Annotated in this window: 99 protein-coding genes, 1 other RNA gene and 1 pseudogene (1 of these 101 running past the window's edge); 36 read left to right on the top strand and 65 right to left on the bottom strand. The window is 66.1% G+C overall.

Annotated elements, in window-relative coordinates:
• From EAH84_RS10765 to EAH84_RS10700, 14 genes and pseudogenes are all read right to left on the bottom strand, one after another.
• A partial coding sequence (locus tag EAH84_RS10765) for a DUF1476 domain-containing protein (RefSeq protein WP_140871778.1) occupies window positions 1–221 on the bottom strand: 221 nt, incomplete at its 3' end.
• 183 nt (window positions 222–404) lie between these two features.
• Window positions 405–704 (bottom strand): annotated as a pseudogene (locus EAH84_RS10760) (zinc-binding dehydrogenase); the annotation flags it as partial.
• Complete coding sequence (locus tag EAH84_RS10755) at window positions 704–1,702, bottom strand: NADPH:quinone oxidoreductase family protein (protein WP_194150388.1); 999 nt, start codon at window positions 1,700–1,702, stop codon at window positions 704–706. The pseudogene EAH84_RS10760 and the gene EAH84_RS10755, both read right to left, overlap by 1 nt.
• Window positions 1,665–2,294 (bottom strand): 3-isopropylmalate dehydratase small subunit, encoded by a 630-nt coding sequence (gene leuD / locus EAH84_RS10750; RefSeq protein WP_140871776.1) that lies wholly within the window; start codon window positions 2,292–2,294, stop codon window positions 1,665–1,667. The genes EAH84_RS10755 and leuD overlap by 38 nt, the downstream gene beginning before the upstream one ends.
• Window positions 2,294–3,139: an N-acyl homoserine lactonase family protein gene (locus EAH84_RS10745; protein WP_140871774.1), complete on the bottom strand. Its 846-nt coding sequence runs from the start codon at window positions 3,137–3,139 to the stop codon at window positions 2,294–2,296. The genes leuD and EAH84_RS10745 overlap by 1 nt, the downstream gene beginning before the upstream one ends.
• Window positions 3,140–3,292: 153 nt before the next feature.
• Window positions 3,293–4,726 carry a 3-isopropylmalate dehydratase large subunit gene (leuC, locus tag EAH84_RS10740; protein ID WP_140871772.1) on the bottom strand — a complete coding sequence of 478 codons (1,434 nt, stop codon included), beginning with the start codon at window positions 4,724–4,726 and terminating at the stop codon, window positions 3,293–3,295.
• A gap of 42 nt (window positions 4,727–4,768) precedes the next feature.
• Complete coding sequence (locus EAH84_RS10735) at window positions 4,769–6,133, bottom strand: Nramp family divalent metal transporter (protein ID WP_140871770.1); 1,365 nt, start codon at window positions 6,131–6,133, stop codon at window positions 4,769–4,771.
• 76 nt (window positions 6,134–6,209) lie between these two features.
• Window positions 6,210–6,653, bottom strand: a complete 444-nt coding sequence (gene mntR / locus EAH84_RS10730) for a manganese-binding transcriptional regulator MntR (RefSeq protein WP_140871768.1) — start codon at window positions 6,651–6,653, stop codon at window positions 6,210–6,212.
• A 66-nt stretch (window positions 6,654–6,719) separates the two neighbouring features.
• On the bottom strand, window positions 6,720–7,607 hold the full coding sequence (locus EAH84_RS10725; RefSeq protein WP_241656559.1) for an alpha/beta hydrolase: 888 nt from the start codon (window positions 7,605–7,607) through the stop codon (window positions 6,720–6,722).
• The gene (locus tag EAH84_RS10720; RefSeq protein ID WP_140871766.1) at window positions 7,604–8,239 is read right to left on the bottom strand and encodes a CoA transferase subunit B; all 636 of its coding nucleotides are present in this window, start codon (window positions 8,237–8,239) and stop codon (window positions 7,604–7,606) included. Before EAH84_RS10720 ends, EAH84_RS10725 begins: the two co-directional genes overlap by 4 nt.
• The gene (locus tag EAH84_RS10715; protein ID WP_241656558.1) at window positions 8,240–9,286 is read right to left on the bottom strand and encodes a 5'-nucleotidase, lipoprotein e(P4) family; all 1,047 of its coding nucleotides are present in this window, start codon (window positions 9,284–9,286) and stop codon (window positions 8,240–8,242) included.
• Window positions 9,283–10,005, bottom strand: a complete 723-nt coding sequence (locus EAH84_RS10710) for a CoA transferase subunit A (RefSeq protein WP_140871764.1) — start codon at window positions 10,003–10,005, stop codon at window positions 9,283–9,285. Before EAH84_RS10710 ends, EAH84_RS10715 begins: the two co-directional genes overlap by 4 nt.
• Window positions 10,006–10,160: 155 nt before the next feature.
• Window positions 10,161–10,814 (bottom strand): HAD-IA family hydrolase, encoded by a 654-nt coding sequence (locus EAH84_RS10705; RefSeq protein ID WP_140871812.1) that lies wholly within the window; start codon window positions 10,812–10,814, stop codon window positions 10,161–10,163.
• Window positions 10,814–11,734, bottom strand: a complete 921-nt coding sequence (locus tag EAH84_RS10700) for an SMP-30/gluconolactonase/LRE family protein (RefSeq protein ID WP_140871762.1) — start codon at window positions 11,732–11,734, stop codon at window positions 10,814–10,816. The genes EAH84_RS10705 and EAH84_RS10700 overlap by 1 nt, the downstream gene beginning before the upstream one ends.
• A 123-nt stretch (window positions 11,735–11,857) precedes the next feature.
• Here EAH84_RS10700 and EAH84_RS10695 point away from each other — a divergent pair, with 123 nt between their 5' ends.
• The gene (locus tag EAH84_RS10695; RefSeq protein WP_140871760.1) at window positions 11,858–13,504 is read left to right on the top strand and encodes a thiamine pyrophosphate-binding protein; all 1,647 of its coding nucleotides are present in this window, start codon (window positions 11,858–11,860) and stop codon (window positions 13,502–13,504) included.
• 55 nt (window positions 13,505–13,559) lie between these two features.
• On the opposite strand, the gene EAH84_RS10690 is transcribed toward EAH84_RS10695, so the two are convergent.
• The 3 genes from EAH84_RS10690 to thiS all read right to left on the bottom strand — a co-directional run bounded on the left by EAH84_RS10690 (window position 13,560) and on the right by thiS (window position 15,592).
• The gene (locus tag EAH84_RS10690; RefSeq protein WP_140871758.1) at window positions 13,560–13,730 is read right to left on the bottom strand and encodes a CsbD family protein; all 171 of its coding nucleotides are present in this window, start codon (window positions 13,728–13,730) and stop codon (window positions 13,560–13,562) included.
• Between the two features lie 90 nt (window positions 13,731–13,820).
• Window positions 13,821–14,585: an alpha/beta hydrolase gene (locus EAH84_RS10685; RefSeq protein WP_170209858.1), complete on the bottom strand. Its 765-nt coding sequence runs from the start codon at window positions 14,583–14,585 to the stop codon at window positions 13,821–13,823.
• Complete coding sequence (gene thiS / locus EAH84_RS10680; protein WP_140871756.1) at window positions 14,585–15,592, bottom strand: sulfur carrier protein ThiS; 1,008 nt, start codon at window positions 15,590–15,592, stop codon at window positions 14,585–14,587. The genes EAH84_RS10685 and thiS overlap by 1 nt, the downstream gene beginning before the upstream one ends.
• Before the next feature lie 174 nt (window positions 15,593–15,766).
• On the opposite strand from thiS, the gene aroQ reads away from it, so the two are divergent.
• From aroQ to arsC, 4 genes are read left to right on the top strand one after another with little or no spacing between them, the layout of a single operon-like run.
• Complete coding sequence (aroQ, locus tag EAH84_RS10675) at window positions 15,767–16,201, top strand: type II 3-dehydroquinate dehydratase (protein WP_140871754.1); 435 nt, start codon at window positions 15,767–15,769, stop codon at window positions 16,199–16,201.
• A gap of 13 nt (window positions 16,202–16,214) precedes the next feature.
• Complete coding sequence (accB, locus tag EAH84_RS10670) at window positions 16,215–16,724, top strand: acetyl-CoA carboxylase biotin carboxyl carrier protein (RefSeq protein ID WP_140871752.1); 510 nt, start codon at window positions 16,215–16,217, stop codon at window positions 16,722–16,724.
• 1 nt (window position 16,725) lies between these two features.
• Entirely contained in the window at window positions 16,726–18,078 is a 1,353-nt protein-coding gene (gene accC / locus EAH84_RS10665; RefSeq protein WP_140871750.1) for an acetyl-CoA carboxylase biotin carboxylase subunit, read from the top strand.
• Window positions 18,075–18,410 (top strand): arsenate reductase (glutaredoxin), encoded by a 336-nt coding sequence (gene arsC, locus EAH84_RS10660; protein ID WP_140871748.1) that lies wholly within the window; start codon window positions 18,075–18,077, stop codon window positions 18,408–18,410. Before accC ends, arsC begins: the two co-directional genes overlap by 4 nt.
• 30 nt (window positions 18,411–18,440) lie before the next feature.
• Here the strand turns inward: arsC and parE are convergent, their stop codons facing one another.
• Entirely contained in the window at window positions 18,441–20,420 is a 1,980-nt protein-coding gene (gene parE, locus EAH84_RS10655; RefSeq protein ID WP_140871746.1) for a DNA topoisomerase IV subunit B, read from the bottom strand.
• 138 nt (window positions 20,421–20,558) lie between these two features.
• Between parE and EAH84_RS10650 the strand changes: the two genes are divergently transcribed.
• Entirely contained in the window at window positions 20,559–22,268 is a 1,710-nt protein-coding gene (locus EAH84_RS10650; RefSeq protein WP_206663960.1) for a phospholipase D-like domain-containing protein, read from the top strand.
• 16 nt (window positions 22,269–22,284) lie between these two features.
• Here EAH84_RS10650 and EAH84_RS10645 read toward each other — a convergent pair whose 3' ends face one another.
• The gene (locus EAH84_RS10645) at window positions 22,285–22,998 is read right to left on the bottom strand and encodes a GcrA family cell cycle regulator (RefSeq protein WP_140871744.1); all 714 of its coding nucleotides are present in this window, start codon (window positions 22,996–22,998) and stop codon (window positions 22,285–22,287) included.
• Window positions 22,999–23,062: 64 nt separating this feature from the next.
• Between EAH84_RS10645 and EAH84_RS10640 the strand changes: the two genes are divergently transcribed.
• Window positions 23,063–23,911 carry an ABC transporter permease gene (locus EAH84_RS10640; protein WP_140871742.1) on the top strand — a complete coding sequence of 283 codons (849 nt, stop codon included), beginning with the start codon at window positions 23,063–23,065 and terminating at the stop codon, window positions 23,909–23,911.
• On the opposite strand, the gene EAH84_RS10635 is transcribed toward EAH84_RS10640, so the two are convergent.
• The 12 genes from EAH84_RS10635 to EAH84_RS10580 form a co-directional block, all read right to left on the bottom strand.
• Window positions 23,883–24,428: a GNAT family N-acetyltransferase gene (locus tag EAH84_RS10635; RefSeq protein WP_140871740.1), complete on the bottom strand. Its 546-nt coding sequence runs from the start codon at window positions 24,426–24,428 to the stop codon at window positions 23,883–23,885. The genes EAH84_RS10640 and EAH84_RS10635 overlap by 29 nt on opposite strands.
• Before the next feature lie 5 nt (window positions 24,429–24,433).
• Entirely contained in the window at window positions 24,434–25,237 is an 804-nt protein-coding gene (locus EAH84_RS10630) for a LysR family transcriptional regulator (RefSeq protein WP_140871738.1), read from the bottom strand.
• Between the two features lie 10 nt (window positions 25,238–25,247).
• Window positions 25,248–25,646, bottom strand: coding sequence for a Co2+/Mg2+ efflux protein ApaG (gene apaG, locus EAH84_RS10625; protein ID WP_140871736.1), 399 nt, complete (start codon window positions 25,644–25,646; stop codon window positions 25,248–25,250).
• On the bottom strand, window positions 25,643–26,848 hold the full coding sequence (locus tag EAH84_RS10620) for a trans-sulfuration enzyme family protein (protein ID WP_140871734.1): 1,206 nt from the start codon (window positions 26,846–26,848) through the stop codon (window positions 25,643–25,645). Before EAH84_RS10620 ends, apaG begins: the two co-directional genes overlap by 4 nt.
• Before the next feature lie 64 nt (window positions 26,849–26,912).
• Window positions 26,913–29,972, bottom strand: a complete 3,060-nt coding sequence (locus EAH84_RS10615) for a PAS domain-containing hybrid sensor histidine kinase/response regulator (RefSeq protein WP_140871733.1) — start codon at window positions 29,970–29,972, stop codon at window positions 26,913–26,915.
• Window positions 29,973–30,115: 143 nt separating this feature from the next.
• Complete coding sequence (locus tag EAH84_RS10610) at window positions 30,116–30,790, bottom strand: haloacid dehalogenase type II (RefSeq protein ID WP_140871730.1); 675 nt, start codon at window positions 30,788–30,790, stop codon at window positions 30,116–30,118.
• Between the two features lie 119 nt (window positions 30,791–30,909).
• Complete coding sequence (locus EAH84_RS16105) at window positions 30,910–31,155, bottom strand: hypothetical protein (RefSeq protein WP_140871728.1); 246 nt, start codon at window positions 31,153–31,155, stop codon at window positions 30,910–30,912.
• Window positions 31,156–31,230: 75 nt separating this feature from the next.
• Entirely contained in the window at window positions 31,231–31,464 is a 234-nt protein-coding gene (locus EAH84_RS10600) for a YrhK family protein (RefSeq protein WP_140871726.1), read from the bottom strand.
• A 21-nt stretch (window positions 31,465–31,485) separates the two neighbouring features.
• A complete protein-coding gene (locus EAH84_RS10595) occupies window positions 31,486–32,169 on the bottom strand; it encodes a Fe2+-dependent dioxygenase (protein ID WP_140871724.1) in 684 nt (227 codons plus the stop codon).
• Complete coding sequence (locus EAH84_RS10590) at window positions 32,163–32,912, bottom strand: tetratricopeptide repeat protein (RefSeq protein WP_241656557.1); 750 nt, start codon at window positions 32,910–32,912, stop codon at window positions 32,163–32,165. The genes EAH84_RS10595 and EAH84_RS10590 overlap by 7 nt, the downstream gene beginning before the upstream one ends.
• The gene (locus EAH84_RS10585; RefSeq protein WP_241656556.1) at window positions 32,909–35,395 is read right to left on the bottom strand and encodes a TonB-dependent receptor; all 2,487 of its coding nucleotides are present in this window, start codon (window positions 35,393–35,395) and stop codon (window positions 32,909–32,911) included. Before EAH84_RS10585 ends, EAH84_RS10590 begins: the two co-directional genes overlap by 4 nt.
• Window positions 35,396–35,471: 76 nt before the next feature.
• On the bottom strand, window positions 35,472–35,720 hold the full coding sequence (locus tag EAH84_RS10580; RefSeq protein ID WP_140871802.1) for a ribbon-helix-helix domain-containing protein: 249 nt from the start codon (window positions 35,718–35,720) through the stop codon (window positions 35,472–35,474).
• A gap of 234 nt (window positions 35,721–35,954) precedes the next feature.
• On the opposite strand from EAH84_RS10580, the gene EAH84_RS10575 reads away from it, so the two are divergent.
• Entirely contained in the window at window positions 35,955–36,758 is an 804-nt protein-coding gene (locus EAH84_RS10575) for a hypothetical protein (RefSeq protein WP_206663959.1), read from the top strand.
• A 15-nt stretch (window positions 36,759–36,773) separates the two neighbouring features.
• Here EAH84_RS10575 and cobT read toward each other — a convergent pair whose 3' ends face one another.
• The 4 genes from cobT to cobS are packed head-to-tail and all read right to left on the bottom strand — an operon-like array spanning window position 36,774 to window position 40,265.
• Complete coding sequence (gene cobT / locus EAH84_RS10570) at window positions 36,774–38,600, bottom strand: cobaltochelatase subunit CobT (RefSeq protein WP_140871722.1); 1,827 nt, start codon at window positions 38,598–38,600, stop codon at window positions 36,774–36,776.
• Window positions 38,600–38,926 (bottom strand): HepT-like ribonuclease domain-containing protein, encoded by a 327-nt coding sequence (locus EAH84_RS10565; protein WP_241656555.1) that lies wholly within the window; start codon window positions 38,924–38,926, stop codon window positions 38,600–38,602. Before EAH84_RS10565 ends, cobT begins: the two co-directional genes overlap by 1 nt.
• Before the next feature lie 4 nt (window positions 38,927–38,930).
• Complete coding sequence (locus EAH84_RS10560; protein WP_140871718.1) at window positions 38,931–39,227, bottom strand: nucleotidyltransferase family protein; 297 nt, start codon at window positions 39,225–39,227, stop codon at window positions 38,931–38,933.
• 33 nt (window positions 39,228–39,260) lie between these two features.
• The gene (cobS, locus tag EAH84_RS10555) at window positions 39,261–40,265 is read right to left on the bottom strand and encodes a cobaltochelatase subunit CobS (RefSeq protein WP_140871716.1); all 1,005 of its coding nucleotides are present in this window, start codon (window positions 40,263–40,265) and stop codon (window positions 39,261–39,263) included.
• Window positions 40,266–40,409: 144 nt separating this feature from the next.
• On the opposite strand from cobS, the gene EAH84_RS10550 reads away from it, so the two are divergent.
• Window positions 40,410–40,832, top strand: a complete 423-nt coding sequence (locus EAH84_RS10550) for a VOC family protein (protein ID WP_194150387.1) — start codon at window positions 40,410–40,412, stop codon at window positions 40,830–40,832.
• Here EAH84_RS10550 and EAH84_RS10545 read toward each other — a convergent pair.
• Window positions 40,822–41,403, bottom strand: coding sequence for a winged helix-turn-helix transcriptional regulator (locus EAH84_RS10545; RefSeq protein WP_241656554.1), 582 nt, complete (start codon window positions 41,401–41,403; stop codon window positions 40,822–40,824). The two genes, EAH84_RS10550 and EAH84_RS10545, sit on opposite strands and share 11 nt — an antisense overlap.
• 183 nt (window positions 41,404–41,586) lie before the next feature.
• On the opposite strand from EAH84_RS10545, the gene EAH84_RS10540 reads away from it, so the two are divergent.
• From EAH84_RS10540 to EAH84_RS10510, 7 genes are read left to right on the top strand one after another with little or no spacing between them, the layout of a single operon-like run.
• Window positions 41,587–42,021: a VOC family protein gene (locus EAH84_RS10540; protein WP_140871710.1), complete on the top strand. Its 435-nt coding sequence runs from the start codon at window positions 41,587–41,589 to the stop codon at window positions 42,019–42,021.
• Window positions 42,022–42,057: 36 nt separating this feature from the next.
• A complete protein-coding gene (locus EAH84_RS10535; RefSeq protein WP_140871708.1) occupies window positions 42,058–42,702 on the top strand; it encodes a glutathione S-transferase family protein in 645 nt (214 codons plus the stop codon).
• Between the two features lie 28 nt (window positions 42,703–42,730).
• On the top strand, window positions 42,731–43,084 hold the full coding sequence (locus tag EAH84_RS10530; protein WP_140871706.1) for a DUF1428 domain-containing protein: 354 nt from the start codon (window positions 42,731–42,733) through the stop codon (window positions 43,082–43,084).
• Between the two features lie 19 nt (window positions 43,085–43,103).
• A complete protein-coding gene (locus tag EAH84_RS10525) occupies window positions 43,104–43,886 on the top strand; it encodes a VOC family protein (protein ID WP_140871704.1) in 783 nt (260 codons plus the stop codon).
• Between the two features lie 15 nt (window positions 43,887–43,901).
• Window positions 43,902–44,396, top strand: a complete 495-nt coding sequence (locus EAH84_RS10520) for a VOC family protein (protein WP_140871702.1) — start codon at window positions 43,902–43,904, stop codon at window positions 44,394–44,396.
• A complete protein-coding gene (locus EAH84_RS10515) occupies window positions 44,393–44,854 on the top strand; it encodes an SRPBCC family protein (RefSeq protein WP_140871700.1) in 462 nt (153 codons plus the stop codon). Before EAH84_RS10520 ends, EAH84_RS10515 begins: the two co-directional genes overlap by 4 nt.
• Window positions 44,851–45,501, top strand: coding sequence for a glutathione S-transferase family protein (locus EAH84_RS10510; protein WP_206663958.1), 651 nt, complete (start codon window positions 44,851–44,853; stop codon window positions 45,499–45,501). Before EAH84_RS10515 ends, EAH84_RS10510 begins: the two co-directional genes overlap by 4 nt.
• On the opposite strand, the gene EAH84_RS10505 is transcribed toward EAH84_RS10510, so the two are convergent.
• A complete protein-coding gene (locus EAH84_RS10505; RefSeq protein WP_194150386.1) occupies window positions 45,502–46,026 on the bottom strand; it encodes a J domain-containing protein in 525 nt (174 codons plus the stop codon). It abuts the gene before it with no gap.
• Between the two features lie 119 nt (window positions 46,027–46,145).
• On the opposite strand from EAH84_RS10505, the gene EAH84_RS10500 reads away from it, so the two are divergent.
• From EAH84_RS10500 to EAH84_RS10475, 6 genes are all read left to right on the top strand, one after another.
• Window positions 46,146–46,442 carry a BolA family protein gene (locus EAH84_RS10500; RefSeq protein WP_140871699.1) on the top strand — a complete coding sequence of 99 codons (297 nt, stop codon included), beginning with the start codon at window positions 46,146–46,148 and terminating at the stop codon, window positions 46,440–46,442.
• Window positions 46,442–47,155: a glutathione S-transferase gene (locus tag EAH84_RS10495; RefSeq protein WP_140871697.1), complete on the top strand. Its 714-nt coding sequence runs from the start codon at window positions 46,442–46,444 to the stop codon at window positions 47,153–47,155. Before EAH84_RS10500 ends, EAH84_RS10495 begins: the two co-directional genes overlap by 1 nt.
• Window positions 47,152–47,601, top strand: a complete 450-nt coding sequence (locus tag EAH84_RS10490; RefSeq protein WP_140871695.1) for an NUDIX hydrolase — start codon at window positions 47,152–47,154, stop codon at window positions 47,599–47,601. Before EAH84_RS10495 ends, EAH84_RS10490 begins: the two co-directional genes overlap by 4 nt.
• Window positions 47,591–48,490, top strand: a complete 900-nt coding sequence (locus EAH84_RS10485; RefSeq protein WP_140871693.1) for a pirin family protein — start codon at window positions 47,591–47,593, stop codon at window positions 48,488–48,490. The genes EAH84_RS10490 and EAH84_RS10485 overlap by 11 nt, the downstream gene beginning before the upstream one ends.
• Before the next feature lie 115 nt (window positions 48,491–48,605).
• Window positions 48,606–49,487 carry an alpha/beta fold hydrolase gene (locus tag EAH84_RS10480; protein ID WP_140871691.1) on the top strand — a complete coding sequence of 294 codons (882 nt, stop codon included), beginning with the start codon at window positions 48,606–48,608 and terminating at the stop codon, window positions 49,485–49,487.
• 121 nt (window positions 49,488–49,608) lie between these two features.
• Entirely contained in the window at window positions 49,609–50,100 is a 492-nt protein-coding gene (locus EAH84_RS10475) for an RcnB family protein (RefSeq protein ID WP_140871689.1), read from the top strand.
• Between the two features lie 126 nt (window positions 50,101–50,226).
• Here EAH84_RS10475 and EAH84_RS10470 read toward each other — a convergent pair whose 3' ends face one another.
• Entirely contained in the window at window positions 50,227–51,327 is a 1,101-nt protein-coding gene (locus tag EAH84_RS10470; protein ID WP_140871687.1) for a DUF2332 domain-containing protein, read from the bottom strand.
• 62 nt (window positions 51,328–51,389) lie between these two features.
• On the opposite strand from EAH84_RS10470, the gene hisG reads away from it, so the two are divergent.
• From hisG to nusB, 3 genes are all read left to right on the top strand, one after another.
• Window positions 51,390–52,046, top strand: a complete 657-nt coding sequence (gene hisG, locus EAH84_RS10465; protein WP_140871685.1) for an ATP phosphoribosyltransferase — start codon at window positions 51,390–51,392, stop codon at window positions 52,044–52,046.
• Complete coding sequence (gene hisD / locus EAH84_RS10460; protein ID WP_140871683.1) at window positions 52,043–53,338, top strand: histidinol dehydrogenase; 1,296 nt, start codon at window positions 52,043–52,045, stop codon at window positions 53,336–53,338. The genes hisG and hisD overlap by 4 nt, the downstream gene beginning before the upstream one ends.
• Window positions 53,339–53,567: 229 nt before the next feature.
• Window positions 53,568–54,023: a transcription antitermination factor NusB gene (gene nusB, locus EAH84_RS10455; RefSeq protein WP_140871681.1), complete on the top strand. Its 456-nt coding sequence runs from the start codon at window positions 53,568–53,570 to the stop codon at window positions 54,021–54,023.
• 24 nt (window positions 54,024–54,047) lie between these two features.
• On the opposite strand, the gene EAH84_RS10450 is transcribed toward nusB, so the two are convergent.
• The 9 genes from EAH84_RS10450 to paoA all read right to left on the bottom strand — a co-directional run bounded on the left by EAH84_RS10450 (window position 54,048) and on the right by paoA (window position 62,724).
• The gene (locus tag EAH84_RS10450; RefSeq protein ID WP_140871679.1) at window positions 54,048–54,761 is read right to left on the bottom strand and encodes an EAL domain-containing protein; all 714 of its coding nucleotides are present in this window, start codon (window positions 54,759–54,761) and stop codon (window positions 54,048–54,050) included.
• Window positions 54,762–54,899: 138 nt separating this feature from the next.
• Window positions 54,900–55,880, bottom strand: coding sequence for an aldo/keto reductase (locus EAH84_RS10445; protein ID WP_140871677.1), 981 nt, complete (start codon window positions 55,878–55,880; stop codon window positions 54,900–54,902).
• A gap of 89 nt (window positions 55,881–55,969) precedes the next feature.
• Window positions 55,970–56,458: a DUF427 domain-containing protein gene (locus tag EAH84_RS10440; protein WP_241656553.1), complete on the bottom strand. Its 489-nt coding sequence runs from the start codon at window positions 56,456–56,458 to the stop codon at window positions 55,970–55,972.
• Between the two features lie 25 nt (window positions 56,459–56,483).
• Window positions 56,484–56,744, bottom strand: coding sequence for a glutaredoxin domain-containing protein (locus EAH84_RS10435; protein WP_140871673.1), 261 nt, complete (start codon window positions 56,742–56,744; stop codon window positions 56,484–56,486).
• 14 nt (window positions 56,745–56,758) lie between these two features.
• The gene (locus tag EAH84_RS10430) at window positions 56,759–58,138 is read right to left on the bottom strand and encodes an ABC1 kinase family protein (protein ID WP_140871671.1); all 1,380 of its coding nucleotides are present in this window, start codon (window positions 58,136–58,138) and stop codon (window positions 56,759–56,761) included.
• Window positions 58,139–58,140: 2 nt separating this feature from the next.
• A complete protein-coding gene (locus EAH84_RS10425) occupies window positions 58,141–58,977 on the bottom strand; it encodes a tyrosine-protein phosphatase (RefSeq protein ID WP_161978377.1) in 837 nt (278 codons plus the stop codon).
• A complete protein-coding gene (gene paoC / locus EAH84_RS10420; RefSeq protein WP_140871667.1) occupies window positions 58,914–61,112 on the bottom strand; it encodes an aldehyde oxidoreductase molybdenum-binding subunit PaoC in 2,199 nt (732 codons plus the stop codon). The genes EAH84_RS10425 and paoC overlap by 64 nt, the downstream gene beginning before the upstream one ends.
• A gap of 5 nt (window positions 61,113–61,117) precedes the next feature.
• Window positions 61,118–62,062, bottom strand: coding sequence for an FAD binding domain-containing protein (locus EAH84_RS10415; RefSeq protein WP_140871665.1), 945 nt, complete (start codon window positions 62,060–62,062; stop codon window positions 61,118–61,120).
• Entirely contained in the window at window positions 62,059–62,724 is a 666-nt protein-coding gene (gene paoA / locus EAH84_RS10410; RefSeq protein ID WP_140871663.1) for an aldehyde dehydrogenase iron-sulfur subunit PaoA, read from the bottom strand. Before paoA ends, EAH84_RS10415 begins: the two co-directional genes overlap by 4 nt.
• A 142-nt stretch (window positions 62,725–62,866) precedes the next feature.
• On the opposite strand from paoA, the gene EAH84_RS10405 reads away from it, so the two are divergent.
• On the top strand, window positions 62,867–63,982 hold the full coding sequence (locus tag EAH84_RS10405) for a zinc-binding dehydrogenase (RefSeq protein ID WP_140871661.1): 1,116 nt from the start codon (window positions 62,867–62,869) through the stop codon (window positions 63,980–63,982).
• A 221-nt stretch (window positions 63,983–64,203) separates the two neighbouring features.
• Window positions 64,204–64,662, top strand: coding sequence for a DUF2721 domain-containing protein (locus EAH84_RS10400; RefSeq protein WP_140871659.1), 459 nt, complete (start codon window positions 64,204–64,206; stop codon window positions 64,660–64,662).
• Here EAH84_RS10400 and EAH84_RS10395 read toward each other — a convergent pair.
• Window positions 64,659–66,251 carry an amidase gene (locus tag EAH84_RS10395; protein ID WP_140871657.1) on the bottom strand — a complete coding sequence of 531 codons (1,593 nt, stop codon included), beginning with the start codon at window positions 66,249–66,251 and terminating at the stop codon, window positions 64,659–64,661. The genes EAH84_RS10400 and EAH84_RS10395 overlap by 4 nt on opposite strands.
• A 199-nt stretch (window positions 66,252–66,450) precedes the next feature.
• On the opposite strand from EAH84_RS10395, the gene EAH84_RS10390 reads away from it, so the two are divergent.
• Complete coding sequence (locus tag EAH84_RS10390; RefSeq protein ID WP_140871655.1) at window positions 66,451–67,623, top strand: MBL fold metallo-hydrolase; 1,173 nt, start codon at window positions 66,451–66,453, stop codon at window positions 67,621–67,623.
• Window positions 67,624–67,800: 177 nt separating this feature from the next.
• Here the strand turns inward: EAH84_RS10390 and EAH84_RS10385 are convergent, their stop codons facing one another.
• Window positions 67,801–68,358, bottom strand: coding sequence for a hypothetical protein (locus tag EAH84_RS10385; RefSeq protein ID WP_241656560.1), 558 nt, complete (start codon window positions 68,356–68,358; stop codon window positions 67,801–67,803).
• 136 nt (window positions 68,359–68,494) lie between these two features.
• On the opposite strand from EAH84_RS10385, the gene EAH84_RS10380 reads away from it, so the two are divergent.
• Together EAH84_RS10380 and EAH84_RS10375 are read left to right on the top strand one after the other, a co-directional pair.
• A complete protein-coding gene (locus EAH84_RS10380) occupies window positions 68,495–68,848 on the top strand; it encodes a DNA/RNA non-specific endonuclease (protein WP_140871653.1) in 354 nt (117 codons plus the stop codon).
• Window positions 68,845–69,300, top strand: coding sequence for a hypothetical protein (locus EAH84_RS10375; RefSeq protein ID WP_140871651.1), 456 nt, complete (start codon window positions 68,845–68,847; stop codon window positions 69,298–69,300). Before EAH84_RS10380 ends, EAH84_RS10375 begins: the two co-directional genes overlap by 4 nt.
• 51 nt (window positions 69,301–69,351) lie before the next feature.
• Here EAH84_RS10375 and EAH84_RS10370 read toward each other — a convergent pair whose 3' ends face one another.
• Entirely contained in the window at window positions 69,352–70,671 is a 1,320-nt protein-coding gene (locus EAH84_RS10370) for a chloride channel protein (protein WP_241656552.1), read from the bottom strand.
• Between the two features lie 131 nt (window positions 70,672–70,802).
• On the opposite strand from EAH84_RS10370, the gene uvrB reads away from it, so the two are divergent.
• The 3 genes from uvrB (at window position 70,803) to EAH84_RS10355 (ending at window position 73,680) form a co-directional block, all read left to right on the top strand.
• Complete coding sequence (gene uvrB / locus EAH84_RS10365; RefSeq protein ID WP_140871649.1) at window positions 70,803–73,007, top strand: excinuclease ABC subunit UvrB; 2,205 nt, start codon at window positions 70,803–70,805, stop codon at window positions 73,005–73,007.
• Window positions 73,008–73,204: 197 nt separating this feature from the next.
• Complete coding sequence (locus tag EAH84_RS10360) at window positions 73,205–73,450, top strand: type II toxin-antitoxin system HicA family toxin (RefSeq protein WP_140871647.1); 246 nt, start codon at window positions 73,205–73,207, stop codon at window positions 73,448–73,450.
• Entirely contained in the window at window positions 73,447–73,680 is a 234-nt protein-coding gene (locus tag EAH84_RS10355; protein WP_140871645.1) for a type II toxin-antitoxin system HicB family antitoxin, read from the top strand. The genes EAH84_RS10360 and EAH84_RS10355 overlap by 4 nt, the downstream gene beginning before the upstream one ends.
• A gap of 13 nt (window positions 73,681–73,693) precedes the next feature.
• Here the strand turns inward: EAH84_RS10355 and EAH84_RS10350 are convergent, their stop codons facing one another.
• Both EAH84_RS10350 and EAH84_RS10345 read right to left on the bottom strand, forming a co-directional pair.
• On the bottom strand, window positions 73,694–75,499 hold the full coding sequence (locus EAH84_RS10350; protein WP_140871643.1) for a DUF885 domain-containing protein: 1,806 nt from the start codon (window positions 75,497–75,499) through the stop codon (window positions 73,694–73,696).
• Window positions 75,500–75,566: 67 nt separating this feature from the next.
• Window positions 75,567–75,932 carry a PRC-barrel domain-containing protein gene (locus EAH84_RS10345; protein WP_140871641.1) on the bottom strand — a complete coding sequence of 122 codons (366 nt, stop codon included), beginning with the start codon at window positions 75,930–75,932 and terminating at the stop codon, window positions 75,567–75,569.
• A gap of 109 nt (window positions 75,933–76,041) precedes the next feature.
• Here EAH84_RS10345 and EAH84_RS10340 point away from each other — a divergent pair, with 109 nt between their 5' ends.
• Together EAH84_RS10340 and EAH84_RS10335 are read left to right on the top strand one after the other, a co-directional pair.
• Window positions 76,042–76,599 carry a hypothetical protein gene (locus EAH84_RS10340; RefSeq protein WP_140871639.1) on the top strand — a complete coding sequence of 186 codons (558 nt, stop codon included), beginning with the start codon at window positions 76,042–76,044 and terminating at the stop codon, window positions 76,597–76,599.
• Between the two features lie 467 nt (window positions 76,600–77,066).
• Window positions 77,067–78,446, top strand: a complete 1,380-nt coding sequence (locus tag EAH84_RS10335) for an RNB domain-containing ribonuclease (protein ID WP_140871637.1) — start codon at window positions 77,067–77,069, stop codon at window positions 78,444–78,446.
• A gap of 89 nt (window positions 78,447–78,535) precedes the next feature.
• Here the strand turns inward: EAH84_RS10335 and rnpB are convergent.
• The 13 genes from rnpB to EAH84_RS10270 all read right to left on the bottom strand — a co-directional run bounded on the left by rnpB (window position 78,536) and on the right by EAH84_RS10270 (window position 89,772).
• Window positions 78,536–78,906, bottom strand: an RNA gene (rnpB, locus tag EAH84_RS10330) — RNase P RNA component class A.
• A 217-nt stretch (window positions 78,907–79,123) separates the two neighbouring features.
• Window positions 79,124–79,318: a hypothetical protein gene (locus tag EAH84_RS16380; protein ID WP_241656551.1), complete on the bottom strand. Its 195-nt coding sequence runs from the start codon at window positions 79,316–79,318 to the stop codon at window positions 79,124–79,126.
• 399 nt (window positions 79,319–79,717) lie between these two features.
• Window positions 79,718–80,221, bottom strand: coding sequence for an SRPBCC family protein (locus EAH84_RS10320; protein WP_140871635.1), 504 nt, complete (start codon window positions 80,219–80,221; stop codon window positions 79,718–79,720).
• Complete coding sequence (locus tag EAH84_RS10315) at window positions 80,205–80,561, bottom strand: ArsR/SmtB family transcription factor (protein ID WP_140871633.1); 357 nt, start codon at window positions 80,559–80,561, stop codon at window positions 80,205–80,207. Before EAH84_RS10315 ends, EAH84_RS10320 begins: the two co-directional genes overlap by 17 nt.
• A 321-nt stretch (window positions 80,562–80,882) precedes the next feature.
• Entirely contained in the window at window positions 80,883–81,572 is a 690-nt protein-coding gene (locus EAH84_RS10310; RefSeq protein ID WP_140871631.1) for an N-acetylmuramoyl-L-alanine amidase, read from the bottom strand.
• Window positions 81,573–81,620: 48 nt separating this feature from the next.
• Window positions 81,621–82,475 carry a CheR family methyltransferase gene (locus tag EAH84_RS10305; RefSeq protein ID WP_140871629.1) on the bottom strand — a complete coding sequence of 285 codons (855 nt, stop codon included), beginning with the start codon at window positions 82,473–82,475 and terminating at the stop codon, window positions 81,621–81,623.
• Window positions 82,472–83,587 carry a chemotaxis protein CheB gene (locus EAH84_RS10300; RefSeq protein ID WP_338326037.1) on the bottom strand — a complete coding sequence of 372 codons (1,116 nt, stop codon included), beginning with the start codon at window positions 83,585–83,587 and terminating at the stop codon, window positions 82,472–82,474. The genes EAH84_RS10305 and EAH84_RS10300 overlap by 4 nt, the downstream gene beginning before the upstream one ends.
• 12 nt (window positions 83,588–83,599) lie before the next feature.
• Window positions 83,600–83,965, bottom strand: a complete 366-nt coding sequence (locus EAH84_RS10295) for a response regulator (protein ID WP_140871627.1) — start codon at window positions 83,963–83,965, stop codon at window positions 83,600–83,602.
• A 62-nt stretch (window positions 83,966–84,027) separates the two neighbouring features.
• Window positions 84,028–84,456 (bottom strand): chemotaxis protein CheW, encoded by a 429-nt coding sequence (locus EAH84_RS10290; protein ID WP_140871625.1) that lies wholly within the window; start codon window positions 84,454–84,456, stop codon window positions 84,028–84,030.
• A complete protein-coding gene (locus EAH84_RS10285; RefSeq protein ID WP_140871623.1) occupies window positions 84,453–86,756 on the bottom strand; it encodes a chemotaxis protein CheA in 2,304 nt (767 codons plus the stop codon). Before EAH84_RS10285 ends, EAH84_RS10290 begins: the two co-directional genes overlap by 4 nt.
• An 89-nt stretch (window positions 86,757–86,845) precedes the next feature.
• Window positions 86,846–87,490 carry a histidine phosphotransferase family protein gene (locus EAH84_RS10280; protein WP_140871621.1) on the bottom strand — a complete coding sequence of 215 codons (645 nt, stop codon included), beginning with the start codon at window positions 87,488–87,490 and terminating at the stop codon, window positions 86,846–86,848.
• Between the two features lie 75 nt (window positions 87,491–87,565).
• Window positions 87,566–88,975 (bottom strand): hypothetical protein, encoded by a 1,410-nt coding sequence (locus tag EAH84_RS10275; protein WP_140871619.1) that lies wholly within the window; start codon window positions 88,973–88,975, stop codon window positions 87,566–87,568.
• A 392-nt stretch (window positions 88,976–89,367) separates the two neighbouring features.
• Window positions 89,368–89,772, bottom strand: a complete 405-nt coding sequence (locus EAH84_RS10270; protein WP_241656550.1) for a M67 family metallopeptidase — start codon at window positions 89,770–89,772, stop codon at window positions 89,368–89,370.
• A gap of 17 nt (window positions 89,773–89,789) precedes the next feature.
• On the opposite strand from EAH84_RS10270, the gene EAH84_RS10265 reads away from it, so the two are divergent.
• Window positions 89,790–90,438: the 5' portion of an RluA family pseudouridine synthase gene (locus tag EAH84_RS10265; RefSeq protein WP_140871788.1), read on the top strand. 299 nt of this gene lie beyond the right edge of the window; 649 of the gene's 948 nt are visible here — the first part of the coding sequence; it begins with the start codon at window positions 89,790–89,792; its stop codon lies off the right edge, out of view.

Here is a 90,438-nt window from a genome sequence, read left to right as displayed (position 1 = left end):
CCGATTAGCTTGCGGATGACGTCGCCAKCGCCGGCTTCTTCGAAATTGGCATGGACCACCGCCTTAGAATAGGCGTCCGCCTCCTCGGGGGTCAGCTTCATCAGCGCCGCGGCCCATTCGCCGACGAGCCGGTTGCGCCGGGCGACGATCCGGAACGCCATTTCCTCATCGCGCGCATACTTCGTCTCGAAAGCACGTTCGCGGTCGTCGAAGGTCGTCATGCAGCGCTCCCGAATTGCTTGGCGTGAGAGATAGGGCGGCACGGGGGCAGGCGCAACCGATTCACCCCCGTCACCCCGGACTTGTTCCGGGGTCCATGGTGCCGCAGGCGCGTCGTATCGAATTCGAATGTCCCGGCTCGCTGCCAGATGGACCCCGGAACAAGTCCGGGGTGACGGTGCGGATCACCCCACCTCGACCACCAATTTCCCGATCGCTCCGCGCGCCGCCATCTTCGCGATCGCGTCGCCGCCCCGCGCGAACGGAAACACCTCGGTAACCCGCGGCGCGATCTTGCCATCGCGCCACAGTGTGAAGAGGTGCTCGACATGCGCCTCATTGGCCTTGGGATCGCGCGCCGCGAACGCGCCCCAGAACACCCCGCACACGTCGCAACTCTTGAGCAATGTCAGGTTGAGCGGCAGCCGGGGGATCCCCGCGGGGAAGCCGACGACCAGATACCGCCCCTCCCAACCGATCGATNTCACCCCACCTCGACCACCAATTTCCCGATCGCTCCGCGCGCCGCCATCTTCGCGATCGCGTCGCCGCCCCGCGCGAACGGAAACACCTCGGTAACCCGCGGCGCGATCTTGCCATCGCGCCACAGTGTGAAGAGGTGCTCGACATGCGCCTCATTGGCCTTGGGATCGCGCGCCGCGAACGCGCCCCAGAACACCCCGCACACGTCGCAACTCTTGAGCAATGTCAGGTTGAGCGGCAGCCGGGGGATCCCCGCGGGGAAGCCGACGACCAGATACCGCCCCTCCCAACCGATCGATCGCAGCGCGGGCTCGGCATAATCCCCGCCGACCGGATCGTAGATCACGTCATAGCCAGCCTTGCCGCCCGCCGCCTTGAACTGTTCGGCGAGCGCCTTGGACGCGTCCTTCTCGAACGGCGCGCGGCCATAGATGATCGTCTCGTCGGCACCCGCGTCGCGCGCCGCCGCCGCTTTCTCCTCGGACGACACCGCCGCGACGACCCGCGCGCCGAACGCCTTGCCCAGCTCGACCGCGGCAAGCCCGACACCCCCCGCCGCGCCGAGCACCAGCATCGTTTGCCCGTCCTTCAGGTGCCCGCGATCGAGCAGGGCGTGGATCGTCGTGCCATAGGTCAGGATCAGCGCCGCGCCCTCGGCAAAACTACGCTCTTCGGGCAATCGGTACAGCCGCGTCGGATCGACCGCGATCTTCTCGACCAGCCCGCCGTTGCCGATCGTCCCCATGATCCGGTCGCCGACCTGCCAGTCGGTCACGCCCTCCCCCACGCTGTCGACGACACCGGCGATCTCGCCCCCCGGCGCGAACGGGCGGGCTGGCTTGAACTGGTATTTATCCTCGATGATCAGCACGTCGGGATAGTTGATCGCGCACGCCTTCACCGCGACCACCACCTGCCCCGGTCCGGCCACCGGGTCGGGCAGCTCGGTCATTTCCAGTGTTTCAGGTCCGCCGATCGCCGTCGATAGCAATGCCCGCATAACCGCTTCTCCCCTCGATCCATGGTCGCGAAGCGTGCATCGCGCCTTCGAATTTCGAAATCGCGGTATCCCTTGCCAGCGTCAGCCCGATCTCGTCCAGTCCCTCCATCAGGCATTGGCGACGAAACGCGTCGAGCGCGAAGACGAAGCGGTCCTGGAACGCGGTCGTCACCGTCATCGTCTCGAGCTCGATCGTGACGATATCGGTCTTCGTCACCTCGATCAGCCGGTCGATCGCCTCTTGGGGCAGCACGACGGGGATGATCCCGTTCTTGAACGCGTTGCCGGAAAATATATCCGAAAAGCTCGGCGCGATCACCGCCGCGATCCCCATGTCGACGAGCGCCCAGGCGGCATGTTCGCGGCTCGATCCACAGCCGAAATTGTCGCCCGCGATCAAAATCGGGCTGCCCGCATAGGCAGGGTCGTCGAAGATATTGCCGGGTTGTGCGCGCACGGTCTCGAACGCGCCCTTGCCCAGCCCCTCACGCGAAATCGTCTTCAGCCAGTGCGCGGGGATGATGACGTCGGTGTCGATATTCTTCGCGCCCCACGGATAGGCGCGGCCCGACACCTGCGTCACCGGCTCCATCAGTCCGCCGCCTTAGGAAAGGCGGGAAGCAGCGCGACATCGCGCGGATCGTGCTGGATCACCATCACCGCGCGGAGCGCTGCGCCCAGCTTGCGATACCGATCCATCGACGCGAGGCTGTCGGCGCGTTCGGTGTTGAACGGCGGCACCCCGTCGCCGTCGAGATTCTCGTGGAAATGCGCGACGTCGCCCGACAGCAGCACCGGCCCGGTTTTCGCCAGCTTCACGAGCAGGCCGTGATGCCCTGGCGTATGTCCGGGCAAGTCGATCATCGTCACGCTGCCGTCGCCGAACACGTCCTTGTCGCCGCTGACCGGGGTCAGTTTGGCGCCGCCGCCAAACCATGGCGCGAGCGGCTTGGCGTCGACGTTTCCCTCTCCCTTGGCCAGCGCATCGGCGTCGCCCTTGCCGATCAGCAGCTCCGCCTGCGGGAACGCCGCGGCCTGGCCAATATGGTCGAAATGATAATGGCTGATCCCGACGCGGGTGATCTGCGCTGGCGTGACCCCGATCGTGGCGAGTTGGGCGACGATCGTCTTGGCCAGCGTCGGCGACATCGCGCTGGTCTTGTCCTGCGGCTTGCCGAGCAGCCCCGCGGGCAGCCCGGTATCCCACAGCATGTAATCGGTGCCGTGGCGGATCAGGTAACAGCTTGCGACCAGATCGCGCGATTGGCCGGGATAGGCGCGCGTGTCCGAAAAGGCGTTGAGGTCATTGACGCGTACCGCGCCGCACTCAAGCCGCCACAGCTCGACCTCAGGCGTCGCCGTGGCGGGCGGGGCTGCCTGCGCGGATAGCGCCAGCACCGCGGCGGCGGCGAACGCGAACGTCGCGACGATCCGCATCAGCGAATCTGCGCCGCAGGTGTCGCTGGCTTCGCCTCGACCTGCTGCGTCGCCAGATAGGCGGCGATTCCGCTCACGATCGTCCCCGCGATCAGCATCAGGAACACTCGTCTCATACGCTCACTCTCCTAAAATCCGTGATCACAATCCGCGTCATGATGTCATCAAGTCACGCACATCGGCAAGCCTGCCGGTCACCGCCGCCGCCGCCGCCATCGCGGGGCTGAGCAGATGCGTCCGCGCCCCCGGCCCCTGTCGCCCCACGAAATTGCGGTTGCTGGTCGACGCGCAGCGCTCCCCCGGCGGCACCTTGTCGGGGTTCATCGCCAGGCACATCGAACACCCCGGCTCGCGCCATTCGAACCCGGCCGCCACGAAGATCCGGTCGAGCCCCTCGGCCTCGGCCTGACGCTTGACCTGCCCCGATCCGGGAACGACCAGCGCGCGCACGCCCTTGGCCACCGTCCGCCCGTCGGCGACCGCGGCGGCGGCGCGCAAATCCTCGATCCGGCTGTTGGTGCAGCTGCCGATGAAGACATGCTGGACCGCGACGTCGCGCATCGCGGTGCCCGCCGTCAGCCCCATGTAATCGAGCGATTTCTGCGCCGCTGCGCGCTTGGCGGGATCGGCGAAGCTGTCGGGCGCGGGCACCACACCGGTGATCGGGACGACGTCCTCGGGGCTCGTCCCCCAGGTCAGCGACGGCGCGATCGCGGTCGCGTCGATCCGGAATACCTTGTCGTAGCGCGCGCCCGCGTCGCTCGGCAGCGTCCGCCACCACGCCACCGCGCGCTCCCATTCCGCTCCCATCGGCGCCATCGGACGGCCCTGAAGGTACGCGAAGGTCGTCTCGTCGGGCGCGATCAGCCCGGCGCGCGCGCCCGCCTCGATCGACATATTCGCGATCGTCAGCCGCCCCTCGATCGACAGGCCCCGGATGACCTTCCCGGTGAATTCGATGACATGCCCGCTGCCACCCGCCGCGCCGATCGTGCCGATGATCGCCAAAATCACGTCCTTTGCGCTCACCCCAAAGCCGAGCGTGCCGTCGACCCGGACCTCCATCGTCTTGGCTTGACCGAGCAGCAACGTCTGCGTCGCGAGCACATGCTCGACCTCGCTCGTCCCGATCCCGAACGCCAGCGCCCCCAGCGCACCGTGCGCCGAGGTATGGCTGTCACCGCAGACCAGCGTGGTTCCGGGCAGCGTGAAACCGAGTTCGGGGCCGATGACGTGGACGATCCCCTGTTCGACTGCAGTCGCGTCGATATAGTCGATCCCGAACTCCGCGGTGTTCCGGCGCAGCGCGTCCAATTGCTGCGCGCTCTCGGCGTCCGCGATCGGCAGCACCCTGCCCGCCGCATCGACCCGCGGCGTCGTCGGCAGATTATGGTCGGGCACCGCCAGCGTCAGTTCGGGCCGCCGCACCGGGCGACCCGCGATGCGCAAGCCCTCAAACGCCTGTGGGCTGGTCACTTCATGCACCAGATGCCGGTCGATATAGATCAGGCACGTTCCGTCGTCGCGGCGCTCGACGAGGTGCGCGTTCCAGATCTTTTCGTACAGCGTCAGCGGGCGCGCGCTCATGTCGCGACGGTTAACCGAAAACTGCGCCATAACCAAGATATTCTATCGGGAAGTTGCGCCCAACATCGTTGTATCGAGCAGCAGCTTCGCGTTGAGGACGATGATGATCGCCGCGATCCCCCACGCCGCGACCTTTAGCCATGTCGGGCTGACGAGATTCCCCATCTTGGTCTTGTCCGACGTGAATCGAACGAGCGGCACGATCGCGAACGGCAATTGCATCGACAGCACGACCTGACTCAGGATCAGCAATCGCGCCGTCCCGCTCTCGCCATAAAGCGCCGCGACGATCACGGTCGGCACGATCGCGATCCCGCGCGTCACCAACCGCCGCAGCCACGGCGCGAGCCTCAACCGGACGAAGCCTTCCATCACGATCTGCCCCGCCAGCGTCGCGGTGATCGTCGAATTCTGCCCCGACGCCAGCAGTGCCACCGCGAATATCGTGCTCGCCGCCGCCGCGCCCAGCGTCGGCGACAGCAGTTGGTACGCGTCCTGGATTTCCGCGACGTCGGTACGCCCGATGGTGTGGAACGCCGACGCCGCGAGGATCAGGATCGCGGCGTTGACGAACAGCGCCAGGCTCAGCGCCACCGTGCTGTCGATCGTCGCCCATTTGGCGGCATCGCGTTTGCCCGTAGGGGTCCGCTCGAACGCCCGCGTCTGCACCGTGGCGGAATGGAGGTACAGGTTGTGCGGCATCACCGTCGCGCCGAGAATTCCGATCGCGAGGTAGAGCATCGTCGGATTGGTGATCACCTCGGACCGCGGCACGAACCCCGCCAGCAACGGCCCGATCTCGGGGCGCGACGCGATCAGTTCATAGAGAAAACACAGCGCAATGATTGCGATCAGCGCCATGATGAACGCCTCGAGCCGCCTGAAGCCGTGGCGCTGCAGCATCAGGATCAGCAGTACGTCGAGTCCGGTCAGGCAGACACCCCAGACGAGCGGGATGCCGAACAGCAAGTTGAGCCCGATCGCTGTGCCGATCACCTCGGCCAGGTCGCACGCGACGATCGCGACCTCGCACAGCAGCCACAGCATGATCGCGGTCGGCCTACTGTACGCGTCGCGGCAGGCGGAGGCGAGGTCGCGCCCGGTCGCGATCCCCAGCCGCGCGCTCAGCGCCTGCAGGATGATCGCCATCACGTTCGACAGCAGGATGACCGAAAGCAAAGTATAGCCGAACGCCGATCCCCCCGCGAGATCGGTCGCCCAGTTGCCGGGGTCCATATAGCCGACCGCGACGAGGAACCCCGGCCCGGTGAACGCCGCCAGCTTACGCCACCAATTCGCCCCTTCGGGCACCGCGATCGATCGGAACGCCTCGGGCAGCGACACACTACCCCCGCCCCGCCAGCCGGGGTGGTCGGTGTCGGGCTCGTGCGCCTGGGTTCCCGTCATCGATGCCTTCATGTCCGCGAAATCATCCTCTTCCCGCAGCAGATACGCGCGGGTGGGGCAAAAGATTAGCTAAGGCTTACTTTTTTAGCGCTTGCTGTTCAAGCGTCGCGCTGAGTTGGGCCAGCGCGGCGAGCGTTCGATCGCTGACATGGTGTTCGATTCCTTCCGAATCGGCATCGACCGTCGCCTCGTCGACCCCTAATGCGCGCAGGAAGCGCGCGACGATCGCATGCTTGCGCCGCGCCTCCGCCGCCATCGCCGCTCCCGCCTCGGTCAGGAAGATCGATCGATAGGGACGCGACACCACCAGTCCCTCGCGCCGCAGCCGCGCGACGATCTTCGACACCGTCGGCTGGCTCACCGCCATATTCTCGGCGATATCGCTTAGCCGCGCCTCGCCCTGCTGGTGGATCAGGTCGCCGATCAACTCGACATAATCCTCCGCGACCTCGGTCAGATGCGCCGCGCGGGTCTGGCGAAAGGCAGCGGCGCGGCGTGCGGTGTCGGATCGGTCGGTCATCGGCCCTCGCAGCATGTGAAGCGATGTGCCGATTGTATAGCCGCTGCTATAAACCGCAACCGGACGCTATTTCAGCACGCGCTTCAGGAACGATACGCTATCCGACAGCGCCGGCGCCTTGCCGCGGAACGGGACCGACAGCGCCATTGCGACGTCCTCGTGGCTCAGCCCCTGATATTCGCGAAATTCGACCGGCGACCCCGCCTTCTTCAGCGCTTTGGTCAGGTTCACCGCATTGTACGGGCGCACCTGCGTGTCGTTGCTCGCGGTCACCAGCATCATCGGCGCCAGCCCCGCCCGCGCGTAGTGGATCGGCTGGGTTGCGGGGCCATCGACGACGCCCTTGAACGCATCGATCGATCGCTTCTTGTCGTACGGGAAGAAGTCGTACGGCCCGCACAGCCCGACCGCGGCTTTGATGATATGCGGATCGACCCCGATCGCGGTGAGCCAGTGCGGGTCCATCGGCAGCATGATCGCGGCATAGCCGCCCGCCGAATGGCCCGCGGTCGCGATCCGCGTCGGATCGCCGCCATAGCCTGCGATATTGTCGCGGGTCCATTTCACCGCCTCGGCGGCGTCTTGCAGGAAAGCCGGGAAGCGAACGCTCGGCACCTTGCGGTAATCGGGCACGACGACGACGAATCCCGCCTTGGCATAAGCGCGCGCCGCAAAGGCATAGGCCCCGCGGTCGCCATGCACCCAACCGCCGCCATAATAGAAGATCAGCACCGGGCGCGACGTCGTCGGATGGTCGCCCGCGGGTCGCCAGACGTCGAGCGTCTGCCCGGTCGTCCCGAACGGCACCGCAGTCGCGACCTCCTCGGTTCCGCGCCCACCGCCTGCTACCGCATCGACCCAGCTCAATATCCGCGGCGGTTCGACGAAATAATACATCCCCACCGCACCCGCGATCAGGATCGCCAGAACCGCGAGCGCGATCCGCCAGATCACGAATCGTACCGTGCGGTCGTCTTGGCGGCGACCTCGTCCGCGGTCACCCCGGGCGCAAGCTCGATCAGCGTGAAACGGCTATTATGGTCGGCGCGCCGGAACACGCACAGGTCGGTCACGATCATGTCGACGACGTTCTTGCCGGTCAGCGGCAGCGTGCAGTCGGGGATGAACTTGGGCTCGCCATGCTTGCTGCTATGCTCCATCACCACGATGATCTGCTTGACGCCCGCGACCAGGTCCATCGCGCCGCCCATGCCCTTGATCATCTTGCCGGGGATCATCCAGTTGGCGATGTCGCCATTCTCCGCGACCTCCATCGCACCGAGCACGGTCAAGTCGATATGCCCGCCGCGGATCATCGCGAAGCTGTCGGCGCTGCTGAAATACACCGACGAGGGCAGTTCGCTGATCGTCTGCTTGCCCGCATTGATCAGGTCGGCATCCTCCTCGCCCTCGAACGGGAACGGCCCAATCCCGAGCATCCCGTTCTCCGACTGCAACGTCACCGTCATTCCCGCAGGGATGTTGTTGGCAACCAGCGTCGGAATGCCGATGCCCAGGTTCACGTAATAGCCGTCGCGCAGCTCCTGTGCAGCGCGCGCGGCCATCTGGTTGCGGTCCCACGGCATCTACTTCTCCTTGATTTCGGGTGCCGGGGCAGTCGTGGCTGGCGACCCAGCGGCGGGCGGCGTCCATCGCTTGTCGAGCGGGAACACCTCGCCCATCGCGCCCTTCAGCGCACTGCCGTACACGGGGTTGGGCAGAATAAACCAGCCATGCCCCCACAACACGCTCGTATAGCGCCCGCCGACCGACGCACGACGCGCCTCGAACGCCTGCGCGCTCGCGTTGAACAGATCGGTGAAGTCACCCAGCTGATCGCCCGCCATCGCGATGACGCAATATTTCTTTGCGATCGCCCACCGCCGCGCGTCCTTGCCGCTGCCGGTGCTGGCCGCATCGCCCTGCAACCACAATGTATCGCCGTGGACCACCGGCGCGAAGCCCAGCCCGGCGAGCATCGCCGCGGTTTTATCGGCGTTAACGGTCGAGCGGTTCGAATTGAACACCACCGCGACATTCTCGGCCTTCGCCGCCTTGACCATGTCGAGCGCGCCCGGCACCGCCGTGACGTCGCCCCCCCCGGTCCGCTCCCACGCGTCCCAGCGCGCCTGATCGTACGGCACGCCGCTCGCCGCGTCGGCCTCGAACCCCAGGTTGAGCACCGCGGTCTCGTCGATATCGAGCACCACCGCGAGCGGCTTGTCGCCGCACGGCTCGAAGATCGGCGCGTCGAGCGTCGAGCCCGGTGACATCACCACCGAGCGCAAATCATGCCCCACCGCGCGATCCGACGCCATCGAGATGATGTAGTTGGCGAGTCCGAAAAACGCCTGATAGCTCAGCGCCGCCGCCTCGCCAGAGCCGTACAGGAACTGCATTGCGGGCGGCGCGGGTGCGGCTGGCCCGACGCCATCGACGCCGTCCGGCGGCGGCAGGGCGCCCGCATAGACCTGCCCCGCCTTCGCGCCGGTGGCGGGCAGGCCGGGGATCGCCGCGGCGGGCGGCGGGGCCTTTGCCGCATTGATCCGGTCAAGGAACCGCTGCCGGGCTGCACATCCTGTTACCGCGGGCGCGAGCGCGACGAACAGCAGCGCGGTCGCCACGGTCTTCATGGCGCCGCGCGCTCGCGCACGGTACGGAACTCGATCTTCTTGTCGTATGGAGCCCCCAGGATCATCCGGTTGACGTAAATCCCGGGCAAGTGGACCGCGTCGGCATCGAGCGATCCCACCGGCACGATCTCCTCGACCTCGGCGATACAGATCTTCCCCGCGGTCGCCATCGGCTGGTTGAAGTTGCGTGCGGTCTTGCGAAACATCAGATTCCCCGCCTCGTCCGCCTTCCAGCCCTTGATGATCGCCAGGTCGGCGCGGATGCCGCGTTCGAGGATATAGTCCTTGGGACCATTGGGGCCATCGAAGGTCTTCACCTCCTTGCCCTCGGCGACCTGCGTGCCGACCCCGGTCTTGGTATAAAAACCCGGAATCCCCGCGCCTCCCGCACGACACCGTTCGGCGAGCGTCCCCTGCGGACAGAACTCGACCTCGAGCTCGCCGCTCAGAAACTGCCGCTCGAACTCCTTGTTCTCGCCGACATAGCTGGAGATCATCTTCTTCACCTGCCGCGTCCGCAGCAGCTTGCCGAGCCCTTCGCCGTCGATCCCGGCGTTGTTGCTCGCGATCGTCAGATCCTTGGTCCCCGCCTCGCGGATCGCATCGATCAGCCGTTCGGGAATCCCGCACAGGCCAAAGCCGCCCGCGCAGATCGTCATACCGTCGAACAGCACGCCGTCGAGCGCTGCCGCCGCATCGGGATAGATTTTCTGCGCCATGCCGTCTCCGTCGATTGGGTTGCGCTCGCATAGAAGCGCAGGCCGATACCCGCAACCGAACTTCCCCGTTCGCCCTGAGCTTGTCGAAGGGCGGTGATTGCCAGGTGCTTCGACAGGCTCAGCACGAACGGCAGGAAACAACAAAGCGTGACAGGTTAGAAAGCGCCGTGCTCGATCCCCAACGCATCCGCCAGATCGCGCAGCGCCTGCTCCTCCCCCGCAACCTTGATCGCCGCCATCCCCATCGCGGCGGCAGGCTTGCAGTTGATCCCAAGGTCATCGAGATACACGCACTCGGCAGGAGCAACACCAAGCGCCTCGCACGCCATCCGATAGATCGCCGGATCGGGCTTTCGCACCCCGACCTTCGAACTCTCGACGACATGGTCGAACCGCGCCAGGATCGCCGCAACCGCCGCAGCCTTCTCCGCGGTCTGCGCCATCCCCGCGCCCGTGCCCGTCGGCACGTTGTTGGTAATGCACCCCAGCGCGTAGCCATGCGCCTTCAGCCAATCGAGCGCCGCCACCATCCGCGGCCGGATATCCCCTGCCAGCACCGCCAGCACATCCGCGCCGCGCAGCTCATGCCCCAGCGCGCGCGCCTCCGCTGCAAAGATCGCATCGAACGCCGCGCCATCGATCTCCGCCCGCTCGAACCGCGCCCAGGCATTGCCGTCGCGCTCCAGCGCATTGACCCGCCGAATGAAGTCGCGCGGCAATCCGCGCTCCGCCTCCAGCCGGTTGAACGCCTCGAACGGCGACGAGGTGATGACCCCGCCGAAATCGAAGATGACGGTGGTCAGCGTTATCAATGCGCGAGCTTCAGCCCGGGGCGCGCCCAGCGGGTCTTCACCAGCCGCCCAGTGCCCGAACAAGTGATATACGCGTCCATCATGTCCTCACCGCCCCAGCAGATGTTGGTGGTGAAGATGTCATCGGTCGCGACGAATTCGACCAGCTCTCCGGTGGGCGAAATCACGCTGATCCCGCATTCGCCGATCGTGGCGACGCAAATGTTGCCCCCCGCCTCCATCCCCAGCGAATCGAAGAATTTGTACCCCGCAGGGCGATAGAGCGGAATCCCCGGCCCGCCCGGCCCCGCGTCGGGGGCGACCTTGCCCGGCGCGGTCACGGTGAACTTCATCAGCCGGCAGGTGTAGGTTTCCGCCGCATACAGGCTCTTGCCGTCGGGCGAGAGGCCGATGCCATTGGGGTTGTTACTCGGGAAAATCACTTCCTCGATGAAGCTGCCGTCCGCTCTCGCGTAAAAGATACCGACGATGTCGTGGCAGCGCTTGGCGTAATCGACCTTGCCGTGATCGGTGAACCAGAACCCGCCATGCGCGTCGAACACGATGTCGTTCGGCCCGCGCAGCACGCAGCCGTGATCGCCCGATTTGTAGAGCACCTCGACCGCGCCGGTATCGAGGTCGATCCGCTCGATCCGCCCGCCCGAATAATCCTTCGCGATCCCATGCGGCGCGAGCATCCCGTTCGATTCGAGATACTCGAACCCGCCGTTGTTGCAGCAATACAGCTTGCCGTCCGGCCCGATCGCGAGCCCGTTGGGGCCGCCGCCCGGCGTCGCGACGGTCTCCTTCGATCCATCGGGGCGAACCCGCGTGATCTTCCCGTCGGCGATCTCGACCAGGATGATGCTGCCATCGGACATCCACACCGGCCCCTCGGGAAAGCGTAGGCCATCGGCGACGGTCTCGAAATTAGCCATCATCATCTCCTAGGTCGGATGGGCTCATCCCACCTCCGTTCGTTGCGAACGTAGTCGAGAAACACCCCCCATATGCAACCCCGTTTCTCGACTTCGCTCGAAACGAACGGCACAAGGCGCATCATGACCAATCAGCGCACTGGCGGCCGCATCCTCGTCGACAACCTCGTCGCCCAAGGCTGCGACCGCATCTTCACCGTCCCCGGCGAAAGCTTCCTCGCCGTCCTCGACGCGCTCCACGACACGCCCGCGATCGACGTGGTGACGTGCCGACAGGAGGGCGGGGTCGCGTTCATGGCGTGCGCCGACGGCACGCTGACCCACCGCCCCGGGATCGCCTTCGTCACCCGCGGCCCCGGCGCGACCAACGCCAGCATCGGGGTCCATGTCGCGATGCAGGACAGCCAGCCGATGATCCTCTTCATCGGCGACGTCGACCGCGGCACGAAGGATCGCGAAGCATTCCAGGAAATCGATTTTCCCGCGATGTTTGCGCCGATCGCCAAATGGGCCGCGAAGATCGACGACGCGCGCCGCATCCCCGAATATGTCGCCCGCGCCTACGCCACCGCGATGAACGGGCGGCCCGGACCGGTCGTGCTCGCGCTGCCCGAGGATATGCTGCTCGACGTGGTCGAGGCGGTGGATCGGCCACGGATCGAGCGGGCGGTCCAGGCGTGCGATCCGGTCGTGGCGGCCACCCTCGCGGGCGCGATCGGCGCCGCGGAACGTCCTATGCTGATCGTCGGCGGCGCGGGCTGGGACGACGGCGCCGCGCGCAACCTCGCCGCCTGGGGGGAACGCAGCGGCGTCCCCATCGCCTCCGCATTCCGGCGGCAGGATGCAATCCCCAACGAATCCCCGGTCTGGGCGGGCAATCTCGGTTACGGTCCCAATCCCAAGCTCGTCGCCCGGATCAAGGCGGCCGATCTGTTGATCGTCGTCGGTGCGCGGCTGGGGGAGGCAACCACCGACGGCTATGCGCTCGTCACCCCCGATCATCCCGGCCAGCAGCTGGTCCACGTCCATCCCGACCCCGATGAACTTGGCCGCACCTATCGCGCCGATCTCGCGATCTGCGCAGGGATGGCTGAATTCGGCGACGCCCTGCTGTCGATCGATTGCGCGCCGTTCGAATCGGGCGCCGAAGCCCACGCCGAGTACCTCGCTTGGTCCACGCCCGCCCCAAGGGCAAACATCGCGATGGACCTCGGCCCTTGCGTCGCCACGATGCGCGACACGCTCCCCGCCGACACGATCATCTGCAACGGCGCGGGCAACTACTCGGGCTGGTGGCACCGCTACTGGCGCTACGCCGGGCCGGGCTGCCAACTCGCGCCGACCGCGGGCGCGATGGGCTATGGCGTCCCCGCCGCGGTCGCTGCGAGCTTGCGCCATCCGGGGCGCAGCGTCGTCGCGCTCGCGGGCGACGGCTGTTTCCTGATGAACGGCCAGGAACTCGCCACCGCGGTCCAGCACGGCGCCGATATGCTCGTGCTCGTCATCGACAACAGCACCTACGGCACGATCCGCATGCATCAGGCGCGCGAATTCCCCGGTCGCCCGATCGCCACCCGCCTCGCCAACCCCGATTTCGCCGCACTCGCCCGCGCCTATGGCTGCTGGGCGGAGACGGTCGAACGAACCGAAGACTTCGCCCCCGCCCTCGCCCGAGCGACCGCACAGTCGGGGGTTCGTCTGCTCCACCTCAAGACCGACATCGAAGTGATCACCGCGGGAACGACGCTGAGCGCGCTCCAGCCCGGCTGACACGAAAAAACCGCCCCGGTTTTCCGAGGCGGCCCATTTCGTTCAGCGCAAGCGCTTAGATGTCGTCGCCGAGCGCGCCCTTGACCTTGCCCACGGCCTCTTGTGCCTTGCCCTTGGTCTCCTGGGCGGCACCTTCGGCCTGGGTATCGGGGTTGTCGCTCTGCTGCTTGACCTTGCCGATCGCTTCGTTGGCATTGCCTTTGATCTTGTCGGTTAGCTCGCCCATGTCAGGCTCCCTCATCTCTTGTGCGACACCGCCGTCGGCATCTGGAAGTCACGATAAGAGAACGATTGTTTGCGGTTCGGGTTCCGCGCGTCAGCCAACGGTTCGGCGCAGAAACCCCACCACCGCCCGCCAGTTTACTGCCGCCCCCGCCGGGTTCCTCGCCGCAATCAGCGTCGACGATCCATGGACCCCGCTCGCGGGGATATAGAAGGTCTTATCGCCGGTCAGCGCCGCGACGATCGGCTTGGCCGCCGGCGCCTCCGCACCCCCATTCGCGACGGCCACGAACACCGGCATGGTGAGGCTTGCGGCGGCGCGCGCCACCGCGCCCTTGTCGTCGAGATACTCGCCCGGCGAAAACGCGAGCATCGCCTTGATCCGCCGGGGATTGGCCGCCGCGACCGGAAACGCGAGCGCCGCCGAATAGCTGCTGCCCCACAGCACGATCGGCACATCCTGCATCGATGCCCAGTCGACCGCCGCCTGCATGTCCTTCTGCACCGCCGCATAGCCCGGGTCGCGCGACAGCACGGCGGCGGTGCGGTTGGGGCCGAACATCGTGCCCCCCGATCGCTGGTCGATCGCGAGCGCGCTATACCCCATCGCCGCTAGCTTCGGCGCGATCGTCGCATATTCATCCATGCTCGACCCCGCCTGGTGGAACAGCAGGATCATCGCCTTCGGCCGGGCCACGCGATAATAGCGACCATAGACCGTGATCCCGTCCGCCGCCTTCAGTGTCACCGGCTCGACGATCGTCTTGTTCGACGCGGCGGTCCGGGTCGCGTCGTCGGGAGCCTGCTGGATCCCGCACCCCGTCAGCAGGATCGCGATAGCCAGCCAGCACCCCCGCATCAGATCAACCCGGCAAGCGGGCTCGAGGGATCGGCGTACAGCCGCCGCCCCATCCGCCCCGCGCGATACGACAGCCGCCCGGCCTCGACCGCGGCCTTCATCGCGCGCGCCATCATCACCGGGTCCTTCGCCTCCGCGATCGCGGTGTTCATCAGTACGCCGTCGCAACCGAGCTCCATCGCCACCGCCGCGTCCGACGCGCTGCCGACGCCCGCATCGACCAGCACCGGCACGCTGGCACCCTCGACGATCAACCGGATCGTCACCCGATTCTGGATGCCGAGCCCCGATCCGATCGGCGCGCCCAGCGGCATGATCGCGACCGCACCGACATTCTCCAGCCGCTTCGCCGCGATCGGATCGTCGACGCAATAGACCATCGGCTTGAAGCCTTCGTTGGCCAGGATCTCTGTCGCGCGCAGCGTTTCGACCATGTCGGGGTACAGCGTCTTCGCCTCGCCGAGCACCTCGAGCTTCACCAGCTCCCAACCCCCCGCCTCGCGCGCCAGCCGCAGCGTGCGGATCGCATCCTCGGCGGTGAAACAACCCGCGGTGTTGGGCAGATAGGTCACTTTCTTGGGATCGATATAGTCCATCAACACCGGCTGGTTGCGATCGGAAATGTTCACGCGCCGCACTGCGACGGTGACGATCTCCGCCCCGCTCGCGGCGAGCGCGGCGGCGTTCTGCGCGAAATCCTTGTATTTGCCGGTGCCGACGATCAGCCGCGACCCGAACGTCTGCCCCGCGACCGTCCAGCTATCGGTATCGATGGGTTGGGCGTGGTCGCCACCCCCCACAAAAGTCACGATCTCCAGATCATCGCCATCCTCGACGCACACGTCCGCCAGCGTCGATCGCGGCACGATCTCCAGGTTCCGTTCCACCGCGACCTTGTCGGGGATCAGCCCCAGTTCGGCGGCCAGGTCGGCGATGCTCAGCCCCGCCACGACTCGCTTGTGCTCGCCGTTGACCGTGATCGACACCGTTCCGTCGCTATGGGGCATGCGCGCATCGTGAGGAAATCCTCACCCTTCCGTTCGGGCTGAGCTTGTCGAAGCCCCGACACCACGTCGGCCCGACACGTGGTGAACCGCCCTTCGACAAGCTCAGGGCGAACGGGCTAAGAGGGAGCGTCCAACTAGGCTCGCGCCTCTGCGCGTTCAACCGAAAGCCGCCTGATGACCGCAACAATCTTCGTCCTCAACGGCCCCAACCTCAACCTGCTCGGCACCCGCGAGCCCGATATCTACGGGTCCGACACGCTCGACGACATCGCGGGCCAGCTCGAAGACCGCGCCCGCACGCTCGATCTCGACATCGACATGCGCCAGTCGAATCATGAAGGACACCTGGTCGATTGGCTCCACGAAGCGCAGGCGCGCAAGGCGAAGGCGGTGCTGCTCAATGCGGGCGCGTTCACGCACACAAGTGTTGCGCTCCACGATGCGATCAAAGGGATCGTCACCCCGGTGATCGAGGTCCATCTGTCGAACCCGCATACCCGCGAATCGTTCAGGCACGTCAGCCTCGTCGGGCAGGTGGCAAAGGGCACGATCGCGGGCTTCGGCACGCTGTCGTACATCCTCGCGCTTGAAGCCGCCGCGCGGTTCTGACAGGAGGCCAGCCATGACCGAACCATCCGCCAATTCCGATCAAGCCCGGGGCGCCATGCAGGTCGATGTCGACCTGGTCCGCCAGCTCGCCGACATGCTCGATGCGACCAACCTCACCGAGATTGAGGTGGAGCACGGGGATCGCCGCATCCGCGTCGCGCGCAAGGCCGCTCCGGTCGCTGCGCCCGTCCACTATGCCCCCGCGCCCCCCGTACCGTCGGCTACGCCACCGCTCGCGACCGCGATGAGTCCTGCGACCGACACCGGCGCAAGCACCCCCGCCGCCAGCGCGAACGCGGTGAAATCGCCGATGGTCGGCACCGTCTATCTCGCCGGCGAACCCGGTGCTGCGCCTTTCTCGGTGGTCGGCAAGAGGATCGCGGCGGGCGACACGCTGCTGATCGTCGAGGCGATGAAGGTCATGAATCCGATCCTCGCGCCGTCGGCGGGCACGATCACCGCGGTGCTCGTCGAAAACGGCCAGCCGGTCGAATTCGACCAGCCTCTCGTCGTCGTCGAGTAACATGCCAGAGATCAAGAAACTCCTCATCGCCAATCGCGGCGAGATCGCGCTGCGCATCCACCGCGCGTGTCACGAAATGGGGATCAAGACCGTCGCGGTGCATTCGACCGCCGACGCCGATGCGATGCACGTCCGCCTCGCCGACGAGGCGATCTGCATCGGTCCACCCGCCGCGGCCGACAGCTACCTCAACATTCCCAACATCATCTCCGCCGCGGAAATCTCGGGCGCCGACGCGATCCACCCCGGCTATGGCTTCCTCAGCGAGAACGCTCGTTTCGCGGACATCGTCGAGCTCCACGGGATCATCTTCGTCGGGCCCAAGCCCGAACATATTCGCACGATGGGCGACAAGATCGAGGCGAAGCGCACCGCGGGCGCGCTCGGCCTGCCGCTCGTCCCCGGCTCCGACGGCGCGGTCAGCGACGTGGTTGAAGCCAAGGCGATCGCCGAGAAGGCGGGCTATCCCGTCATCATCAAGGCGGCGAGCGGCGGCGGCGGCCGCGGCATGAAGGTCGTGAATTCGCCCCAAGAGCTCGAAACCCAGATGCAGCAGGCCGGGACCGAGGCGAAGGCCGCATTCGGCGATGCGACCGTCTATCTCGAAAAATATCTCGGCAATCCACGTCACATCGAATTTCAGATCTTCGGCGACGGCAACGGCAACGCGATTCACCTCGGAGAACGAGACTGTTCGCTCCAGCGCCGGCACCAGAAGGTGCTCGAAGAGGCGCCCTCGCCGGTCATCACGCCGGAAGAGCGCGATCGGATGGGCGGCATCGTCGCCAAGGCGATGGCGGACATGGGCTATCGCGGCGCGGGGACGATCGAATTCCTGTGGGAAGACGGAGACTTCTACTTCATCGAAATGAATACCCGGCTCCAGGTCGAACATCCCGTGACCGAGATGATTACCGGGCTCGATCTGGTCCGCGAACAGATCCGCATCGCCGAGGGCCATCCGCTGACACTCCGCCAGCAGGACGTCCAGTTCCGAGGCCACGCGATCGAATGCCGGATCAATGCCGAACACCCGCGCACTTTCGCGCCCTCTCCCGGCCTCGTGACGATGTTCCACGCACCCGGCGGGATGCACGTCCGCGTCGATAGCGGGCTCTACGCGGGCTATAAGGTGCCGCCCTATTACGACAGCATGATCGCCAAGCTGATCGTCTATGGCACCACCCGCAACGGCGCGCTCCGCCGCCTGCGCCGCGCGCTCGAGGAATTCGTGATCGAGGGGCCGGTGACGACGATCCCGCTCCATCAGGCGTTGCTCGACGACCCGGAATTCCAGCAGGGCGACTACACGATCAAATGGCTCGAGCAATGGCTCGCGAAACAGGACGCATGAGGGCCACGATCTACCATAACCCGCGCTGTTCGACATCGCGCCAGACGCTCGCGCTGCTCGAAGCGGCGGGGGTGGAGGTCACGATCGTCGACTATCTCAAGACCCCGCTCGATCGCGATGATCTGAAGCGCCTCTACACCCGCGCCGGAATCACGCCACGCGATGGGTTACGCGTCCGCGAGGACGCGGCCAAGCCACTGGTCGACGCCGACGACGACGCGGTGCTCGATGCGATGGTCCGCGACCCGATCCTGATCCAGCGTCCACTCGTCGAGACCACCAAGGGCGTCCGGCTCGCGCGCCCACCCGAATCGGTCCACGACATCCTCTGACGATCCGCTCGCGGGGATGACGCACGCGCGTCAGGCGTCGATCGCCTCCTCGTCGAACCGCGCAGCATTTTCCTGGATGAACGCGAACCGGTGCGCGGGGTTGGTCCCCATCAGCCGGTCGACCAGATCCTTAACCCCTGCCCTCTCCTCATATTCCTGCGGCAGCGTGATCCGGATCATCGCGCGGGTCTTGGGGTCCATCGTCGTTTCGCGCAGCTGCCCCGGGTTCATTTCGCCCAGCCCCTTGAACCGCGCGACCTCGACCTTCTTGCCCTTGAACACACCCTGTTCGATCTTGGCGCGCGCCACCTCGTCCATCGCATAGAGTGATTTCGCCCCCGACGTGATCCGATAGAGCGGCGGCTGCGCAAGGTATAAATGCCCCCGCCGCACCAGCTCGGGCATTTCCTGGAAAAAGAACGTCATCAGCAGCGTCGCGATATGCGCCCCATCGACATCCGCGTCGGTCATGATGACGATGCGTTCGTAGCGCAGGTTATCGGGCTCGCAGTCCTTGCGCGTCCCGCAGCCCAGCGCCTGGATCAGATCCGCGATCTCCTGGTTGGCGAAGATCTTGGCGCTCGTCGCCGACGCCACGTTCAATATCTTGCCGCGGATCGGCAGGATCGCCTGGGTCTTGCGGTCACGCGCCTGCTTGGCGCTGCCACCCGCGCTGTCGCCCTCGACGATGAAGATTTCGGTCCCCTCGGGGCTGTTCGCCGAACAATCAGTCAGCTTGCCCGGCAGCCGCAATTTCCGCGCCGACGTCGCGGTCTTGCGCTTGACGTCGCGCTCCTGCTTGCGCCGCAGCCGGTCGTCCATTCGTTCCAGGACATAGCCGAGCAGCGCCTTGCCGCGATCCATGTTGTGGCTGAGGAAATGATCGAAATGGTCGCGCACCGCTTTTTCGACGAGCCCCGCGGCCTCGGGGCTGGTCAGCCGATCCTTGGTCTGGCTCTGGAATTGCGGCTCGCGGATGAACACCGACAGCATCAGCTCCGATCCGGTCATCACGTCGTCGGCGGTCAGATCCTTTGCCTTCTTCTGTCCGATCAGGTCACCGAACGCCCGCAATCCCCGCGTCAGCGCGGTGCGCAGCCCCTGTTCGTGGGTGCCGCCGTCGGGGGTCGGGATGGTGTTGCAATACCAGCTGTACGACCCGTCGCTCCACAGCGGCCACGCTACCGCCCATTCGACCTTGCCCTGATCGTCCGGGAAGTCCTGGCTGCCCGCGAAGAAATCCGCGGTCGCGCATTCGCGTGGCCCGACCTGTTCCTTCAAGTGATCGGCGAGCCCGCCGGGAAACTGGAACACCGCCTCGGCGGGGGTATCGTCGGCGACGAGTTCGGGCGCGCACTTCCAGCGTATCTCTACCCCAGCGAACAGATACGCCTTCGATCGCGCCAGCTTGTACAGCCGCGCCGGTTTGAAATGGAGTTCGGGGCCGAAAATCTCGGTATCGGGGGTGAACGCGACCGAGGTGCCGCGCCGGTTGGGTGTTCCGCCCAGCTGTTCCAACGGCCCCAGCGTGATCCCCTTGGAAAACCGCTGGCGATAGAGTTGCCGGTCGCGCGCCACCTCGATCACGGTGTCGCTCGACAGCGCGTTGACCACCGACACCCCGACGCCGTGGAGCCCGCCGCTGGTCGCATAGGCTTTGCCCGCGAACTTGCCGCCCGAATGCAGCATCGACAGAATCACCTCGAGCGCCGACTTGTCGGGAAACTTCGGGTGCGGATCGACCGGCATGCCGCGGCCATTGTCGACGATCGTCAGCCGGTTGCCCGGTTCCAGCGTCACCTCGATCCGCGTCGCATGCCCCGCGACCGCTTCGTCCATCGCGTTGTCGAGCACTTCGGCGGCCAGATGGTGCAACGCGCGCTCGTCAGTGCCGCCGACATACATGCCGGGGCGACGCCGGACCGGCTCGAGCCCCTCGAGCACCTCGATCGAGGACGCATCATAGACGACGGCGGGGGAGGGAGTGCTAGCGAACAGGTCTTCTGCCATCGCGAACGTATGGAGTACGCCCGCGGCGGGAGCAAGCCGTCCGCCAACGTCGATGCCGACCGCGGATTCGGATGCGATTGTTATAGGTAGTCGTCGGCGGAAGGATTATTGTGCCGGAGACAAGCGGGGAGACCGTTCGTGGCGCAAGACTGGCAGATCGCAGGGACGGTGGCCGACGCCCCGTTTACGCTGAAACTCCATCGTGGCGAAGGGATGGTGTTGCTGGCGATGGACTGGCGCGGCGGCCCACCCCCGCGTGACTTCGTCGGCTTCGCGATCGAGTTCCAACCGCCAGGCTATGATCGCTTCTTCCCGGTCAAGAACCGCCTGGCCTTTCCCGGCCAGGCCATGCCCTTGCAGCCGGGTAAGCCCCCCGAACAATATCCCAGCCCACAAGCCCCGTTCCAGACGTTTCGCTGGACGCATTTTCCGCGCGTCGCCAACACGCCGGGCGACTTCGTCTATCGGGTCACGCCGATGTTCATGAACAGCGAAGACGTGCTCGCCGCCGGGATCGCGCAACTAGCGACGATCGTCCTGAGCGCGGAAACGATGCCCGGGGCGCTCAACATCGCGTTCACCCGCGGCTATGTCTCCTCCCAAGCGTTCGTCGACAAATTCGGCGGGGCGGCGGGATTTGCGACGTTGATCCCGCCGAAGGCCGACGAGGGTAACGATTTCGTGCCGACCAACCCCCAAGCCGACGCTGCGTATGAATGGATGGGGTTCGAGGCACGTCGGGCGATCCTCGACGTGCTCGACGCGGCGATCGCCGATCACGCGACGGTCGAAATCGTCGCCTTCGAACTCAACCTGCCCGAGATCATCACCCGGCTCACGGCGATCGCGGCGAACTTGCGGATCATCATCGACGACAGCGGCGACAAGGGTGCGCCAGGCTCCGCCGAAAGCCGCGCCGCTGCGATGCTGGTCGCGACCGGTGCGCAGATCGTTCGCCAGTCGATGGCATCGCTTCAGCACAACAAGATGATCATCGTCGATGGTGCCACCGTGAAGCGCGTGGTGTTCGGATCGACCAACTTCTCGTGGCGCGGGTTCTTCGTCCAGGCCAACAATGCGGTGATCGTTACCGGCCCGGCGATCGTCGCACAGCAACACAACGCGTTCGAATCATACTGGACGGGGAACGCGCCGAGTTTCCGCAAGAGCGCCTCGGCCGATTGGCTCCCGCTCCACGTCGCCAGGGTCGATGCGCAAGTGTCGATGAGCCCTCATGCGATCCAGCACCGGGCGCAACGGGGAATTGCTGAGGCGATCGACGCGGCGGCGTCGAGCGTCTTCTATTCGCTCGCATTTTTGTCGCAGACCAAGGGCGATGTCCGCGACGCGATCGAGCGCGCCACCAACCGGGACGACGTGTTCGTCTATGGCATCTCCGACAGGGCGGCTGGACTGGTGCTGACGCAACCCGACGGCAACCCCGCGCCGGTCTCCGCGGCCAGTCTCAACGAAGGCATGCCCGAACCGTTCCGCAGTGAATCGTCAGGCGGCGCGGGAGTGCGAATGCACCACAAATTCGTCGTGATCGATTTCAACACATCTGCCGCACGGGTCTATACCGGCAGCTATAATTTCTCGAACCCCGCCGACACCAAAAATGGCGAAAACTTGCTCGTCATCCGCAACGAAAAGGTCGCGACCGCCTATATGGTCGAAGCACTGCGCATCTTCGACAGCTATGCGTTCAGGTTGGCGGTAGCCAAGGCGAAGCAGGCGGGATCGCCCAAGGTGCTTCAGCTCCCCCCAACCGACGCCGCCACACCCTGCTGGTTCGACAAATTCTATGCGGTGCCGATCCGGATTCGCGACCGCATATTGTTCGCCTGACCGCCCAACGGCCCGCTCAGCGGACCCGTGGGCCACCAAACGGCAACGGCGGCGGCGGACGCCGATCGCGCCGTGGCAGCTGCGCCTGATACGCATGGCCGCAATGCGCGACGCAATAGGGGAAGCCAGGGTTCACCTTGTCGCCGCAAAAGTGGAAATCGGGCTCGCCAGGATGGCCGAGCGGCCATTTGCAGATCCGGTCGTTGAGATCGAGCAGCGTCGTCTTGCCCGCGATCTCCGCCGATGGCTTGGCGGGAACCAGCCGCCGCGGCGGCGCGGGCGTGCTCGGGGGCGCCTGTTCGCCGGGCGACTGGCGCAGGAAACCGCCGGGGCCGATCGACCGCAGGATCGGGGCGGCGGGCTTGGCCACGGGCTCGGCGGCGATAGGCTCCCCGTCGTCACCGTCATCCGCATCGACTTCAGCCGCAGCGCCTACCGGTTCGGGCGCCGCCACCGGCGGTGCGGCCTCGGGCTCGGGCGCGGCGGCCTTCGGGGTCGGCTTGGCCGCAGGGGCGGGGGCCGCTACCGGCGCAGGTGCAGCGGTCGCAGCCTTCGCGTCGGGTTCGTTGGGCTTCACCGGCGACGGGCGGGCCTGCAATGCCAGCCGGTGCGCCTTGCCGATCACCGCGTTGCGGCTCACCCCGCCCAACGCTTCGGCGATCTGGCTCGCGGTCTGGCCGCCTTCCCACATCGTCTTGAGCGTCTGGATTCGCTCCTCGGTCCACGACATTCTTTATATTCCCTCGTGTCGACGCCGGGTTGCGGGCGGTTGCCGGTGCGGTTACCCGCAAGCCATGAACAGCCAGCCGCCGATCGGCGAAATCAGTCAAATCCGGTCCGAGCCCGGCGTCCCGGTGATCCGGAACGTCAATTGGGGTGGCCTGAAGACCCTCTATGTGAAGGAGGTCAAGCGGTTCTTCAAGGTGCAGCTCCAGACTGTCTGGGCACCCGCGATCACGACGCTCCTGTTTCTCGTCATCTTCACCATCTCCACCGGCGCGCGCCGCCCGGTCGCGGTCGGCGGCGAGACCGTCGCGTTCGCCGATTTCATCGCGCCGGGACTCATCATCATGGGGATGATGCAGAACGCCTATGCCAATTCGAGTTTCTCGCTGCTGGTCGGCAAAATCCAGGGCACGATCGTCGATTATCTGATGCCGCCGCTATCGGTGACCGAGTTGCTCGTCGCGATCGTCGGCGGCGCGGTGACCCGCGCGATCTGCGTCGGCGGTGCAGTGTGGCTGGCGATGGCGCTATGGCCGGGGGTTCACGTCACCCCGCACGCCCCGCTCGCGATCCTATGGTTCGGGCTACTTGGTGCGGTCTTCCTCGCACTGGTCGGCATCCTGACTTCGATCTGGGCGGAGAAGTTCGACCACGCCGCCGCGATCCAGAATTTCGTCGTCGCGCCGCTGACCCTGCTCTCGGGCACCTTCTATTCGGTCGACCACCTCGCGCCCGCGTTCCGCGCATTCAGCCACGCCAACCCGTTCTTCTATATCATTTCGGGGTTTCGATACGGCTTCCTCGGGATCGCCGATTCGCCGGTCACGATTGGCGCAATCGCGGTCCTCGTCGTCGATCTCGTGCTGGCCACGCTGTGCTACCAGCTGCTCAAGCGCGGGTGGAAGCTGAAGAACTAGCCCACTCATCCTTCAACAGTCCGAGGATCAGCGCATCGCGGACCCCGATATGGGTTTCCCATTCGGCCCGCAGCACCCCCTCGCGGCGGAACCCCAATCGTTCGAGCAGCGCGATCGACGCCGCATTGTCGGGATCGGTATCGGCAAAGACGCGCCGCGTCCCTTCATCGAACAAGAGGTCTATCAATCCCGCCACCGCCTCGCGCGCATAGCCCCGCCCCCACACGCTACGGACGAGCAGATACCCGATCTCGCTCACCCCCGGCCGGCGCTGAGTCGTGAACAGCGTCCCGATCGCGCGATCGTCGCCCTTCACCGTGATCGCCCAGCCGCGTGAGTCGGGGCCATCAAGCCGGGGGATCAAATAATCGATCGTCTCGGCGAGCGTGGTCTTGGGCGCGCTCGACCAATAGGTCATCAGCGCTTCGTCGCTATACCCTGCGTGCAGCGCATCGGCATCCGCGATCCGCATCGCCCGCATCACGAGCCGCTCAGTCGAGAAGGGCTCGCTCTGCATCCGGCCTAACCTGCCAGTGCCTCGACCAGCGCCTTCACCTTCGCCTGCCGCCATTGTGGCGTCGGCGCGACCAGCCAATACCCCAATCGCGATGGCTGCGCGTCGCCCAATACGATCACGCGTCCCGCCGCGATGTCGTTCGCCGCGAGCAGTTGGGACACCGTCGCGCGCCCCATTCCCGCCGCCGCCGCGTCGATCGCAAGCCCCGCATCGCCGACCCTGACGAGCGCCACGCCATCGCCGCCCGGGCTACCCGGCCACGCAATCTCCGCGCTCGATGCGGTGGCGCCATCGGCCACCGGGGCCGCGACCGTAACCATCCCCTCCGATTCGAGCGCCTCGCCCTCATGCTCGCCGGGACCCTCGCCCCAGCGGATCGCGAGATCGAGATTCGCCTCGGTGAAATCGACCACATCGTCCGCCGCGATCAGCACGAAGCGCAGGTCGCGGTCCGCCGCGGAGACCTCGGCGAGCCGCGTCATCAGCCATTTTTCAGTGAGGTCGCGCGGTGCCGCGATCGTCAGCGATTTGGAGGTCTGCCCCGCCTGCATCGCGCGCACCGCTTCCTCGAACTGGAGGAACCCCGCCCGCAGCGCGGGCAGCGCGCCCTCGGCCTCGGGGGTCAGTTCCAGCCCCTTCGTGGTCCGCCGGAACAAGACGACGCCCAGCGTGTCTTCGAGCGCGCGAATCTGCTGCCCGACCGCCGCCGGGGTCACCGCCAGTTCGTCGGCCGCCCGCGTGAACGACAGGTGCCGCGCCGCCGCGTCGAACACCCGCATCCCGTTCAGCGGCAGGTGCGTTCGCTTCACGACATCGTCCTCACTGCGCGACCGCGGGCGCGAGCAGTTCGAATCGCGGGATCGTGACCTCGAAACTCGATCCGTCCGCGCCGACCATCTGATAGCTACCCTGCATCGCCCCCGTCGGGGTCGCAAGCGGGCAACCCGACACATAATCATAGCTCGCGCCCGGCTCGATCAGCGGTTGTTCGCCGACGACGCCCTCGCCCTCCACCGAATGCCGCGCGCCGCGCCCGTCGGTAATGGTCCAGCGCCGGTTGAGCAGTTGCACCGCGCGTGCGCCATCATTCTCGATCCGGATGTGATACGCCCAGAACCATCGCCCCCGCCGTGGTTCGGATTGTTCGGCAAGATAGCTGACCGAGACGCGCACCGTCACGCCCTCGGTTGTCTCGGCATAGGGGAAGAATTGCTTCACAGGCCCACCGTCACCAGCGCACGGTCGAGATCGTCGATCACGTCGCGCGGATCTTCCAAGCCGACGTTCAGCCGCAGCATCCCCTCGGTCACCCCCATCTCGGCGCGCTTCTCCGCGGTGACGCTGGCGTGGGTGGTCGAGGCGGGGTGCGTCATTAGCGAGCGCGAATCGCCGATGTTGTTCGAAATGTCGATCAGTTCGAGCGCGTCGAGCAGGCCGTGCGCCTGCGCGCGATCCACGACTTCGAACGCGAAGATCGGCCCGCACGCGTCCATCTGGCTCATCGCGAGATTGTGCTGCGGGTGGCTCGGGAGCCCCGGATGGAGCATCTTCGACACACGTCCCTCCAGGAACTCGCCGACCGCCACGCTATGCTCGGACTGGCGGTTGATCCTGAGGTCGAGCGTCTCCAGCCCCTTCAGCACCACCCAGGCGTTGAACGGTGACAGGTTCGGCCCCGTGTTGCGCGTGAACGGCAACAGCGTGTTGGTGATGAAATCCTCGGTCCCACACACCGCGCCCGCGAGCACGCGGCCCTGCCCGTCCATCATCTTGGTCGCCGAATAGGCGGTGATGTCCGCGCCGAACTCCATCGGTCGCTGCAACGCAGGCGTCGCGAACGCGTTGTCGACCACGGTCAGGATGCCCCGCGCGCGCGCGATATCGCACACCGCCTTCAAGTCGACGATATCCATCGTCGGATTCGCAGGAGTTTCGAAGAAGAACAGCTTGGTGTTGTCCCGCGCCGCATCGACGAACTGTTGCGGATCGCGCGCATCGATGATCGTCGTCTGGATGCCGAACTTGGGCAGCAGCGTATCGGTCAACCACCGGCACGACCCGAACGCCGCCCGCCCCGCGACGACGTGATCACCCGTCTCGAGCTGGCAGAGCAGCGCCGCGGTCATTGCCGCCATGCCCGTCGCCATCGTCCGGCACGCTTCGGCGCCCTCCATCAGCGCGATCCGCTGTTCGAGCATCTCGACCGTCGGGTTCTGGAGACGCGAATAGGTCATCCCGGCCTGCTCGCCCGCGAACCGCGCGGCGGCATCCCCCGCCTTGTCGTAGCTATAGCCCGAGGTAAGGAACAACGCCTCTGACGTCTCGCCCCATTCGGAGCGCGCGGTCCCCCCCCGGATCGCGCGCGTCGCGGGACGCCATGTGTCGGTGATCGAACGATCCTGGCCGGTCTTGCGCTTCATGCAGCCGCTTTGCCCGCGCAGCAGCCGGGTTTCAAGCGACGGGACGCCGAACCGGGCGACTGACCTAGTCGGCCGACCCGGCTCCACCAGCGTCGCGCGCGGCGACGCCGGTCGGTACAATGTCGAGCACCTCGCGCACCCGCGCGGCCAGTTCGTCGACCGTGAACGGCTTGCCGATCAGGTTCACGCCCGCGTCGAGCACGCCGTTATGGACCACCGCGTTGCGGGTATAGCCGGTCGTGAACAAGATCTTCAGGTCGGGGCGGCGCACCCGCACCTCCTCGGCCAGCTTTGCCCCGTTCATCTCGGGCATCACGACATCGGTGAACAGCAGGTCGATCTCGGGATGCGCGTCGAGCAGCCGCAGCGCGGCACCCGCGCCATCGGCTTCCAGCACGCGATACCCCAGCTCGGTCAACGCATCGACGCTGAACGCGCGCACCGACGGTTCGTCCTCGACCACCAGCACCACCTCGCGCCCGTCGCCGAGCGGCACATCCTGCGAAAACACATCAGGCGCCGCTTCCTCGGTGTCGCCGATCAGCCGCGGCAGATAGATTTTGATCGTCGTGCCGTGGTCGATCTCCGAATAGATCTTCACATGACCGCCCGATTGTTTGACGAAGCCATAGACCTGCGACAGCCCAAGCCCGGTGCCCTTCCCGACCTCCTTGGTCGTGAAGAACGGGTCGAACGCCTTGGCGATGACGTCGTCGGGCATTCCCGCGCCGGTGTCGGTCACCGCGATCAGCGCATATTGGCCCGGGGTCAGACCGGGGTGGTGCGCGACATAGCGCGCATCGAGGTGCGCGTTCTGCGTCTCGATCGTCAGCCGGCCGCCCTCAGGCATCGCGTCGCGCGCGTTCACCGCGAGATTCAGGATCACGTTTTCGAGCTGATTGGGGTCGGCATGGACCGGCCACGCGCCCGCCGCGAGCACCGTTTCGAGCAACACGTCGCTACCCAACGATCGGCGCAACAGGTCAGACATCCCGCTCACCAGTTGGTTGACCCGGATCGCTTCGGGCTTGAGCGGCTGCTGGCGCGAAAATGCGAGCAGTCGCTGGGTCAGCAGCGCGGCACGGCGCGCGCCATCGGCGGCGGCGTCGATATAACGGCGCTGGCGCGCATCGCCGTCCCCGATCCGTCGCCCGAGCAAATCGAGCGATCCGATCACCACCGCGAGCATATTGTTGAAATCATGCGCGATGCCGCCGGTCAATTGGCCGACCGCCTCCATCTTCTGCGATTGCCGCAGCGCTTCCTGCGCCTGCTCGAGTTCGGCGGTCCGCTCCCTCACCCGCTCCTCGAGCGTGTCGTTCAGCCGCTGGGTCGACTGGAACAGCCGCGCATTGTCGACCCCGATCGCGGCCTGCCCCGCGATCCCCGCGATCAGCTGTTCATGGCGTTCCGCGAAGACGGCGGGGTCCTCATGGCCATAGAACAGCCCGCCGATCACCTCGCCCGAGCGCGAGATCACCGGCACCGCGAGATAGCTGCGCACCGGCAAATGCCCCTTGGGCATCCCGAAATGCGGCGCGGTCTTGCCGTAACGTGCGTCGGTCATGATGTCGTCGGATCGTATGATGCCGTTACCCTGGAAAGTCGGCTGGAATATCGCGGTGGCGCGGGGCATGCCGAATCCATCGAACGCCGCACGCTCCGCCCCCGACAGCGCGTACAGCATGTAGCTCTCACCTTCGCTATCGAGCACATTGTAGAAGAACGCGCCGAACTGCGCGCCAGTCAGCTCCAACCCCGCGTCGGTCACGCGCTTGATCAGGCGATCCAGGTCGAGCTCGCCCGCCAGCGCCGCCCCCGTCCGGTTGAGCGTTTCCAGCACCCGTGCCTGCTGCGCCAAGTCTGCCTGCGCCTGTTCGCGCTCGCTGGTGTCGACGAACGTACAGATCGCGCCGACGACCTCGCCGTGGCGCATCACCGGCTCGGCACGATAATCGACCGGAAACGACGACCCATCCAGCCGGAAGAACCGCTCGCCGGATACGAACGCGGGCGTACCGGCCGAGGCCGCCAAATAGATCGGGCAGTCGCTGGCCGCGTAGGTCGATCCGTCCGGATGAGAATGGTGGACGATGTCGTGCAATTTGCGACCGATAGCTTCGTCCTTACTCGCAAATCCCAGCATGCTGATGAACGCGTCATTACACAGCGTGGTGACCCCATCACGGTCAACCGCGTAGAACCCCTCGGCGGTCGAATCGAGCAGCAGTCGGGTGTACGCCTCGCTATCGCGCACCGCGCGCTCGGCCCGCAATCGCTCGGTCACATCGTAACCGCTGACGAAGATTCCGGTGATCGCGCCGTCGTCGTGGCCGACCATCGGCGCACACAGGAAATCGATGAACCGCGGCTCGTCTTCGTGAGCGAACCACACCGGCGCGGCGTGCTCAACCTGGCGTTCGCCGTTGGCGTAGACGCGATCGACCAGCTCGAAAAGGCCCTGGTCCGCCAGTTCGGGCAACACATCGCGGATCGGTCGGCCGATATAATCGCGTGATCCCGTAATCGCGACATAAGCGTCGTTGACGTAAGCGAAACGATGCTCCGGCCCCGTCATCACTGCGATGAACGCGGGCATTTCCTGCATCAGGTCACGCAGCCGCCGCGAATCCGCCGCACGCCGCTTCTCCGCGATCACCTGCCCGGTCGTCTCGGTACAGACGCAATACATCCCCGCAATCGCGCCATCGTGGCCGACCACCGGCGAATAGGAAAAGGTGAACCAGGTCGGCTCGTCATACCCTTTGCGGTGCATGACCAGCGGCAGGTTCTCGCGATAGCTCGCTTCGCCTGCCAGTGCGGCATCGATCAATGGCGAGATGTCGGACCAGATTTCGTGCCAGATGTCCGCGAACCGCCCACCCAGCGCATCGGGATGCTTCGCGCCCAGGATGTCCGCATAGGCATCGTTGTACAGGAACGACAGTTCGTCGCCCCATGCCACGAACATCGGAAACCGCGACGACAGCATCAGCGCGACGATCGTGCGCAGCGATGGCGGCCAGCCGCCAAGATCGCCGAGCGGATGCGAGGACCAGTCGCGCGACCGCATCAGCGCGCCAATCTCGCCGCCACCGGCCAGGAAAGGAGCCACCGTCGTCATGGTCGTATCGTTGCCCAACCGGCTCGTCCTTCCCTTGACGGTGTCCGGACGCCCTCACGGCGCGCCACCGACCGCGGGTGCCTAACGCGGCAATCCCGTAGAATCTACCTCGATTCTGCGATCGGGAGCGTCGGCTAAGATCATCAAACCCGTAACTTTTCGGCAAGCTCTGCCAGCGTCGCCACCGACACATCGGCGTGGCCGTCATCGATCGCGAGTTCGGCGTTGCCCGATCGACACACGAAGCCGGTCTGGCATCCCGCTGCGCGCGCGCCGACGATGTCCCAGGCGTGACAGGCGACCAGCATCGTCGCGCCGATCTCGACCCCTAGTGCATCGGCGACATGCTCATAGGTCGCCCGCGCGGGCTTGAACGCACGCACCGCCTCGACGCTGAACTGCGCCTCGAACAGATGGTCGATTCCTGCGTGTTCGAGCTGCCGCCGCTGGGTCGCCGCGCCGCTGTTGGTCAGCGTGACGATCCTGAACCCCGCGGATTTGAGCCGTTCGAGCCCCTCGACGACATCGCCGTGCGCGGGCAGCGCCCCGATCGTCGTCGCCAGCCGATCCGCAGCGTCACCGGGCAGCTCGCACCCCCGAATCTGCGCTACCATCCCGAGCACCGCCGCCCCGATTGCGCCGAAGTCGACATAGCGTCCCGCCAGCGTCAGCGACTGCGAATACAGCACCAGCTGCGCGAACCACTGCCGCATCGTCGCGGCATCGCCGAACCATTCGTCGAACAGCGGCTCCAGCGGCGCGATGTCGAGCAGCGTCTCGTTGACGTCGAAGATGATGACCGCTGGCCGTGAGCGCATGGTTGTTCTCCCTGACCTCGCCCGTTGCGGGTCGCCGCACGCCAACGCGACGCGGCGGAAAATCGACGCATCGGGCTGCCGCTAAACGCTGCCCCGCCCCATCGGCGCTGCTTACCGTCCTAACCGGAGGGATGTTCCGCGCCATCGCCACTCGCGGTGTCGGAATCGAAATCTTCGCCACTCTCGCCGCCGCCCGCGCCGACGCCGCTCCCGTGAACTTCACCAGTCTTGGGGTCGAACCATGCGCGTTGGCCATTATCGGGCGGGATGTCGCGACCGCGATCCGAATCGAACGCGTTCTTGGGGTGCTGCCGTTCCGGATCGGTGTCGGGGTGCCCATCGGCAAAGGGTTCGGTGATCGGCATGGGAGTTTCCTCGGGTCTGCGCTTGCACATGGCTCAACGGACGGCCCGCATCGAAGTTGCCTCGTCGCCGCACGGTCAGCGCTGCCGTTCGCTGCGGTCATGCCGCGCCTTGTCGAGGTCGGTGACCGCCTTGCCGATCGCCCCCAACAACATGCCGAGCGATCCGACGATGAAGATCACCACCGCCACATGATGCCACGCCGAAAACCGCTCGAGGAACAGGATCGATCCGATCACGAACAGCGTGTTGCCGATCAAACCCAGGCCGAGATGGATATAAGGATAGTCCTTCACGAACGTCTTGATCATCGGCTTCGGCTCCAGCGTGGGTTACGCTTCAGCCCAGCGCCGTAGCAGGTTGTGATAGACCCCGGTCAAGCGCACCGATTCGGGATGTTCCTGTCCCATTGCCGCCGCGGCGGCCTGCACCCCCTGGTCGAGCTCGAACAGCAACGCGCGCGCGCCGTCGTCACGGACCATCGACTGGATCCAAAAGAACGACGCGGCCCGCACCCCCCGCGTCACCGGGGTCACGCGATGCACGCTCGACGCGGGGTAGAGCACCATATGCCCCGCGGGCAGCTTCACCCGCTGCTCGCCGAACGCGCCTTCGATCACGAGTTCGCCGCCGTCATAGCCGTCGGGATCGTCGAGGAAGAGCGTCGCCGACAGATCGCTCCGGATCCGGAAATCGCTCCCCCGGCGGATCCGGATGGCGGTGTCGACATGTGCGCCGAATTCCTGCCCGCCCGCATAGCGGTTGAACAGCGGCGGATAGACCTTGCGCGGCAGCGCGGCGGCGACGAACCGCGGCGTCGCCGCCAGCGCATCGAGCACCATCGCACCCGCCGCCTGCCCCGCCGCGCTATCCTCAGGCAGTTGCGCGTTGCGCTTGGCGAGCGCCGACTGCGTGCCCGACGTCGCGTTGCCGTCGACCCAGTCGGCGGGGTCGATCAGCGCACGCAGCCGCGCGACGCCGTCGGCATCGAGCACATCGGGGATCGCGATCAACATGCCAGGCTCGCCTGGCCTTGGCGCAACGCGGCGAGCCCCTGGGTACGGAACGCCGGAATTGTGCTGGCGGCGAGATAGACACACGCCTGCGCAATGAACCGCGCATGTCCCAACGCCCCCGCGCGAGTCAGCCACGGCAACGCTGCGGTGACCTCACCTGCGTCGCCCAGCATCCGCGCGTGATTGAAACACCCCCGGAAATCGCCCCCCGCCGCCGCGCGCGCATAGTAGCGCCGCGCCTTGGTAAGAGCGCGCGGCCCCGCCCAGCCATCCTCGGCAAAGCTCCCGACGAAGTTCGCTGCCTTCGCCTGCGCCAACCCGGATCCCTCCGCCACCGCGCGTTCGAGCCACGTCAGCGCCGCCGCCTTGTCCTCGGCAACACCCTCGCCTAGCGCCAGCAGCGTCGCATAATTATACATCGCCCAATCGAGGCCGCGCCCCGCCGCGACGCGGAAACACGCCGCCGCGCGCGTCTTGTCGACGCTCACACCCCAGCCGAGATCGTAGCACCGCCCGACCATGTTGAGCGCCATGACATGATCCTGCGCCGCGGCCTTCAGGAACCAGCCGAACCCCGCGCGCGCCTCGCCCCGGTCGAGCAACACCTGTCCCCACAACGCCTGCGCGTGGGCGACCCCCGCTTCCGCCGCTTCGAGGATGAACGCGTCGCGATCGACCTCCAGCCGCGCCGCGATCTGATCGTCCGACAGCGCCGCGACATGATCGGGCAGGAGCGCGCTCAAAACGACACCCCGATCGTCCCGAACACCGTCCGCCCCGCGGCGATACTCGCATAGTGGTTGGTGTAGGTCTGGGTAAAATAGGTCTCGTCGGTCAGGTTTTGCGCGTTGACGCTCAGGCTGACACGATCGGTCAGCGCATAGCTCGCGCGCGCGTCGAACCGCCAATAGCCGGGGATTTCGCGATACAGCGTCTTGGTCGCGGGGATCACGGTCACCACGCCTGCCGCAGTCTGCACCGCGCGGCGGTCTTCGGCATAGCCGCCATATTGCCGCGACAGATAATAGGCACCGCCCCCGATCTGGAGCCGCTTGGTCAGCGCAAGGTTGGTCGACAGGCTGATCGCGTTGCGCGCGGTCTGCGGCACGCGCTTGCCCGTGTTTACCGACCGCACCGTCACCGCCTGCGCCGCTTGACCGCCCACCGCCGCCGCGGTCAGCGCGGTAAAACCGCCATCGACGATCACCGCGTCGAGGAACGTATAGCCTCCGAACACTGTCCACCCCGGCAGGATCGTGCCGTTGACACTAAGTTCGACGCCCCTGATCCGCGTTACGCCGATGAACGATACAGTGTTGTCCGCATCGGTGACCCGCGCATTGCGGATGTCGGTCTGGAATCCCGCCAGCCCCAGCGCCAGCCGCTCGCCGAACAGGTTCGCCTTCGCGCCGATCTCGTACGACCGCGTCTTCTGCACCTTCAACGACTCAACCGTCAGCGTCGCGGGATCGTTGCGTCCTGGAATCGTCGCATTGTCCTCGCGCCCTTCGCCCAACAGGCTGTTGGGCGGGGTCGCCGCGGTCGCATAGCTCGCATAGACGCTCGTCGCTGCGGTCGGCTTGAAAACCACGCCTGCCTGCCAATTGAACAAATTGTCGGTACGCGCGATCCGCGTCCGCGGTGTATCCCCGGTCGCGACCCCCGGCTGCGTCACCGACGTGAACCGGTCGTAGCGCACGCCGAGGTTCACGATCAGCCGCGGCGTCAGCGTGATCGAATCGAAGCCATAGACCGACTGGGTCCGCGCATCGTTCAGGATGTCGGTATAGGAGGGCGCGCGCACGATCGGCGTCGCCACGCCCGACGTATCGCTGGCATAGTTCACCCAGGGATCGGACGGATCGGGCGCGAAAAGGCTGGTGCAATAATAGCGCGCTACCGACGCGGTCGTGCAGCGCGGGCTCAACGCGAAACCGCTCGCGCTCACCAGCGTGCCCCGCCGCGCTTTCTCCCACGACAGTTCGGCGCCGATCGCGATGCTGTGCTCGATCCCCCCGGTCGTGACCTTGCCGAACAGATCGGTCTGGTCGACGATGCTCTCGCTGTTGCTGTCGCGGGTGTTGCCGCGCCGCCAGACATAACCCCCGCTCGTCAGCCGCCAGCCGCTGTTGGTCGCGGTGGTGCCATAGACATTGCCCTGGCTGTCGTCGGGCAGCGTGAAGATATAGCGCTGGTCGTTGTGCGTGAACCGCGCGGTATTGCGCAGCGTCACCCCCCCGAAGTCATGCTCGACGCGCAGCTGCGCCTGATCGGTCGTCGCGTCGCGGAAATCGCGTGTAATCAGGCCGTAGAAATTCGCCCGGTCGACATAGCCGGTCTGCCCGCCCGCGGTCGTCACCGTGCCGATCGCGGGGCGGGTGTGGATCGCGCCCGTCCCCGGCGCATTGGCGATGGTGTAGAGATAGGGAATCCCGCTGTCGGGCAGCTCGTGGCTTTCGAGATGATAATAGCTCGCGGTCAGCCGGGTCGGCGTCCCCAGCCCGATCGTCACCGACGGCGCGACACCCCAGCGGCGGGCATAGACCGCGTCGCGTCCCGCCACGTCCTGGTCGTGCCACACCCCCGCGACGCGGAACGCCGCGGTGTCGGACAGCGCCACATTCAGGTCGGCGGTGACGCGCTTGTAATCGGCGTTGCCATAGCTCGCCTGCACCGATCCAACATCGTCGAGCTGGGGCTGTTTGGTCACGATATTGATCGTGCCGCCGGCGCTCCCGCGCCCGCCCAGCGTCGAATCCGATCCGTGCACGACCTGGATCGAATCGATCGTGAACACCTCGCGGGTCTGCGATGCCAGATCGCGGACCCCGTCGACATAGATGCTGCCCTGGCTGTCGAAACCGCGGATGAAGGGGCGGTCGCCGATCGGATTGCCCCCCTCCGCCGCGCCGAAGGTGATCCCCGGCACGGTGCGCAGCGCGTCTTGCAGCGTCGTCGACCCGGTTTGCTCGATCACCGCGCGCGGCAGCACGATCACCGATCGCGGGGTGTTGACCAGCGGCGCGACCGCCTTGGCGTCGTCCCCACGGTGCTCGCGGTCGCCGACGACGACGATATCGCCGCGCCGCTGCGCCTCGTCGGCACCGCCTTCATCGGAGGCGAGCGGCGGGGTGGTGCCCCTAGGCTCGTCCGCGCCCCAGGCGGGCGCGGTGGCGAAGGCGCCGATACAGGACAGGGCCAGGAACGGGACGTCAGATGTGGACAAACGAACTCCCCTTTCGATGGGAGCTCGCTATTGCGAGTTAATCGCATAGTCAATGCTAATGAGAACAATTCTCACATTATCGAACGAACAACCACGTCCGAATCGCGCTCGCCAGATTGGGTGGATCGGCTACGGTGATCCGCACCGCATCGATCTGTGCGACGAGGGCGCTGAGCGGCAGCCCATGCGCGACCGCCGCCGCGTCGAGCGCGGACCAGAATACAGGTTCAAGGCTGATGGACGTCTGATGCCCCGCAATCGTGATCGATCGCTTGACGGGGCCGACGAAGGGAGTTGGCGTGAGGATCGGCGATACGGGCGGCATGGGCTTGGCGTATCGACGGGCGACCCCAATGTCGAACATCGCTTGCATCGCAGTTCCCGCGTTCCCGCGCGTGCCGCCGCGCAACTATACGATTTCCCAATGTTGTCGTGCAGGCGGAACGATCGGAACCCGGCGGCGCTTGGGACATCACGCATGTCGCAACCGACGCCGCGCTGGGCGATCCCTCGTCATCGTTGACGGCGTGGCCGCTATCCACCCATGAAAGGTGACGGGATGACCGACCGACCGATGACCGACCAACGGGCGCAGATGCTCAACAAGGTCCCCTACGTCACCGTCTTCTTCTGGATCATCAAGATTCTCGCGACCACGGTGGGGGAAACCGGTGCGGATTTCCTCAACGTGCGGCTGGGATTGGGGCTGAACGGCACCTCGGTCGTCATGACCGTGCTGCTTGTGGCCGTCCTGGCGATCCAGATGCGCAGCGATCGCTACGTGCCGTGGAAATACTGGCTCGTCGTGGTGTTCCTGAGCGTCGTCGGCACGTTGTTGACCGATACCTTGACCGACGAACTTGGGTTGAGCCTCTATATCTCGACCGCCGCGTTCACAATTGCGCTGATCGCGACCTTCTTCGTCTGGTATCGCCGCGAGCATACACTCTCGATCCACGAGATCGACTCCCCCACACGCGAGGCATTCTACTGGGCGGCGATCCTCTTCACCTTCGCGCTGGGGACTGCGGGCGGCGACTTGGTCTCCGAAACGTCGGGGCTCGGCTATCTCACCGCCGCGCTGATCTTCGGCGGGTCGATCGCGGCGATCACGGTCGGCTATTACGCGGGGCTGCTCGGCCCCGTCCTCGCGTTCTGGCTCGCGTATATTCTGACGCGTCCGCTGGGGGCCTCGATCGGCGATCTGCTGACCCAGGCCAAGACCGACGGCGGCCTCGGGCTGGGGACAATGCCGGTCAGCGGGGTGTTTCTGGTCGTTATCGTCGGGCTGGTGACCTACCTCAGCATCACCAAGGTCGACGCACCCGCGGACGCCCCGGATTCGCCCAGCGCGTCGGCGTAACCCGCCCCGGCGGCGCTATTCGCTGTCGAACAGTGCCGCGAGCTGTTCGATAATCGTGCCGCCGAGCTGATCGGCATCCATGATCGTCACCGCGCGCTGGTAATAGCGTGTCACGTCATGCCCGATCCCGATCGCAACCAGCTCGACCGGGCTCTTGCCCTCGATCCACCCGATCACCTGGCGTAGGTGCCGTTCCAGATAGCTCCCCGAATTGACGCTGAGCGTCGAATCGTCAACCGGCGCGCCGTCGCTGATCACCATCAGGATGCGCCGCTCCTCGGGCCGCGCGATCAGCCGCGCGTGCGCCCACAGCAGCGCCTCGCCGTCGATATTCTCCTTCAGCAACCCCTCGCGCATCATCAACCCCAGGTTGTTGCGCGCGCGCCGCCACGGCTCGTCGGCTTTCTTGTAGACGATATGGCGGATGTCGTTGAGCCGCCCCGGCTGCGGCGGACGTCCCGCGCCGAGCCACGCCTCGCGACTCTGCCCGCCCTTCCACGCCCGCGTCGTGAAGCCCAGGATCTCGGTCTTGACCCCACACCGCTCGAGCGTCCGCGCGAGGATATCCGCGCTGATCGCCGCGATGCTGATCGGGCGCCCGCGCATCGACCCCGAATTGTCGATCAGCAGCGTCACCACGGTGTCGCGAAAATCGGTCTCGCGCTCGATCTTGTAGCTTAGCGACTGGGTCGGATTCACCACCACCCGCGCGAGCCGCGCGGCGTCGAGCAGCCCCTCGTCCTGATCGAAATCCCACGATCGCGACTGCTGCGCCATCAACCGCCGCTGGAGCCGGTTGGCGAGCTTCGACACCACCGCCTGCAGGTGCACCAACTGTTGGTCGAGATACCCGCGCAGCCGCGTCAACTCCTCGGCATCGCACAATTCGGTCGCCGCGATCACCTCGTCGAATTGCGTCGTCCACGGCTTGTAATCGAACTGCGCGTTGATGTCGCCGAACGGCCGATTGGGGCGCACCGGCTGCATCCCCTCCTCGCCCTCGTCGCCCGGCTCGCCGTCGGCGTCGTCGAACGAATCCTCGCCCATCTCCTCGCCGTCGCCGTCCTCGCTGTCGGATTCGCTCTGTTCGCCGCGCGCCTCGACCTCGCCTTCGCCCTGGCCGCCGTCCTCGTCATCGCTGTCCTCGCCCTCGTCCTGCTGCTGCTCGTCGGTCCCTTCCTCATCGGCCCCGCCCTCGTCGCTGTCCTCGGGGACCTGGTCGCCCTCGACGAGTTCGAGCTGTTCGAGCATTTTCATTGTCAGCGACTGGAACGCGCGCTGGTCGTCGAGCGCGAGGTTCAACGCGTCGAGGTCGGTCTTCTCCTCGATCCAGTCGCGCACCAGCGCCAGCCCCTTGTCGGCGGCGGCGGGCGGTGCCTGCCCGGTCAGTCGTTCGCGGACCAGCAGCGCCAGCGCGGTCGACAGTGGCACCTCGTCGCGGGTGCGCGCGCGCGTGATCGGATCGGCGCGCAGCCGGACGTCGAGCGCGTGCGCCAGATTGTCGGTGATCCCCGCATAGCCGCGCGACCCCAACGCTTCGACTCGCGCTCCCTCGACCGCGTCGAACACCGCGCGCGCCACCGCATCCCCCGGCGCCGCCTTGGCGTGAAGCGCCGGATTGTGATGCTTCAGCCGCAGCGCGAAGCCGTCGGCGAACCCGCGCACCTCGGCGACCTGATCGGCGGGCAACGCGCGCGCTGGCATTGGCACCTTGATGTGCTTGCCCGATTGGGTCGGCGCATCCGCGGTATAGGCGAGCTCGACCTCGGGTTCGTCCGCCAACGCCCGCGCCGTGCCGCCGAGCACGGCCTTGAAGCGATCGAGCGGGGTTTCGTTGGCCATTAGCTGGCCAGCGCTGCCGCACAGGCCGCACGAAGCCGTGGTAGCTCGTCGACCACGACGTTGTAGATCAGGCCCTCGTCGATCTCTTCATAGGCGTGGCGCAACATATTCCCCAATCCGCGGGCACGCTCGACCGGAAACGCTGGGTCGACGACCGACATCTGCTCGTTGCCGATCTTCACGACGGCCTCGATGATCCGTTCAAGACAGCGTTCTGTTGCATCCTTGCGCAACCGGTCGGCGGCGTAGTCCTCGAAGGTCGACGTGCCGATGTACCTGGCGATCGCATCGATATTGTCGATGACATCGGTAAGCCGGTCTGCCACGCGCCTAGAAGACATGGACGCGATCCCGATCGATTTCAGCCTGCAATCCCGGTTTGCGCGCGGGTTCGCTGACGAGATCCACCTTGATGCCGAGAATATCCGCTGCCGCCATTTGAATGCCGACGAAGTCGAACGCGTTGAGCCGATGACCCTCCACCAGTGTGGCGGCGAGATCCACATCCGAATCCGCCCTCTGGTCACCCCGGGCGGTCGATCCGAACAGCGAAAGCCGCGCAACGCCCATGTCGCGCAAATCCGCTTCATGCGCGCGCAACCGGGCCAGTGCTTCCATTTTGTCCATCGACTTAGCTCCAGTTCCTCGATGGGAAGGGCTTCAAGCCTTCCCCACCACGCTCTCGGGCAGATCCTTCCCGAACACACGCTGGTAATATTCCGCCACCAGCGGCCGCTCCGCCTCGTCGCATTTGTTCAGGAACGACAGCCGGAACGCGAAGCCGACATCGCCGAAGATCAGCGCGTTCTGCGCCCAGGTGATCACCGTGCGCGGACTCATCACCGTCGAGATGTCGCCGTTGATAAACCCGCGCCGCGTCAGGTCGGCGACGCGGACCATGTCGTCGACGGTCTTCTTGCCATCGGGCTTGTCATATTCGCCCGACTTGGCGAGCACGATCTGCGCCTCGACCGCGGCAGGCAAATAGTTCAGCGTGACGACGATGTTCCACCGGTCCATCTGGCCCTGGTTGATCTGCTGCGTGCCGTGATACAGCCCGCTGGTATCGCCCAGCCCTACCGTATTGGCGGTCGCGAACAGCCGGAACCACGGGTTCGGGCGGATCACGCGATTCTGGTCGAGCAAGGTCAGCTTGCCCTCGGTCTCGAGCACGCGCTGGATCACGAACATGACGTCGGGACGCCCTGCGTCATATTCGTCGAACACCAGCGCGGTCGGGGTCTGCAGCGCCCACGGAAGCAATCCCTCGCGGAATTCGGTGACCTGCTGACCGTCCTTGAGTACGATCGCGTCGCGCCCGACCAGGTCGATCCGGCTGATATGCGCGTCCAGGTTGATCCGGATGCACGGCCAGTTGAGCCGTGCGGCGACCTGCTCGATATGCGTCGACTTGCCGGTGCCGTGATAGCCTTGCACCATGACGCGGCGGTTATGCGCGAACCCCGCGAGCACCGCATGCGTCGTGTCGGCGTCGAACACATAGGCGGGATCGAGATCGGGGACGCGTTCGTCCGCCTCGCTGAACGCGGGGCATTCCATGTCGAGGTCGAGCCCGAACACGTCGCGCACGCTCACCATCTTGTCGGGGGCGTCCATGATCGTGGTTTCGCGGCTGTCGGGTTGGGTGTTGGGAATATTGGTCATCGCGGGAATGCGCCTTTCGTGGCGTGTCCCCTAACGCGTGCCGACCGCACAAGTCGAGATGTCTTCGCGCCATTACGCAATATCGGGTAAAGTCTCGCCGCGCCGACTCGCGCGCGATGCGCGAAGAGGCCGAGGAGAATCGCGATGCCCGAAGCACCTCGGGGCCCGGCGACCGGGCTGACCCCGCATCTGACGATCCGCGACAATCGCGCCGTCGAGGCGATCGATTTCTACACCGCCGCATTCGGCGCCGAGGAACAGCGCCGGATGCTCGCCGACGACGGCAAGCGCCTGATGCACGCGCACCTTCTTCTCAATGGCGCCTCGCTGATGCTCAACGACGAATTCCCCGAATATCAAGGCCCCGGCGATACCGGCTCGGTGTCGCCATCGGGCTTAGTCCTCCATCTCCAGGTCGATGATGCCGACGCGTGGTTCGATCGCGCGGTGAAGGCGGGGGCGAGCGCGCGGATGCCACTCGAGAACATGTTCTGGGGCGACCGCTATGGCCAGATCGACGATCCGTTCGGCTACACCTGGTCGATCGGCGCTCCGGTCAGCCAGTAGCCGCAGCGTCGGCTTTTTCGGGCAGCGCGAACAGATCGACGAACGCCTGCGCGATGGCCGGGTCGCCGGAGAGAGCGAGCGTTCCCTCGCGATCGAATCCTTCCTTGCCGTAGATCGTCCGCCGCATTGCCATCGTGTCGCCGGTAAAGGCGACGTCGGCGCGATCCTCCGCACCGCGGACCACCGTTACGCCATCGCGCCCGGTGCGCACCACGAAGTGGTCGGCGGGCATTGCGAACGCGACGGTCATCTCGGCATCGGTCACGCGCGCCGGATCGACCAGCGTCTGCAGCGACATCATCGCCGAAGCGCCTGACATGAACGCCATCGGGTCGTGCCGCGGCGACCGCGCCGCCCAGCGCCCAAGGTCGCGCATCAACGGCGCCGCCTCATGGCCCCACCGCGTGAGGTCATAAACCTGGACGTTTGCGGGCGACGGCAGCCGCCGCCGCACGAGAATCCCCGCCGTCTCGAGGCTCTCAAGCCGCTGGGTCAGCACGTTGGCGCTGATCCCGGGCAAATTCGTCTTGATCTCACCGAACCGTCGCGGCCCGAAGACCAGCTCGCGCATCACCAGCAGGGACCAGCGCTCCCCAACGAACTCGAGCGCGAGTGCGGTGCCGCACGCATCGTCATACCACCGTTTCGTCGTGGACTCTGCTCCTCTTGTTACTTTTCCTGACTTCATGGTTGCTTTTAATAACCAGCGGGGGCAGAAAATGCAAATGCCGACTCGCAAGGGAGTGATATTCAGATGTCCAAGATGATCTTCGTGAACCTGCCCGTCGCGGATGTCGCCCGGTCGACCGCCTTCTATCAAGCGATCGGGATGATGAAGAACGACAGCTTCTCCAACGAACAAGGTTCGGCGATGACCTGGTCGGACACCATCAGCTTCATGCTGCTGAACCACGCCTTCTATTCGACCTTCACGCCCAAGCGGATCATCGATGCGACCACGACGAGCGGCATGCTGCTCGCGCTGGGACTGGACAGCCGCGCCGACGTCGATGCGATCACCGAAGCGGCGATCGCCGCCGGGGGCACCGAGTTGCACGGCCCCGAAGACGAAGGCTTCATGTATTCGCGCGCGTTCGCCGATCCCGATGGCCACGGCTTCGGGCCGTTCTGGATGGACCCCGTCGCCGCCGCCAACGGCCCCGAGCACATGGCGGACGCAACCGCCTGACCGAACTCCGCGATCAGCGAGCAGCGAGGAACCGCGATGAATCCCACGATTACTACTTTTGCCTGGGTGCCCGAATTCGCCCGCGGCTTCGTCCGCGATCTGCGTCCGCGCTGGGCGTTCGAGGAAGTCCGCCAGCCGTATGAGGTGACGCTGATCACCGACGCCAAAACCCCGGCGCACCGCTGTTATCAGCCGTTCGGCCAGGTCCCGACCTATCGCGACGACGACGTCGAAATCTTCGAATCGGGCGCGATCGTCCTCCACATCGCCGAGCGTGCGGGCCGGTTGATCCCAGCCGATCCCGCAGGCCGCGCGCGGATGATGCAATGGCTCATCTCTGCGCTCAATTCGGTCGAGCCATACGTCATGGCGCTCGCCATCAACGACGTGTTCGAGGCGGATCGCGACTGGTCCGGGGCGCGCCATGCCAAGGTTGTCGAAGACCTCCACCGTCGTCTCGCCGATCTCGAGACCGCATTCGGCGACCGCGACTGGATCGACGGCGACGACTTCACCGCCGCGGACCTGATGATGATCTCCGTCCTCGGCGGCCTGCGCGGTTCGGGTCAGCTCGACGGCTTTCCCAAGCTCGCCGCTTATGTCGCCCGCGGCGAAGCGCGCCCCGCCCACCGCAAGGCGATGGCCGATCACATCGCCACCTTCGACAACGTGGCGGCCTGAGCGCATTCCCACAAACAGGAGCAAACCCATGATCTATGTCGATGGCTTGGTTCTCCCCGTCCTCGCGAGCAGTTCGCAAGAAGCCTATCTCGCCTTTGCCGAAAAGGCCGCGCCGATCTTCAAGGATTACGGCGCGACGCGCGTGGTCGAATGCTGGGCGGACGACGTTCCAGACGGCAAGGTTACCGACTTCCGCCGCGCGGTCCTGGCAACCGAGGACGAGACGGTGGTCTTCAGCTGGATCGAATGGCCCGACAAGGCGACCCGCGACGCGGGGATGAAGAAGGTGATGGAAGATTTGCGGATGCAACCCGGCGATCCGATGCCGCTCGACGGCAAGCGCATGATCTTCGGCGGCTTCCAGGCGATCCTTGATCAGTAATCCAGGCAGGAGACACGACATGGCCAATCCCCACGGCACCCCGATCTGGTACGAACTCATGACCGCCGACCCCGATGCGTCGAAGGCGTTCTACGATCTCGTCATCGGCTGGAGCGTGGAAGCCCAGCCTGCGGGCGACATGGATTATCGGATGATCGCAACCGTCGGCGGCGATCAGGTCGGCGGGGTGATGCGACTGACTGACGACATGGCTGCGAACGGTGCAAAGTCGACCTGGCTGTTCTACATCGGGGTCGACGACGTCGACGCCTCCGCCACAAAAATCCAGGCGGCGGGCGGCGCGTTGATCGTACCCCCTACAGACATCCCCGATGTCGGCCGCTTTGCCTTCGCGACCGATCCGCAGGGCATCCCCTTCTACATCATGCGCGGATCGAGCCCCGACGCCAGCGGCGCCTATGATCGCAATGGGATGGGCAAGTGCAACTGGAACGAGCTGATCACCCCCGATCAGCGCGCGGCCAACGCCTTCTACGCCGAGGTGTTCGGGTGGACCTACCCCGACAAAATGGAAATGCCCGGCGACATGGGCGATTATATCTTCATCGACATCGCGGGGCAGCAGATCGGCGCGACGATGCAGTATCCCGGCGAAGGCCCCGACCCCGGCTGGCGATTCTATTTCCGCACCCCGGATATCGACGCCAGCGCGCAGAAAGTCGCCGACGTGGGCGGCACCGTGATGATGGGCCCCCACGACGTTCCTGGTGGCGGGCGGATCATCGTCGCGACTGATCCGCATGGCGTGGTGTTTGGCGCGGTCGGCGCCGGCGCCGCGTAAAGCACGGAGACCATGATGGACACCAAGATCGCACCCTGCCTGTGGTTCGACGGCAACGCCCGCGAGGCCGCCGAATTCTACGCCGCCACCTTCCCCTACAGCCACGTCGACGCGCGCCACGCCGCGCCGGCCGACTACCCCTCGGGCCGGGCGGGCAACGAGCTGACCGTCGAGTTCGCGGTCCTCGGCATGCGCTTCCTCGGGCTCAACGGCGGGCCGCACTTCACGTTCGACGAGGCGATCTCGTTCCAGGTGTACACCGACGATCAGGAAGAGACCGATCGTTATTGGAACGCGATCGTCGACAATGGCGGCAAAGCGAGCGATTGTGGTTGGTGCAAGGATCGCTTCGGCCTGTCGTGGCAGATCACCCCGCGCGCGCTGATGCGGATGATGACCGACACCAGCAATCCCGCCGCGGCCAAACGCGCGATGGAGGCGATGATGACGATAAAGAAGATCGATATCGCCACGCTCGAGACCGCCTGGACCGCAGGCGCCGAGGCATGAACGGCGAGACCTTCGAACTCTCGATCGAACGCTTGATCGACGCCCCCGTCGCCGCGGTGTGGAGGGCTTATACAGACCATCTCGCAGAATGGTTCTGCCCTGCACCATGGCGCGCCGAGGTGGTCGCGATGGACCTGCGCGTCGGCGGTCGCTCGGCCATCACGATGTACGGCCCCCACGACGAGGTGCAGCCCAACGAGGGTGTCTATCTCGAGGTCCTCCCCGAACGCCGCATCGTCTTCACCGACGCGTTCCGCGACGGCTGGTATCCGCAAGGGCCGTTCATCGTCGGATTCATGGATTTCGCGCCGGAGGGCGACCAGACCCGCTACCGCGGCGGCGCACGCCACTGGACGCGGGAAGCGATGGAGCAACATCAGGCGATGGGGTTCGAGACGGGCTGGACCAAGGTCGCCGAACAGCTCGAAACCGTCGCGAAGCGGATCGCGGAATCATGATCGAGCTCTTCGCCCACCCTTTCTCCTCCTATTGCTGGAAGGCGGAAATCGCCTTCTACGAAAACGCCATTCCCTATACGCTGCGGTCGCTCGATCAGGACGCGGCAATGATGGCTGAACTCGCGTCGATCTGGCCGCTCAAGCGCTTCCCGGTGTTGCGCGAGGGCGATCGGGTGATCCCCGAAGCGACGAGCATCATCGAGTATCTTGGCATCCATCACCCCGGCCCGGTCGCGCTGATTCCCGCCGACCCCGATGCCGCGATCGAGGTGCGGCTGTGGGATCGGTTCTTCGACAATTACGTGATGACGCCGATGACCAGCATCGTCGCCAACGCGATGCGCACACCCGGCGACCGCGACCCGATCGGCGACGACAAGGCACGCGCGTTGCTCGACACCGCCTATGCGATTCTCGACGACCGGATGGTGAGCCGCGAGTGGGCCTCGGGCGATTTCAGCCTGGCCGATTGCGCCGCCGCGCCTGCCTTGTTCTACGCCGACTGGACCCACCCGGTCGGCGACCGCTTCCCCCACGTCACCGCGTATCGCCAACGCCTCCTTGCGCGCCCCAGCGTCGCGCGCGCGGTCGACGAGGCGCGCCCGTATCGCGCTTATTTCCCGCTTGGCGCGCCCGACCGCGACTGATCACATGAACGCAGGCGCCTGGCGCAGTTGTTGATACGCCGCGATCACCTTTTGCAGGATCGCCTCATGGCTGCGATCCCCGCCGTTGCGGTCGGGATGATAGCGCCGCACCAAATCCGAATAGCGCTTGCGCAACCCCGTCCGGTCCGCATCCGCCGCGAGACCCAGCACGCGCAGGCTCTCGCGGTCCTGCCCCGACAGCGGCTTGCCGTCGCTGCGCTCGGGCGCGACCTCCCGCCTGAACCGCGCCGCGATCGCGTCGAGCGGGTCGCTGAAGTCGCTCCACCGCGGCGCCCGATCGCCCCCCGCGGTCGCGAACGCGCGCGTTTCGCGCTCCCACCCTGCCAGCGGGCGCTGGGCGTGGTGGATTTCATCCGCGGTCATCCCGTTGAAATAATTGTAGCGCGCATTGAACGCCCGGACATGGTCGAGGCAGTACCAGCGAAAGTTGGGTGGTCCCCCGTCACTCGCGCCTTCGAGCGGCGGCGCGCGGAATTCGCCCGGCTCCACGCAGCCCGGCTCCATGCACGCCCGCCCCGCGCCCTCGACGCGCCCGTGAAAGCGCGGGCTTGGTCGTGCCTTCCGCTCGCCGTCCGCCAAATTCCACACCCCGCATTTCCGCGAAAACGCGCTATATAGGATCGATGAACCAGCCTGCCACCGCACCCTCCACCGCCGTCACCGACCAAATTTTGTCCCGTCTCAACGCGATGCTCGCGCCCACCGCGCTCGTCGTCGTCAACGAAAGCGACCAGCACGCCGGGCATATGGGCGACGACGGCACCGGCGAATCGCATTTCCGCGTCGAGATCGAGAGCTCGGCATTCGTTGGGCTCACCCGGGTCGCGCGCCAGCGGCTGGTGAACAACGCGCTCGCCGAATTGTTGAAGACCCGGATCCACGCGCTGGCCATCAAGACCCGCGCGTCCGGGGAAAGCTGATCGCCTACAAACTCTGGTATTGGCCGACAATCCAGGGCCGCGGCGAATTCATCCGCCTGCCGCTCGAAGCCGCCGAAATCCCCTATGCCGATTGCGCGCGCGAACAGGGGGCCGACGCGCTGGTCGAAGAGATGAAGCGCCGCGACGAAACCGGCCAAGGCCCATTCGCGCCGCCGTTTCTGGGCATCGACGGCACCGGCATTGCGCAGGTCGCCAACATCCTGATGTTCCTCGGCGAGCGCCACCAGCTCGCGCCGTCGGGGATGGCGGACCGATACTGGCTCCACCAGCTCCAGCTGACGATCGCGGACATCGTCGCAGAGGTCCACAACGTCCACCACCCGCTCGCGATGATGGACTATTACGAGGATCAGAGGCCGGAGGCGGCGCGCGCCGCCCAGCAGTTCCGAGACGAGCGGACGCCAAAATTCCTCCGTCATTTCGAACAGGCGGCCAACGCCAACGTCGGCGATTGCCTGATCGGCAATCGCTGGACCTATGCCGATTGCTCGCTGTTCCAGCTCGTCGAGGGGCTGCGTTACATGTTCCCGCGGCGGATGAAGACGCTCGAACCCGATTACCCCGCGCTGATCCACCTCCACGATTGCGTCGCCGAACTCCCCGCCCTCGCCGCCTATCTCAAGAGCGACCGCCGCCTCCCGTTCAACGAACAGGGCATCTTCCGCCACTATCCCGAGCTCGACGGCGAATGAGGACGCCCCGCCCCGCCGCGCGCATCCTGCTCGTCGACGGCGCGGGGCGAGTCCTGCTGTTTCGCTTCACCCCCGGCGATGGCCGCGCGCCGTTCTGGTGCACCCCCGGCGGCGCGCTCGACCCCGGCGAAACCTATCCCCAGGCGGCGCGCCGCGAACTCCGCGAAGAGGTCGGAATCGATCACGATTGCGGCCCCGAAATTGCGCGGCGCACCGTCGACTTTCTCACCATCGAACGCGTCGAGGTCACCGCCGACGAACGCTGGTTCCGCGTCGATATCGACGCATGCGATGTCGATCCGTCGGGCCACACCCCGCTCGAACGCCGCGTCATGCAGACGTGGCGCTGGTTCACCCGCGCCGATCTCGCCACCGATTCCGACCCGATCTACCCTGCCGATATCCTCGAATTGCTTGCCGCCACGGAGCCTGCCGATGCTCGATGATTTCATCCTCCAGACGATCTTGCCCTCCACCCATGATCTGGGCGGGTTCAAGGTCCACCGCACCTTGCCTAACAAGCAACGCACGATGGTCGGCCCGTTCCTGTTCTTCGACCAGATGGGTCCCGCGCACCTGCCCCAGGGCCAGGGCATCGATGTCCGCCCCCACCCGCACATCAACCTGTCGACCGTCACCTATCTGTTCGACGGCGCGATCGACCACCGCGATTCGCTCGGCACCCAGGCGCGGATCGAACCCGGCGCGGTCAACCTGATGACCGCAGGGCGCGGCATCGTCCATTCCGAACGCTCGCCGGGCGACGAGCGCGCCGACGGCCCGATGCTCTCCGGCATCCAGACCTGGCTCGCGCTGCCCGAAGCCGCCGAAGAGATGAACCCCGCGTTCGAACATGTCACCAAGGCCGAACTGCCGTTGATCGAGACCGCCGATTCTTGCGCGCGCGTCATCATGGGCAGCCTGTGGGGGCAGCGCGCACCGACCACCACCTATGCCGGGACGGTCTACGCCGACCTGCTGCTCGATCCCGGTGCCAGCGTACCGATCGACGACTGCGCCGAGGAACGCGCGATCTATCTCGCGATCGGCGAAGCGACCCTGGAGGGAATCCCGCTCGAACCCCAGACGCTCTACGTGCTGCGCCCCGGCATCGCCGCGACGCTGCGCTCGGCCAGGGGCGGCCGCGCGATGCTGTGCGGCGGCGACGCCTTCACCACCCCGCGCCACGTCTGGTGGAATTTCGTCAGTTCGCGCCGCGACCGCATCGAACAAGCCAAGCGCGACTGGCGCGCGGGGAATTTCCCGACCGTACCCGGCGACGATCAGGACTATATCCCGATCCCCGACGTGCCCCTGACGGTGAGTTATCCGTGAATCCATCCCCCTCCCGCTTGCGGGAGGGGTTAGGGGAGGGCATGTCCGCTAGCTCACCCGCGCGGATTGGTCAGGCCCTCACTCGACCCCTCCCGCAAGCAGGAGGGGAGACGATATGACCGACGACCTACAACGCATTCCCGTCTCCACCGGCGTCACCCTCGACGTCCAGGTCGCGGGCGACCCCGCCAACCCGCCGCTGATCCTCCTCCACGGCTTTCCCGAATCGCACCGCACCTGGCGCGACGTCATCCCCGATCTCGCGCGCGATCACTTCGTCCTCGCCCCCGACCAACGCGGCTATGCGCGCTCGTCGAAGCCCGCGGGCGTCGAGGAATACACCCCCGACAAGATCGTCGCCGACCTGATCGCGCTCGCCGATCATTTCGGCCTCGCGACCTTCACCCTCGTCGGCCACGACTGGGGTGGCGCGGTATCGTGGATGGCGGCGCTGCGGCATCCCGATCGCATCGCCCGGCTCGTGATCGTCAACGCCCCGCATCCGTTCATCATGCAAAAGACGCTGTTCGACGACCCCGATCAGCGCGCCGCGAGCCAATATATCACTGCGTTCCGCAACCCCGATCTCGAAGCGCATATCGCCAAGATCGGGCTCAGCTCCTTCTTTGACGGCAGCTTCCTCCAGCACACAGATTTCGACAAGATCGCCGACGAAAAGCCGGTCTATCTCGATCAATGGGGCCAGCCCGGCGCGATGACCGCGATGCTCAACTGGTATCGCGCCAGCGCGATCGTCGTGCCCGCGATCGGCGAAACCCCCGAACGCCCCGCCTATCTCGACGGCCCCTTCCCGCCGGTGACCCAGCCGACGCTGGTCATCTGGGGCATGAACGACGCCGCGCTGCGCCCCAGCCAGATCGAAGGTCTCGGCGACTACGTCCCCGACCTCACGTTGACCAAGGTCGACGCCGGGCATTTCGTGCCGTGGGAGAACCCGCAGGCGGTGATCGCCGCGATCCGCGCCTGGGAGGGCTGAGCCCGGCACGATGCTCAGCCTTGCTGGTTGCTGACCGGCGCATTCGCACCGCGTTCAGCGACGCTGGCCTAGTCCTTGGTTATGCCGCATCCCCCGCGGTATCGAAGACAGGAGCATAGTCATGCGAAAACTGATGATTGCGTCGCTCGCCGCCACCCTGCTTACCCCGACGCTGGCGATTACCGCCGTCAGCGCGCAGAGCCGCGGCGAGGTCCGCCGCGATACGCGCGAAATCCGCCAGGACCGCCGCGACGTCCAACGTGCGCGCGCCTATGGCGACCGCGGCGATGTCCGCGATGCGCGTCGGGAACTGCGCGAGGATCGCCAGGAGCGCCGCGAGGATTGGCGCGACTATCGCCGGTCGCACGCCAACGTCTATCGGCGCGGCGGGTACAACGGCCCGCGCGACTATCGCTATCGTCCGGTGAGCGTCGGCTACCGGTTCGCGCCGAGCTATTACGCGCGCAACTACTGGATCAACGACTATGCGACTTATCGCCTGCCGCGCCCTGCCTACGGCTATCAGCGTTGGGTTCGCTACGGCAACGACGTCGTCCTGATCGACGTCCGCAACGGGCGAACCGTCCAGGTCTACAACCGCTTCTTCTATTGAGGAGGCACCACTTCGCCGGCGGAGGCCGGGGTCCAGTTGGTGTGGTCAGCGTAACGGAGCACGTCGCGCGGTTATCACTGTCACCCAACTGGGCCGCGGCTTTCGCCGAGGTGGTGGGGCGGAACTTCACCCCGGCGACAGCTTCGCCGAATCGGGCAGTTCGATCCCGTCGGACGCATCGAGCGCGCCCGGCTTGATCCAGCGCCCATGTGCATGCGACGATCCGACGACGCGCCACGCCTCGCCGTCGGGCCAGTGCCGCACCCGGATCACCTGATAGCCCAGCGCCCGGTCGGACTCCATCATCACCCAAGCGAGCGGCCTCTCGGGCGTGGCCCGCGCGCCCGCCGCCGCCATCGCCGCGCGAATCCGATCGGCGACCGGCTCGGGCAGATATTGCCACACCACCGAATGCATCAGCACCCGCGTCACCCCGTGCGCCTGCGGTTCGGCGAGTCGCGCCTCCACCCAGTCCGCCGCATCCGCCTCGACCAGATTGACCCCGCGCTTCCGCATCATGGCGATCGCGGCGCGCACCCGCGTCAGCCGTTCGGGCTCTTCGGCCCACACATATGCCGCCAGCCGCGCCTCGACCGCGGGATCGGTCGCATCCATCGGCGCTACGTCGCAGCCCTTGACCGACACGATCTCGATGGCCGGTACATCGGGCGCCGCGCCGCGCCAGTCGGGCACGATCGTCACCGCCGCATCGCGCGGCCCGATCACCGTACCCCCCAGATCGATCCGATAGCGATCGATCAGCAGGTTTAGCCCCGCGCTCGACCCGATCTCGAGGAGTTCGAGTTTCGGCCCGAACCGCCTCGCGACCTCGATCAGCCCGGTCATCAAAGCAGCCGATCGCCCCGGCTCGTTGGTCTGCGGCGGCCCGTCGAGCCACGGCAGCACCGCCTCGTCATGGCGCACAAGCGCGTCATTCAGGATCGTCGTCACCTGCGCTGCGTCGGTGATCTCACCGCGAAACACCGCCGCCAGCGCCGCATCCTTTCCCGCGAGCACCAGCGCGTGCAACCCGCCGATCAGCCGGAGCGGCAACGCATCGAGGGTCGGCTCGCCCGGCCAATCAAGCACCCGCCGCCCCACCGCGCTGTCGCGGGTCAGCCCCTCGGCGAGCGCGGTCGCGACCCGCGCATAGACCGGCGAGGCGTTGCTCTCGCAGTAAAACGCCTGAATCCGAAACGCGCCTCGATTATTCTCCTCGCCCGCCATCATCAGCCTCCTATTGCGCGACGTTGTTGCACCCGCGAACACCCCCTCGTAAAGCCCGCCTCGTGGCCACCCCTCTGATCATCGCGGTCCCTAAGGGACGAATCCTCGCCGAGGCGTTACCGCTGCTCGCGCGCGCCGGGATTCGCCCCGAACCCGCCTTCGCCGACGAGGACAGCCGCGCGCTCCGCTTCGCTACTGACGTCGTGCATATCGAGCTGATCCGGGTCCGCGCGTTTGACGTCGCGACCTTCGTCGCGCACGGTGCCGCGCAGCTCGGCATCGTCGGGTCCGACGTCATCGCCGAATTCGCCTATTCGGAGCTCTACGCCCCGGTCGACCTCGGCATCGGCCACTGCCGCCTCTCGGTCGCCGAGCCCGCCGCGATGGCCGCGACCGACGATCCGCGCGGCTGGAGCCACGTCCGCGTCGCGACCAAATATCCGCATGTCACCGCCGCGCATTTCGCCGCACGCGGGGTCCAGGCCGAATGCGTCAAGCTGAACGGCGCGATGGAGCTCGCCCCCACGCTGGGCCTCGCGCCGCGGATCGTCGATCTGGTCAGCTCGGGCCGCACGCTCAAGGAAAACGGCCTCGTCGAGGTCGAACGGATCATGGATGTCACCAGCCGGCTGATCGTCAACCGCGCCGCGATGAAGACCCGCGCCGAGGTCGTGCCGCTGGTCGAGGCATTCCGCCGCGCGGTCGCCGAATCGCGATGATCATCCTCGACACCACCGCCGCCGATTTCGCCGACCGCTTTACCGCGCTCGTGGAGGGCCGTCGCGAATCCGCGACCGACGTGACCAAAGGCGTCACCGCGATCATCGCCCGCGTCCGCGCCGAAGGCGAAGCCGCGCTTGCCGACCTCACCCGCACCCTCGACCGCCACGACCTCGCCACCACCGGCTGGCGGATCGACCCCGCCGAGTGCGCCGCCGCCTACGCAGCGCTCGACCCCGATCTGCGGACCGCGCTCGATCTCGCCGCGACCCGCATCCGCGCCTATCACGAGCGCCAGAAACCCACTGACACCGACTATACCGACGCCGCAGGCGTCCGCCTCGGTGCCCGCTGGCGCGCGGTCGATGCCGCCGGAATCTACGTCCCCGGCGGGCGCGCCGCCTATCCCTCGTCGCTGCTGATGAACGCGATCCCCGCGCGGGTCGCGGGCGTCGAACGCCTCGTGATGGTCACCCCCACCCCCGATGGCCAGATCAACCCGCTGGTCCTCGCCGCGGCGCACCTGGCCGGGATCGACGAGATCTGGCGCGTCGGCGGCGCGCAGGCGATCGCCGCACTCGCCTATGGCGCGGGACGGATCGCGGCGGTTGACGTCGTCACCGGCCCCGGCAACGCCTGGGTCGCGGAGGCCAAGCGCCAGGTCTACGGCGTCGTCGGGATCGACATGGTCGCAGGCCCTTCCGAAATCGTCGTCGTCGCGGACGCGCTGAACGACCCCGACTGGACCGCCGCCGACCTGCTTAGCCAGGCCGAACACGACACCACGACGCAATCGATCCTGTTCACCGACGACGCCGATTACGCGAACAAGGTCGCCGCCGCGGTCGAAACCCAGCTCAAGACTCTAGCCACCGCCGTCACCGCGCGCATCGCGTGGGACACCAATGGCGCGATCATCGTCGTCGAATCCCTTGCCGACGCCGCCCCCTTGATCGACCGGCTCGCCCCCGAACATCTCCAACTCGCGATCGATGAGCCGCAAGCCTTCTTCGACCGCATCCGCCACGCTGGCAGCGTCTTCATGGGCCGCCACACCCCCGAAGCGATCGGCGATTACGTCGCGGGGCCTAACCACGTCCTCCCCACGGGCCGCCGCGCGCGCTTCGCGAGCGGCCTCTCGGTGCTCGATTTCATGAAGCGCACCAGCTTCCTCCAGCTCGACGAAGACGCGTTGCGCGAACTCGGCCCTGCCACCGTAAAACTCGCCGACGCCGAAGGCCTCCCCGCCCACGCCAAATCCGTCGCGCTGCGGCTGCGCCTCAACCGCTGACGTTATTCGCGCAGAGGCGCAGAGGACGCAGAGAAGACCCGCGACAACGCCGCTCCAAAAACCCACCCGAGCCGCGAAGATCGGGATGAATAATCCGCTATGCGGCAAGCGCGACAGCCTCTGCGTCCTCTGCGCCTCTGCGCGAACCAAACTCCTTCGCGTCTTAGCGTCATCGCGCGAATCCATCACAAGGGCTGACACGAACGCTCCCCGCGATTAAGGCCCATGAATGTCCCGCACCGCCACCCGCTCAAAGGCGCGCGCCGCCGCCCGCCTTGCCGCCGTCCAGGCGCTCTATCAGCACGACATGGAAGCAACCCCCGTCCCCGCACTCATCAACGAGTTCCACAACCACCGGCTCGGCGCGACGATCGAGGACGCCGAATATGCCGAAGCCGACACCGACTTCTTCGACGACATCGTCAAGGGCGCAACCGGGCGGCGCGGCGAGATCGACCTCGCGATCGAGGGCAAGCTCGCTAGCGGCTGGACCCTCGCGCGGCTCGACAAGCCGATGAAGGCGATTTTGCGTGCCGGGACGTATGAACTGATGGCGCGCGCGGACGTACCGGTCGGCGCGGTGATCACCGAATATGTCGATGTCGCCGATGCCTTTTACGACAAGCGCGAAAAGGGCTTCGTCAACGGCCTGCTCGATGCGATCGCCAAGGACGTCCGCGCCTGACGTTGCAACGGCGGTGTCACCGGATCAGGCGACGACGGTGATCCGCTCGCCGGGCAGCGTGAACGTCGGCAGCGTCCTGAACCCGGGCCGTGCCAACAGATAGCCCTGAATACAGCGCACGCCGGTCGCCAGCACCGCGTCATATTCGGCGACGGTCTCGATCCCCTCGGCGATCACCGCGATCCCCAGCGATTCGGCCATCCGGACGACCCCCTGAACGATCAGCCGCCGCGGCAGGCTGGTGTCGATCCCACGGATCAGCTCCATATCGAGCTTGATAAAATCGGTCTGGAATTTGGCGAGCAACCCCAGCCCCGCATGCCCCGCCCCGAAATCGTCGATCGCGGTTGCGAACCCCATCTGCCGATAGGATTCGACGATCGTCTTCACGTGATCGGTGTCGGCCATCTCCTCGTTCTCGGTGAATTCGAAAATCAGCCGATCGGTCGGAAACCCGGTCGCACGCGCGGTCTTCAACGTCAGCTGGATGCACGCGACCGGCGAATAGACCGCGTTGGGCAGGAAATTGATCGACAGCCGCGCGCCGGTCTCGACGATCCCCGCCGCGACCGCGCCCTCGATCGCGGCGACCCGGCATTGCTGGTCGAACGCATAGCGATTGTCGGGGGTGACGCTGGCGAGCACCTCGGCGGCCCCCTCGCCGTGCGGCCCACGCACCAGCGCTTCGAACGCGAATGGGCGCGCGGTCACGACATCGACGATCGGCTGGAACGCCATCGCGATGTCAAACCGCTGGTTCGCCGCCGTGCATCCCTGACACCCTGCCCGCATAGTTTCTCGCGCCAATCCTGGCCAAATCGCTAGCGTGCGGAAGCTAACAGCTCGTGAAAGCGGCAAAAAAATGGCTGATCCAGATCAGCTGAACCCAACCACCGCGTGCGGCACATAAGGCTCTTCAAGCCGCGCCACCTCGGCCTCGGTCAGTCCCAGTTCCAGCGCGGCGATCGCATCGTCGAGGTGCGCTGGCTTCGATGCGCCGACGATCGGCGCCGACACCTCGGGCTTGGCCAGCACCCAGGCAAGTGCCACCTGCGCGCGCGGTACCCCGCGCTCTTTGGCGATCGCGGCGACCGCCTGGACCACCTTGCGATCCGCATCGGCGCTATGCTGGTACAGCGTCTTGCCGAATTTGTCGGTCTGCGATCGTTCGGTCTGGTCGTCCCAGTCGCGCGTCAGCCGCCCCCGCGCCAGCGGGCTCCACGGGATCACGCCGATCCCTTCCGCCTCGCACAGCGGCAGCATCTCGCGCTCTTCCTCGCGGTAGAGCAGGTTGACGTAATCCTGCATCGTCACGAACCGCGTCCAGCCGTTCGCCTCGGCGACATGCAGCATCGTCGCGAATTGCCACGCGTACATCGACGACGCGCCGATATACCGCGCCTTGCCCGCCTTCACGACGTCGTGCAGCGCCTCCAGCGTCTCTTCGATCGGCGTGTCGTAATCGTAGCGATGGATCTGATAGAGATCGACATAGTCGGTGCCGAGCCGGGTCAGGCTGGCATCGATTTCCTGCATGATCGCCTTGCGGCTCAGCCCCGCGCCGTTGGCGCCGACGCGCATCCGCCCGTTTACCTTGGTGGCGATGACCAGTTCTTCGCGCGGCGCGAATTCCTTCAGCGCGCGCCCGACGATCTCTTCCGACGTGCCATCCGAATAGACGTTGGCGGTGTCGAAGAAGTTGATCCCCGCCTCCACCGCCTTGCGGAGGATCGGGCGGCTCGCCGCTTCGTCGAGCGTCCATTCGTGGTTGCCGCGATCCGCGACCCCAAACGTCATGCAGCCCAGGCACAGGCGCGAAACGTCGAGGCCGGTCTGGCCGAGCTTGATGAATTTCATGATGGTCTCCCGGGGGGGTGTTCCCAATAATTACGATCGGCAGCGACCGAGCGTTCCGCGCGAATCGCCCGCGCTGCCGTAGCGCACACTCACCAGAACCGGCTGCCCGGAATGCCCTTGAACGGCCCTGCCAGATCCGGCGTGATCCACCCGCCATAAAAACCACCGGGTTGCGGCGTCACCTGTGCGCCATCGACCAGACAGGCATCGAGCGGGGTCGCATAGAAGGCAAGGTGGTCGGCAAGCGCTGCGAAATCGCGCGTCGGAGCGGGATAGCTCCACGCGACATCGGCCAGCACGTCCCCGCCAACGATCAGATCCCAATACACCGCCTCCCCCTTCCATTCGCACCATGATCGCCGCGCCGACGCGCGCAGTAAGTCCCTCGCGATATCGCGCTGCGGCAGGTAATACGTCGGGGGGTGGCTGGTCTCGAGCGTTCGGATCGCGGCGTGCGTATCGGCGACCACGATATCGCGGTGGACGATCCGCAGATGCCGCGCCGATACTTCGGCGATCGGTGGCCGCGGGTAACGCCAGACACTCTCCTGTCCTGGCAGCACGGGGTCGGGCGTCACCGTTGGCCTCGTCGGCGCGGCGCGATCAGGCCGCGTGTTCGGCGAGATAATGTTCGACCGCATCGCTGCCGCCGATCCGCTCGCCATCGATGAACACCTGCGGCGTTGTCTTCACGTCGTGTTTCTGTTCGAATGCATCGGTCTCTTCGCGGGTACGCAGGATCTGGTCGTCGACGGTATAGCCCGCGTGCTCCAGCATCTGCTTGGCGCGGACCCCGAACGGGCAGGTGTGGTCGGGCAGCACCATGCGATACAGCGTCGCGGTCTTGGTCGTGGCATCGGTCATCGTGGTTCCTTTGGTCATGCCGACACAGCGCGCGTCCCCCCGGGTTGTTCCGCCAGCCGCGCGGTCGCCATCTCGCGCACCGGCACCCGCGCCTTCAGCCGCGCGGCGAGCAGCGCGGTGCCGCTGATCTTGCGCTGGACGAACAGCGTGTCGACCGGCGGCACATGCCAGGTGCTGCGATCCTGCGCGATCCCCATCCCTTCGTTGCGCAGGTCAGCGACGAAGCCGCGATCCCCGAAATCGAACGGTCCATCGCGCGCCATTTCGCGGATCACGACATCGATCATCCGGTCGATCGGCGCCTGGTGCCGCGCCACCGCCGTATCGCCCAGGAACCCTGCATCGAGCGCCGCGCGCCGCGCCGCTGCGCGATCCCCCGCGAGCCCCGCCGCCAGCAACTCGCGATACGCCGCCTGCGTCGCCGCCGCGACCGCGCGCGTCGCGCCGAAATCGAGCAACACCAGCCGCCCGCTCTCGGGCTGCCAGCGATAATTCGCGAAATTGGGGTCGGTCTGCATCACGCCCCAGTCGAACAGTTCGGCGAGGACAAGATCGATCAGCGCGGTCATCATCGCATCGCGGGTCGGCTGATCGGCCTCGACCAGCCGTTCGACCGGCACGCCCTCGACGAAATCCATCGCGAGGACATTGTCGGTGCTGAATTCAGCATCGAGCGCGGGGACGACGAACCGCGGATCGTCCCCGACCAGCGCGGCATAGCGCGTCATCATCACGCCCTCACGGCGATAATCCGCCTCCTCGTGCAACTGGCGCTTCGCCTCGGCGAGCAGCGGCGCGAGGTCGAGCCCCGCGGGCAACAGCCGCGACACGCGTAGCAGCGTGGCGACATTGTCGACATCGGCGTCGATGCTGCGCTCGATCCCCGGAAACTGGACCTTGATCGCGAGGTCACGACCGTCGCGCGTCTGCGCCCGATGAACCTGCCCGATCGACGCCGCCGCGATCGGATGCGCCTGGAACCGTGCGAACCGCCGCCGCCAGTCCTTGCCCCATTCGCGGATCAACAGCTTGTCGAGCTGCGCGGGCGGCATCGCGTGCGCATTGTCGCGCAACCGCGACAGGATCGCGGCAAGCTCGGCGGGCAGCATGTCGCCTGCGTCCATCGAGATCATCTGCCCCATCTTCATCGCCGCACCACGCAGGTTCGACAATTGATCGGCGACGCGCGTCGCGTTCCCCGGTGTCAGGATCAGGTCGGACAGCTGCGGCCGCTCTCCCGCCGCCAGCCGCCGCGCGCCCTCCGCGACCACGCCACCCGCAACGCCCCCCACGAGCCGTCCGAACGCCCCCAATCGCGCCAATCGCCCGCTCGGGACCGCGCGCCCGCGGCGACGATCACGCCCTGGATCATCCCCCCGATCGTTGTCATCCATCGTCAGCGCCCGACCAGCAACGCGGCCCGGATCGCGTCGATCGCGTCACCCGACATGCCAAGCCGATCGACCACATAGCGCTCGACCGATCCGTACCGCGTCTCGACCGCCGCGAACATCGCGTCGAGATAGGATGCCTCCGCGCGTGCGACCGGCGCGACCATCGCGCGCTGGAGCGTATCATTGTGGCGCCGCAGCGATTCATGCGCATGCGCCGCAGCCTGCTCGGTCACCCGGTTGGTCAGCAGGTAATCCGCGACCACGGTCGCGCGTGGCACCCCCAACAGATCGAGGATCAGCGCGGCGGCGACCCCGGTCCGGTCCTTGCCTACCGCGCAATGGAACAGCAGCGGCAGGTCATCCGCCGCGATCCGCCGGACCAGCGCGGCATAGGCGTCGGCCTGTTCCTCGGGCAGCGCCCGATACGTCGCGCGCATCGCGTCGCTGACGGTATCGAGCGTCAGCGCGGGATCGGCGATCGCGCGGTGAAGGTCGGCGGTGCTGGTATCATAATCGCGCGACCACGTGGCCCACGCGCCGCGACTGGGTTTTAGACCCCGCTCACGATTGGTCCGCAGGTCGACCACCAGCCGAATGCCGAGCGCGTCGATCGCGGCGATATCCGCATCGGTCAGCGCGTGCAGCGCGGCCGACCGGAACAGCCTCCCCCTCGCCACACGGCGCCCGTCGCGCGTCGGATAGCCGCCGAGATCGCGCAGATTATACCCGCCCTCCAGCGCGACATCGCGCGCGACCGCGATCGTGTCGGCGGCGGTCAGACCATCTCCCCGATCAGCTTGTCGAGCGTCAGCGGGTAATCGCGGATGCGGACTCCGCACGCGTTGTAGACCGCGTTCGCGACCGCCGCCGCGACGCCACAGATGCCGAGTTCGCCGACCCCCTTGGCCTTCATCGGCGATGATTTGTCGTCGACCTCGGGCATGAAATACACGTCCTGATGCGGGATGTCGGCATGGACCGGGACATGATATTCGGCGAGATCGTGGTTGACGAAATAGCCGAACCGCTGATCGACCACCGCGTCTTCCATCAACGCCGCGCCGGTTCCCATCGTCATCGCGCCGATCACCTGGCTGCGCGCCGACTTGGGGTTCAGGATCCGCCCAGCCGCGAACGCGCCGCCCATCCGGCGCACGCGCACCTCACCGGTCGCGGTATCGACGCCGACTTCGGCGAAATGTCCGCCGAAGGTCGCCTGCGCATATTTCTCGCCCAGGTCGCCGAACTCGATCGAATCCTCCGCCGACAGTCCCTCGATACCCGCGATGTCGGACAGCTTCACGCCACGGTTGCCGCTCGTCACCTTGCCGTCGGCGAAGTCGACCTCGGCGGTGTTGAACCCCGCCTTTTGTGCGATCCGGTCGCGCAGCGCGACGCACGCGGCATAGACCCCCGCGGTCGAACTGTTGCCGCCCCACTGCCCGCCCGATCCCGACGACACCGGGAAGCTCGAATCGCCCAGCAGCACGACGACCTTGTCCATGTCGACACCCATCATCTCGGCGGCGGTCTGCGCGATGATCGTATAGCTGCCGGTGCCGATATCGGTCATGTCGGTCGCGACCGTCACCACGCCCTTCTTGTCGATGCCGACCCGCGCGCCCGACTTCATCGTGATGTTGCCACGGAACGCCGCCGCCATCCCCATGCCGACCAGCCAGCGCCCGTCGCGTGTCGCGCCCGGCTTGGCGTGGCGCTTGTCCCAGCCAAATCGCTCGGCCCCGGTGCGCAGGCACCCGATCAGGTCGCGGTGCGAAAATGGCTTGTCGGGATTCTCCGGATCGACCTGTGTATCGTTGACGATGCGGAATTCGACCGGGTCCATCCCCAGTTTCTCCGCCATCTCGTCCATCGCGATCTCGAGCGCCATCAGCCCCGGCGCTTCGCCCGGCGCGCGCATCGCATTGCCCTCGGGCAGGTTGAGCACCGCGAGCCGCGTCGCGGTCATGCGGTTCTTACCCGCGTAGAGCAGACGCGTCTGGTTCGCCGCGGTCTCGGGTTGTCCGCCGGGGAGGTCGCCCGACCAGCTTTCGTGCCCGATCGCGGTGATATGCCCCGCCTTGTCCGCACCGATCCGGATCCGTTGGATCGTCGCGGGGCGGTGCGTGGTGTTGTTGTACATCATCGGCCGGGTCAGCGTGACCCGTACCGGGCGCCCACACGCGCGCGACGCGACCGCCGCCATGATCGCATCGCTTCTGATCCACAGCTTCGATCCGAACCCGCCGCCGATATAGGGTGACATGACATGGACCGATTCCTGCGGAATACCGAAGGCTTCGGCTAGGTCGCGCTTGGCCCATTGGATCATCTGGTTCGACGTCCATACGGTCAGCTTGCCGTCGTCCCAGTGAGCGATCGTCGCGTGCGGTTCCATCGGCGAATGGCATTGGTCGGGGGTGGTATAGGTCGCATCGAGCGTCACCGGCGCCTTGGCAAACGCCCCCGCGAAATCGCCGACTGCCGTATCGGGGTCTCCCGCATATCCGGGCTGGGGCTTGATCGCCGACGATTTGGCGGCCTTCAGGTCATACGCCCCCTTCTCGCGCGCGTAATCGACCACGATCAGCTTCGCGGCGGCGCGCGCCTGTTCGAAACTGTCGGCGACGACGATCGCGATCGCCTGATCGTAATGCTCGATCTCCGGCCCGCCGAGCAGCTTGGCGGTCACCGCATCGGGTTTTTTGACCGCCCCCGCATTCTGCCAGGTGACGACCTTGACCACCCCCGGCGCGGCGGCGGCGGCGCTAGTGTCGATGCTCTTGATCCGCCCGGTCGCGATCGCGGAGCCCAGGATATAGCCATAGGCCTGATTGGGCACGACATCATGGCGTTCGTATGCATAGGGCGCGGTGCCGGTCGTCTTATACGGTCCGTCGATCCGGTCATGCGGCTTGCCGACGACCTTCATCTGGTCGATCGGGTTTGTCGTGGCGGGGGTATCGAATTTCATGGGAATCAGCCCTTCGCTTCGGCGAGGACGGCGCCGAGGGTCCGTTCGACCAGGGGCACCTTGAAAGCATTTTGCGGCGTCGTCTTGGCGCCTGCGAGCACGGTGCCCGCGATCTCCTTGGCACCCGACAGTCGCTCGGCGGCCTCAACCCGCCACGGCTTGTGCGCCAGGCCGCCGAACGCGAACCGCCCCCGCCCATCGGGCTGAACGACCGCGGCGACCGAGATCAGCGCGAACGCATAAGACGCGCGGTCGCGCACCTTTTGATAGATGTGCGTGCCGCCGATCGGCTTGGGCAGCGTTACCGCGGTGATGAATTCGCCGGGGATCAAATTGGTCTCGATGTTCGGCGTATCACCGGGCAGCCGGTGGAAATCAGCGATCGGGATCGTCCGCGTCGTTCCATCGGGCTTGACCGTCTCGACGCCCGCGTCGAGCACCCGCATCGCCACCGCCATGTCGCTCGGCTGCGTCGCGATACACGCCTCGCTCGTCCCCATGATCGCCAGATTGCGGTTGAACCCGCCGATCGCGGCACAGCCCGATCCGGGCTTGCGCTTGTTGCACGCCTGGTTGGTGTCGTAGAAATACGGACACCGCGTCCGCTGGAGCAAATTGCCCGCGGTCGTCGCCTTGTTGCGCAGCTGTCCCGATGCACCCGCGAGCAGCGCGCGGCTCAGCACGCCATAATCCTTGCGAACCCGCGCATCGGCGGCGAGATCGGTGTTGCGCACCAGCGCGCCGATCCTGACGCCCCCGCCATCGACGCCCTCGATCTTGTCGAGCCCCAGCCGGTTGACGTCGATCAGATGACGCGGCGTCTCGATCTGGAGTTTCATCAGATCGAGCAGGTTGGTGCCGCCAGCGATGAACGTCGATCCAGGGGTCGCGACCGCCTTGGCCGCCGCATCGGCGGGCGAATGGGCGCGCTCGAACGTAAACGCCTTCATGCGTCGACTCCCCCCTGATCGATCCCGGCGACTTCGGACATCGCGTCGATGATGTTGGAATACGCGCCGCAGCGGCAGATATTGCCGCTCATCCGCTCGCGCATCTCGGTCACGGTCATCTGCGGCTTCACGGTCAGGTCGCCGCTGACGTGGCTCGGAATCCCCTCCTTGATCTCCGCGATCGTCGACACCGCCGAACAGATCTGCCCCGGGGTGCAGTAACCGCATTGATAGCCGTCATGCTTGACGAACGCCGCCTGCATCGGATGGAGCTTGTCGGGGGTGCCGAGCCCCTCGATCGTCGTCACCGCGTCGCCGTCGTGCATCGCCGCCAGCGTCAGGCAGCTGTTGATCCGCCGTCCGTTGACGATCACCGTACACGCCCCGCACTGGCCGTGGTCGCAGCCCTTCTTGGTCCCGGTCAGCGACAGATGCTCGCGCAGCGCGTCGAGCAGCGTCACCCGCGGATCGAGCTCGAGCTCGCGGGTCCGTCCGTTGACCTTCAGCGTTACCGGCATCGTCGGCACGCTGCGCGCCGGTTCGGGCTTGCCCGCCGCCAGCACGGGTGCGGGCAGCGCCGCCGCCGCCGCGCCGACCGCGCTCGTCGTCAACACGCCGCGGCGCGTCACTGTGGATGCCGTCTCCGGCGTTCGATCGTTCATATCATGCTCCCGTCGGCGGCGTTTCCCACCGCGCACTCGTCGGTATAACCTCCGTCGAGCCAATCCGTTCACTTTTGCAACCAACTTGTACCCACAGCCATCGCGTGCTTACAAGAGCGCCAAAGCGACGGGAGAGAAAACCATGACCATACCGACCTCGGGCCACCAGCTGCAATCGCGCGTCAGCTCGGCGGGTAAGCTCGAACTCTGGATCGAGGACGTCCCGGTAGCGGCTCCCGGCGACGGCGAAATCGTGGTGCGGATGGAAGCGACCCCGATCAACCCGTCCGACCTCGGCCTGCTGCTCGGCCCCGCCGATCCCGCGAGCTTCCGCGTCGAGGGCGGCAAGACCGTCGCTGACATCCCGCCTGCCCGCCTCGCCTCGATGGCGGCGCGGATGGATCAGGCATTGCCGGTCGGCAACGAGGGCGCGGGCACCGTCGTCGCGGCGGGTGCGGGTGCCGAGGACATGGTCGGCAAGACCGTCTCGCTAGTCGGCGGCGCGATGTACGCCGAGTATCGCACCGTCCGCGCCAAGGACGCGGTCCCCGTCCCCGCCGGCGCGACCGCGGCGGATGGCGCGTCGGTGTTCGTCAACCCGCTCACCGCGCTCGGCATGACCGAAACGATGAAACTGGAGGGCCACACCGCGCTCGTCCACACCGCCGCCGCCTCTAACCTCGGGCAGATGCTCAACAAGATCTGCGTCGCCGACGGAATCGCGTTGGTCAACATCGTCCGCAGCGACGCCCAGGCCGCGATCCTGCGCGCGCTCGGCGCAACGCATATCGTCGATTCGAGCAAGTACGATTTCGAAGCCACGCTGGTCGATGCGCTCGCCGACACCGGCGCGACGCTGGCGTTCGACGCGATCGGCGGCGGCGACCTCGCGGGCCGCATCCTCGTCGCGATGGAGGCCGCCGCGAACCGCAAGGCCGACGGCTACAGCCGCTACGGTTCGACCACCCACAAACAGGTCTATATCTACGGCCGCCTGGACATGCGCCCGACGACGATCGGCGCGGGGGTCGGCATGGCGTGGGGCGTCGGCGGCTGGCTGCTGACCCCGTTCCTCGGGCGGATCGGCGGCGAGGGCATGATGCGCCTTCGCCAGCGCGTGTCCGACGAACTGAAAACCACCTTCGCGAGCCACTATACTGCGACGATCAGCCTGGCCGACGCGCTGAAACCCGACGTCATCGCCGCCTACGCCAAGCGCGCCACCGGCGAGAAATACCTGATCGACCCGTCGCGATAATAGGGTTCGCGCAGAGCCCCCTCCACGCGCTGATAAAAATCCTTCCCCGCTAGGGAGAGGTGGCCCGCAAAGCGGGTCGGAGGGGGAGGGAAGCGACCAATCATCGTTCCGTGTCCGTCCCCTCCGGCAGCCGAATGGCTGCCACCTCCCCCTGGCGGGGGAGGACTCGTTATTACACGTTGCGATTGCATCGCCGCTACCGCCCCGCCTAGGCGCTACCGATGCCCTATTCGCTCGCCGTCACCACGATCGCCGAAACGATCCAGCTGTCGCTCAGCCCCGTGTTCATGCTCGCCGGGATCGGCGCGCTGCTCAACGTGCTGGCGGGGCGACTGTCGCGCGTGATCGACCGCGCCCGCGCGCTGGAGGCGTTGCACCCCCGCACCCAGGGGCCCGAACACGATCGCCACGTCTGGGAATTGCGGCTGCTCGACCGGCGGATGTCGATCATCAACGCCGCGCTGTTCCTCGCGGTATCGAGCGCGGTGATGACGTGCCTCGTCGTTGCGCTGCTGTTCGTCGCCGAACTCGCCAAGCTCCATTTCGGCACCTTCGTGGCGCTCGCGTTCATCCTGGCGATGATGCTGCTGATCGCGGCGCTGGTCTCGTTCATGATCGAGGTGCGCGTCTCGCTCAACGCGATCCACATCCGCCCCGAACTGCTCGAACGCGGGCGCTAGCGCGCGCCCTCCAGCCCCGCCCCCTCCAGCCCAGCACCGACATCCGCGCTCGGCAGATATCGCGGCGCGACCCGCGCATGGCTGCGCTGTTCATAGGCATAACCCGCGCCCAGCACCGTCGCCTCGCCATTCTTGCCGGTGATGAACGACAGCCCGACCGGCAGCCCACCGACCAGCCCCATCGGCACCGTCAAATTCGGATAGCCTGCGATCGCGGGCAGTTCGCTCGAACTCGGCCCGTCATATTGGTCGCCATAGACCGGATCGCTCAGCCACGCCGCGCCATAGCTCGGCTCGACCAGGATCGCCGCGTTCGCGGTCTTGAGCATCGCGTCGATCCCCTCCACCCCCGCCAGCCGCAACGACTTGGCGCGCGCCGCCCTGTACGCGGGATCGTCGAGCCCCTTGGTCGTCGCCGCGTCGTCGAAAATCTCCTGCGCGAAGAACGGCATCTCGGTCGCGGCATGCGCGGTGTCGAACGCGATCACGTCGTCCAGCGTCCGCGTCGTCACGCTCGCGGGCGTCGTCGCGAGATAGGCGTTCAGATCCGCCTTCAGCTCGGTCTTGAGCACCATGAACTCGGCGTCGCCCAGCCCGTCGAGCTTCGGCGGCGTGACTTCGACCAGCACCGCGCGCGCGTCCTTCAGCACGCCCAGCGCGGCCTCGAACCGCGCCACCAGCGCCTTGCTCATCGCCTTGGGCCGGATCACCCCGACCCGCATCCCCGACAGCGCGCTCGTCGACAGCCCAGCAGCATAATCCTTCGTCACCGCCCCCATCGTCACCGCGTCGGCGGGATCGGGCGCGACCATCGCCGACAACAGCGTCGCGACATCGCGGACGCTCCGCCCCATCGGCCCCGGCGTATCCTGGCTGTGGCTGATCGGCACGACATGCGTCCGGCTGACCATCCCGATCGACGGCTTCAGCCCGACCAGCCCGTTGAGCGACGACGGACACACCACCGATCCATCGGTTTCGGTCCCGAGCGCCGCCGCCGCGAAGCTCGCCGCGACCGCCGCACCCGATCCGCTCGACGATCCGCACGCGGTGCGATCGAGCGCATAGGGATTCTTCACCAATCCGCCGACCCCGCTCCACCCGCTCATCGAATGCGTCGATCGGATGTTGGCCCATTCGCTAAGGTTGGTCTTGCCCAGGATCACCGCGCCCTGCGCCCGCAACGCCGCGATTACCGGGGCATCGCGGCGCGTAAAATTGTCCTTGAGCGCCAGGCTGCCCGCGGTGGTCGGCATCGCGTCGGCGGTCTCGATATTGTCCTTGATCAGGATCGGCACGCCATGAAGCGGCCCGCGCACCCGCCCCGCCTTGCGCTCGGCATCGAGCGCCTTGGCCTGCGCCAGCGCATCGGGGTTGATCGCGATCACTGCGCGCAATGCCGGTCCCTTGCGGTCCATCGCCGCGATCCGCGCCAGATACGCCTTCACGATGTCGACGCTCGACGTCTTGCCCGCGGTCATCATCGCCTGCAGATCGGTGAGCGACACCTCCTCGACCTTGACGTCCTTCGCAGCAGCGAGGCTCGGGAATGAAACAGCCAACAGCAAGGCAATGGCGAAACGGCGCATCGCGAACCCCCGAAAAAATACGTCACCCCGGACTTGTTCCGGGGTCCATGGCGCGCCAAGAAAAGCGCTGGACTACTTGTGCGGCCCAATGGACCCCGGAACAAGTCCGGGGTGACGAAAAAACGGATCATCCTCATCGGCACCACCTGAACCGATCCCTCCGCGCCGCGTTAGCCACCAACCCAACCCAAGGATCACCGTGACCACAGCCTTCAAGATCGTCGGTGGCGCGTTGCTGCTGCTGATCATCCTCTTCGGCCTGGCGGTGACGATCGTCCCGCGCTTCCTCGACCGGATCTATTACCGTGGCCCGGTTAGCGATCATTTCGATGGCGCGCATTTCTTCAACCCCGGCGGCGACCAGAACACCTTCCGGATGCCCGGCGGCGGCAGCCGCGCGGGTTTCATCTGGCGCTACCTGACGGGCAATGACGGTCGCCCGACCTGGCCCGAGCGCGTCCCCGTCACCCCGTCCAAACCTGCCCCGCGCGTCGAGGGCGACCGGATGGTCGCGACCTGGGTGGGCCACGCCACCGTCCTGATCCAGACCCACGGGCTCAACATCCTCACCGATCCGGTGTGGAGCGAGAAGGCGGGGCCGTTCGACCTGATCGGCCCGCGCCGCGTCACCGCACCCGGCATCCGCTTCGACGACCTGCCCCCAATCGATCTCGTCCTCGTCAGCCACAATCACTACGACCATCTCGACAAGACGACGCTGGCGAAACTGTGGAAACGCGACCGCCCGCGGATCGTCACCAGCCTCGGCAACGACAGCGTCATCGCGCAGGTCGGCGCACGGGCGACCGCGCTCGACTGGGGCCAACGCCTCGCGATCCGCCCCGGCATCGACGTCGTCGTCACCCGCAACCATCATTGGGGCAGCCGCTGGGGCACCGATCGCAACCGCGCGCTCTGGTCCAGCTTTGTCGTGACGTTCCCCACCGGCGGCAATCTGTTCTTCGCGGGCGACACCGGGCTCGGCGACGGCCAATGGCCCGCCGAAGCCGCCGCGCTCGGCCCGATCCGCCTCGCGCTGATCCCGATCGGCGCGTTCCGCTTCGCGCCCGGCCAGATGGATTCGGGCAGCCACATCGGCCCGATGAACGCGGTGCGCGTCTTCGCGCGACTGGATGCGGCGAAAGCGATCCCGATCCACTGGGGCACCTTCCGCCTCAGCTACGAGGCCTATGACACCCCGCCGAAAATGCTCGACACGCTGATGCGCTGCACCGGCGGCGACCCCGCCAGCTTCACCGCCGCGACGATCGGCCAGCCACTCGACATCGCCCCCTACACCGCGCCGAAGCGCCCCGACGAAGCCAAGATCGCGGCTTGCATGACGACGCCGGAGGTTACGACATTGGGTTAATCGGCTGGCGTGAACTGGTCGAAACGTCGGTGCCTTTGCCGCAGTGGACCGGGGCGTCAGACGATCGAGGCGCGTTGACAGTCTTGGACCCTTCAGTGATCGGGCTACCCTGCCACCCCGAGCAAAAATCGCATCGATGCCGCCAATCGCAACCGGTGAGTTACCCGTGACTACTGACTACTGAGTCGGCTTCCGGCAGACCGGTCCATAGGCAACTTTGTACGGCTTACCGAAGCAAGCAGTCAAACCATCGACAACATTCAGATTTGGTGGCCACTTGCGTTCCGCGGGGTATCCGCTCGGCCTGGCTACGCTCGCGAGCCGAATCCGGGCATTTTCCAACGCATTCCTGTCATTCGTGAGGAAGGCGATAGTTGCGTCAGCGTAGTCGTTCCAACCGAAGATATCGTGATCCTTCGGTTTTTTGGATTTTCTTATCAAGGGAATAGCTGATGCGTAATCCCCGATCGATGCGCGGAGCTGAGCCTCATGCCAGAACAGTAGCGGGATCAAGTTTTCATAATTCAAGCGGTACGCACGAACCATGTTCGCGGCAGCCTCCTCGCAGCCCGCTTTTTGCGACAGCGCGCGCCACCCGCCAGTCAGGTCTTGGTCAAAAGCGTCGAAACCCAGATCGAGCAATTTACGATCATAGTCGCAATGCTCTGTAATAGACGGTGTCTGGCTTGGGGACGAGGTAGGAGCTTGCACAGAAGAGAGCAGAAAAATCACCATTGGGGTCACCGCTTCTCTCCGTATCAAGTTCAGCCATTTGAACCGGCTGCGATCAAGCCGATCACTCTACCTGATAGTGGAAACGCTCCCGTCGTGTCCATCAGTTACACCTGACAGCAGGTAGGCAGTATCGGCCATGACCGAAGCATGTACTCTGGGTATCGCAACTGCGTCGGTCGTTATATCAAACATTGCAATGAGGCTGACAATTCAGCCAGCCGTTCACCCAAATCGATCTTTGATCCGCCCGTTCAACGGGCCGACCGCGGCGTTCAACCATTTTGCGCAGGATGCACATTTCAACATGGGAGGGTATCGTCAGCTAGAAGGTCGGATCGCAAAATTGGTGCGGCAAGGCCGGAAGGTCGATATCATCTTCACACCGCACTATCCGAACTACTCGCTGCGCCCCGATACGATTACCGTTGAATATCGCAGTACGGGACACTCCGAAAAGAAGAACTTCGCTAATCGAAAGGGTGGCAAATGACCGATACTGAGCCATTTGAAAAGATTTTGTCCGATATTGCGGGAATGACGGCAGTGGATATCGAGGCCGGACCCGATGGGGCGTTTCTCTATGCCGAGGCCGAGAGTATGGTGGTCACGGCGGCGATCTTCAAGGAATTGCCGGACAAGGTCATCTACAACGGCGGCAGCGTCGAGCTTGCTTTGCGGATCCTGGACGCATGGGATGCCGCGCCTGACGACAGAAAATGGAACGCGTTGTTCATGACCATCGAAGGTGACCGGTTCGACGCACGCTTCCAATATGACGAGGGTTGGAACCCCGACGAATATAGCTCCGATCGGCGTGATCGCGTTCTGACCGCGAAATATGGCGACAAGCCGGTCGATTGGTCCGAATCGTCCGCGCACCCGCGCGATGACGGCACCTCGTTCGGCTGGTCCGGAACGGTCGGGCCCGACATCGCGAACTGACCGGAATGATCAGGGAACGACAGTCACGTCGCATTGCCGCGGTCTTCCGCTCTATCGCACCCCCGCGAACGTCTTCGACAGTCCGTGGTACAGTTTCTCGCGGCACACCCCCTGGCTCGCCCAATCCGCGATGAACGCGGTCGCGAACATCGGCAGCAGCAGCCCGCGGCTCGCGGTCGTTTCCGACAGGATGATCACCGCGGTCAGCGGCGCGCGCACGACGCCCGCGAAATACGCCACCATCCCCAGGATCACGACCGCGCCCGCGGGCTCGCCCGGGAACACCGCGTGCAGCATGTTGCCGACCCCTGCGCCCACCGCGAGGCTCGGCGCGAAGATCCCGCCGGGCAGCCCCGCGACCGCGGTCGCGACCGTGCTCGCGAACTTGGCGGGGCCGAACCACAGCGGCGCATCGGTGCCAATGATCATCGCGCGCGCCGCGCCATAACCCGTGCCCCAGGTCAGCCCGCTCGCTACCCCCAAGGCGGCGACGACGACGCCGCAGATCCCCGCGAACAGCACCGCATTCGCCTTCGACCAATCGGTCAGCCAATGCCGCCCGCTCGCCAGCGCCAGCACGATCCGCGAAAAGAACCCGCCGAACGCGCCGCCCGCGATCCCCGCGACCGGCACGACGAACAGCGCGGTCGCGATCGGCATGTGTGCCCCGATCGCGCCGAAATAGACGTAATCGCCCGACAGCGACTGCGCGACCATCCCCGCGATGACGATCGACGACAGCACCAGCAGCGTCACGCGTTGCTCATACGCCGCCGACAATTCCTCGATCGCGAACAGCACCCCCGCCAGCGGGGTGTTGAACGCCGCCGCGACCCCCGCCGCACCGCCCGCGATGACCACCGAACTGCGCAGCGGCACCCGCATGATCCGGTGCGCGATCCCCATCACCGATGCCGCGAGCTGCACCGTCGGCCCCTCACGCCCGACGCTGGCACCGCACATGATCGCGCCCAGCGTCAGCGCCGATTTCGCGGTCACCGTCTTTACCGAAATCAGGTCGCTCGTCGCCGCATCGGGGTCGTCGCGCGCCGCGATCACCTGCGGAATCCCCGATCCGCGCGCCAGCGGCGCATACCGCCGCGTCAGCCACACCAGCACCATGAACCCCAGCGGCGTCGTCAGCAGCGGCAGCCAGTGCCAGGTGTCGGCATAGCCGTTGAAGATGCCGCCCACCCAGTCCGCAATCTCGGCGAACAGCACCGCGACGATCCCCACCGCGATCGCCCCGGTCAGGATCGCGATCCGCCGCCGAAACCGGATCGACGTCGGCCCCTGCGCTCGCAGCAACGCGCGGAACCGCGCGGGCGTCCAGCGCTTGATCGCTCGGGGCATCGACACGGGGGTGAGCATAGCGAACCCCTAGCAACTACCGCAGCGCAGCGTAACCCGAACACAACGTGATTTCTGGCGTCGACGTTTGCGGCCGCGGAGCGAACGGCGGCGATTGTGTCCCGCGCGCCGCGCCCCCATATCCTGTCGCGATGGCCATCCAGATCCGCACCAGCCTCGCCGAGCCCGAGACCGGCCCGGCGTTCGTCCCCCACCGCCCCGCACGCCCTGCCAAGGTCGAGGGCGGCCGCGCGTTCAAGCTCGTCAGCGAGTACGAACCGTCGGGCGACCAGCCGACCGCGATTCGGGAACTCGTCGACAGCGCGGTGGCGGGCGAGAAGGACCAGGTGCTGCTCGGCGTCACCGGATCGGGCAAGACCTTCACGATGGCCAAGGTCATCGAGGCGGTCCAGCGGCCTGCGCTGATTCTCGCCCCCAACAAGATCCTCGCCGCGCAATTATACGGTGAATTCAAGAGCTTCTTCCCCGATAATGCGGTCGAATATTTCGTCAGCTATTACGATTACTACCAGCCCGAAGCTTATGTCGCGCGGTCCGATACCTATATCGAGAAGGAATCCTCGACCAACGAATCGATCGACCGGATGCGGCATTCGGCGACCCGCTCGCTGCTCGAACGCGACGATTGCATCATCGTCGCCTCGGTCTCCTGCCTCTACGGCATCGGCTCGGTCGAGACCTACAGCGCGATGATCTTCGATCTGAAAAAGGGCACGAGCGTCGACCAGCGCGAGATCGTCCGCAAGCTCGTCGCGCTGCAATACAAGCGCAACGACGCCGCGTTCCAGCGCGGCAATTTTCGCGTCAAGGGCGACACGCTCGAACTTTTCCCGTCGCATTACGAAGACAGCGCGTGGCGGATCAGCTTCTTCGGCGACGATATCGAGGACATCACCGAATTCGATCCGCTGACCGGCAAGAAGATTGCGTCGCTCAACTCGATCCGGATCTACGCCAACAGCCATTATGTCACCCCCGGTCCGACGCTCAAACAGGCGGGCGCGGCGATCAAGCACGAGCTTGCCGAACGGCTCAAGGAACTGGTCACCGAGGGTAAGCTGCTCGAGGCGCAGCGGCTCGAACAACGGACCAACTTCGACCTTGAAATGATTGCAGCGACAGGATCTTGTGCGGGGATCGAGAATTACAGCCGCTTCCTCACCGGCCGCCTGCCCGGCGAGCCGCCCCCCACCTTATTCGAATATCTCCCCGAAAATGCGCTGCTCTTCGTCGACGAAAGCCACCAGACCGTGCCGCAGATCGGCGCGATGGCGCGTGGCGATCACCGCCGGAAAATCACGCTCGCCGAATATGGCTTCCGCCTGCCGAGCTGCATCGACAACCGCCCGCTGCGCTTCAACGAATGGGATGCGATGCGCCCGCAGACCGTCTCGGTCAGCGCGACGCCGGGCGGCTGGGAAATGGAACAGACCGGCGGCGTCTTCGCCGAACAGGTCATCCGCCCGACCGGACTGATCGACCCCCCGGTCGAGATCAAGCCCGTCGAGGAACAGGTCCAGGACCTGATCGTCGAATGCCGCAAGACCACCGCCTTGGGCTATCGCACGCTGGTGACGACGCTCACCAAGCGCATGTCCGAAGATCTCACCGAATATATGCACGAGGCGGGGATCAAGGTCCGCTACATGCACAGCGACGTCGAAACGCTCGAGAGAATCGAATTGATCCGTGATCTTAGGCTCGGAGTCTATGACGTCCTGATAGGGATCAACCTGCTCCGCGAAGGCCTCGACATCCCCGAATGCGGGCTCGTCGCGATTCTCGATGCCGACAAGGAAGGCTTCCTGCGCAGCGAAACCTCGCTGATCCAGACCATCGGTCGCGCGGCGCGCAACGTCGACGGCCGCGTCATCCTCTACGCCGACCGGATCACCGGCAGCATGGAGCGCGCGATGAACGAAACCTCGCGCCGCCGCGAAAAGCAGGAGGAATATAACACCCTCCACGGCATCACCCCCACCACGATCAAACGCAACATCGGCGATATCATCGCGCATGTGTCGTCACGCGATCAGGTCACCGTCCCGATCGACGACGCCAATGGGTTCGGGCGCCCCCACATGGTCGGCCACAATCTGCGCGCCTATATCGAGGACCTCGAAAAGCAGATGCGCAAGGCCGCCAGCGACCTCGAATTCGAAACCGCCGGCCGCCTCCGCGACGAAATCCGCGCGCTGGAGAACGAGGAACTCGGCCTCCCCGCCGGCGAGCACAAAGCGCCGATCATGGGCCGCAGCAACGAAGGCAAGCCGGGGACGCGCAAGACGCGGTACGGCAAGAGCCAGAAGCTGCGGATGGGGAAACGGGGGGGGTAAAGCGGTGGATAACTCTGCGAACATATTGCGCGAGGCCGTAATCTGTTCAAATTGTGCTAAGCTCAAGCCAACTAATGTTGCAGAGAGGTCAGCGCCTTGGTTGGAACGTCCCGCAATACCAAAGCCGCACGCGTTTGGCGCGACCAACGCAGCCGTAAATCGCGAGTAACGTTCCGGGCGATACAAGGAACGCTCGCATGACTCGCATCGCCAAACTGTACGCCGCCGTCCTTGCCAACCCTAAAACGGCCATCACCTTCGCCGAATTCGAACGGTTGCTGCGCGCCACCGGCTTTGTGCTCGTTCGGATCAAGGGAAGCCATCGACACTATGACGTACCGCAGGTTTTTACGGTATTGCCGGATGGCAAGGCGGTGAAGGTCTATCTGGTACGGCGATTCCTTGAAATCGTCGACGAACATGGCCTACATGTCGAGATATGACCGCGCCACGCTATCACATCAACCTGTTCTGGTCGCAGGATGACGACTGCTGGATCGCGGACGTACCCGACCTGCGCTATTGTTCGACCCACGGGGACACGCCGGACCAGGCGTTGGCGAACGTCCACGATGCTGTTCTGGGCTGGTTGGAAGCCGCTCGTTCGGCGGGCAAGCCGATTCCCGAACCGCATTACCGACCTGCGATATACGCCGCGCGTTTCGCCGCCTGACGATTGTGGCCGCCTAGACGCTCGCCACCCACGCATCGCCGATCTGCTGCAACACATCCAGCGGCACCCGGCCATAGCGCAGCACCGCGTTGTGATACGCCTTCAGGTCGAACGCTGACCCCTGCTTCGCCTTCGCCTTGTCGCGAATCCCCACGAACACCGAATGGCCGAGCTTGTAGCTCGCCGCCTGCCCTGGGTTGACGCAATAGCGGTCGACCTCGCGCGCCGCGAAGCCCGGCGTCTCGCCCTCCTGCTCGACGAAGCGCTGGATCGCCTGTTCGCGGCTCCAGCGGAAATGGTGCATCCCGGTATCGACGACGCACCGGTTCGCGCGGAACAGCATGAACTTGAGATACCCCAGCCGCCCGAGCGGGTCCTCGTCGTACATCCCGATCTCGTCGGCGAGCTGTTCGGCATAGAGCGCCCAGCCCTCGCCATAGCCCGAAAACCCCGAAATCTTGCGGATCAACGGCAAGTCCTTGTTCGACAGCGCCAGCCCGCCCTCGAGCTGATGCCCGGGCAATCCCTCGTGATACACCGTCGTCGCGAGGCAGAATTTGGGCCAGTCACCCGAATCCTTAAGGTTGAAATAGACCAGCCCCGGGCGCGATCCGTCGATCGCAGGCGATTGACTGAACGCCGCCGCCGCCCCCGCTTCGGTCTGCGCAGGCACCCGCCGCACCTCGAAACTATACGGTGGCAACCGGTCGAACACCGTTGGCAGCTTCGCCCGGATCGCGGCGAGCCGCGCATTGCAATACGCGATCGCCTGCGCCTTGCCCGCATCGGTATCGGGATAGAGCTGGTTGGCGTTCTTGTAGAGCGCCGCCATCCGCTCGCCGACCGATCCTCGCGTAAACCCCTGTTTCTTGAGCTCACCGTCGAGCCGTGCGGACAGCAACTCGGCCTGATCGAGGCCGAACTTGTGGACCTCTTCGGGCGACAGGCTGCTCGTCGTCGTCGCCTTCAGCGCAACCGGATAGAATTCGGCGCCCCGCGGCAGCTTCCACACCCCCGCGTCATGCGTCGCGGTCTGGCGCAGCGTCTTGGCATAGGTGAGCTGGCGCTCGAGCGCGGGCAGCACGTTCGCGGCATAGATCGCCGCGGCCTGGCGCCCGTAATCGTCGCCCAGCCCCTTGTCGGCGGCGCGCCGCGCGATCGATCGGACGACCAGCGCATCGGCGGCGGGCACCGCGGTCTTGCCCATCTGCTCGATCGCTAAGTCGAGGATGAAATCGGGCGGCACCACGCCGACCCCCGCATCGTGGCGCATCCGCTGGGTCTGGTCGTCGATCTGAGTCCCGAACGCCTGCAGACGCTGAAGATACGCGTCGGCGTCGCCCTTGGTCGCGATCTGATGCTTGGTGTCGAGGAAATCGGGGACCGACTGATACGCCCCCGACAGTTGCGACACGACATAGGGGCTCGGGCCATAGCTCGATCCGCCGAAATCGAACGCCTGCACCGCCACCGCGGAACGCCGGGTGTAGAGCACGCAATCGAGATCGATCTGCTGCTCGCGCGCCAACGCGCTGCGGTCGACCGCTTCGAGCCGCTTGAGCTGTGCGCGGGTCAGCGCCTGTTCGGACGCGATTCCCGCGGCGGATTGATCCGACAGTTTCGCGCGCAAATCCGCGTTCGGTCCCTTGTCGAGCCCCAGCTGGGTCGCGCCTTCGGGACTGCGGCGCAGCTGTTCCTGAACGAGTTGGTCGAACAATTGCGACAGCGGCGGCGCGGCGGTCGCGCCACGAAGCGGGGTAGCGGCGAGCGCGGCGGTGGCGGCGGTCCCGGCGAGAAAGCGGCGGCGGTTGGTGTGCATGACGGTGGGTGTCCGCCGGATGCGGATCGCCTGTCAAGCCGGACTGGGCTGAACCAAGCTTCCGCGACTAATCGACGTCCTCGCTCGCCACCTCGTAATAGCGCGCGACCCGGTCGGCGTAAGCCTGGTCGAACGCGGGCGCGTTGTTGGCCCAGCTCGGCCCGCCCTCCAGCATCCGGCGGTCGATCGTCACGACGTACAGGTCGCGCACCGCATCGAACTGGATCAGCCCGAACGGCAGCGGATAGAAGCTCTTGCCCATCCCCAGGAACCCGCCGAGGCTCAGCACCGCGTGCGTCACCCGCCCGGTCCCCTTGTGGACCATGAACGCATAGACCGTCCCCACGGTATCGCCATCGCGGCTCTCGACCTTGATCGTCGCGGCGGTGTTGGCCTGGCTCAGCAACTGGGTCGGCGTCTTGGTCTCGGTCATGGAAGCTCCTCGTGTGTCGCATCAACCGGCGGTCCCACCCACCGGTTCCCATGCCCGCTCCGGCGCTAGCCGGTTGAGCGCGGCGACGCCATCGGCCATAGCATCGCGGATGCGTCTCCCGGTCCCCCCCCTCGCTAGCCCCGCCCGCCTCGCCGCGCTCACCGCGCTCGCGCTGGTGGTCGGCTGCGTCCCCCAACCGCCCGCGCCGCCGCCTCCCGCGCGCCAGCCGACCGCGGCACCCTCACCCCCCGCGCCAATGCCGAGCCCCGCGCTCGCGGCGGACTGGCGCGATTGGCCGATGACGCCGGGAACCTGGGTCTATCGCCGCGACCCGCGCGGCAGCATCGCCTTGTTCGGCCCCGCCAACGCCGACGCGCTCGTCACGCTGCGCTGCGATACCGCCGCCAAGCGGATCTACCTGTCGAAGGCAGGCACGCTCGCGACGCCGATGACGGTGCGCACCACCAGCATCGCGCGCACGCTCCAGGTCCAGCCGACCGGCGGCACCCCGCCCTATGTCGCGACCGCGCTCACCCCGCGCGATGCGCTGCTCGATGCGATCGGATTCAGCCGCGGCCGCTTCACGCTCGAACAATCGGGCGCGACCCCGCTCGTCCTCCCGCCCTGGGCAGAGGTCGAGCGTGTGACCGAGGATTGTCGGGGATAAGCGCGAACCCAACACCACAATCGTCGACCGACTAAAGGTGCCGGCCGCATCCGGCGCGCGACGGAAGATGATCGGCCAAAAATTTGCGCAATTCAAGACTTGTATCGTCGCCCGATCTGACTCACATTCGCAATCGTGGTCGATGCCGATCACGACGTTTCAACTAGCGAAAGGAGGTGATCCGATGTCTCATGGTTCAGCAGTGAGTTCGGTTCGGTTCGTTCGGGGGACGCGCCGCTGATCCGCCGGTCGCTTGCGGGGAGTATCCTCTCCCAGTCAACGTAGGCGATCACAGGAAATGCGGTTCGCATGGTCCTCCGGGCTGGAGCTCTCCGGCCGCTGACCATGTCAGGGGGTTGTCGGGTCGTCGAGAGACGCCCGGCAACCTCTTTTCATATCTGCGCCCGTCGCTGCGCGCGCAACTCCATCCACACCGGGAGCATCGCCATCACCCATCCGATCCCCGCGTGAAGACGCTCGCCGATCCCCAACACGCGCTCGCCGACGGCCTCGATGCGATCCGCGCCGAATTCCAGGTGCCCGACGGCTTCCCGCCCGCGGTCCTCGCCGCCGCCGCCGAGGCCGCGAAGCGCCAGCCGACCGATCACGTCGATCGCACCAATCGCGCCTTCGTCACGCTCGATCCCGCCACCTCGACCGATCTCGACCAGGCGTTCGCGATCGAGGCTGCGGGTGCCGATCTCCTCCTTCATTATGCGATCGCCGACGTCGCCTGGTTCGTCGACGACGATGGCGTCATCGACCGCGAGGCGTGGACCCGCGGCGAGACGCTGTATTTGCCCGATCGCAAGGCCGGGCTTTATCCCCCGATCCTTGCCGAGGGCGCCGCCAGCCTGCTCCCCGACGGCCCGCGCCCCGCGATCGTCTTCACCGTCCGCATCGATCCGTCGGGCGCGGTGGCACTCGACGGCGTCGAACGCGCGCTGATCCGCAGCCGCGCGAAGCTCGCCTACGCCACCGCCATCGATGCCGATCTGCCCGCCGGGTTCGCCGATCTCGCGACCCGGATCCAGCGCGACGAGCGCCGCCGCGGTGCGTCCCGCGTCGATCCCCCCGAACAGGAGGTCGAGCGTGTCGACGGCGCACTCGCGCTCCGCTTCCGCCCGCGCCTCGTCGCGGAGGACCGCAACGCTGCGCTGTCGCTCGCGACCAACATGGCGGTAGGCCAGGCGCTGCTCGCGCACCATACCGGGCTGTTCCGCGTCATGGCCGCACCCGACGACGCCGCGAAGCTGCGCCTCCGCAACACCGCCAAGGCGTTCGCGCTGGCATGGCCCGACGCGCAACCACTGGCAGATTTCACCCGCACGCTCGACGCCGCGCAGCCCCGCGCCGCCGCCTTCATGCTCGCGGTCCGCCGCGCCGGCCACGGCGCCTCCTACGCGCCCTGGCACGATGGCGAGACGCCCTGGCACGCCGCGGTCGCCGCGACGTACGCACAGGCCACCGCGCCCTTGCGCCGTCTCGCGGACCGCTACGTCATCCGCGCCGCGGTCGCGGTCGCCAACGGCCAGCCCGTCCCCGCCGTCGTCACCGCCGCCTTCGACCGCCTCCCCAAGGTCATAGCGCGCGCCGACGCCACCGCGGGCCGGATCGACCGCGCGGTGATCGACCTCGCCGAAGCGATCATGCTGCGCAGTCGCGTCGGCGACAGCTTCGCCGCTGTCGTCACCGACACCGACGATCGCGGTGCGCGGATTCAGCTCAGCGATTACCCCATCATCGCACGGGTCGACACGACGGCGATGCCCGGCGACGCGCTAATCGTTCGGCTAGCGGCGATCGACATGCAAAGGCGCACGATCGAATTCAAACGCGTCCATTGACGCAGGCCGACACAGCCATGGCGTGAATCGGTGAGAAGCGAGCGGTCGGCACCGCCGGCATCATGGTCGAGGGCGCGCACCTAATTCAAGGTGCCAGAGGGTCTGTAAGCCGGGTTCTGTCCATCCCCGCCGAAACGGGAACTGGGCGATCATTCCTCTCGGACGACATTTGCATGCCGCCTCCAGCAACCAACCCGGGCGACGAGTTGCAACAAACCCATTTGCCACCCCTATTCGGTCTTGCTCCCGGTGGGGTTTGCCGTGCCGTTGCCGTTACCGGCCCCGCGGTGCGCTCTTACCGCACCCTTTCACCCTTACCCCGGCGTGCGCCGGGGCGGTCTGCTCTCTGTGGCACTGTCCCTGGGGTCACCCCCGCCGGGCGTTACCCGGCACCGTCGTTACGTGGAGCCCGGACTTTCCTCGACATGTTTGCACATGACGCGATCGCCCAACCCTCTGGCGTTGCGGGCAGTAGCGCACTTGCGTGCGCGGCGGAAGCGGTGACGCAGCGTGCGCCGACTGCCGTCGGTTCCAAGGCTGATCGGGGTTGTTATGCGAGCAAGCGGCGATGATTGGTGGATTCCGGAAAGTCTGCATTTAGGCCACAAACCCGGTTTTCGGCCATCAATACCTTCCTGAGGCATCCCGAATGGGGGGCGATGCGGTGGATCGCTGTCTTACCAGCTCGCGCCGTCGACGAACTTGCGGGGTAACGCTTCCCACAGCCTCGGATCAAACAGCCTGAGGTTGATGCCCATCCGGTCGTAGTCCGGGTCGATTGTGCTCCAATGAGTAATCACACCGCAGGTTGGGCAATGAAACAGAGCCAGCATCTTGTCACCGTGGACGTAGCCGATGCCTTCGCCGGTCACTGCGACGCAAGCGGGCGGGGCATAAGTCCACAGCGCACCGGTGCGGCGGCAGATCGAGCAATTGCACTAACTGACTTCAATCGGATCGTCCTCGATTGTGACGGTCATCGCGCCGCAGTGGCAGCTTCCCTGGTGGCTCATGCCAGCACTTCCTTTACACGTTCGGAGAGTTCTGTGCCGCCGGACGACGACACATCAAATAACGCCCGCACGCTCGCTTCGCTGGGTTTGCTTTCGAACGATACATTGCGCCAAAGGAATGTCTACTTTTGGGTCGCAAGCGGTCGTTGAGCTGGCGCTGCGGAATGACGACGGCATGCGCCCAGCTCCGACCGGAAAGGCCGGCGGAATCACGCCCCAGGAGCATACTTTCCCCCAAGGCGAGTTTCCCGACCCGCGCTACTCGCCTATGCCGGACAGCAATTCGTCGAGCTGATCCAGCTGCTCCGGCAACCCGGCCGCCGAACCCTGGAGCGCTTCCTCAAGCGCCTCCTTGGACGGATAGACTTCGTGGAAAGTCAGTAGTGTCCTCCCGCCCTGATCCTCGAAGGTCACTGTCGTGATCGCGCCCTCTTCGTCCTCGTCGTTGGTCCAGACGATGCGCTCGTCCGGCACCACCTCGAGATACTTGCCATGGAAGGCCATGGTGCCCGAACCGCCCGCGCCGAATTCCAGCCGATATTTGCCGCCGGTACGGACGTCCATATCGCACGAAACGAGCGAAACGCCGGATAGCGATTTCGGTATCCACCAGCGCTGGAACAGCTCGGGCTGGCTCCACGCAGTGTATACCGTGCTGGGCGGCGCATCGAACGTGCGCGTTACGATGAGTTCACGATCCCCCCTGCGCTCGACTGACGTGCGGTTCTGCGCACCACCGGCGCTGCTAACTTGCTGATTCATCGCTTTCCTCCAGTTTCATTTCGCTGATGATTTCGTCCAATGCGTCGAAGCGGGCCTCGAAGAGCTTCCGGTGCGCCTCGATCCATTCCGCCTCGGCCCTGAGGCCGCTTCTTCCGAGCCTGCAGGTTCTCACCCGTCCGACCTTCTGCGTGACGACGAGCCCCGCCCGCTCCAGAACCTGGACATGTTTTTTCATGCCGGTCAGCGTCATCTGGAATTTATCCGCCAGACTGGTGATCGACGCGTCCGCCCGGCCAAGCTGATCGATGACCCCGCGGCGGGTCGCATCGGACAGCGCTGCAAACGATAGGTCGAGGGGAGGGCTTAAATGCTGAACCATGTAGTTCAGTGTCTAAGCTGCTCGTGCGGGGAACGCAAGCGTCATGCATCGCGGCGGCGGCAGCGAAAAACGTCTGCTGCGAGTCAGAAGCGGCCCTTGGAGCCGCTGATGAACGAATGTCAGCTTTCAGCGCCTGCTCTCCGACGGCAGTCCGCCGGCTAACGGCCCAGATCGCGCCGAAAAGCGTCTGCTCAGCGAATGGCGTGTTTCAGGCAATCGAAATTCTGTGCTGACCGGCAGAGATCGGGTCGATTGCAGCCGTCTCACCATCTCCCATCCCCCGTCGTTCCGGCAGAATCGCTTCACCGCAAGCCCCAACCGTCACTCATCCCCCTGGGGTTTGGGCAGCAGCAGCGCGAGCAGGATCATCCGGCATTCGGCGTCGATCTCGCCATCGATCAACTCGGGGCGAAAGCGGCGCTGAAACGCCATGATCGCCGCCATCGGGCTTTCGACGTCGTAGCCGAACCGATCGAGCGCGAGCAGAAATCCGGCCTCGCTCCACATCGGGTCCATCAAATTGCGCGTCGGTCGCGGCAGCGCCAGCCGCAATTTGGCCAGCTTGCTCCACGGAAACAGCTCGCCCGGATCGCGCTTGCGCCGCGGCGCGATGTCGGAATGGCCGACGACATTGCCGCGCCCGATCGCGTGGCGACGCTTGATGTCGGCGACCAGCGGGATCAGCGCCGCGATCTGTTCGGGCGCGAACGGGCGATAGCCGAATTCATGCCCCGGGTTGACGATCTCGATCCCGACGCTCGCCGAATTGATGTCGGTGATGCCGCGCCAGTGCGATTGTCCTGCGTGCCAGGCACGCTTGGCCTCGTCGATCATGCGGATCACTGTGCCGTCCTCCTCGACGACGTAATGCGCCGAGACCTTCGCCGCGGGATCGCGCAGCCGCGCCACCGCGGCGGGCCCGTCCACCATGCCGGTATAGTGGAGCACGATCATCGTGATCGGCAGCATCCGCTCGTCGAAGTTCGGCGAAGGCGTGTCGATGATCGTCATGGCTCCACCTCTAGGCGAGAAGCGGCGGCGGCGTACAGATGCTCTGCGTCAGCTCGCGGCCTCGCCCCCAGCCCGCCCAACCACTTCATACAGACCGCGATAGGATTTCGACGGCTCGAACATCCGGGTCTGGCCGATCACCGTCTCCCCCGCGCCGAGCGCCAGGATGCCGCCGGGCTCTAGCGCTGCGGCAAAGTTCGCGAAGATCGCGGCCTTCGGCTCCGCTGCCAGATACAGCATGACGTTGCGGCACAGGATAATGTCGAACCGCCCCGGTGGCGATTGATCGCCGAGCAGGTTCAGCTTGCGGAATGCCACCATCCGCCGCAGCTCGGCGCGCGCGACCCATTCGTCGCCATTCGCCTCGAACCAGTTGATCATCCGCCGCACCGGGAGGCCACGCTGAATCTCGAACTGGGTATATCTTCCCTCGCGTGCCCGCCCGATCGCGGCGTCGGATACGTCGGTCGCGACGATGTCGGGTGCGATCCACCCCGCGCCATCACGCTCGGCGAACAGCATCGCGAGCGAATAGGGTTCCTGCCCCGTCGAACAGCCCGCGCACCAGATCCGCGCCCGGCGTCCGCGCGCCTCGATCTGCGCAACCGCGTCGATGACCATGTCGAACACCGGCGCATCGCGAAAGAACGACGTCTCCTGGTTTACTAGCAGGTCGATGATCTGGTCGGCGATTCGTCGATCGCTTCCCTCCATCAACATGCCCACCAGCTGGTCGAGCGTGGTCAGCCCGCGATCGCGGAGCAGGGGTTTCAACGCGATGTCGATCCGCCACGACCGATAGGCCGAAATCTGTTGTCCGGTGCGCGCTTCGAGCAACGCGGCAAGAACGCCCAGCGCGCTCTGCGACGCGCCGTTCGCGGGAGAAATAGTCTGATGAATCATGGATGTCGTCCCGACGCGATAAGATGGCCCAGTGCTTCCGGGTCGAGCACGGCGGCGGCAATGCCGGTCGCGGCGATCGCACCCGGCATACCCCATACGACCGAGCTCGCCTCGTTCTGGACGATGACGCAGCCGCCCGCGCGCTGGACCGCAACCGCGCCGTCCACGCCGTCGCGCCCCATGCCGCTGAGCACGACCGCGAGCAGCGCGGGGCCATAAACCGCGGCGAGCGAGGCGAACATCGGATCGACCGACGGCAAGCATCCGTTCGCGACCCGCTCGCCGGTCAGTCTGACCGCGGCACCCCCATCGGGCAGCGCGACCCCGCGGATATGCGCGTCGCCCGGTGCCAGCACGATCCGGCCCGGCCGGATGCGCAGCCGATCAACCGCGACATCGCAGGGTCGCCCCGACAGCAGCGCCAGCTGCGCCGCGAAATAGGGCATGAACGATCCCGGCAGATGCTGGGTGATGACGATCGGGGTCACGAACGACCGGGGCAACGCGCGCAGCAACAGGCTCAGCGCGTGGATGCCGCCGGTCGACGCGCCGATCGCGACGATCTCGAACCGCTGCAATGGTGCGGGCGCTGACACCGGTGTGCTGACTGGGCGGGGTGCGATCCGGGGCGCGATGTCGACCCGCGGCCGGGGTTCGACCAACCGCCGCATTTTCTTCAGCAGGCCGATGCCGAACGCGCTCGTCGAATCGCCCGTGGCGGGCTTTAACACCGTTTCGGCCGCGCCGAGCGCCAGCGCCTGGATCGTTACCGCGGCACCCTCGATCGCGGTCGAGGACACGACGACGACGCGCGCACCGCGCGCCGCGGCCACCAGATCGGGCAGCGCGGTAAGGCCGTCGACCCCGGGCAATGCCAGATCGAGCAGGATAAAGTCGACCCGGTGATCGCCGAGCACGTGCAGCGCGGCGGCAACCGTGCCGACGCTATGTGCGACGCGGAATTCCGCGCTCTGATCGATGACTTTGGCGATCACCGCGCGCGCCACCGCCGAATCGTCGACGATCAGCACCGACAGCGGCATCGCGGGTCGATCGGTTCGCGCGTCCGCGTCCGCGGCGGCGCCGACCCGATACGGCAGGACTGACGTCACCGTCCCCCTCCGTCAGGCCATGCCCACGATCTGCAGTTTCGATTCCAGCGTGTCGCGATCGAACGGCTTCATGACATATTCGTCGGCGCCCGCTTCGATTGCGGCACGGATATAGGCCATCCCGTTCTCGGTCGTGCAGAACACCACCTTGGGCCGCGTCGCCAGGTTCGCCTCACGCAGCGCACGCAGGAAATCCATCCCGCTCATCACCGGCATGTTCCAGTCCAGCAGGACGACATCGGGCACCGATGCCAGGCACGCATCGAGCGCCTCGCGCCCGTCGCACGCTTCGGAAACCGTGAATTCCAACGTCTCGAGAATATGACGCGCGACCTTTCGGATCACCTTCGAATCGTCGACGACAAGGCAGGTCTTCATGAATGGCCCTTTGCAAGGAAGTGCGCGTGCAGCAACTGTGGCAGGAAAGTCTGAGCAGGCGGTTAAGCCGCGAGTGCCGCGGCGGGAATCCAGGCGGATAGATCGAGCACCAGCATCGGCTCGCCGCCATGTTCGACAATGCCCGTCGCACAGTCGCGCCAGCCGTCGCCCAGCACCAGGCCCGACGACAGCGGCTGCGCCACCAGCGTCTCGACCTCGTCCAGGCTCTCGACCAGGATCGCATAATGATGCCCGTCGACCGCGGTGATCACCGCGCGCCGCCGGTCGTGGACCGATCGCGGCAAACCCAGCGCGACCTCGGTATCGATCACGGTTACCACCCGGCTGCGAATCGCGACCAGCCCGCGCACCTGCGGCGGCGCGAGCGGCGCGGGCAGGATGTCGCCGAGATCGATCACCGATTCGACCTGCGCGGTGGGAATCGCGACCGGGCGATCCGCGATCCGCGCCATCAGATATTGTTCGCTCATACCATCGCCTCCCGGCTGCGCATCAGCGCGGCCTGCAACGCCTCGCGATCGTATCGATAGATGCTCTCATCACGTGGCCCGGTCGGCTCGCGCTCCGCACGCAGCGTGACCAGCGGCGCGGCGGAGCCGGTTCGATCCGCCCCCCCGTCGCTCATCGCCAGCGCGACTGCGGCGGTTTCGCCGGGCGCGAGCCGCGTGACGCAGCGATAGCCCGATGCCTCGATCACGGGCTTCAGGAAATTGGTCATCCACCCGCCAGCATCGGCGTGGAGCAGGCACAACGGCTGCGCGCCCGACGACGGCCCCGCAGTCGCCGCGAACAGCGCATGGACATCGATGACCTCGACCTGTTCGTCCGCGATCATCACCACCCCGGCGATCACCCCCGCCCCCTGCGCGGGCGCGATATCGCGGGGCAGCGCGACGATCTCGATCGCATCACCGATCGCATAGGCGATATCGACCGCGCCATCGGTCAGCCGCAGCAGCGACACGGTAGTGTCGGGCGCCATCGCCGCGGTCGCATGGACCGGCACCAGCGCATCGCCGCTCGCCAGCCGCAATCGACCCGCGGTAAAGCGGATCGCGGCGACCGGCACGGTTTCGACCCGGTCGATCACCGCCAGCGGCACGACCCGTCGATGCCCGTCGAGGTCGTCGAACAGCAGCCCGCGTTTTTCGTCCGCCGCAGCCTCGGTCTCGTCGGGCGCGATCGCCGCGATCCGATCGAATACCAATCCCGCACGCGTCGCGACGCCCGCGCCGTCGAGCAGCAACATCGGGCGGCCATTGTCGGGCAAGGTCTGCCCCGCATAGACCCCGGTCGCCATTACCGCCGGCGCAGCGGGCTTGATGACCAGTTCCTCGCTGTCGATCACCTCGTCGACCGCCAGCGCATAACTGCCGTCGCGGGTCGACACGAGGACAAGCGTGTCGATTGCCGCCACCCCCAGCCCGAGCAACTCGCTCAGCCCCACCACCGGCAACCGTTCGCCACGCACTGTCGCCATGGTGACGCCACCGATCCGATCGATCCGCACCTGGTTGCTGCGAACCTTGACGATCTCGTCGACCGATTGCCTCGCCAGCGCGAACTGCTGCCCGCCTGCCGCAACGATGATCGTCGTCAGGATCGACAGCGTCAGTGGCACCCGTAGCGTCACCGCCAGTCCCTTGCCTGGGCGGTTCGACAGGATCACCCGGCCACCGATATGCTCGACGTTGGCGCGGACGATGTCCATGCCCACGCCCCGCCCCGATGTCGCGGTCACCGTATCGCGGCTCGATAAGCCGGGATGAAAGACCAGCTCGCACCGCGCATCTTCGGACAGCGCGCGCAACGCTTCCTCTGGCATCAGCCGCTGGTCGCGCGCCTTCGCCACCAGCCGGTCGGTGTCGATGCCGCGACCGTCGTCGGTGATATCGATGAGGATCTGGTTGCCCGATTGGCGCGCACTGACCGTCATCAGCCCCGCCATAGGCTTGCCCGCCGCCGCGCGGTCCGCGGGCGCTTCGATGCCATGGTCGATCGAATTGCGGATCACATGGACCAGCGGATCGCGCATCAGCTCGATCATTTCGCGGTCGAGTTCGACGTCGCCGCCCTCGATACTGAGCACCACCGTCTTGCCGAGTTCGGCGGCGGTATCGCGCACCAGCCGCGGCACCGCCGAAAACAGCGTGTCGATCGTCTGCATCCGCGTCCGCGTCACCGTCTCGCGCATGTCGGCGACGGTCAGCGACAGTCGCTCCAGCGCCGCCTCCATCCGCGGATCGCAGTCCCCCTCGCGCAGTCGCCGCGCCAAGTCGTTGCGCGCCAGCACCATCTCCGACATCCCGCTCATCATTCGATCGAGCAGGTCGACGCCCAGCCGCACGCTGCGGCTGTGCGATCGGGCTTGCGGCGCGGTGGCAGTGACCGCGACGGGTGCGGCATTTTCGGCGAGCGCGGCGATCAGCAGGTCTTCGGACGAATCCTCCAGCGAAACCCCCGCGTCGATCGCCTCGACCAGTTCGCCGATCCGGTCGATGATCGCGAGCACCGCGTTGACCAGTGCGGTATCGGGAATTCGCCCGCCGTCGCGCACCGCAGCGAGCACATCCTCGGCGGCATGGCTCAGCCGCGCGAGCCGTGGCAGGTCGAGGAAACCGCAACTCCCCTTGACGGTGTGGACGAAGCGGAAGATCGAATCGAGCCGCGCGCGATCGGTCGGGTCCGCTTCCCACGCCACGACCTCCCCCGACAGCGCGTCGAGCGTTTCGCGCGTTTCCGCGATGAATTCCTGCAGCAGCTCGTCCATGGGTCCCCAGGCGCGTGTTCGGACCAGCGTCTTGCCCCGGAAAGGCTTAAGACCGCGTTTACCGCGCCAGGAACGAGCGCCCCGCCCCGTTACCGGGCGTTGAACACCGCGCCGAAGATCATCACCGCGTCCGCCGGTTCGGACACCAGCACGCGCCCCCCGGCATCGCGGACGATCTCGTGGACCAGATACGCCGCCGCGGTGCGCGGGGTCACGCCTTCGGCCCGCGCGCCATCGGTCAGCGTCGCGCGCAGTTCGGGATCGAGCACGATCCGCGGGCCTTCGATCTGGACAACCACCTCGATATGCCCGTCGGTCTCCTCGCCGCCGACCGCGAGCGTCCCCCCGCGGACCAGCGCCTCGCTCGCGATCATCGCCAGGTTCAGCACGACCTTGATCGCGGCCTTGGGCAGTTTTTCGGCCTCGACGATCCAGTCGAACTGGATCCGCTTGTTGTCCGCGACCAGCCCCTCGATCGCCAGCTTGGCCTCGCGCGAATCGACCGCCTCGCCGAATCCGCCCGCCGCGCCGAACGCCAGCCGAAAGAATTTGAGCTTGTTGGCCGATGTCCGCGCGCTTTCGTTGAGCAGCTCGAACACCCGCGCGCGCATCGCCTCGTCGGTCTCGTCGTTAAGCAGTTCGAGCCCGTTGTTCAACGCCCCCACCGGCGACAACAGATCGTGGCACAGCTTCGAACAGAGCAGGCTGGCGAAATCGACCGGATTGACGGTCATGCAATAGGTACTGAAATCATGCCGCCTTCTGACCGACCCGACCCCCCGACGCAAGCGCAGCACGCCACGCGACGGTTAGATCGCATTCGGTGCCAACATGACCGAGCCCGCATTTCTTGAGTATGGCACACCCGCCTGTCGAAAGAGCTTCTCGATGGCTTCGGCAGGGTCGGGTACGCCCGCGTCCAGCATGGACGTCATGATGTGCACCGCGGGTCCCTCTCCGCTGACGGCAGCGAAGTGACGTACCCAGTCTATGCTTCCCAAAAGACGATCTGACCGATGGTCCTCTAACAGAGGTTGGATGAAATCGAAGTAATCGCGCCCTCCATCCCGGCGCACAGCGCTTGCGGCAGCGAGCGCAAAAGTCGCGCCGCAGGCGTAAAAGGCGCGGCTTTCGTGCCGATCACCGGCGCCAGCGATAGGCTTGATCGCGAACTTGATGCAGTCCTCCACCGCACGCTGGAGCTCGGATAATGCATAGTCATGATCCGAAGCTGCGAGCAACGTGAACGCCATCATCTCGGCGCCACCTTCGGTGATCCAGGCTTCTGAAGGCATGCGATAGCCGATACCGGAGGTGCCCAACCAGAAGTGCGCCATCTCATGCGCGATGAACCACCTCGTTCGTCGCGCCGCGCGCTCATTGGGTTCGATTAGCCCTTCGCCCTCGAAGTTAAACAGGATTTGACCGGGGCGGACGCCACCGTCGTTGATGACCTTTCCCGCTGTCGGCCCCCGCCAGCCCATCAACAACAAAGGTAAACTCGGGTCCGTGCGCCTGCCTAGCCGGGCCGCATATGTTGCCGCAACCTGAGGCGCAAATCCGGCGACCTCAGCCTTGAGCCATTCTGGTAGCGCTGGATCGGCAAGCATCGCAAGACCGTTTCGTTCCTCGATCTTGCTCGTGCCGAAAACAACGTAGGTCTCGGCCCCGGTCAGGATCGGATTACGTTGCCGATATCCCTGGACGAACACGGGACCCTTGGCGTCGTGAAATCGAACCGGCGTATGCGTGCCGCCCAATTCTTCGACGGAGAGACCCGCTTGCTTGAGCCCAATGGCATCGAGATCAGCGATGGGAACGACATCGAACTGATCCGAATAGAGCGCCGTCGCCCCATTGCTGAACGTAACGGCCGGATCATATTCACGATCAAGCGTCGCACTTGTCGGGGTAAATGCGATACGGATTTTCAGCGGAACGGAAGCGTCGCCCGTTGATACGAGAACGTCATACGCGCCGCGACGCTCGATCCTAACTCCGGGCGTCACGACCCGCCACTCTTCTTCCCGCCAAGGGTTATGATCGGCCTGCCGGGGCTGGGAAACCGGAAACACCCACGCGCTGCTCTTCTTGGTCAAACGATACTCGATCTGCCATTTGTCCCGCGCGCGGGTTACGGTGGCGGTCGCTGGCAGCGGCGGTTGCCTGGCACCAATGGCCGACACTTGCGCCGCAATTGCAATGATCAGCACCAGCATCGTCGATCCTCCAGCCTACGGTATTCAAGGAGATGGGGTGCTGTACGCCTGATGAACGATGAATGGCCGTAACGACCCACGGCAGGTTTGCGCCGAGCGAGTGGAGCGCCGGCGACATTGCCCTGCTTCATCGATAATCGCAGCCATTCGCCTTCGCCATCGCTCGCCGTTGCCAACTCCATCGGGGAAACCGTCAAATATCGTCGTACACACCCTCCCGTCGGCGATCCACATTTCCCTCCACGGCGCAGGTCGCCAATGTCCTACTCCATCGCGCTCTGTCATGGTCTAGCGATGATCGCTTGCCCGCCTTCCGCACCGTCCACGCCCTCCGCCTTGCCCAGCGCAGGGGGCCGCGCCAAAACACCGATTCCGTGTAAAAGTCGTCCACTTCACCCCGCCATCCGGAGTCCGACCGGCTCGAACCGCCCCTCAACCGCGCCGCCGCGGATCGCGCGCCAGGCCCGCACCTCCGCCGCGCCGACGATCAACCACAGCGCGCCCTCCTCGATCGCGTCCGCCGCGTCACGCGGCGACGGCGCCGAACTGCCACCGGGGTGCGAATGATAATGGCCGATCGGTTGCGGCCCGCCGCCACGCGCCGCGCGGTGCGCCTCGATCAGCGCGCGCGGGTCGATCGCGAACCGCCGCGCCGGATCGGCCGCGACATTGAAGCAGCGCGTCACCGCGCTGACCCGCTGACGGTCGCCGAACACCAGCCCGCACACCTCGTCCGCGCACCCCGCGGCATGGTCGGTGATTTGTGCCAGCAACACACTTGAAATCGCGATCTCCACCGCCATTTTCCTACGACATGAACCGGGGGGTTTCCATCATCGAGGCAAGGATCGGCGACGCGGCGGACGGCTGGCGGCTCGACCGCGCGCTCGCCGATGCGGTGCCGACGCTGTCGCGCGAACGGCTCAAGGTGCTGATTAACAGCGGCGCGGTGTCGCGCGACGGCACGCTGCATCGCGATCCCGCCAAGCGCGCCGCCGGTGGGGATATCTTCGCGGTCGCGGTGCCCGATCCCGCCGTGGCGCATAACGAGCCGCAGGATATCCCGCTCGTCGTCGCGTATGAGGACGAGCATCTGATCGTGATCGACAAGCCCGCCGGGCTCGTCGTTCACCCCGCCGCGGGCAATCTCGACGGCACGCTCGTCAACGCGCTGCTCCACCATTGCCGCGGCTCGTTGTCGGGGATCGGCGGGGTCGCGCGCCCCGGGATCGTCCACCGGATCGACAAGGATACCAGCGGGCTGATGATCGCGGCCAAGACCGATCGCGCGCATGTCGGGCTGGCACGCCAGTTTCACGATCATTCGATCGATCGCCGGTATAAGGCGATCGTCGGCGGCATTCCGCGTCCCGCCACCGGGACGATCGACGCGCCGTTGGCGCGGTCCCCGAGTAACCGAAAGAAGATCGCGATCGTATCAGGCGGTAAGCGCGCGGTGACTC

The sequence above is a fragment of the Sphingomonas oligophenolica genome, assembly GCF_006438955.1.
Lineage (GTDB): Bacteria > Pseudomonadota > Alphaproteobacteria > Sphingomonadales > Sphingomonadaceae > Sphingomonas > Sphingomonas oligophenolica_A.
Note: the sequence above shows the minus strand (reverse complement) of the source record. Positions and strands in the feature narration are given on the sequence as shown.

Bases quoted from the DNA above. Each gene is read 5' to 3' on its own strand.
- mntR (WP_140871768.1), bottom strand. From the start codon at position 6,653: ATGACCGACCGATCCGACACCGCACGCCGCGCCGCTGCCTTTCGCCAG.
- EAH84_RS10515 (WP_140871700.1), top strand. From the start codon at position 44,393: ATGAACGGCGAGACCTTCGAACTCTCGATCGAACGCTTGATCGACGCC.
- arsC (WP_140871748.1), top strand. From the start codon at position 18,075: ATGAGGGCCACGATCTACCATAACCCGCGCTGTTCGACATCGCGCCAG.
- EAH84_RS10695 (WP_140871760.1), top strand. From the start codon at position 11,858: ATGACCAATCAGCGCACTGGCGGCCGCATCCTCGTCGACAACCTCGTC.
- EAH84_RS10385 (WP_241656560.1), bottom strand. From the start codon at position 68,358: ATGGTGATTTTTCTGCTCTCTTCTGTGCAAGCTCCTACCTCGTCCCCA.
- EAH84_RS10355 (WP_140871645.1), top strand. From the start codon at position 73,447: ATGACCGCGCCACGCTATCACATCAACCTGTTCTGGTCGCAGGATGAC.
- EAH84_RS10500 (WP_140871699.1), top strand. From the start codon at position 46,146: ATGAACCAGCCTGCCACCGCACCCTCCACCGCCGTCACCGACCAAATT.
- EAH84_RS10645 (WP_140871744.1), bottom strand. From the start codon at position 22,998: ATGTCGTGGACCGAGGAGCGAATCCAGACGCTCAAGACGATGTGGGAA.
- EAH84_RS10530 (WP_140871706.1), top strand. From the start codon at position 42,731: ATGATCTATGTCGATGGCTTGGTTCTCCCCGTCCTCGCGAGCAGTTCG.
- EAH84_RS10475 (WP_140871689.1), top strand. From the start codon at position 49,609: ATGCGAAAACTGATGATTGCGTCGCTCGCCGCCACCCTGCTTACCCCG.
- accC (WP_140871750.1), top strand. From the start codon at position 16,726: ATGCCAGAGATCAAGAAACTCCTCATCGCCAATCGCGGCGAGATCGCG.
- EAH84_RS10755 (WP_194150388.1), bottom strand. From the start codon at position 1,702: ATGCGGGCATTGCTATCGACGGCGATCGGCGGACCTGAAACACTGGAA.
- EAH84_RS10505 (WP_194150386.1), bottom strand. From the start codon at position 46,026: ATGGAGCCGGGCTGCGTGGAGCCGGGCGAATTCCGCGCGCCGCCGCTC.
- parE (WP_140871746.1), bottom strand. From the start codon at position 20,420: ATGGCAGAAGACCTGTTCGCTAGCACTCCCTCCCCCGCCGTCGTCTAT.
- accB (WP_140871752.1), top strand. From the start codon at position 16,215: ATGACCGAACCATCCGCCAATTCCGATCAAGCCCGGGGCGCCATGCAG.
- EAH84_RS10640 (WP_140871742.1), top strand. From the start codon at position 23,063: ATGAACAGCCAGCCGCCGATCGGCGAAATCAGTCAAATCCGGTCCGAG.
- EAH84_RS10405 (WP_140871661.1), top strand. From the start codon at position 62,867: ATGACCATACCGACCTCGGGCCACCAGCTGCAATCGCGCGTCAGCTCG.
- EAH84_RS10295 (WP_140871627.1), bottom strand. From the start codon at position 83,965: ATGAAGACCTGCCTTGTCGTCGACGATTCGAAGGTGATCCGAAAGGTC.
- hisD (WP_140871683.1), top strand. From the start codon at position 52,043: ATGATCATCCTCGACACCACCGCCGCCGATTTCGCCGACCGCTTTACC.
- EAH84_RS10610 (WP_140871730.1), bottom strand. From the start codon at position 30,790: ATGCGCTCACGGCCAGCGGTCATCATCTTCGACGTCAACGAGACGCTG.
- EAH84_RS10445 (WP_140871677.1), bottom strand. From the start codon at position 55,880: ATGAAATTCATCAAGCTCGGCCAGACCGGCCTCGACGTTTCGCGCCTG.
- EAH84_RS10615 (WP_140871733.1), bottom strand. From the start codon at position 29,972: ATGACGACGGTGGCTCCTTTCCTGGCCGGTGGCGGCGAGATTGGCGCG.
- EAH84_RS10620 (WP_140871734.1), bottom strand. From the start codon at position 26,848: ATGAAGCGCAAGACCGGCCAGGATCGTTCGATCACCGACACATGGCGT.
- EAH84_RS10450 (WP_140871679.1), bottom strand. From the start codon at position 54,761: ATGGCGTTCCAGCCGATCGTCGATGTCGTGACCGCGCGCCCATTCGCG.
- cobS (WP_140871716.1), bottom strand. From the start codon at position 40,265: ATGACCAATATTCCCAACACCCAACCCGACAGCCGCGAAACCACGATC.
- EAH84_RS10315 (WP_140871633.1), bottom strand. From the start codon at position 80,561: ATGGTTCAGCATTTAAGCCCTCCCCTCGACCTATCGTTTGCAGCGCTG.
- EAH84_RS10535 (WP_140871708.1), top strand. From the start codon at position 42,058: ATGAATCCCACGATTACTACTTTTGCCTGGGTGCCCGAATTCGCCCGC.
- EAH84_RS10635 (WP_140871740.1), bottom strand. From the start codon at position 24,428: ATGCAGAGCGAGCCCTTCTCGACTGAGCGGCTCGTGATGCGGGCGATG.
- EAH84_RS10520 (WP_140871702.1), top strand. From the start codon at position 43,902: ATGGACACCAAGATCGCACCCTGCCTGTGGTTCGACGGCAACGCCCGC.
- EAH84_RS10510 (WP_206663958.1), top strand. From the start codon at position 44,851: ATGATCGAGCTCTTCGCCCACCCTTTCTCCTCCTATTGCTGGAAGGCG.
- EAH84_RS10580 (WP_140871802.1), bottom strand. From the start codon at position 35,720: ATGCCGCCCGTATCGCCGATCCTCACGCCAACTCCCTTCGTCGGCCCC.
- EAH84_RS10745 (WP_140871774.1), bottom strand. From the start codon at position 3,139: ATGCGGATCGTCGCGACGTTCGCGTTCGCCGCCGCCGCGGTGCTGGCG.
- cobT (WP_140871722.1), bottom strand. From the start codon at position 38,600: ATGGCCAACGAAACCCCGCTCGATCGCTTCAAGGCCGTGCTCGGCGGC.
- EAH84_RS10370 (WP_241656552.1), bottom strand. From the start codon at position 70,671: ATGCTCACCCCCGTGTCGATGCCCCGAGCGATCAAGCGCTGGACGCCC.
- EAH84_RS10550 (WP_194150387.1), top strand. From the start codon at position 40,410: ATGCCCGAAGCACCTCGGGGCCCGGCGACCGGGCTGACCCCGCATCTG.
- EAH84_RS10380 (WP_140871653.1), top strand. From the start codon at position 68,495: ATGACCGAAGCATGTACTCTGGGTATCGCAACTGCGTCGGTCGTTATA.
- EAH84_RS10310 (WP_140871631.1), bottom strand. From the start codon at position 81,572: ATGACGATCATCGACACGCCTTCGCCGAACTTCGACGAGCGGATGCTG.
- EAH84_RS10735 (WP_140871770.1), bottom strand. From the start codon at position 6,133: ATGACGGGAACCCAGGCGCACGAGCCCGACACCGACCACCCCGGCTGG.
- EAH84_RS10305 (WP_140871629.1), bottom strand. From the start codon at position 82,475: ATGATTCATCAGACTATTTCTCCCGCGAACGGCGCGTCGCAGAGCGCG.
- EAH84_RS10715 (WP_241656558.1), bottom strand. From the start codon at position 9,286: ATGAAGACCGTGGCGACCGCGCTGCTGTTCGTCGCGCTCGCGCCCGCG.
- EAH84_RS10700 (WP_140871762.1), bottom strand. From the start codon at position 11,734: ATGGCTAATTTCGAGACCGTCGCCGATGGCCTACGCTTTCCCGAGGGG.
- paoC (WP_140871667.1), bottom strand. From the start codon at position 61,112: ATGAAATTCGATACCCCCGCCACGACAAACCCGATCGACCAGATGAAG.
- EAH84_RS10485 (WP_140871693.1), top strand. From the start codon at position 47,591: ATGCTCGATGATTTCATCCTCCAGACGATCTTGCCCTCCACCCATGAT.
- paoA (WP_140871663.1), bottom strand. From the start codon at position 62,724: ATGAACGATCGAACGCCGGAGACGGCATCCACAGTGACGCGCCGCGGC.
- EAH84_RS16105 (WP_140871728.1), bottom strand. From the start codon at position 31,155: ATGCCGATCACCGAACCCTTTGCCGATGGGCACCCCGACACCGATCCG.
- EAH84_RS10600 (WP_140871726.1), bottom strand. From the start codon at position 31,464: ATGATCAAGACGTTCGTGAAGGACTATCCTTATATCCATCTCGGCCTG.
- EAH84_RS10435 (WP_140871673.1), bottom strand. From the start codon at position 56,744: ATGACCGATGCCACGACCAAGACCGCGACGCTGTATCGCATGGTGCTG.
- thiS (WP_140871756.1), bottom strand. From the start codon at position 15,592: ATGCCCCATAGCGACGGAACGGTGTCGATCACGGTCAACGGCGAGCAC.
- EAH84_RS10350 (WP_140871643.1), bottom strand. From the start codon at position 75,499: ATGCACACCAACCGCCGCCGCTTTCTCGCCGGGACCGCCGCCACCGCC.
- leuC (WP_140871772.1), bottom strand. From the start codon at position 4,726: ATGAGCGCGCGCCCGCTGACGCTGTACGAAAAGATCTGGAACGCGCAC.
- EAH84_RS10430 (WP_140871671.1), bottom strand. From the start codon at position 58,138: ATGGATGACAACGATCGGGGGGATGATCCAGGGCGTGATCGTCGCCGC.
- EAH84_RS10490 (WP_140871695.1), top strand. From the start codon at position 47,152: ATGAGGACGCCCCGCCCCGCCGCGCGCATCCTGCTCGTCGACGGCGCG.
- EAH84_RS10395 (WP_140871657.1), bottom strand. From the start codon at position 66,251: ATGCGCCGTTTCGCCATTGCCTTGCTGTTGGCTGTTTCATTCCCGAGC.
- EAH84_RS10470 (WP_140871687.1), bottom strand. From the start codon at position 51,327: ATGGCGGGCGAGGAGAATAATCGAGGCGCGTTTCGGATTCAGGCGTTT.
- EAH84_RS10280 (WP_140871621.1), bottom strand. From the start codon at position 87,490: ATGACCGTCAATCCGGTCGATTTCGCCAGCCTGCTCTGTTCGAAGCTG.
- EAH84_RS10545 (WP_241656554.1), bottom strand. From the start codon at position 41,403: ATGCGCGAGCTGGTCTTCGGGCCGCGACGGTTCGGTGAGATCAAGACG.
- EAH84_RS10525 (WP_140871704.1), top strand. From the start codon at position 43,104: ATGGCCAATCCCCACGGCACCCCGATCTGGTACGAACTCATGACCGCC.
- EAH84_RS10285 (WP_140871623.1), bottom strand. From the start codon at position 86,756: ATGGACGAGCTGCTGCAGGAATTCATCGCGGAAACGCGCGAAACGCTC.
- EAH84_RS10540 (WP_140871710.1), top strand. From the start codon at position 41,587: ATGTCCAAGATGATCTTCGTGAACCTGCCCGTCGCGGATGTCGCCCGG.
- EAH84_RS10275 (WP_140871619.1), bottom strand. From the start codon at position 88,975: ATGCTGGTGCTGATCATTGCAATTGCGGCGCAAGTGTCGGCCATTGGT.
- EAH84_RS10345 (WP_140871641.1), bottom strand. From the start codon at position 75,932: ATGACCGAGACCAAGACGCCGACCCAGTTGCTGAGCCAGGCCAACACC.
- EAH84_RS10290 (WP_140871625.1), bottom strand. From the start codon at position 84,456: ATGAGCGAACAATATCTGATGGCGCGGATCGCGGATCGCCCGGTCGCG.
- EAH84_RS10560 (WP_140871718.1), bottom strand. From the start codon at position 39,227: ATGGACAAAATGGAAGCACTGGCCCGGTTGCGCGCGCATGAAGCGGAT.
- EAH84_RS10710 (WP_140871764.1), bottom strand. From the start codon at position 10,005: ATGGCGCAGAAAATCTATCCCGATGCGGCGGCAGCGCTCGACGGCGTG.
- aroQ (WP_140871754.1), top strand. From the start codon at position 15,767: ATGACCGCAACAATCTTCGTCCTCAACGGCCCCAACCTCAACCTGCTC.
- EAH84_RS10400 (WP_140871659.1), top strand. From the start codon at position 64,204: ATGCCCTATTCGCTCGCCGTCACCACGATCGCCGAAACGATCCAGCTG.
- EAH84_RS10415 (WP_140871665.1), bottom strand. From the start codon at position 62,062: ATGAAGGCGTTTACGTTCGAGCGCGCCCATTCGCCCGCCGATGCGGCG.
- EAH84_RS10320 (WP_140871635.1), bottom strand. From the start codon at position 80,221: ATGAATCAGCAAGTTAGCAGCGCCGGTGGTGCGCAGAACCGCACGTCA.
- EAH84_RS10360 (WP_140871647.1), top strand. From the start codon at position 73,205: ATGACTCGCATCGCCAAACTGTACGCCGCCGTCCTTGCCAACCCTAAA.
- EAH84_RS10340 (WP_140871639.1), top strand. From the start codon at position 76,042: ATGCGTCTCCCGGTCCCCCCCCTCGCTAGCCCCGCCCGCCTCGCCGCG.
- EAH84_RS10690 (WP_140871758.1), bottom strand. From the start codon at position 13,730: ATGGGCGAGCTAACCGACAAGATCAAAGGCAATGCCAACGAAGCGATC.
- EAH84_RS10575 (WP_206663959.1), top strand. From the start codon at position 35,955: ATGACCGACCGACCGATGACCGACCAACGGGCGCAGATGCTCAACAAG.
- EAH84_RS10685 (WP_170209858.1), bottom strand. From the start codon at position 14,585: ATGCGGGGGTGCTGGCTGGCTATCGCGATCCTGCTGACGGGGTGCGGG.
- uvrB (WP_140871649.1), top strand. From the start codon at position 70,803: ATGGCCATCCAGATCCGCACCAGCCTCGCCGAGCCCGAGACCGGCCCG.
- EAH84_RS10480 (WP_140871691.1), top strand. From the start codon at position 48,606: ATGACCGACGACCTACAACGCATTCCCGTCTCCACCGGCGTCACCCTC.
- leuD (WP_140871776.1), bottom strand. From the start codon at position 2,294: ATGGAGCCGGTGACGCAGGTGTCGGGCCGCGCCTATCCGTGGGGCGCG.
- nusB (WP_140871681.1), top strand. From the start codon at position 53,568: ATGTCCCGCACCGCCACCCGCTCAAAGGCGCGCGCCGCCGCCCGCCTT.
- EAH84_RS10720 (WP_140871766.1), bottom strand. From the start codon at position 8,239: ATGCCGTGGGACCGCAACCAGATGGCCGCGCGCGCTGCACAGGAGCTG.
- EAH84_RS10595 (WP_140871724.1), bottom strand. From the start codon at position 32,169: ATGTTGATCGCGATCCCCGATGTGCTCGATGCCGACGGCGTCGCGCGG.
- EAH84_RS10375 (WP_140871651.1), top strand. From the start codon at position 68,845: ATGACCGATACTGAGCCATTTGAAAAGATTTTGTCCGATATTGCGGGA.